This is a genomic window from bacterium, from assembly GCA_016699995.1.
In the GTDB taxonomy this organism is placed as follows: Bacteria; Patescibacteriota; Doudnabacteria; order UBA920; family UBA920; genus UBA920.
The window spans coordinates 286895-401216 of sequence record CP064996.1; the positions used below are offsets into that span (position 1 = coordinate 286895).

Genomic DNA, 114322 nt, shown 5'->3' on the forward strand with positions numbered 1-114322 from the left:
TTCTTTTCATTACAACCAGTGTTGTGGCGCTGGTTTTTTGTTATATTTAGGCGATTTAAAGTTATGCACTTGCAATTAGGTGAACGATTGTATACCATAAGAATATGAAGCAAGCCGGCCATAATAATTTAACATCTCAACAGAAAATAATTGCCCATATTGATATGAATTCCTACTTTGCCACTGTCGAGCAGCAGGATAACCCGGCCTGGCGCGGCCATCCGGTGGGGGTGTGCGAACATCTCGGTGGCATCATTATCGCTGCCAGCGTGGAGGCAAAAAAGTGGGGCATTAAAACTGGAACGCCGGTATGGGAAGCGCGGCGTATATACCCAAAGATCTTTTTAACCAAAACCCATCCGGAAAAATACCGTTTTTATACTGCTCGGTTTTTAAAGGTGTTCGAAGACTATACCGACCGCATAGAAAAATACAGCATCGACGAAGCCTTTTTAGATTTAACCAAAGCTTGCAACATCCGCGTGCCAATGGAGCTGGGAGGTAAGAAGCGGTTGGTGCGCGTGGATCCGTGGCAAGAAGCTCAGCGCATATGTAGAGAAATCAAAACTCGCATGAAGACTGAAGTCGGCGATTATATAACCTGCAGTGTGGGGCTATCTTACAGCAAGCTTGTGGCTAAGATTGCTTCCGATCTGCAGAAGCCGGATGGCTTAGTAGTGGTGCGGCCGGAAGACAAGCATTCTCTTTACGACCGTTTGCAGCTTACCGATATCCCCGGAATCGGCAACCGCATGGAGCGCCGGCTGAATAAGCTTGGAATAAAAACCTTAGCCGACTTGCGCGACTATCCGTCTACAAAATTAATTAGCCATTTTGGCATTCAGGGTCATCACCTGCATAGCATGGGGCAGTTGGAAGGCAGCTGGAAGGAAAGCTTTGGTAAAGAAGTTATTGCAGATCCGATGAAGTCTATCGGTCATATGTATACTATCCCCATGGAGTTTAGGAGCAAAAAAGTGATGAAGCCGGTGTTGTATAAGCTGTCGGAAATGGTGGGTATCCGCCTGAGGGTTAACGGCCTAATGGGCGATACGGTTCATGTGCATGTGCACGACCCGGAACGGTTATGCGCTAGCCGCGGCGGCCGCATCGGGGGCTATGTCCAGGACGGGCGGGATATTTATTTGGAATGCCTGGCTTTGTTGCGCCAAACGAGTATACCGTTAGAGGAGCTGGAAAAGCATAGTTACTTAATTGGCGTCACTGTGGCAGGATTGGTCCCGGAGGTCTCTCAGCCAAGTTTGTTTGGCGGCAAAAAATATAACAATCAGCTGTTACAAGCCTTAGATAAAATTAACCAAAAATACGAAGACTTTACGGTAGCGCGCGTACCGGCATTTTTGGCGCGAAATATCATTCGCGATTCAGTCGGGTTTGGCCGTATGAAAGAATTTAAAACTACGTTTATGCGCGGCGGCCAAGGCGCGTTTAAATAATCTTATAAAAATAAAAAAGCGTCTCACTTTAGGGAGTGAAACGCTGCGTTAGTAGCTGGCTGCGCCGGAGCTAGACTAGCTTTGAGTTCTTTTATTTTCTGTTTGAGCTTACTTTCCGAGGGTGGCAAGCTGTCGCATGCCAGAAAAACTAGACTGATCCATAAAAGCAACCAAAAAATTGGCATTACGGGGGGTGCTGTGGAGCTTAGTAGTAAATCGAATGCAAGACTAAAGAATAGTAAGAATATCTTGGAAAGCCTAACTATTATGGCCGATTCCTTAACCTTTAGCTCGTTGCTGACTCCCTTTTTTGCCTGGCTTAAAATCCGGTCTTCATTATAATTAATTACCTCCTTAGTAAAAAATATATAGAAGAATAGATTGAAGCATCCGAATGTAAACAGAGATGCCGCCAGGGGAGCCTGATTCGGGTTATAAAATAGTACCGCCAAGAATGGGGCGTGGGCAAGCTTTGCCATGAATTTGGCCAGAAAGAAGTTATTTTTCCCGGTCCAAATTTGAATTTTTTTACTGAACTTCTCAGCTTTCTCAATGGACCATTGGTCAAATCTGTATAATTGGCTGAGCATCTTTACCTCCTATAAGTTTTTCTTTCAACGATAAACTGTACACCATTTCTTGGCGATTGTCAATAGTTTATGGTATAATAAATCAAATTTGAAGCAAAGCTGCTGGCACGAAGACAGCGCTTTTGTCGCTTCGCGACAGCGCTTGCGGACTGTCTTCTTAGCCAACAGCTTTCCTTCACATGCTTAATACCAGAAACCAAAAACAATAACAAAAGCTAAATGGTAGCAGAACAATTTTATAAAAAGTTTATTACCCAATTTGTTAAACAGCAAATGATTTTGTTGGGCCCAACTTTGGCTGTCGATACGGTAAACAGGGTGGAAGGGTTGGAGGTTAATAGCCGCGGACAGGTGGTGCAAATTGTTGGAGATTATCCCAGCATTCTGCAGGCCACTGTCGAAGAATTTTCGCGTTTATCTCAGCTGCTTACTACTCATTTTTTGCATTTATTGTTTACGCAGTACCCCCAGATTGCAGCCGAGTACCAGGGCCCTATGCATAAACCGAGTTTGGTTTGTTCATTAATCAAGCCAAAGTCATGATTATCAAGCTCTTATTGCTATTAGATTTTGCAGTATTAGGGATAGTGCTGTTTGTGTATTTGCGCCGCATTTATCGCGAGCGCCAAGCTTTGGTTGGCCAGGCCAACAAGTCTTTGGAATTGCAGCAGCGCATGTACCAGATTCAGGTGCTGCAAGAGATTAGCGAACGCATCGGCTATTCATTGGAGGGTAGCAAGATTATAGAAATCATAACTAATAGCATCGGTAATTTGCTCGAATATGAAACCGTGTCTTTCATGCTTTATAACAAAGCAGATCCGCTGGTATTTAAATGCCACGTTCATAAAACTGTAAATCATAGATTCATTTCGGAGGTTAAAGAACATATGGTGGCGGCTACGCAGTTATTGTGCCAGCCCCAAGGTTACGACATAAAGCTAGATGAGCGAATCGGCGGCGCGATTCTGGACGACCAGCTAGAAGTTGACGTTCGGTCTTTTGTAAATATTCCCGTAATTATAGGCAACGAATTGCTTGGGTTAATTAACATCTCTTCGTCCAAAGCGGGTTTGTTTGGCTGGCAGCAGTCGGCGGTCTTGTTTACTATTACCAACCAAGCAGCCGTGGCGGTAGCACAGCTGCAGACGATGCTAGAGAGCGAAAAAGGTAAGCTGACTGGCATGATTTCTGCCATGACAGACGGAGTAATGATGGTAGATTTAAATAATCAGCTACAAATTTACAATCCAGCCGTCGTGGACTTATTGACTCTGCCAGTGGGCAGGGAGATTACTATGTTTGATATCGTAGACAGCCTTGCCGGAAAAGTGGACCTCCGCACTAAAATTGACGAAGCTCTTGCTAAAGGCATGCCGATAGAAATTAAAGAGTTGTTTGTTCATGATAAGGCTTTAGAGATAACAATTACCCCTGTGCGGGAACATTCCGGCGAACACCGCGGGGTAGCGGTGATTTTGCACGACGTAACTTCCGATAAGGCTTTAGAAAAATTACGTCAGGAGTTTACCGCTATGATGGTGCACGAACTGCGCGCCCCGCTTACTGCCGTTCGATGGTCTAGCGAGGCATTGTTAAAGAATTTGTCCGGCGCTCAGCAACAGCTGCAAGCAGCGAAGGTTAAAGACAGTGTGACTAACATCGATCTTGCGGCCACCAATATGCTCGAATTAGTCAACGATCTTTTAGATGTGGCGAAAATCGAAGCCGGTAAGTTTGATTTAAACATCCAGGAATACGATTTGTCCGAGATTATTACGCAGGAAATCCAAACCTTTACGCCGCAGGCGGAGGGAAAGCATTTAACTTTGAACTTCATTACACCTGGGGTTATCAAAGTGAAATGCGACAAAGTACGCGTAGCGCAGGTGCTAAATAATTTGCTTAGCAACGCCATTAAATATACCGACAGCGGCCAGATTGACGTTAATTTAACATCATCCCCAGAAAGAAACGAAGTCACGGTGGCGATTAAGGATACAGGCTTAGGGGTGAGCCGCGAAGATTTGGCTGTATTGTTCTCTAAATTCAAGCAGCTTAAGACTTTCGACCGTTCTCGCAAGGGTACAGGTTTGGGTCTGGTAGTTTCCAAAGGGATAGTCGAAGCGCACAAGGGCCGAATCTGGGCTGAAAGCGCAGGTGAAAACTTGGGTTCGACCTTTTCCTTTAGCCTGCCTCTTAGTTAGGCTTAGCACAGTCTGGGTTTGGAAATAGTCTTATTGTGGATAACTTTTTTAGAAAAGGGTATAATATATCCATATTATTAAGTTGAAAAAAATGCCGAAGATAGTGTGTGCAGAAGATGATAAAATGATCTCGACTTCCTTGGTAGAAGGCTTCCAGCAAGCCGGATTCGAGGTTACTCCAGCTTACGACGGCGAAGAAGCTATCGCTAAAATTAAGGAAATTAAACCCGACATTGTAGTCCTCGACATTATGATGCCTAAGCTCGACGGCATTGGGGTTGTATGGGAAATGAAGGCAGCTCCGGAAATCGCTGATACGCCTGTGGTAATGTTAACCAACTTAAGCGACCCGACAACGGTCAGTAAGATTTTAGAAGCCGGGGTGACCGATTACCTGCTAAAGAGCGAACAATCAATTGATCAGATTGTCACCAAAGTTAACGAAGTAATGAACCGGGGTAAATAACTAACCGCCGAAGTTTACATAGGATTCAAGCATGGACGTAATCGCCCACACACTGTGGACTAATGCACTGTTCCACTTAAAGTATCAGAAGTTGCGTAAAATGCGGTATCTTGCCGCATTTTTTGGTGTTGCTCCGGACCTAGTTGGTTTTACCCCATTGTTTTTTTATTTAATCTTCTCGGGCAAAACATTTGCCGGCGAAAGGTTTTCCTTCGAAAATGACCAGCATTGGACATTTCATTTCGCTTCCGAAATGTATAATTACAGCCATAGCCTGGTAATTTTCGCAGCAGTATTTATTGGAGTGCTTTTGATGGGCAATATTTATTTTAAAGTTAAGAATAGGGGAGCTTATAAATTTTGGGTTTTTTGGCCTCTGCTTGGCTGGGCTCTTCACATATTAATTGATATTCCTACTCATCCGGATTTCTATCACACTCCGTTCTTGTATCCGATCTCTTCATACGAAGTCCAGCATGGGGTGGCTTGGAGTCACCCGGTGTTTATGGTTATCAATTATACTCTGATGGCCATGGCCTACGCAGCCATTTTTGTATATCATAGTAATAAATATGGCCCCAAAGAAATTATTGATAAAAAGAAAAACACGGACGGTCCAGAAGAAGGCGGTGCCGCAGGTCGGTAAGCCTGGCTTGTTTGTTGTTGCTCATAACATTCGATCCCTTCATAATGTGGGATCGATTTTTAGGACCGCGGATAGCTTTGGGGTCGATAAAATTTTCCTCACGGGCTACACAGGCAGCCCTCCTGATCCCAAAATCGCCAAAGTAGCTTTAGGTGCAGAGCAATTTGTTCCTTGGCAAAAATCCAAATCATTGTTGCCTGTGCTAAAAAAATTGCGGATGCAGGGAGTAAGAATCGTAGCGCTGGAAAATAATGTAGAGAGAAAGACGACGCTCTTGGATAAATATCGCCCAGAATTACCTTTAGCCCTTATCTTAGGCGAAGAAACCAAGGGCCATACCATAAAAATCCTCGATTTGGTGGATGACGTTGTCGAAATTCCTATGCGTGGACAAAAGGAAAGTTTGAATGTCTCGGTGGCCTGCGGAGTAGCATTGTATGGACTGCGCGCCAATTTGAAAGCATAAAATAAATAGCCATCCTCAATTGAGGATGGCTTTAGTTTTTTCGCTAAGACTGCCGCGAATCAGAATTGGATCCTTGTCGCCGCAGGCGAAGTATGGTTCCAGCAAACGAGCTCCTTTAAGAGATTCACTGTGGATGAATACGAGACGCATCAGCGTAATTTCGTCTTTAGCATTGCACGGGTCACCCCGCATGGCTAAAGGAGAAGTGCTGATATTTTCGTAGAGTTTTCGATAATCATCGGCAGTAATCTTTTCCTGTTCGTACAGAGTCAGAATGATGGAAAACCCAGTCTGCTTAGTCATAAAACCCATTGATTTTGTGCATTCGGATAGCAAAATAATGGCATGGCGTCGGCAACTGGGGCACAAATTAAGCTGAGGGTAGGTTCTTTTTGTGTCCATAGTTTTTACCATATATTCAGCGCAAGCGCATGTGTCGGTTTAGATTCATACCGCGATCCGTTCATAGTCTCTCAGGACGATGTTCTTGCGGTAAGCAGCAATAGCTCTGGACATTTCCGAAGGCTTCATAATTTTTCCTCCTTAAAATAGCTTCCTAGAATACCATTTTTGCTGTTATGGGTCAACAAATTCCCTTAACTTAACAAAAGGTAACTACTTTGGCGGATATTTGTGGATAGCTGTGGAACATTTTTGAGAAACATCAAAAACCTTTTTAAACAAAAGGTTTTTTAAATTTGAGAGCTGCGTGCAATCTTTGCGAAATGGGGGATTGTGGGCTATAATGATTTCAAGTGGATAGAAGTGGGTTTGGGTGGGGAAAAGTGGGTGGATAAGTGGATAACTGGAAATTAAGAAAATTAAGTAATTTGGCTATTAGAAAGTGGGTTGATGGCTCATAAACTAACTTTCTACTAGCTACAAGCTAGTTATGTTTATTGGTGAATACAACGCATCCATCGATGATAAGGCGCGGGTTAACATCCCGGCCAAGTTTCGTTCGGATTTAAAAAACAAAGTTGTTGTCACTCGCGGCCTGGATAATTCGTTGGTTCTGTATACATTAGACGAATGGAAGAAGCTTGCAGAGAAATTGGCTAGTCTCCCGATTTCTACTGCCAACACGCGCGCTTTTTCTCGTCTAATGCTTGCAGGAGCAATGGACTGCGAAATCGATAAGCAGGGACGCATTGTCTTGCCTGGGTACTTAAAGGAGTATGCCAAGATCAACAAAAAAATGGTCTTTGCGGGGCTCTATACTCGCATCGAGTTGTGGAGCGAAGAACTCTGGACTAAGTACAAGACACAAACAGAAAAACAGAGTAATCAAATTGCCGAGCAGCTCGGCGACCTGGGGGTCTAATGTACTCTCATACTCCCGTTCTTTTAAAAGAAGTCCTCGAATATTTACAGCCGCAAGCAGACAGCAATTATGTTGATGCCACGCTTGGGGGTGGGGGATATACAGATGCTTTATTGCAGGTGTCGTCTCCGGCCGGAAAAGTTTTAGCTATCGACCTCGATCCAGCTGCGCTAGAAAACGCGAAAGCAAAATTCCAGCAATCAGGCGATCGGTTGGTATTGGCTCACGGCAATTTTCGCGACTTCGACAAAATAATCACTCATCATGAGTTTGCCAACATCGACGGTATTGTTGCCGATATAGGCTTATCTAGCTATCAGCTAGACGGTTCTGAGCGCGGCATTTCTTTTCAGAATAAGGAATTGCTCGATATGCGCTTTGATACTTCGAGTAATCAGCCGGATGCGCGGTTCTTGCTTCATCATAGAACTGCCGAAGAACTGGCTAAAATTTTTACCGATTATGGCGAAGAAAAGTACAGTTATAAGATCGCGCAGAATATAGTAAGGGTCGTCGAGGAAGCACCAAGCGAAGGCCGGAATAGCAATGAAGCCGTAAAATACACCACTGACCTGGTAAAGATTATCCAAGACTCCCTGCCAAAACCGGAAAAGCACCGCTGGGCCGATAGCGCTCGCAGAATCTTTCAGGCACTGCGCATAGAAGTGAACGGCGAGTTGGCCAACCTCGAAGCCTTTCTTCCTAAAGCCTTCAACCTGCTGGATCCAGGAGGCCGGCTAGCGATCGTAAGCTTTCACTCTCTCGAAGACAGAATCGTAAAAAATTATTTTAAGGAACTGGCCACCGGCTGCATTTGCCCGCCGGGATTCCCAATTTGCAAATGCGGGCGAACCCCTCAAGCGAAAATTCTTACCAAAAAAGCCGTTACCGCTGGCGATGCAGAATTAGAGAATAATAGCCGCGCTAAGCCAGCCAAGCTCCGCGTAATCCAAAAACTTTAACTAATCTAAATTTTCCAAAACCAAAACAAATGTTAAAAACTTCCGCCATTCCATTTATCGGCCCAAGCGTCGCCTCTAAAACCAAAACATCTTCGTCTAAAGCTGCTCCGGTTGCCTGGTCGGTAACCAGAGCTAAGTCTAAGCCCAATTTTAGGATTGGCGCAAAGCTCAGCGCCAACTTTGTACCGGCTTTATCGGTAACCTTAATGGCCGCCGTGGTTGGCATGTTGGCTTTGCACTTGTTCTGGGTTAATACTTATTCTTCCAAAGGGTTCGAATTGGAACGAGCACAGACGGCTATCGAAGAGCAGACAGAAATCCAAAAGAAATTATTGGTTAAGCAATCATTAATGAGTTCTACTGTTAGCCTCAGTGATTTGAGCAAGACCGGGCTGGTGCCGGTTACTGAAAGCGAGACTTTAAACGGAAATACTTTTGCCCAAGCTAAATAATCTACTACTGACTTATGGTTGCAGCGCAAGCTACATTTGAAAAAGTTTTTAAAAAGAGAATAGTCTTCCTGGCTGTTCTTTTCATATTCTGCATGCTTATAATTGTGGCTCGTTTGGCCTACATGCAATTATTTCATCAAGGCTATTACAAGGCATTGGCAGAGAGCCAGCATGTAGGGGAGCATGTGATCATTCCGACCCGCGGGGAGATTATGATCCAAGACAGTTTTTCGGGCCAACCATATACAGTTGCAACCTCTGATGAAAAAATACTAGTGTACGCTAATCCCAAAGTTATTACAGACAACGGCCCGATACTAGAAAAACTGCCAGCAGTTATCGGGATGGACCGGGCGGTGTTGGAAGAAAAGCTCAAAGATAAGAACAAGGGTTATGTAGTTTTAAAGAAAGACCTATCGGAGGCAGAGCAGGAAAAAATCAAGGAGCTGGATCTTGACGGGATTGCCTTTGATAAAGAAACCTCACGTTTATACCCGGAAGGCTCTATGTTGGCGCAGCTGTTAGGTTTTGTGGGTTATAAAGGCGATGAAAAAATGGGCGTATACGGATTAGAGCTGGCCTTTAATAAAGAATTATCCGGGACTCAGGGAACGTTGCAGCAGGAAAAAGACAACAGCGGCCGCTGGATATTTGGCGGCAGGCGGGATGGCGTGCCGGCTAAAGATGGAGACTCGCTTTTATTGACTATCGATAAGACTATTCAGCTAAAAGTCGAAGCTGTTTTGAAAGATACGGTAGAAAAGCACGGTGCCGATAGCGGCAGCGTGGTGGCGATGGACCCCAAGACAGGGGCTATTATGGCCATGGCGACCTACCCGACTTTTGATTTGAATAATTATTCCAAGGTATCGAGCGCGGAGGTTTACAATAACCAGGTTACTGTCGGCGCTTATGAGCCAGGTTCAATTTTTAAGCCTTTAACAATGGCTGCTGCGTTAAATGAGGGAGCGGTTACTCCGTCCATGACTTATGTTGATACCGGCGAGATTAAAGTCGGTAGCTATACAATTAAAAACTCGGACAAAAAAGCTAACGGCGTCCAGACTATGAGTCAGGTGCTCGAACAATCCCTTAATACTGGAACCGTATTCCTGGAGACAAAGATAGGCCATAAAAAGTTTTCCGATTACATTAACCGGTTCGGTTACGGTAAAAAAGTGGGTATGGAAGTCAATGAAAGCGCAGGGGATTTGGGAAACTTAAAAGGCAACATAGAGATCAACTACTATACCGCCAGTTTTGGCCAGGGCATTAGCGTTACCCCGGTTCAGTTGGTGCAATCTTTTTCTGCCATTGCTAACGGCGGCGAAATGGTAAAGCCGTATGTGGTCAAGAATATCATACGCAACAATGGCAAAGTAGAAGAAGTCGGCAAAACTCAGAGCACAAAAATTTTATCTCCTAAAGCTGCCAGCGAAGTAGCCGCAATGATGGTTAATGTTGTGGAGAGAGGGCATGGTACCAAAGCCGGCGTGCCAGGTTACTACGTAGCGGGTAAAACTGGCACAGCTCAGGTTCCACGCAAAGACGGCCGCGGCTACGAAGAGAATAACAATATCGGTTCGTTTATCGGCTTTGCCCCGGTTGAAGATCCAAAATTTGTCATGCTCGTGCGCATTAATCATCCGCGTAGCGTTAAGTTTGCCGAAAGCACCGCCGCACCTGCTTGGGGATCAATTGCCAGCTTTATGCTGCAGCACTATAAAGTCGCCCCTACGCGTTAAGGCCGGCTCAAGCGCGGGCGGTAAGTTTAGCATTAGCTTATTTTATGGTTGATATTATATTTATTTAAGCTACAATGAAGGCGCGGGAATACCGCTCAAGGAGGCCAATATGATAAGAAAGGGTATGAAGCCTGGTCTTGGGGTGCGACCGCAGCCCGGAGAGATGAAGGTCAAAAAGCGCATGATTGGTGGCCGCAGGATATGGGTCATCATCAAACATGGGGTTGCCAAAGGCATGGCTGTTGATCACGGTCATAAGTCCGTTGGCGAAGTCGGTCCTGGTTCTTATCCAGGCGAGTATGCTCCTCATCCGAACAATCCGGATAACGAAGTTTTAAAAGTCTTCACTGACCCAAAAGATGAAGACAAAGCCACTTTTTTAATTCCCGAGACTCTTCCGCTTCAAAACGTTGAGTTCGAGGTAGAAGAAAACGACGAAACCAATACTCAGCATGGTTGAACAACCATGCTTTTTTAGTTAAAATAGAGATAGAGATGAACTTAAGAAACGCCTTTTTTTGGACACGCAAATCGGTTTTACTGTTGGTCGCAACAGTATTTTTTGGATTTGCTTCGGTATTCATCGTAATAGGCGTAGCCAGCAGCGCATACCTGATCGCGGTGAACTCTTCTTTGCCAAGCTATGAAGAGATTCAAAACCGAGACGTGCCGGAATCTAGCAAGCTTTACTCTCGGGACGGCACACTAATTTATGAATTCTATGGCGAGTACAAACGTTCAAAAATTTCTTTGGACCAGGTTTCTCCTCATTTAAAAGAGGCCACTATTGCGATTGAAGACAAGGATTTTTATAACCATGGCGCTATTTCTTTACCGTCCATTGTGCGCGCCATGATCGCCAACTCAAAGACTGGAAATATCGAACAGGGGGGTAGCACTATCACTCAACAATTTGCCAAGAACGCTTTGCTCGACCGAAAGAAGCTTTATAGCAGAAAAGTTCGCGAGGTTTTGCTGGCATATAAAATTGAATCCCACTTCGATAAAGATGCAATTTTAGAATTGTATTTAAATGAAATTCCTTATGGCCGCAACAGCTATGGAGCAGAGGCGGCGGCAAAGACTTATTTCGGCAAATCTGCTTCGGAGCTCAATTTAACAGAAAGCGCTTACCTGGCGGCACTTCCGCAGCGCCCAAGCTATTACAGCCCGACTGGGGCGAATAGCGGGGCATTGGAGGATCGCAAAAACTTAGTGCTCCAAAAAATGCTGGAGCAAGGTTATATTACCGAACAGGAAAAGCATCAGGCCGAAACTACGGCTGTAGCTTTTTTGCCTAATTCCCAAAAACTGGTGGCCCCGTATTTTGTGTCGTGGGTGCAAAATTACCTCACTAACAAGTACGGTACCGAATTCTTAAAAGAGGGCGGCTTAAAAGTTTACAGCGCTTTGGACATGAATCTTCAGAATTTGGCGGAACAGGTTGTAAAGGAAGGGGCAGAAACCAATAAAACCAAATACCGCGCTTATAATGCGGCCTTAGTGGCTGTTGATCCTTCTACCAACAAAGTAGTGGCAATGGCCGGCGGTAAAGATTATTTTGGTGCCGCCGAGCCGTCTGGCTGTGTGATTGGTAAAAATTGCAAGTTCGAACCGAATGTAAACGTTGCTTCTTCTTTGCGCCAGCCGGGAAGCAGCTTTAAGCCTTACGCATACCTAACAGCATTTAAGCCGGAGTTCGGCTACACCCCTTTGTCGAAAGTTTTAGATGCGCCTACTGTGTTCGGAACTGCCGGAGGACGCCCATACGCGCCGCAAAATTATGACGGCGGTTTCCGCGGCTTGATTACTATCCGCAAAGCATTGGCAGGCTCTTTAAATGTACCCGCTGTGCGCACCTTGGCTGCGGTTGGAGTAGATAATGTTGTGAACACTGCAAAAAGCCTAGGGATCACCTCTCCCATGAAGAATTGCGGATTATCTTTGGTTTTGGGCGGCTGTGAGGTGAAATTGGTTGATCACGTTACCGCCTTTTCTGTAATTGCCAATGGTGGGAAGGGGGATTTAAGCAGTCCCTTCATGCGCATTGAAGACAAGCATGGCAAAACTCTAGAGGCTTCTAGTAACAACCCAGCTCAAGTGATTAATCCGGAAGCTGTGTACGAACTAATCAGTATAATGACGGATGACCAATCCCGCCAATATATTTTCGGTAAAGATAACCCGCTTAACTTACCGGATCGTCCGGTTGCGGCTAAGACTGGCACTACTCAAAACTGGAAAGATGGTTGGACGCTTGGGTTTACTCCCCAGTTGGCAGTAGGTGTTTGGACGGGGAATAATGACAGTTCTTTGATGCGCGCAGGGGCAGACGGTGTGTTTACGGCAGCACCAATTTGGCAAAAATTTATGCTGGCGGCTACGGCAAGCCAGCCTGTCCGAGATTTCGATGTTCCTGCCGGAATAATCCAGGTAGCTTATGATGCAAACACCAATCGACCGGTTACTGGCAATGCTAAAAATATCCGCATGGAGCCGGTGCCCTGGTATGCTTTGCCAAAAGATATTCAGGTTTCTGCGGCACCGCGAAATCTACAGCGCTCATTAATTGGACCTATCGATACCAAAGAAGTAAAACTAGCACCAACCGGCGGGCAAGTGGGGGGAGCTTATACTGACATTCCATCCGGTTCGTAATAGTTTTAGTTCAATTTAAATAACAAATATAAAAAGCACATCCTTTAAGCATGGATGTGCTTTATTGTTTTAGCGTCGACCGTATATTAGGTCATGGTGATATGCCTCACGGGCGCGGCCTTCTGCCGATGGGAGTTTATTCCATTCGGTGTCATTGAACCTATCTAATACCAACTTTTTGCGCACGCTGGGCTGTCCGTTGATACTAATCGGAACCATGGTCTGGTTGTAGACAGTAATCCCACAGTTGTCCGGACCCGGAGTTTCTACGAACTCTTTTTCAGTCCAGTGTTCCAGAAGATAGCGGATGCAGCGGATCGTTCCGCCATGTGTGAAGATCCAGACATTCTGATCGTCGCGGGTATGGAAAATTTCCGTAATAAATGAACGCACGCGCTCGACAACTTTAGACAAGCTTTCTCCTCCGGGAGGGGCTGCGTGGAATCCACCCATGGTTCTCCAATACTCTCGGAGATAGGGAAAGTGTCGTTCGACTTCCTCTTCTGTCATGTCATAGGTATAACCTGGATCTCGTTCCCTGAGAAAGGTTGTACTCCGTCTTTCTACAGAGTTCAGTTCCTTATCAGTGAACGCAGTTAAAGCGGTATTGGCAGTTTGTTCGGTGCGACGGTATTCTGAGTCGTATACAAAATCTGGCTTACCGAAATGGGCCTTCAAATAAAATCCTGCTTTAACGGCTTGCTCGAATCCAGGCAAGGTAATTGGTATCATGTGATCACCTATGCCTTTGACCAACTTGCGGGCGTCTTCGTCTGCAAAATATGTAGTTGGTTTCTGTCCATTTCTACCTCTTTTGGCTTCATTCCGAGCCGATTCTGCATGTCTGATTAGGATAAGTTGTTTAGGCCTTCCGGCTAATTGAGACATCTATTTTTCCTCCTATCTATGAGGGTTCATAATAACAAATTTTGCTTTGAACAGCAATTATAAGTGCAAATATCATTGACAAACAAGCCTAAAAGTGTTATCATAAAACCTAAAATCGAATTTGGAGGGCATAATAATGAATGGCAATAATATGATATGGCCTGCAGAACTGAACTTGGTTCGTCACGGGCAGTCAAATTACAACATCCTGAAGGCGCTTAAGGCAGCCGACCCGGATTATCAGGTGTTCAAACGGTTATATAACCGTTGGGATGCAAGGTGTGAAAAAGGGGACTGGATGCGCGAGCCGCCGAAGAGCGAGTTGGTAGAGTTGGCCATCCAGATGCGTAAGAAATACTCTTTGGGATGCAGTGATCCGGAAACTCCGCTCACCGAAATGGGCATATGGCAGGCACAGCAAACCGGCAAGGCCCTAGCAGAGTTTATCGAAATTCCCGACGTGATCTTTGTTTCGCCTTACAAAAGAACCTGGCAAACATTCGAGAATGTAAAGATGTTTTGTCCGCAGTTTCATGGGGTAAAGATCCGCGAAGAAGATCGCATCCGCGAACAGGAGCACGGATTGTGCGCTTTGTACAATGACTGGCGTATCTACCACGTTTTTCATCCGGAGCAGCGCGCTATGTTCCGGCTTGCCGGCAAGTACGATTACTGCTTCCCTGGGGGAGAGAATATTGCCAGGGCAAGGGACCGCGTTAGGCGCTGGTTTGATAAGCTTATTCGGGATTATCCCGGAAAGCGAGTATGGGGATTCACTCACCACCTTACCAAGCTTACGATCATGGGATTGCTCAAGCATTGGAGTCAGGAACAGTTTTTATGGTGGGATACCCATCGCGTTCCGCCTAATCTGAGCGTTACCACGTTCCGCGGCACTAACACCGGCAAGATCGAGATCGAACTTCCGGAATATGGGAAGATCTACTACGATCAGTCAAAGTATGCGCCTGCGTAAGCAGCGCAATTGCCAATAATAAAACCGACCAAGTAAGAAGGTCGGTTTTTTATGTGTCTACATTTTCAGAGCAGTTTTAATCATCGCGTTTATGATTTCTTTTTTGCCCAAATGAGCCGCGGTGTGGCGATGCTGAGTAATTGTTCGCCCAAGCACGATGTAATCGGCCCCATTTTTTATGGCGTCAATAGGGTCGACGGTAGCATACTGGTCGTGTTTTTGGTCTGAACTGAGCCTGATACCAGGACACAGGATCTGTAAATTTTGAAAGCGTGGATCCTGTTTAATTTGTCCGGCTTCGTGAGAGTTCCCTGCGCAGATTATTCCGTCGAGTCCGCTGTTTGCAGCCAATAAGCCCAGATGAAACACTTGCTTTTCTCGGCTGCGGCCGTAAATTCTGTAACACTCATCTTCGCCGATAGAAGTGGGTACGGTCACTCCGAATAGTCTGCTTCTGCCTTTGTTGGCCATCGCAGCTTTGAGGCATTTTTCTCCGCTGGAGAGGTGGACCGAGATCAGGTCTACTCCCAGTTTGGCCGCTTCGGCGACGCTTTTACTGACAGTGTTGGGCGTGTCGTGATATTTGAGATCTAAAAAAACTTTAAGGCCAGCAGAGACTATCCGTTCTACAATTAGCGGTCCGTTGGACGTAAATAGTTCCGAACCTACCTTAAACATACCTGCAAAATCTTTCAGGTCGTAGACTATGTCGATAGCCTCGTCGGGGTCGTCGGTGTCTAGAGCCACGATTATCCTGTCTTGAACGTTCATATTTCCTCCTGAATAACATCAAACTATACAGAAAAAAGCTGTTTTTGTCAACGGCTTACATATGAACTTTTCCTATTTCGGTGAGGATTTTTTTACCTTGCTAAGAAGTTACGACAGGTTGCGGCGGTTATATCCGTACGCAATTGCTAAGATAAGATGTATTAAACCCATCACTGTATTGATACCCCACACAGCCGGGCTAGACCAGCCTGCAGCCAGAAAGAAGTTGAGGTTCATTGCGGCTCCTCCAAGCAATGCCAATACGAGGAGAGCTGCAACTGGTGTAGGTAAACTTTTTTTATACAATAACCATGCCCCGCCTAGTAAGAGTGCTGCGCCAACCAACACTTCTGATGTGCGAATTATGTTACCAAAGAGTTCTGCACGCGGAATGATTACGGTGTAAAGCAGGTCGGCGTAGGCTTTGTAGGAAGTTTTCTCTGCAAAGCTTCCCAGTGTTGTGGCAATATTTGTCATAAACCCCCCGCTAGACCATTTTCCCCAGCCTGAGTGAAGCCATTGGAGGGCTAGAACCCACTGAATGAAAATTATCCAAATAACGGACACCTTCTTATTAGTCATTTTTCTTTTATTAATTAAAATTTTTTACGAATATGTTGTTCGGAGTAGCTCCAATCCGAAGTGATTTTTTTATGAGGGTTGAAAATGTTTTGAGGATCAAATATGGTTTTGATTTGAGAGAAGATTTCTATTACTTTAGAGGGGTACATCTGATCCAAAAATGGCCCACGGACGAGCCCATCGTTGTGTTCTCCCGAAAGAGATCCTTTGTATTTAACCACTAAGTCCGTGACTTCCTGCAGAACTGCCGAAATTTTATTTCTTTCTCGCAATTTAGTCAGATCCATAAGAGGGATGATGTGAAAATTGCCATCGCCCATATGGCCGGCGATTGTATATAAAAGTTTGTGGCGGTCTAGGATTTGGTAAAGCTTGGGTAAAAATTCTGGCAAATTGGGTGGTGGCACTATTAAGTCATCTATGAAAGGCGCCGCGTGCTTGCGTTTAATATTTTTGCGAAGGAGATTAAAACTTTCTCGGCGCATAACCCAAAATTTTTCTTCGTGGTGCTTGTCGCGGGCTCTTTCCATGGTAACATCGAATTTTCTCAATGCATGTTCTACTGCATCGATCTTCGCGTCTATCTCACTTTGCCGTTTGCCTTCGAATTCCACGAGTAAAATCATTTTAGGAAAATGAGGCAAAAATCTTAGCATTTTATTCAGTACTGGGATAAAGCTCAAGCCTAGCATAATGAATCGCTTCCACCCTAAAGTAGTTCTAAAGCTGTAAAAAAAGCGCAGCGCAAATTTTAAAGTATGTTCATCGAATGATTCGATACTGGTAGCTTGGAGCGGAAGGAGGGCATTTATGATGTTGCCTAGATTTTTTAACGATGGCATGAGCACTACCATCATTCCCGATAAAGGTTTGGCCGCAACCAGACGTAAGGTGGCTTGGGTGGTGATTCCTAATGTTCCTTGAGCGCCTACTAGTAGTTTAGTGAGGTCCAATGTTTTTCCGTCCCATGCATCCCAAATGTTGTATCCGGTAGAGTTTTTGCTCACGACAGGCTTGGATCGGGCAATAACATCTTGATTCTTCTCTAGAAGACGCAAGACTTTTTTGTGAATCCTTCCTTCGAAGGAATCCTCTGCCAATTTTTTTTGTAATTTTTCGTTGCTTAGAGGTTTAATGGTGTGTTCTTCGCCATCGGAAAGGATCACTTTTAGTTGCTTAACATAGCGTTCAGTTTTACCGTATACCAATGATTTTTCCCCACCAGAATTGTTGTTGATTATGCCGCCCATCATACAGATTTCGCGAGAGGCAGGGTAAGATGGAAAGAGCAAGCCTTTAGATAAGGTTTTAGGTTCGAAATCTCTGTAATACACACCTGGTTCCACAGTAGCCCCTGTTTTAGAAACTGGGCCAATCTTTTTAAAGTATCTTTCCAGCGTGACAATGATTGAGTCATTTATAGCACCACCAGACATGTCGGTGCCGCCGCTGCGTGCGGTAAGGGACAAGTCGGGGTTGTTGCGCTTATGGGCTTTTACGTATTTGACTAGCGTAGAAATATCCTCTGCATTTTTGGGGAAAGCTACTAGTTGGGGACGGATTTCGAATAGGCTGGCGTCATGGCTGTATTTGTCTAGAGTCGGGGCGTCATTTAGCAACTCTCCTTTAAAAGAGGGTATTTGTATCGATTGATGTTGAGCCATGAATTGTTTGGTTTTGGTTTGTTTCTTATGAGGTTATTGTACCAAATTTTTGGATGATGTTGGGCTGGAGAATCGGAAAAGAGGAGTGACTCCGGTGTAATTAAGCTTGAAGGGGTAACTTTTACGAAACAGTACTACCATTTGTGCTAAAAGCATTATCGATCCGGTGTAGGCGAAATCTCCTATGAGCATATTGCGGAAGAACGGCAATCCTAATTCGTACGAATACAGCAACCCTGAAAGACTTTTTTCATACCAAGTAGAGGAGTACCACACAGCTGCATTGGTTATCAAAAAGAACAGTACGGAGGATGATGCTACAGACAGGCCAGTTTTCCAGACAGTGCGTCGCTGCGCGCTTCCGTAGGCGATAATGCCGATCAGTCCAAACGAAGCATAGACGCTAACCATGACTTGCCATTGGTAAGAACCTAAGACGAGATCGGAGATTGCTATCGCGGCCAACGGCAGCAATAACCCCCACCGTCTACCCAAGTAAAAGCTTCCCACAAAGGCAATGGCAGAAATAGGGGTAAGATTTGGCTCGTGGGGGAGCAGGCGCATAGTTGCTCCAAAACCGGCCAAAAGCAGGCCGACTAATATTAGTAGTTGATTATTTTGCTTCATCTGGAGTAATAAAATACCATTCTAATTTGTCGTCGGGCAAAAGTTTGTATTGGTCCGCCCCCACCATAGGCAAGGCGCCATTGACTTTATAGTGCCAGTATTTTCCGTCGGTACCATTACTAATCCCTCCTAAGCTTTCTACCAGAGTACCTAAGCCGGAAAACTCTTTAACGGAAAGCTGTATCGACGGATCATTGTCGTTTAAATTTTGCAGAGCTTGCAGGGCAGTTTGCCCGTCTTTAAAAGCCACTTGGCGATCTTCTAATATGCCTTGTACAGTGATGGAAACGTTCTGAGTTTTTATGTCAGCATTGCTAGCGGTGCTGCCTACGTCATTCTGCTGTGGGGATTGTTGTCTGTCGCGATCGGTTAGGGTTGGAAGCCCGAAGACTAACACCGTGAATATTGCAATTGCTAGTAGCGTGGGCCAAATAAATTTTTTATTCATCATCATATGGTTAATTGTTGGGATAATAAGTTACACTGCCACTGTTTCTTTTTTTACAACCTCACCGGTGGGGGTAAATTCTAGTTCGCATGCTCCGCCGGCGCAGGCGAGTTCGAGTTTTTGTTCGGTCTCATCAGACAGCTCATAAAAGAATAGTTTTGAATAGTCGATCTCAGGAAATCCTGCACGTAGTTCTTCGTACTTTTGCTTATCGATTGTTTCGTACGGAGCCAGCTTATAAACATGGTCGAATCGGGGCAAAAAAGATAGTCCGCCGATGATCTCCCAATTTTCCTGAAGCCAGTTCACGACAGCTATCCATTCGTCTTCTCCCACGGAAATGGTTGCGGATGGATTGTGCTCAGTGTAGTTTAACTTAACTGTTTTCCAATATTCCAACTGCTCCAAGGCGGAAAAGTCATCTTTAAACCGGCTATTGTTAGGAGCTTCGACTGGGAATTCTAAAACATAGGTTGTGGCATTGTCGGGGTTCTGACCCACCTCCGGATAATGGGGGACGCCTTGATCGCGAAGCATTTTGAAGAGTGAATCTGTGGCAGAAATCCTTACCCGGCGGATATAGTACTTGGCATGGCGCGGATGGATGCCGGATGAACAATTAAAAGTTTGGGAGACTGTACCGGAAGGCTTGACCGCTGTTACGGAAGTGGCAGGGTTGATACCGAACCGCTGGGCAAATTCAGCATTAGTTTTTACGGCGATGTCCCGGATAGCTTGTAAAACTTCTGGTTTTCTTACTTCGTCACAGTCCCATTGTCCGGTGATCGATACGCCGAGCAACGACTCGTCTTTGCAATGCTTTGCCCAGTCTTGAGAGATGTATTTGAAATTTGTAAGAGAAGCTTGATAGGTACCCAGTATGGCTGCGAGTTTGGCCTTTCTGATTAAGGTTTCCTGGGTGTCGTGGGATCTGGCTATGACCTCTGAGAGATTGCAGAACTGTTTGGATTGAAGAATGATTTCCCCGCATGGGTTTGTGCCTACAGAGGCCTCTACGACGCCGTCTGGGCTAAGAAATCCTCTCTCCTGAAAGTGTTTTTGCCGCCTTGCGGGCATAGTGTTATGCAGCGCACCTCTGTTAAAGAGGCCTCTTTCCCCAGAACCGCTCTTCATAAGAGCGATCCATTCATCCATGAGCTCGGCACTAGTGGGTCGTTGCGCATACACAGCCGAGTTATTGGCGACCATGCGATGTGGCTCATGCACAAAGAATTGCCCCTTTTTTGCGTCTCTTAAGTCGGCGTCATCCAGATCCGAGAGGCTTATCATCGCTGTGCGTCGAACTCCGCCAGCTACTACGCATTCGCCAATCTTGCAGATAATATCATGAGCATCTATTGGTCGGAGCCGACGCCCTTGCCGGTTGAGTATCTTTTCTTTAGCAAACTGCAAGAGTGAACGAAGCGGTTCTGGTCCGGAAGCCTTTCCACCCATTACTTTCAATCTCTCGCCAGCCGGCCGGATTTGGGAATAGTCAAAATCTACATCACCGCCTTGATACCAGGTGGTCAGGCCAAGAGTAAGAGCATCACACCAGCCTTCCTTGGAATCTCCCACTATATGAGGCTGAGCTTTATGGGACTTATTTTGCTTCTGAATCTGTGGAAGCTTTTCTATGTTTTGGCTCTCGACGGTAAATCCAACTCCGCACCCCTGCATGGATAAGTACATGATTTCGGCAAAGTCCTCAATTTGGGCTGGGGCGATAAAGGTACAATTGTAGGCACACGTGTTGCATCGACGAGCGGGATCACCAGCAAATTGCATTAAGCGCATCGATGGCATAACCTCCTGCTTAAGAATAGCTTCGCGGAGTTCTTGGTATTCTTGCCTAGTAAGCTTATCTCCTAGATTCTCTTTCATATACGAAATATAACGGTCAACAGTTTCTATCCAAGTTTCGCGTCGATTTTCTGATTCTATCCAGCGGGCATAGGTACGCAAATAAACAAATTCACCCAGAGGGTTGTCTAGAAAGTATTTCTTGCTCTCGGCGGTAAGTCGGCGCACATGTTCCGGTACATCGCCGTGCTTATCTCGAATCTCTTTATGTTCGGCCCGATAGAGGATATAGGCCTTGGCAGTCGCTGTAAATCCTTGATTCATCAATTCATTTTCTACTTCATCCTGAATGCCTTCTACAGTAGGAACGAATGACGGTTCCAGTCTTTTGCTTGCCAAAAGCTTCTTCACTATGATGGCTGTCACTTGTTCGGGAGCTTCGTCGCGAAATTCTTTGGCGGCCTTCATAGCCTTGGTGATGGCGTTGGTAATTTTGCCTTGTTCAAAACTAACTAAGCGGCCGTCTCGCTTGGTAATATGGGTAATCCCCAGGTGTTGTGCTTGCTTCATAGATTAAAATACTATATATTGATATTGATCTATACAAATTATAATATAGATGGTCATCTATGAACAACAATACAACTGGGGATAAGTCCTCAAAATCGAAAAAAATAGGTAAGGTAAGCCAAACATATCCTCGTCCAGAATGGGTGCCGCAGACGGTGTCCCAGGAGGAGGAGCTTTGTCCGGATTGTTTTAAAGTAGTGGGAGAGCGGAGCCGCTATAAATTGGTCTGCATGCTGGGTAAATCTGCAGAAGGCATGACGGTAAGCGAGCTAACAGAGAAAATGAATCTTAAACAGCCTACGGTTACGCACCATTTGCAGGTTTTGCAATCGGTGGATGCCGTGCACAGCCGAGCGCAAGGAAGAGAGAAAATTTTTAATCTTAATCGAAGCGCTCATTGTTTTGAAGATTGCAATATACCGTATTAAATAGGAACGGTTTAATATAAAAACACCATGCTCGCGCGTGGTGTTTTAGTTTTTTATCATCAGGTTGAGATTCCAGTCTTCGTTTTTGGCACGAGTTATTTCACCCTCGTAAATAGTGATCATTACTTCTAGCGTAGCCGAAGCAGTAACAGAAAAGATGTGGCCACCGATCACACTAAAGTCCTTTTTGGAGAAAGTGCCATGAGCATGTATAACAGGATTGTTATCCATCCATCCGATGTTTCCGATGATTCCTGTTACCTCCAAGTCTTCGGTAATAGGTTCGCCTTCGGCTTCGGTGGGGATGTATTTTTTCTCTTGAGGGCAATAAAAAGTAATTTTTATAGAAGAACATGCCCCGATAGCTGTAAACTTTGCTCCAAGAATTCGATTTTCTGCGGCGTATTTTCTGAGCACTTCAAACAGTTCGTCGCCTTCGTCCAGACGCAGAACCACTTCTTTATTCAAACCCTTTTCCTTAATAATTTCTCGCATATTCACTCCTTATAACTGCATTAGATTTTACAGACTTCAAGGGATTTGTCAAAGGGTTAGTCTTTCCAATTGATTTTTATGATTTTATCGTCATTAGGTTTTTTGCTGCCGCGGCCGTCGGTGTTAGAGGTAGAAACATAGAGGAAGCCGTCTGGTCCGGTAACTACGGCTCGCAGACGGCCGTACTTTTCGCGCAGGTAATTGTTGAGCTGACCAAGCTTGCCATTAGAAATCTTGGTGGCATACAAAGACTGTCCTCGCAGGCCGCTGAATATTAACCACCCTTTGTAATGAGCTAAACCGCTTGGCGCCCAGGTTTCTTCGCTGCCAGAATGAACAATCGGGTTTACCATCCCTGCCTCTGTCTCGTCGCCTTTGATGTTCGGCCAGCCGTAATTATTGCCTTTTTGAATTTTGTTTAATTCATCATAACCGGTAGAGCCTCCGGAAGGGCCGTGTTCGGTGGCCCAGAGCTGGCCCGAAGCGTCCCAGGCCAAGCCTTGTACGTTGCGATGGCCGTAAGAATACACGGCGTTGCCGAACGGATTATCGCTGGGTATGCTTCCCTCATCGGTAATGCGGAGAATTTTTCCGGCCAGAGAATTTTTATCCTGAGCGTTGTCCGCCATCTGGGCATCTCCTGTGCCTATGTATAACAAACCATCTGGTCCAAAAGCTATGCGCCCGCCGTCGTGGTTATTAGAGCCGGGGATTCCTTCGATGATAACTTTACGGTCTGTAAGCTGATCGTTAGCATACTGGTAACGCTCCACACGGTTAGTTAAGCCGTTCCTAGAAGTAGTGGTTGAGTATAAATAAATGAATCGGTTATTTTTAAAATTCGGATGCAGGGCCATGCCTAGCAAGCCGCCCTCGCCCCGGTGAGCAACGCCGGCAATATCAATAACAGTGGTTTTAGTTTTGATATGTTTCAACTTGCCAATGCGTTCGGTTACTAACATGGTTCCATCCGGCAGAAAAGCAATTTCCCACGGGATGGCTAAGTTTTCTGCAACGACTTGTTCGTTTTCTTCATTTACATTTAGAGCTGGCAAGGTTGTTTCTGTCGGCTTAAAGATATACTCATATATGGATTGGCGGTTAAAGTAAATTAGTCCTGCTGCGATTAGGCCAACGAACGCAGTAACAATGGCAAAAGTCTTTGTATTATTCATTCCCTAATTATAGCAGGGCGGGAGCGGTCAGAGCCAAGTTATCCAATAATAAATAAAGACGAACACATGTGTTCGTCTTTTGCTTTTTACCACCACAATCCAGGAATTCCCAAAGCTTTCATTTGGCTGCGGGTCTTGCTGCCGAAATAGCCAGAGCTAGGTGAAATTTTATATTTTGCCTGGTACTCGCTTAGCGCATTTTTAGTATAGCTGCTAAATAGGCCGGTCGCTGTTATTTTCTCGAGCTCATTTGCTTTGGGGCCCGTAGCATGATTGATAAGAATCGTTTGCAGCTGCTTAACATCTTCGCCGGTCATGCCAACAGTGAGATCTCGAACTTTAGTTTGGATGGACGCTTGCGCATCCTGAGCGGGCACCTGAGGCGTGGTAATAATTTTTTCACCATTTAATACAGCTCGCGTAACAGAGTTTAGGACCCCATTAGCAGGTTTTATGCCGTTGGCAGCCTGAAACTTTGCCAGGGCCGTTGCAGTTAGCTTGCCGAAGGTAGTAGTCTCGCTGTTTGGGGATCCTGGTCCGTTGGAGCTTACGATGTAACCATTGGCGTTAAGATATTTTTGCAACTCTTTTATGTCACTATGGTTGGCTCCAGGTTTGAAATCCTTGCTGAAGAAGAATTTATTGCTCACACTGCTGACTGGACTGCTTGGCACGGCAAGCACTTCTTGGTATTGGCATCTTGAATTATCAGAAATCGAATTTGGGAGATAATTCTTTGCTTTAGGATCGGTGCACCCGTAGGGGAGAGGGGCTGGTGCGCTGCCGTCGCCTCCACCATAGCTAGATCTTACCTCTCCGAATATTCCGAAAATAGAAAACCCAGGAGCAGTGCAAGTTATGTTATTTGTAGAGGTGGTAACTACACAGTCGTTTAAGGCCGACCAAGCATTATCATGGTAGTGATATAGTCGAAGAGTTCCTTCCAAATAATTTTCTGCATCGGCGTCTGAGTAGTCATAACTGATGGTTACAGGGATATCAAAATTATCCAACAGTGTTGTAGAATTGATCAATGCCTTCACATCGAAAACAATATTACCCATCAGATTAACAGTCGAACTTGGATTACCTAAAGAGTTCAATATAGTCGTGGATGGCAAGGAGCGGATCTGGATAGCGACAGAGGCAGCGTCATCGGTAAAATTAGCCGGCGCTTGAACGGTAATGGTGTGATTGTTATCAGATAAAGAGGTGGTGCCCCCGGCATTGGCATCAAGAGTTTCATTACTGTCTTTAAGGGGTTCTGTATCGTTGGTACAGCCAGAGGTCTTAAAGGTGTAATCCGACGAAGATGCCATGCTGGTGTGGATGGATCCGTCGGCCGACCGTACTCGGTAATGGTAGGTAGCGCATGGGACCAGTCCGGAAAGGTTAACAGTATGGCTCGTTACCCGCGGCGAGGTGTCGGATTCGGCTGTAGTAGAACCGTAGCTGTTATTTGGACCGTACTGAACTTGACTGGAAGCTGTTTCGTTTGTGGTCCAGGTAATTACAGCCGTGGTAGAACTTGGGTTGGCCGAAACAGAGCTAAACGTCGGCGGAGTAAAGTCTCCGGTTGTAAAATTCCAGGTGGTCGTGTTAGAAATCCCGGCATAATAAACATTCGAACCATTTTTAAAAGCCGTATTTGGGATTTGAATGTAATAACCGGTGTTGTCTATAAAAGTGGTAGATGGATTGATAGTGATTGTACTTGTACCGCTGCCGCTAACTAAACCGCTACCCACAGCTATGGTTTCTACGGTGGTGTCGTCGGAAGCTTTCTTAATCACAATATTACCTGTATCTACAGTAACGCTTGAGCTGAAGGTTATCACTAAGTTAGGGTTTGCTGCGATATTGGTGGTATTGTCTGCCGGAGAGAAAGAGTTTACAGTGGGTTCATTAGTGGTGGTTATAGAGATGTTTTTAGCTACTACGTTAGGCATATCTCCGTCAGCTCCAAATTCAACAATATAACCAGCTAAATTGTGGGTACATGGCAGGTCGTTCCAAAAATTACTGCTCACGTAGAACTGGGCACAGTCTTCATTGCCGCCTGCATCATTTGGTTCGCCGGAAGCCCAACGATTGTATTGCCCTCCGACGACACTACCGCTGCCATTGCCAGACCAAAATTGAGTGCCATTTTCCGGGCCTGTGACCCATCTCCAAGCTCCTTCTACTGCAGAATCACTGGCTCCAAACCAGCCATCGCCAGAAATTCTGGCAGCCACGAAATCATTTTCTGCCTGCGAAGTGATGGTAGCCAAATAACCGGTCGAGCCGTAAGCGGTCTGGCCGGTCGCTGCGGTGACGGCTGAGTTCCACGAGATTGTGCCAGAGATGTATTTATATAAGTGACCGTTAGTTTCGAAGAAAACCTCACCAGGCTGTACCATAGAAACTTCTAAAGTGTCGCTTCCTGTGCCGGGGCGGGTATAAGTTAAAGTGGCGAGGGCATTATTGACGTTGGTAAGGCTCCCGCTGAACTGTACAGTAGAGCCAGAGCTGCCGCCAGTAAATGTCAGTCCGGTAGTGGTGCTCATGGCTAAGGTACCGCTGGTTACACGCAGCCTAACTGGGATTGGTTCGCTGCCTGTTCCGGTGATCTGTAAATCTGTGATTGGCATAGCAACGCTGGATGTGCCGCTAAAACTGTTGCTGCCGGAAATTGAATAAACTGCCTGAGCAGTTTTCAAAGGGTAATTAAAACAGAATCCTATCACTAGGACCAGGGCAAAGAAGGAAAGGAAAGATTTTTTCATCATTAACTTAATTATATCATCGTTATTATTAGCCTGGCGTGTAGTATGTGGATAATTAGTATCAAAATACCGCATTGATATGCGGAATTTTTGTAGGTTGGAGCACCGCTCAAGAAAGGTGATTATTATCTTACGCTCGTAAAATCTTTTCCATCGCCTTGCCTCGGGCCAGCTCGTCTATAAGCTTGTCTAGATAGCGGATCTCTTGCATTAAAGGTTCTTTGATCTCTTCTACGCGCATGCCGCAAATCACTCCGGTAATGAGCGAGCGGTTAGGGTTGAGCTTAGGGGATTGGGCAAAAAAAGTTTCAAAGTCAACTTGTTTTTTAATCTGAGCTTCGAGCTTCTTTGCCGTATAGCCAGTGAGCCATTTAATGATCTGATCTACTTCGGCTTTAGTGCGGCCTTTTCTTTCGGCTTTAGCAACGTATAGCGGATAAACGCTGGCAAAGCTCATAGTATAGATGCGGTGGGGTTTCATTTTTTTATATGTATATGAATTTTATTTTTAAGAACCGTCTCAACTTCGGCTAAGGCATCTGCAATTAGAGCTACATGTTTTTCTATCGTCTCGTTTTGTATGTGAATAGTATGGTAACCATTCTTTTGGGAATAGTAACCCCGAGAAATATCTGTAATGATTTGCTTGGCTTGAGTTATATGGTGCAGGCCATCAACTTCTATATTTAATTTAGCTTTAGGGATGGTTAAATCGATGGTTTTTGAACCATCGTAGAATTCTGTAAATACAGTAACACCCCGTGATTCCAACGCATTAATCAGGGCTTGAGCTTGTGGGGTAGGATTTTTATGGTGTGAAATTTTCATGGTTTTTTCTCTTCCATATCATGTTGCTTAATAACTTTCTCGTGTAGGTTTCTAGAACCCTTTCAATTTCTAAAATCTGTTATATGGCTCTTAAATCACTAGCATGAATTTGTTTGGGTGTTTTTTCATTTTAACTTTCGCTATAACTAGACTTTTTTATCAATCTACCATAATTTCTTCCGCTTCGGGAAAAGAGTTATAGCCTTTTGCCCGCATACTGGCGCAGTAAGCACCGGTGTCGTAAATTCGGACCTCGTCGCCAATATCTGCTTTTTTCAAAGTTCGGGTTTCAATAACTTCCGGGTTGCCGGCAGCAGGGGAGAGTATGTCGCCGCTTTCACAGTTGTGACCCACCACTATATAATCAAGCGTTTCTGCGGAGTCATTAATAACTTCGATTTTATGTCGGGCTCCGTAGAGACTACTGCGTAAAAAATCATTCATTCCGGTGTTGAGCTTTATAAAAGTGAAGCCATCTGTGCCTGTATCGACAATGTCGTCGATGTAAGCTACCAATGTGCCGGCGTGAGCGATAAAGTAGGTGCCAGGTTCGATTTCTAAATGTACTTGTCGTTTGGTTCTTTGCTCAAATTCCGAAAGCTTATCCGAAAACACTGTCATGATTTGTACTAAATTGGCTTCTTGCTCGTCGCCATATCGATGAATTTTAAAACCGCCTCCAATGTCTAGAATGGTTGCGTTTGGGAATTTTTCTACTATATCTAGCGATTTATCCATGACTTCGCCCCACACGCTGGGGTCGGCACCTGAGCCAACATGAATATGCACGCGGTCGATGGTGATGTTATGAGTGTTGGTAAGTTGTAATACTTCATTGATGTATTCATGCCAGATTCCAAAGCTGGCATTGCGTCCACCGGTGCTGGTGCGGTTGTTGTGGCCATAACCTATATCAGGATTAATGCGCACGGCAACGGCGGTCGGGCGGGTGGGAGTGTTGACGAAAGCATTGAGCTGATTAACAGAAGTTGCGACAAACTTCACACTTTGGTTTAAGAGCTCCGGCAGGTTATGAGCTAGCTGTTGGGAAGATAGCGAAATGCGGTCGCCGGCAACCCCTTGCTTAAGAAGCTCCGCTGCTTCGTAGCTCGAGCTGGAATCGAAGCTGATCCCGGCTTCGTTTATCATTTTGACAATTTCCGGGTGAGGATTAGCTTTCACAGCATAGCGAACTGTAAGGCCGTATGGAGCGGATAAGTTTTTAAATTGCGCGATACTTTCGCTAACGGCCGAGCGGCTGTATTCGTAGCGAGGTGTGTTAGGAGAAGTCATAATTTTTGCTCTACTTATTTTAAACTGAGCGGTTTTATGTTAGCCGCCATAAATTCTAGTTTCAACATCATCTTGCAATGCATTGCCATCTTCGTCGAGAACTTTATTAACATGGTTCACCTCCACTTTGCCTTTCCTTAAAATCGAGTCGAATTGTTCTTCTGTAATTTTATAAAAGGCGGGTTGGTAACTGCTCCAGGTATCTTTGGTTTCATTCAAGACTAAATTTGGATTAGTAGGGTCGTAAATAAAATAACCGTTTTCACTTTGTATTATATTATATGCGTGGGCATCTTCTGGTGCTTCTGCTGGAATTCGGCACTTGGAAGAGAATACTATAGAGGAGTTTAGTCCGCTGAATCGCAGCAAGTTTTGAGCAACGGAAGCTTTTTCGGCGCATACTGCCATCTTCTCTTCTTTAAAGTCTTTGATAGAGATGAATTCTGGGCCGTCTAAACCAGATTCATCCATGTAAAATTTAAAGTTTTTCTGCAGGCCCTCGTTGCTGGTTAGAAGACTTCCAAAGTATTGATAGATTGCAGTTTGAACAGCCGTAGGAATAATTTGCCGCAGTGAGTGGTCTTTATACCGCTCGTCAGCTCTGGCTTGCTGCACTTTTTCCATCAAAATATTGTAAATTTCGTTATCGTCCAGATGTATAGGGCTTACTATCATGCTGCGTCGCACGTTTGAGTCTGGGTGAATAAATTTATTATAAATATTATTGTGGACTAAAGAGATGCCTTCCGGGGAGGTGGAGTTAGTGAGCTGTTCGACTCTGTTATCTATAAATTCTCGAATCTTTTCTTCGTCTTCGGATGTTAAACATGCTCCCATTTCTGAAAGAACTTTTTCGTACTCCGATAAGTGAGCTTCGGTTTCTGGTCTGGATTCGGAAAATGACATGCTATTTCAACTCCACCTGAATGACCTTAACTTCGCTGTCGCTGTTATTCTTCACGGAGTGCTCACTGGCAGGGGAGAAGAAGGATGTTCCTGTAATCAGCTCGATAGTTTTTACGGTCCCGTCCGAGCTGGCCATTTCTAAGCTACCACCTTGCAAGACAGTAATAACATTGTCCGGGTGAGTGTGCATTTCTGCGCTGTCGCCAGGCTTAACTGTCACTTCTAAAATTCTGACTTTGTCGTTTTCGTGAATGACTTTATGCAAATGCGGGGCGATTGATACTGCGTCGTTGTTCATGTTAGCGGAAGCTTATTTATTTTCTAAATATTTGGAAATAAATATTTCCTATTATTGAATATGTATTTGCTTTCTTTGTCGTAGAATTTGGCCATGTGATTACTCTTGTGTACCGTCGTCTTCTTCGATGATATACGCAGGAAGCTTACCCGAAGATAGCAGCCACATCATCACGGCCAGTCCAAGAAGTATAATCGAAATCATGACATACCCAATGGTACCCATTTCTTCGCGAGCTTCTTGCGGGCCGAAGAAGTTAAGATAGGTTATAAAGCTCCAGATCACAACAAATAGAGGTATTAAAAACCACCTTTGCCATTTTGGTAGATATAATTTTTTAGTTCTCTTCATGGGTTGATAATCATATTATTAATTCTGTTGTTATCACAACTTCATAATAACAAAAAACCACCCAAATCAATAGGTGGCGCTTGGCTGGGGTACCAGGATTCGAACCTGGGAATGAGCGGACCAAAACCGCTTGCCTTACCACTTGGCTATACCCCAATATAGAACAGAATCAATTTAAAATACCTAACTATTATAGTTAAAAACAAGGTGTTTGGCAACCCTGTCACCTTGTCATCCGGTCACCAGTCGCGCCGCCAGACACCTTGCGAGCATGTTATAATTAAAGCCTATGTCTCAATACTATCAGGCTAAGCGAGTTAAAAATTTATATAATCCGAGCGATAAACAGCCTTTTAAATTGTCGCGCAGCAAGTTGGAATTATTCCTCAACTGCCCGCGTTGTTTTTACATGGACCGCCGCTTGGGAGTAGGGCAGCCTCCTGGTTTTCCGTTTAATCTTAACTCCGCGGTCGACCATCTTCTTAAAAAGGAATTCGATGTTCACCGCGCTAAAAACACCAAGCATCCGTTAATGGAACATTACGGCGTAGACGCGGTGCCGTTTGCTCACGCCAACATGGACCAGTGGCGCGAGAACTTCGTGGGTGTTCAGGCTCTTCACAAAGACACTAACCTTCTTATTTTCGGTGCCGTCGACGACCTCTGGACCAATCCGGCAGGGGAGTTAATAGTGGTAGACTACAAAGCCACTTCCAAAGACAGTGAAGTGAACTTGGATGCCGAATGGCAGCGCGGTTATAAAAATCAGATGGAAATTTATCAGTGGCTGTTACGCCAAAATGGTTTTGATGTAAACCCGACCGGTTACTTTGTATACTGCAACGGCAAGCGTGATGCCGAAGCTTTCGATGGCAAACTCGAATTCGACATCAAACTTATCCCTTACACCGGCGACGACAGCTGGGTAGACGGCGTTATTCAAAAAGCTAAACAATGCTTGGACGGCGAGCTTCCGACTTACGCTCCAACTTGCGACTACTGCGCATACAGGCAAGCTGCGGGCGGGGTTGAGGGCGCAGCAAAAGGCACCGCGCCTAACAATGTCTTATCACACACCCCAAGCGCGGAAACAACTGTCACAAAAGTTAAAGCCAAGCGCACCAGCTGGGAAGCGGCTAAAGCCAAAGTGGCTAAATCGGCAAAAAGACCTGCTCCCCCTGCTGGTTCGGCACCTCTTTTTTAACGATTCTAAAATTCGAACAAATTAGCTATAATATAGATAATTAAGGATAAATATATGAAAAAATTAATTGGTTTTGCCTTGGCTGGTTTTGCAGTCTTCGCGCTCGTTGCGCCTTTGGCTCTTACAGCTAACGCAGCAGAATTTATTTCCGCAAGCGATGATTCTGGTAACGTGACCTTGTCTCAAGGTGATACTCATCACAATGCTTACGTGGCTGGAGCTAGTGTGTTCGTCAACAGCGCCGTTACAGGCGACTTATACGCTGCAGGGGGCACCATCACTGTAGAGAATACTATCGAACAGGATGCAGTGGTTGCTGGTGGTACGGTAATTCTTAACAGCAGCGTGGGCGGCGATGTTCGCGTAGCTGGTGGTACTCTTACCATTAATGGTCCGGTTGCCGGCGACCTTATTGTAGCCGGTGGTGTTGTGACAGTGACAGAAAAAGCCACAGTCGGCGGCGATCTTATTGTAGCCGGCGGGCAGATTACACTAGATGGTAGCGTTGCCGGGAAAGCAATGATCAACGGCGGAGCAGTTATTGTAAACAGTGCTATAACTGGTCCGTTACGAGTAACCGCTAGCGAATCTCTGATGTTTGGCGCTAAAGCAAATGTTGCTCAAAAAATTAGCCACAAAGGGATAAAGGAAGCGACAGTAAATGAAGCAGCTACCGTAGGCGAAATTGAGTTCACTCAAATGAAGAGTCACAACAATAAGGCTGGTGCAGCGATTGCCGCTATCTTTACGATCGGATTTGTAGTTAAGTTGCTCGCAGCTATTTTAGCCGGCTTGTTGTTGATGAAACTCCTGCCTCTTTCTTCTCGCAGAGCAGTAGCAAAGATTTCTGATAATCCCTGGGCCAATCTCGGAATTGGCGTATTGGTATTGTTCGTAGGTCCAGTTGCAGTCATCTTTACTCTAATCACGTTTGTCGGCATGTACTTAGCGATTATCGCTTTCCTCGTTTGGCTCTTAGCTCTGGTATTGGCTAGCTTAAGTAGCGGGGTGTTTGTGGGCAGTTGGATCGTTCAAAAGCTTACTAAGAAGACCGAGATGGCTTTTGACTGGCAGGCTCTCGCGATTGGTGTAGTGGCATTAGCTGTTATCAAGTTCATCCCTATAATCGGCTGGCTGTTTGTATTTGTGGTACTGCTCATGGCCTTCGGTGCAATGATGCGCATGCTGGTTGGTCATATCAAACACGAACAGAGCCATGCTAATCACGCCGCTCAGACAGAAGTTGTTTAGTAATTAATATTTAGTGTAAATGGGAATATTCGATAAACTCAAAGATGTAAACGAAATGCGCAAGCAGGCCAAGCAGATCGAAATGATGCTGGCTAGCGAAGAAGTGATAGGTAAATCTTCTGGCAGCAAGATAGAAATTATTATCGATGGCAATCAGAATGTAAAAAGCGTGAAAGTTGATGATTCTATTGTTGGAGATAGGGGAGACATCGCCCGCAACATTCGCGAAGCGCTGGAAGACTTAAACAAGAAGCATAAAAAAATGCTGCAGGGAAAATTCGGCAGCATGATGCAGTAATGTTTTAAAAATATATATTCGTCACTAGTCCTCGGAACTTCGTTCCTGCGGAATCGTTCCTCATATATATTTTTAAAACAAAACAAAAACCGCCAAAGAATCGTCTTGGGCGGTTTTTATATATTCGTGAAAGGGGAGCGGTTAATCGCTCGTGCCTTCGTCTCTGGTGATCGGCATGTTCACTACTGAACTGATCAAGTAGTACGACGCGAACGCTGTTGGTATCGCCATGATCTTCACGGCTAGTCCCAACTCCTTGTTAGGCAGGTAGACGAGGCCGACTATAGCAATTCCCAGCAGTGCCCCGAACAATGCGTAAAAGAGGGAAGTAGCGTTATCGGGATGGCAGTTGAGCTTTTTGGCCCAGCCCTTAATGTGATTATGCCGCGATCCTAGTAGCGTAAACGCTGCGAAGATTACGAGTAGCGTAACCATAACGAGCGGCTGGCCTTCGTCGGCCGAACGTTCGGCGAGAAGTCGTTCGTTAAAGATAACGAACGTCGTGCCAGCTGCCGTGCCGAGCACGGTAAAGAAAACGTTAAAACCAAAGCGTTTGATCCTTTCAGACATTAACTTCCTCCTGGCGCCATGGGCGCAAAATCAAATTTTTAATAACTTGCTAATTATAGCACAAATATGTTAAAATGTCAATATTATGCTGAAAACAGCTAAAAAAGCCAAATCCATGGCTAAGTCTAATAAATCCAAGGCCAAAACCACCAAAAAAGCCTCTAAGGGACGCGTTTTAATGGCGCTGTCAGGCGGAATTGATTCAGCGGTATCTGCGTATAAATTAATTCAAGCAGGTTACGAAGTTGAGGCCGCATTTATGAAAAACTGGTCTTCGACTAACGGTTTAAAATATGACGGATGCCCGTGGCTTACAGATCGCCAAGATGCGCTGCGCGTGGCGGCGTTTTTGGGCATACCCATGCATACCTTAAACTTCGAAAAAGAATACGAAAAGACTGTCATGGATTATTTCTTTACCGAATACAAAGCCGGACGAACGCCGAATCCGGATGTAATGTGCAACAAAGAAATCAAATTTAAATTGCTGTACAAGTGGGCTATGAAAAACGGTTTTGATTATATGGCGACCGGTCATTATGCTCAGGTTAAGCCTATAAAGGACGTGTTGGCAGGCGCGCGTCGCACAAGCTATACACTAACTAACTCAGGGGCTGTGGATAACTCAAAAATGACCAAGGGGAGTGGTAATCGCTCAAAAACCAACCGTCTGAGCACTTCCGCTAGTTCTTTGAATCTGAACCCGTCTAACAGCAGCGATCAATTGTATGCCCTCGTTCGGAGCGCCGATGATTTTAAAGATCAAACTTATTTCATCTATAATATTCTGCAATCGCAACTCCCCCATCTGCTCTTCCCTATCGGCGGATTAAAAAAATCGGCCGTCAAGAATTTAGCGCGCAGGCTCAAGCTGCCGAACGCCGATAAAAAAGAAAGTATGGGGCTATGTTTTGTTGGCCAGATTCGCCTTAAGGATTTTCTCGAACAGAAATTAAAAATTAAACCCGGACCGATTGTCGATATCAACGCGCCCAAGTCTGCGGGTGTGGCAGGCAAGGGTCGCCAGCAAAAAATTGGTGAGCATCAGGGTCTGGCATTTTATACCGTTGGCCAGCGTCAAGGCATTCGCGTCGGCCAAAACGGCCCGTGGTTTGTGGTGCGCAAAGAGCTTAAGACCAACACCTTGTTCGTGACCAATAATCCTAATGATAAAGCTTTAGAGACTAAGCAGGTAGAAATTCATAGTGTTAACTGGATCAGTAAGCCTCTTGCCCTCTCCCCGGAGTTTAAGGCGGGTTCGAAGAACAGTCTGAAATCTAAAGGCTTCGCTGCGCTGGGCCGCTACCGCCATCAAGGCACTTTAGAAAAGATCACTATTTTCGAATTGAGCAAAGGCCATTATAAGGTTGAATTTGCCAGGCCTCAGAAGGCTGTGGCTAGCGGACAGAGTTTAGTTTTATACGACGGGAAAGTTTGTTTGGGAGGCGGGGTAATAGTATAATTAATTTAATGAAAAACCAGGCACTTTCGTTTTTATCTAAATCTAGTAATTACGCCCTAACTACAGGCGTGATCTTCTTTGCTATTGGTTTGCTGGGGTTCATTTTTAAATCCAATAACTCGTTGCCAGACTATTATTTACTATTGTTTATTGTACTGGGGTTCTGGGGGATTTTGGTGGGCTTAAGGAACCGCTAGCAATACTGGCAGGCAAAGCGTGCAAGTAGGTATTAAAAAAACGCGTGGTAACACGCGTTTTAAATTTAGGTTCTGGTTTATAGATCGAATCGAGCTGTGCGGACAATCTCGGCAAGTTCGGCTTTGTATTGCTCGTTCATGGTACCATCGAAAGTATAGTAGTTGTCCCCTACTTTAATCGCATAAACTAAATCATCATAATTAGTTGCGATTTGACCCATGGCGATGCGCACTGGGGATCCTTTTAAATTATCAACCGCAACGAAGTTCTCCTTGCTGATGTATATGCGAATCGGGGGCGCATCTTTTTCTGGAGCCAAGTTAATGGTGTAAACCTCCGGAATGGTTGTGCGGTCGGCGGAATAGAACCAGGTCTCGGGGTAAGAAATGCGCAAAGGGTAAGCGTTGTCGGTATAGACCTGCCAGTTTGTGGAGTCGATCTTTTCGCCTTTGTCGGATTGGCTGGCGATGTCACGCTGATCGGCGGCCGAATTGCGGTTCTGGATACGCGCCAAAACGAATGCCGTATAGACCGCGAACATAGTGAGCAGTACGATGATAATAAAGCTCCGGGTAGCTAATGTGTGGTGAGTTATTCTCATTTTTGTTCGGAATTAAAAACTTCTTTTAGATTGCTTTCGTTTCCGCAATAGTACAAATGCTCAGTGAGGTTTACGCAATATCCTGGATTTTTTTGAACATAGGAGTACTTTGGTAAAAACCAAATCAAAAAAACTATTATCGCGGCGATTATTAAATAGAACAGGTATTTAATTATATGGTGCATGTTTTGTCTGTGTTTCTGTGGCTAGGCCAATGTCGTAGGTTGACTTTTTGCTGGTAATATTATATCATAAACAGTTCCATGTTAGGAATTCAGATTTATAGGAGGCCTTATGAAGCTTATATTGGGATCGGAATCAATATTCCGAAAACGGCTTTTAGAAAGAGCTGGGTTTGAGGATTTTGAGGTTATTGCACCGCGGATTGATGAAAAAGCGATTCGTGATGAGGATCCAAAACAGCTAGTGCTTAAGCTGGGTATCGCAAAATCAATGGCAGTGGAGAACAATATTAATTCTCTCAAGGATCATTTAGGATTGGATGCTAGAGAATTTATTATTATCACCAGCGATCAGGTTGCGGTCCGCGAAAGGGATGGCGCAATTTTGGAAAAGCCGCTGACGAAGAACAATCTTCCCGACAAGGATATGGCGGTCGCTTACCTGCGTAGCTATATCGACAGCCCAGTTATTTTTTACACATCACTGGTCTGCTATCACGTGGCAAAAAAGTTGCGCACCAGCCAGGTGGTTGAAAATTGGGTTGAATTCTTGCCATTTAGCGAGAGTGAAATTAAGAAGCTTGTTAGCTGGGGCAGCACTTATAAGGCGTGTGGCGCCTTAGCTGGAGGCATTCCTGGCGACCCGGCTAGCGAGATCGTCGATTCGCATATTGTGGGCTTATCTGGCGACCCGACTGCTGTAGTTGGCTTGCCGATTGCTGCCTTAAAAAGCTATTTGCGGGCCATCGACTTTCCGGTTCCTCGAGCAACTTTTAGTCCGTTCACGTTCGGGCCTATGTCTCATGTAAAAAGCAGGTGTTAACCTAAATCGGCTCCGGCCGGCCCTTGCTTTTACAGGCATTTTGACTTATAATCAAACAGTTACGTTACGAGTTTTTTGTTAGACATTCTGGCAGATGCTCTGGCGCGACTCGAAGATTATAAGTCTTTTTTATTTTCCTCTATTGGGGTATAGCCAAGTGGTAAGGCAAGCGCCAAAGGTTTGCGCAAGCAAACCGTTAATTATAGAGGTCCGCTCGAGAGCGGACATAGAAAAACTGAATTAGAATATTTGCATTGGGGTATAGCCAAGTGGTAAGGCAAGCGGTTCTGGTCCGCTCATTCCTAGGTTCGAATCCTAGTACCCCAGCCACCAAACTAAAGTATCCGGATGACCTAAGTGGGTCAAAAAATGAAGATCGCCCTAGGGGCGGTTTTTTGTTATAATTTAGCCATAATATATATGGCCGCAGGTTATATAAAATTGCAGTTCAAGGATCCTGATACGACCAAAGATTTTATTTTGCCCTTTGTAGTCTACGACCAGATGCCGGATCGGGAGGATCGATATAGTACTTCAGAGTTAGAAAAACTACTTAGGCAAGCCTTAAAGGAAACCAACTGGCGCTTAATGACTAGTGAGTGACGTACCGTTTAGGCATGCTAGAAGGGCGCTTACATGGTTATGACCGTGAAGAAGATCTGCTAAAGTTAATCAAAGAATAGTATTTTAAAAAGCCCGCTCGGGCTTTTTAAATAGAGAATTTATTTAATTGTAACTACTACTTTGCCACGAGGATTGTTCTTTTCAAAAAAGTCGAAAGCCTCTTTTATCTGATCCAGAGTAAACACCTTGTCTACCTGCGGTTTAACTTTTCCGCTATCAACCAACTCTGCTAATCTAGTAAGTTGTTCCGTCGATGTTTGGGTCATTTGAGGTATGACAGTGACCTCATGCTCTTTAGCCATTGCTTCATCAGCTGGGCCTACCATAGATACTACAATACCACCTTTTTTAACTGCCTTAACTGATCCTTCGAGTGTTGGCTGGGCAGTAACGAATGCGGCATCGTAATCTTTAATAATGGTAGTGAAGTCTTGCGTTTTATAGTCAATGACTTCATCTGCTCCTAGTGATTTTGCAAACTCAATGTCGTCCGTGGCAACGGTGGTCGCTACATACGCCCCACGAAGTTTAGCTAACTGAATTGCGAGTGATCCAATGCCACCAGCTCCACCCTGAATGAGGATTTTCTGTCCACTTTGAATGTTAATATGTTCTTCAATTCCTTGGATAGCACTTGCACCTACAAGGGGGAGGGAGGCTGCTTGGTTCATATCAACTGAAGTAGGCTTTTTAGCTACCTTACCGCTTGGAGCGGCTGTAAATTCAGCCAGAGATCCTGATCCGCCAAGTAGCGCACCTGCTTGGCCATATACTTCATCGCCAATGCTCAAACCCGTCACACCTTCGCCGACTTCAGTTACAACGCCTGCAAAATCACCACCTAAGGTTGAGGGGAAATTTATTGGCATCATTTGCTGTAAGTACCCTGAACGAATGGCGCTATCAATACGATTAAGACTGGCTGCGTGAACTTCTACCACAACTTGGCCGGATTGAACGGTTGGGGTAGAGGTGTCGCTTGTTATTTCAATTGCTTCAGTGCCCCCGTATTGTTTTATTTGAACTGCTTTCATATTATTTACCTTTTTTAGCTTGTTGTTTAATTCCATCAGACAAGCTTTTTAATAGTTTTAGTGTATATTCGGCATTGAGGCGATAGTAGACCTCTTGGCCTTTTCTTTCATCAATAACAATGTTGTATAATTTCAGCGTTTTTAGGTGCTGTGACATTGCCGATTGGCTGATTTTCACGGCTTTAACCAATTGGCCTACCGTTTTAGCCTCATTAAACAATGCCTCGACTATTTTGTAGCGTGAGGCGTTGCCAATACCTTTACCTAATTTTTCAATTTCATCGCATAATTCTGACATATAAACTTGATCAATTTATTTATCGTATTAAGATATTAGCATATCCTAATATCTTGTCAAGTTTATGAGACATTGTGTATTTGTTATAATAAAAACATGTTAGAAGACAATTAAAACCTAGTTATCCACTAGATTATTTGACAATATTTTTTTATCTGATATAAATAGGGTATGGGGGTATTACCTATATAATTAACCAAACCAACATGGATCATTCACTAGACCCGAAACTAAAAAAACGAGCTGTACACAGGGCAAAGATAATTAAAGGACAGTTAGACGGCCTAATTAAGGCTATAGAAAACGAAGAGTATTGCCCTACTCTTATGGAGCAATCTTTATCCATTCAAAGGTCGCTAAAAAGCCTAGATACGTTCTTACTGGAAAATCACTTACGCACCCATGTTAAGCACCAGATGCAAAACAACGGCGAGAGTGAAAAAGCAGTAAAGGAACTAATCAAGGTCTACACCTTATCAAACAAGTAATTTTATGTCTAAGCAAATAAAAATAATTATAGCTGTAGCGGTTGGAGTTCTAGGATTAGGACTTACCTTGTTTTTAAATCAGCCAACTGAGCATGAGCAAATGCAAGGTACTGGTGCTGAGCATAACATCCTTCAAACTGATACCCAATCTTACGACTTTGGTACGATATCGATGAAAAATGGAAAGGTTAAAACCACTTTCAAGATTAAAAATCCGACAGCCGAAGCCTTAACAATGTCTAAGCTATACACCACCTGTATGTGTACTGAAGCGAAGCTTATGGTAAACGGAGCAACGGAAGGTCCATTTGGAATGCCCGGACACGGTTCTATTCCAACCTTTGAACAAAAGCTTGATCCTAATCAGGAAGCAGAAATTGAAGTCGAATATGACCCAAATGCTCACGGCCCATCAGGGGTAGGTCGAATTGAGCGATCTGTCATTGTCGAGGGGCAAGGCGGAAAACTTGCCACGTTAAATATTATCGCTAACGTGACACCATAATGAAATACAAAAATCTCATTTTATTAGTACTGTTTGGACTGTTGGTGTTTGGTGGTGCTTTGTTTTTCCAAAAGTTTCAGGCAGGCAGCCAGTGGCTTTGGAGCGTGAGCAACGAAGGACAAACCCTGCTTCCCTTAGTTGTAGTTTCATCGCTTGTCGATAGCATTAACCCCTGTGCTTTCTCGATCTTAATTGTCAGCATAATTTTCTTATTTGGCATCGGAAAAACCAGAGAGAATATATTCAAATACGGAATCGCATATATTTTCGGTATTTTCCTAGTCTATTTGCTCATAGGACTAGGGATCATGCAAGTGCTCCATGTGTTTAATGTTCCGCACTTTATGTCTAAGCTCGGTGCAGGATTATTGATCCTTTTTGGAGCAATAAACATACTTGAGACTATTTTCCCGAACTTTCCTATAAAGTTCGCTATCCCTCATAGCGCACACGGAAAGATGAATGAGTTGGTTAAGAAAGTAAGCATTCCCGCTATGGTCGCTCTGGGCGCATTAGTAGGACTATGTGAATTCCCATGCACTGGTGGCCCATACCTGACCGTTATAGGGTTGCTCCATGATTCTAAAACCTATTGGAGCGGCACAGGGTACCTGCTGTTATACAACCTGATTTTTATTCTTCCTTTGGTAGTAATCTTACTTATCGCAAGCAATAGAAGCTTGGTAGATAAAGTTCAAGATTTCCAGAAATCAAACAAGAAGTACATGAAAATAGTCGCTGGGTTCATAATGATTATCTTGGCATTCGTAATTCTATCCTTATGATCTATTTCTTAGCATCAATTCTAGTTTTAACTATCATCTTTGCGTATTTATACAAAACGAAGTTAATAACTGTTTGCCCTATTTGCGCCGGAGTTGTCATTACCTGGTTAATAGGAGTTGTGGGTATTTATACAGGGCAGGAATGGGCTAATCCGTTGATCGTTGCTATTTTGCTTGGAGCAAGCCTTGGTGCTCTGGCCGACAAATACGGAAGCAGATTTGGTCTGGTTTGGAAAACTTTAATGGTGCTGATCGGTCTTCCTGCTGTGTACTTCATTGTTCAAGAAAACCTTTGGTTTGGACTGGGATTAGTTGCTGGGCTAGTTATTCTTACTTTGGTGTTTGGTAAGAATACCGCAAACCACAAACCCCACAACAAAGATTTATTTAAGGAATGTTGCTAACAATAATTAATACATAAATATATGCAAGAAAAAATATTATACGGAGTAGTGGGTCTACTCATTGGCGTTATTGCCACCTGGGCCTTTGCAAATAGAGCTGTTAACTCTCATCATCCCGGCATGATGAACATGATGGGCATGAGTCAAACCTCAGAAATTATGGATAATATCGACAAACACTTTATCGAACAAATGATTCCTCATCATGCAGATGCCATAGCCATGGGTCATTTGGCTCTTGAAAAGGCCGAGCACCAAGAAATCAAAAACTTAGGGCAAAATATCATTGATGCCCAGAGTTCGGAAATTGACCAAATGAAAAATTGGTACCAAGGCTGGTTCAATGCTTCTGTTCCGGATGTGTTCGCAGGAACAGATCACGGTATGGGTTCAGGAATGATGCATGGAGGCATGATGAATAATGAATCAGACATTGAGAGTCTGAGGTCAGCCACGCCGTTTGATAAGGCTTTCATAGAGGAAATGATACCGCACCACCAAATGGCTGTGATGATGGCGCAGATGCTAAAATCCTCCACTACGCGCCCAGAAATGAAGCAGTTAGCTGATAACATTATTGAAGCTCAAAACAAAGAGATTGAGCAAATGAGAAGCTGGTATAGCCAGTGGTATAAATAATATGCACGAACACCATAATCATCACAGCATGAATCATGCACACGAAGCGCATGGTACCCATGATAATGGTCATGACAAGCACGCTGGTCACTCGCCAGAGATGTTTCGTGACAGATTTTGGCTAAGTTTTGTTCTAACCATTCCAGTAGTTTTATATTCGCATATGATTCAGGAATGGGTAGGCTTCACTATGCCGGAATTTCCGGGTTCCGACTGGATCCCATTTGTCTTAGGAAGCATAATATTTTTTTACGGCGGTACAGTATTCTTGAAAAGTGCTTTAGGGGAACTGAAAGCAAAATTGCCAGGTATGATGACACTCATTTCCTTGGCGATTTTGTCTGCTTATATCTACAGTGTGGCAACAACGTTCTTTATTTCTGGTACCGAGTTCTTTTGGGAACTAGCTACCTTAATCGTCGTAATGTTGCTTGGCCACTGGATGGAAATGCGGTCAGTAAGCAACGCTCAAGGTGCGCTGAAAGAACTGGCTAAGTTGTTGCCTGATACAGCAGAACTTGTGAGTGGAAAAACAATACCAGTATCAGAACTCAAAATTGGCGATGTAGTTCAAGTTCGTCCCGGGGCGAAAGTTCCTGCAGACGGAATGGTGACCGACGGCAAATCAGACGTGAATGAATCTATGATCACTGGTGAGTCTAAGCCAGTTAAAAAAGCACTTGATTCAGAAGTGATCGCGGGTACTGTGAATGGCTCTGGTAGTTTAAATGTCAAAGTGACTAAAATCGGTGAATCAACAGCGTTGGCAGGAATCATGAGGCTTGTTGCAGAAGCTCAGAATTCAAGATCAAGGGCGCAGATCCTTGCTGATAAAGCCGCTTTCTATTTAACAATCATTGCGATTATTTCAGGCGTAGCAACACTCATCGGCTGGCTTGTTGCAGGGCGAGGCTTGGAATTTGCTATGGAAAGAACAGTTACTGTGCTAGTTATTGCATGTCCTCACGCATTAGGATTAGCCATACCACTAGTGACTTCAATATCCACCACGCTGGGAGCAAGAAACGGCTTATTGATTAAGCAACGGATGGCTTTAGAATCTGCAAGAAATATTGATGTAGTGTTGTTTGATAAAACCGGAACACTAACCAGGGGTGAACAAGCAGTAGTTGATGTATGGACTTCTACGAGTATTACTGAAGAATCGCTTGTGCGTTTAGCTGGTTCAGTTGAAAATTTTAGTGAACATAGCTTAGGACAAGCCATCGTCGATTATGCAAAATCAAAAAATATTTCTTTGTCACCAGTAACAGAGTTTAGCGCAATAGCTGGACATGGCGTTGAAGCTAAGCTACAAGGCAAAAATATTGCCGTAGGCGGGCCACGACTACTTCAGTTAAAGCAAACATCAGTTCCCGAAGATTTAAAGACTAAGGCTTCCGGGGCTGATCAAGACGGCAAGACTGTTATGTATGTACTGGAGGACAATAAAGTAGTTGGAGTAATTACGGTTGCCGATGTTATTCGAGACGAATCCAAAGAAGCAATTAGTAGGCTTAAGGCTGAAGGAATGAAAGTTGCGATGATCACTGGCGATTCCGAAGGAGTAGCTTCATATGTAGCTAAAGAATTAGGACTGGATCAGTATTTTGCTGAAGTTCTTCCAGAACATAAGGCCGACAAGGTTAAGCAACTACAAAAGGACGGCAGTAAGGTTGCCATGGTTGGTGACGGTGTAAACGACGCGCCTGCACTTACCCAAGCTGATTTAGGAATCGCAGTTGGAGCTGGTACGGACGTAGCTATTGAATCAGCAGGCATTGTTCTGGTCAAAAGCAATCCATTAGATATTCCAAAGATTATAAAGCTATCTAAAGCAACATACACCAAAATGGGGCAAAATCTATTTTGGGCTACAGGTTATAATGTAGTTGCTATCCCTCTGGCCGCAGGTGTGTTGGCAGGACTCGGCATATTGCTAGCTCCTGCGATAGGCGCAGTGTTTATGTCTATCAGTACGATAGTCGTTGCTTTTAACGCCCAATTATTAAGAAAGCTTACATTATAAGGTTTATAAAGTGACACTAACCTGTAACTTTCACAAGTGGGGTATGTGTCACTTTTGTCATTTTTTGAGGGTGCTCGAGACCGGTCGAATTTGCTATAATGGAAACGCTTAGAAAAGCCAAGCAGGGCTTGACCAAACCACGGTTCTAGCTCGAAGAGGCCAGCCAAAAACCAAATACCCGAGAGGGTGTTTTTTGATGATATAATAAAGAAAAGAAATTAATAGGAAACAAAAATGGAAAACACAACTTTTTTGGCTCAGTTATGGGGCCCGGCCATGCTTGCCGTTGGTTTAGGTATGCTAGTGAGCCGCAAGTATTACGCAAATTTGTATCGTGATTTAGAAAAGAATTCTCTCGCTGTATTGATCTTTGCTATGTCGGCAATCGCAGTTGGTGTCGCTCAAATCATGTACCACAACGTTTGGGGAACTTTCCCAGAAATTGTGATTAGCTTGCTCGGCTGGGGCACTATGATTAAAGGCCTCATCTTTGCGATTGTGCCTGGAATTTTGGATCCCTTAGGTGACTGGGAAGCGGACTCTAATTTGATTCCTGTAGCTGGCGGGTTTGCCATGTTGGTAGGCGCATATTTAACCGCTATTGGATTTTTGATGTAAATGGGCTTACTAGTACACATTTTATTATTTCTACTTTCTGCGTCTATCATCTGGTTTTTTGCAGGCTTGTTGATCGAGTCTGTAAATAATGTGGCGAGACGCTTTAATCAAAGCGGCTTCACGGTCGCTTTTTTTGTTTTGGGTTTCTTAACTTCCATCAGCGAAATTTCTGTGATGGTTAACTCGACCATCAACGGCACGCCGCAGGTATCGGCGGGAAACTTGGTTGGGGCGTCGTTTGTGATCATCTTGCTTGTCATTCCCGTGGTGGCTATTGTGGGCAAAGATATCCAGCTGCGGCGGACTATCAAACGCAGGAATTTAGCCTTGGCGCTAATCACCATTCTTTTGCCTCCGCTGCTCATGCTGGACGGTTCGGTTAGCCTCAGAGAAGGATTAATATGTATTATGTTTTTTGCGACTTTGCTTTACCTGATTCGCTCGGACAGCAGAGATAAGGTTCCTAAGATCATCAAGGAAGTCGAGCAGGAGCTCATCGACAGCCGAAAGTCTACCGCGGTTGATATTGTGAAAATTATTGTGGGCGCTGTGTTTATTTTTGTTGCTGGGCATCTGCTGGTGGAAGAAGCTGTATTCCTGGCAAACTTTTTGAGTGTTCCAGTTTCCATCATTGGCTTGCTAGTTTTGTCTGTAGGTACGAATATACCTGAGTTGGTTATCGCCGTCCGCTCCATTTTAAAAAAGCGCAAGGACATTGCTTTTGGTGATTACTTAGGTTCTAGCGTGGCGAATGTTTTTGTGTTCGGTCTGCTGCCAGTACTTAATGGGCGGTTTAGCGTCGAGCCTACTGAGTTCATAGCTACGGCAGCTTTGATGCTGGTTGGTTTTACTATGTTCTACTTTTTTGCGAAATCTCAAAATAAGATCTCACGTAAGGAAGGATTGGTTTTAGTATCAATCTATGTTATGTTTGTAGTGATTCAGACTATTAATTTAATCCGCTTCGCTACGGACTAACTTCTCTCGCAAATTAATCATAAATTTATGCGAAAAATAATTGTATTGATAATCGTTATTGCAGCGGCAGCGGGTGTGTACTGGTACACAAGCAAGGATGATAAAAATTCCCTTACCGAAACAATCCCTTCCACCGATGACCGTTCTGTCCCCGCTGACAGTACTTTCGAAGCCGGACTTCCTACAAAGCGCTGGCAATTATCCGTGTTGAATTCCAAGAGCGGCCAGACCGTAATCGGTGGCCAGTACCCTCAGGCCATTTATATAGAATTTAACCCAGCCGACAACAGTTATAAAGGTTATGCCGGATGCAATACTTTCAGCGGTAAGTATGAGGCTTCGGGTGATTATGGTTTCTCTTTTGGGCCGATCGCTTCCACCAAGATGGCCTGCGATTATATCGACTTAGAAGGAGCAGTATTTGAAGCCATGAGAAAAGCTGCAACATGGGGAATAAAGGGCGAACAGCTGGTCTTTACCAGCGAAGATGGTTACACAGATTTGGTTTACAGTCGGCAGTAGAGAATGGCAGTATGCGCGCAATAGAAAATATAAGCAAATAAAAAAACGGGAAGCTAACATGCTTCCCGTTAAACGTTTCGGTTGTCCGAAACTATTTATTACCTGACCTAAACAGAGCATCGAACTGCGGCTCATCGCCCTTGAGGTAGAATTTGACATTCCCGCCCCCGAGCGTGTTTTCTGCCGCCAATAGGCCTCGATAAAGCCGGAAGAACGCTGGGTTTTTCCCGTACGCTTCGTTGTAGATGCGTGCGGCTTCGTTATCACCCTCGCCGCGCAGTTTTTGCGCGTTCATCTCTGCCTCAGACTTGATGATTGTCACCTGTTTGTCGGTGTCCGCCCTCATTTCCATGGCTTTCTGTTCTCCTTCCGAACGATACGTTTTAGCCTGTTGGGCTCGTTCCGACATCATTCTCTGATAAACAGACGCTTTATTTTGATCCGGAAGCTCGGTGGTGCTGACCCGCACCATCAAGGAATCGAGACCTAAATTAGCCATGGGTCCTTCCACCGCGTCGCTTACGTTTTGCATTACAGTGTTTCTTTCGGCGACAAGAATGTTTTCGAAAGATTTCTGTCCCAGCTCTCGCCTCATTTCCGAATAGACGATTTCGCCTGTTCTGGAATTTGCTCCAGCCTGGGTCTGCAAACGGCCGATGTAGAGGATACCGTCACTGATTCGGTAGTACGAATATGTGTCGACGATCATCGTCTTCTTATCCGCGGTGATGATTTCCCGTGGGTTGTCATCATACTGCAGCCATCTCTTGTCCAGCTTCATAACCGAGTTGATCGGCCATGGTAGCTTAAAGTGGAGCCCTGGTTCGGTCACTTCGTAGATGGGGTTCTGCAGCCGCAGCACCACGGCCCGTTCGGTCTGGTGAACCGTGTACGGGACTGTGAAAATGATGTCGAGCACGACGATCGCTATAAGAATATACAGGATTTTTCTAATCATTGAATCTCCTCCCTCACTTATTGAGGTTCATCAGCCGAAGCGTGCCCTGGTCGCGAACCACGTATTGTTCTTTGCCTGGCATCACTTTTTCCATTGTCTCGTATCTCAGCCTAGCGGTGGTGAGTTCGGGATTCTGTTGGTATTCTTTAAGTACTTCCAGAAACCTGGCTACGTCGCCGGTCGCATAGTTGATGCGCTGTTGTTTGTAGGCTGCCGCCTCTTCGAGAATTGACTGAGCTTCTCCCTTTGCTTTGGGTAGCTGCTCATTCATATATCCTTGAGCGTTGTTGATGGCCTGGCCTTTATTTTCCAAGGCGTTGTTAACATCCTGGAAGGCAGCCATAACTTCGTTCGGCGGGTGAACATCCTGCAACTGAATGCCGACAATTTCGACTCCGAAGTCCATCATATCGCACAGTTCCCGGAGAACCCTTTCGGCTTCTTCCTGAACCTGGCTTCGTCCGGTAGTGGCAAGCTCGTCGAATGTAGAGCCGCCCGCCACCGTTCTCATGGCAGACTGGGCATTCCTCTTGGTTGCTTCTTCTGGATCGGCGACTTCGAACAGCCATTTGGCAGCGTCCGCGATTCGGTACTGCACTACGTAGTCCAGCTTTACGATATTTAGATCCTTGCTCAGAGCGTTGTTTTCGTGTGCCACTTCTTCCTCTTTGCCTTTATCGTTGGTTTTGAAGCCGATCTCGATGCGCATGATTTTCTGCACCGAGACCTCTTCCGCAACCTCGATAGGCCAAGGGGCTTTAAAGTTAAGGCCGGGTCCGCTAGTGCGGACATGCTTGCCGAAGCGTGTCACGACTGCGTTTTCGTCCTTCGCCGTGATGATCCAACAAGTCAACAGGGACCAGGCCAGGATGATTCCAAAGCCGATCTTCCATAGTGACAGGTTGAGAAGAAAGAAGAGTTGCTTGTTGGGAGGCCTTTGTGTGGCCCGCCCGGCTCGTGTGAAGATATCCTGCTCAGTTTCCGGAATTACCGGAGCATGAGCATTATACTTCCCAATATTGATCCCTAGTTTGGCTAGAAGCCCTGCTATGGTCATTTTTTCCTCCAAGTTTTTGTGCTTTAGCACGTTTTTAAAATACATTCTTACCGAATGATAAGAACCTGAAATTATACCTTATTTTAGCCATTTTGTCAATGTATAGTGGATTGGTAATTAAGTATGCTAAAAAACGCCGATTAACCTTACAATTTGCTATAATAATAGATATTAAAACTTATCTATGAAAAACCTCCAGGATTCCCTCAATAATTACCGCGTATTGGCAATTTTCATCAACCTTGCCATTTTGGTAACCGTAATTTTTGCCACTGTATATTTCTCTGTTCAGCAGAGTTATCGTACGAATGCCAATGACCCTCAGGTGGAAGTTGTCGGCCAGGTAGAAGAAGTTATTAAGCAGGATGTGCCTTTGGATGCAATCGTCAGCGAAGCAGAGCAAATTGATATAGCCGAAAGTTTGTCCTTGTTCGTCATGATCTTCGATAGTAATCGCCAGCTAATTGGTTCGTCTGCAACTTTAGACGGACAAGCACCAACACCGCCGGAGAATGTTTTTGCATTAGCAAAAGAACAGGGTGAAAACCGCTTTACATGGGAACCTAAGCCAGGGGTCCAAGTAGCTGCTGTATTAAAGCCGGTAGATGATAAAGCTTTTGTTTTGGCCGGACGTTCCTTAAAAGAAATAAATGATAGGGAAGCAGCGCTACTTAAAACTTGTATAATCGGCTGGGCGATTTCCGTGTTGTTGCTGGCAGGGTTAAGCTTGCTGTTAAAACCCCGCCAATCTGTGGCCGTGATAGAGGAAACCAATGTGACCGTAGTAGAACCATCTGGCGACGCTACAACACAAACCATAACAGAAGAAACGGTTATAGAGGATGTTAAATCGTAAAGATCTAGTTACCGGAGACAGCAGGATGGCCGTTGATTCTGAAGATATAATTAGATTTTTAAATTGAAACGAAATAGGGAACAGGTAATGGCCTGTTCCCTATTTGTATAAAAAAATGCCCGCTCGGCGGACATTTTAGTTAGTGCTATTCTTTGGAATAAACGTCTCGGGTTTTGGCAATGTATTCGAGGGCTTTGTCTGCGCCTTCGAATTCGCCAACTGATACAGATTTATTTTCTAGAATCTTGTAAGTCTCGAAGAAGTTTTTGATCTCTTTCGGGGAGTGTTCGGACAGATCGGCTAAAGACTTTACGCTCTTATAGCGAGGGTCTTCGGTTGGAACTGCCAACACTTTGTTATCGATTTCGCCATTGTCTTCCATGTTCATAAAACCAATCGCACGGGCTTCCACTACCACCCCTGGCGGGATTGGATTAGTAGAGAATAGCAATACATCGGTGTTGTCGCCGTCGTCTGCGCGGGTCTGCGGAATGAATCCATAATTATATGGATAGCGTTGCGCAGAAAATAGCACGCGGTCTAATTTAATCACGTCTAGCTCTTCATCGTACTCATATTTATCGTGGCTGCCCTGAGAGATTTCGATAATTACATTGAATTTTTCAACGCTGCCAAAAGGTACATCTTTAAGTCCCATAAAAAATCTTTAATTATATGCAGTCATTATAAAGATAAATGTCGGGGCAGGCAAGTGGTAAAGTCTTGACTTAGGCACAATTTTGTTATAATAAATACATGAACTTTAAAGAAAAGGTGATAGAGGCTGTTAAGAGGATTCCAAGAGGAAAAGTTGTCAGTTATGGCCAGGTGGCAAGCGAGTGCGGCAGTCCGCGCGCTGCTCGCCAGGTCGGCTGGATGCTTCACGGCTTAGACGGCAATAATTCTGTACCATGGTGGCGGGTGATCAATAACGCCGGCTACATTAGCATCAAAGGAAACATAATGTCCACTCCCCTAGCTCAAAAAAATTTTTTGGAAAGCGAAGGCATCACAGTAAGCAAAGATCTAGAAATAGACATAGAAAAGTATCGTTACCACTTCCCTACTTGATAATGAAATTTACCAAGCTTCTAAAAATTACCATAGTCGCACTGATTATAATTTTTACAGTTGATGCTGGATTAATTTTTACTATGGCCAACTGGCAGCCGGAAGCGGAGAGAGCAGACGCTGTTGTCGTTCTAGGTGCAGCCATTAACACCCCGGCATTGACGCGAAGAACATTGGACGGTTTGCAACTGTACGAGCAGGGGAAAGCGGACCGACTAATTTTGTCGGGTGGAAAGATTGCAGACAGCGACATATCCGAAGCCGAGTTCATGTACAAGGTTATTACTAGTAACACCGCTAACCCGATCGATTATATAATAGAGGACCAGTCTCGCAATACTTATGAAAATATAAAAAACTCTAAAGCCAAACTTATAGAGAGCGAGAGAGCGGAGCGCATGCTTAATTCTCAGGACGAGCTGAGCGAGGCGGAAATCATGGAGAACAGCTCTGTTATTATTGTCAGTGACAAATATCATTTAGCCCGAGCTGTGTTGCTAGCTAAGCGCGCAGGCTTTGAGACTGTGCATTGGCATTCTCCGGACCCGTACTATTACCCCAAGCAAGAACTGCATTATTATTATTTCCGCGAATTCGTAGCTATTCTAAGTTATATCCCTAAATTTATTTTTGGGTGATTATGGTAAAACAATACCGATACCAATACCGATTTCGAACCGCTTTAAACAGCGGTTTTTGGTTGACAAAATTGCAAAAAAACGTTATATTGTAAAGTAAAAATTTAAAAGGAGGTGTAATAAATGGCTAAAGATCGCAGCAGTAATTTGGCAAATATCTACTTGCGTTTGCCTTTGCTTAACACGTTTTTAAAGCCGATCGTAGATGGTCGTTATGTGTATGTTCCCGGCATTGATCCGGAAAAATTTGAACGCGTCACCGGCTTTTTCGAGAAAGCGCAAGTCAAAGACGAATCCACCTTGTGGCGTTCATTCAAGGGTTATGACGGTCTCAAGGCCGTTAAGGCTTTTTCGGAAGAGGAAGTGGATACAATGCTGGATGAATATCTCCAGCAAGTGCATACCAGCTACCCCGAGCTGCGGGATGATCCGATACTGTCGGAACTGACTAAAACTATTTACGACCTAAAGCCGGTTATTGTGGCTGCGGAGAATCGCGATGTGAATGGAGTTAATCGCTCCCTTCAGGCTCTAACCTACGCTTTGTTATCTGCGTTCAGCGAAGTGATAACTCTTATCAGGGAAGTTAAAAAGCAGGGGAATATCACAGATAGTCTTCTGTCTTCCTACGAGCACTTGGATGACCAGGATGCAAAGCTCTGGGCAATATGCGGCGAAAAGGTTCATGAGTATCATCAGCAGATTAAGGCTCTGTTCGAATTCGAACATGAAATGAGTACTCAATACTTGACTCTATCAAAGGAAATCAAAGGCATGGTCTCGCGGCGGGTGAAGATTTATTCTTTAGAAGAAGAATTGCAGCCTGTCATGTCGAAGCACATTCTGAATGAGTTTTCCGATGCAGACACCGAAAACCTTCGGATTCAGGTAGAGGAATTTTATTCCTTGCTCACCAACTACAATGAAGATTGTGGTGTGTACGGACATTTAGTCAGTGAACTAAAAAGTCGCTTGGCATTGTACCCGGCGATGGTGAAGGCAGCCAAGAAAGCATTTGAAAGCTTCTCCACATTTCGCAAGGAAGAGGATATCAGCGCTTTGGTGCTTCAGAAATGGGTGCCGGAGGAAGTTTATAATCAGGCAATGCTCTGGATGGATCAGCGTATGCATTCTGCTACAACGTGGGATGCTAAGTTTCTGAAACTTCAGGGAGAGCTGTCTAATTGCGAGCACATGCTTACGGCTCAGGAAACTGCTAAAGTGTCCGGGTGGCTTAAGGCTATTCCGGAGGCTGTACAGGTTAAAAGCGCGGTGCCGCTGCCTTCCTTTCTTGGAGGGGGCAAGCCGCTTGGTTCCTTTGCTGGGCTTCCAACTGCCCCCACCGTGGAAACTTCGTTGCAATCCATAGAAGCAGTGGAGAGTTTTTCTGCTGCATCGCCGGATCCTCCGGTCGTCAATAAAGTCTCTGGGAACGGTAGCGCCAAAAGGGCGCCTATCATCATCAAAGCGGATGGCACAAAGAAGAAGGCAGAGAAGCGGGGCAACGAGAAGCACGCTTCTAAGCTTCCCGATTTGTATATCAACCCAGAACTTCCGATTCCAGAAACGTTGGACGACCTAATGGAATTATTCGAACTAGTTGCCGCCGCTCGAGAACCGAACCGTAACCCGCTTAGGGGCGCAACGTTCAAGAGCTCGTGGGAAATACTACAGATGGCTGGGTTTGATCTACGCGAACACGATATAGAACAGTTCCGTAAACATTTTCTCACCTGTGAATGCGTGCGAATAGTGGGGGAGGACGAAGATCCTCGGGTTTGTTACGATGAAACTGGCAAGCACATGCTTGTTTATTCCATTGGGACAGGTGGGGCTCGCGGCAAGGAGAGGTATAAATTGGCCGAGCGGAGATATACCCATAATTCATCCCTAACTGCGTTAGAGGAGAAGTGGGATATCACCCGCAAGTCTTTGCAGTTTCTTGCCAAGCAGCGCAAGGATGCAACCGATTTCTAGGCAAATAAAATAAGCCAGTCGAATTTCGACTGGCTTTTATTATTGTGTTTTTACGATTCATTTTACGGATTAAGTCTTTCCATCACTTCTTCCGCGAGATGTTCGTATTTGACCATAGTCTCTGTCGTCACTTCTTTACCCTCGTCTTCGACGTCCTGGTAGAAGAAGCGGGCAAACTCTTCCGCGATAAGCCAGACTGGGATCAGCAAGGATGTTTGGGCATCTTTCTGTTTCCAGATTTTAGCTTTTTCGTTCACAAACATCTGGTGAACGGTTTTCTCGGAATCAGTGCCAAGGCTATGAACCATAGTGATCGCTTTCTTATCCGGGTAAAGTTGATGGAAAACTTTAAATTTGTAACCCATGATATTCAGCAATTGCGTTTCCGGATCAACGATCGGAATCACACAGGCGTCACGGAACGGTCGGCCGTCCTCGTAAGCGCCTTCTATGGAAACATAAAGTTCGCCCGGGCTAGTACCCACGGCAGTGGCAACTCCTTGCTTGCCGCCGCTTCCCACTGGTTCGACAACTCCTTCGCCTTTGACAATCTTCCACCTTAGCGGGCCTTTTGCCAGGCCGACGTTGTAGCATGTGAGCTTGTATGGCTGCCCAACGAAGACGTTGGGACCGCGCTGAGCCGACAGGTACATCCGTTTTTCCGCTACGATTTCGTAGCTGGTCTGGGTGCCATGAGATTTTGCCCTCACAGTCACTGTCTTCCAGCCAGTCTTGTTGGTGGCGATTCCGGTCAGAGTCTTTTTATCCTTCGAGATGACGATCTTCTCCAGACCCGAATTAACAGTCAGCCAGTCTACATCACTGTATTTAGCATCTGTTAAGCTCGAATCGATATCCAGACTTAATTCTACGCGATCACCGCTCTGATACTCACGCTGCGTGCCGTGAATTATGAGAGCCTGTTCGGGTTCCGGATCCGGATCAAGGACGGGACGATATTCGCTCCCGCCAAACTCCTCACCGTAAGCCGTGGCCGACAAGTTGATGACTCGGCTCATCATGTCTTTGAGGCTAACACTTTCCTTTTTTACCTCCAGGTTGAGGCGGTCTTTAACTTCCTGCTCCAATTGGATAAGAAGCTCCACAAAGGGATTGACCATTTCCGAGTTGGTAATCTCGGGCGAAAAGGTATGCCTGTCATCATTGATGAACTGCCCAAAAAATTGTCTGCAGGTGATCACTCCGCTTAGTTCGGTCGTGTTGAGATAGATCTCGGGAACAAGTCCGCGGATATGATCCGGGAGCATGTTGACGAAATCGATCATGCGCACTTCTTCCCAACCGGTCGATGATAAATATACGCCATTATTGGCGGTGCTTCCGCCTTTGAGGGTGTAAATCTCAAAGTCAACTTGGCCTAGCTTTTCCTTAATCGGAGATTGAAGAAATGGCTTTCCTTTGATCTCCTTTGGGGGGAGTGGCTGGTCATTAAGCTGAATGGCATCCATGAACAACAAGGGTACCTTTTGCGCCAGCCTCTTAGCCAGATTGTCGGTTTTCTTTAGTTGCTTAGCCGAGGGAGTGCCGGAAAAATCGTAATGAAGGATAGTTCCGGTTTCTAAAACTTCAGGCCAACTATTGTCCGTAATGATTACAGGCTGAATCGTCCCGTGCGAAAATACTTGCCGCTGATACTCAGCGGTGGGGATGTTGAACTGAATCACATCTCGCCCTTCAATAGTTTTCGTGGTAACGGTTACGCCTTTGCACAAATAGAGCATGCCCTTGCTGCCGGTTCCAAATTTCGAAGATTGAACTTTGGAGTCACCGCTAGTTTTGGCTAAGCTGCAAAATGCATTGCGGTTAGCCTCGACCATGCCCATGCCATTATCGATGACTTGCACAAACTCCGGCGTGATTCTAATCCACACCTGATTGCTGCGCCAGTCGAAACAGTTCTTGATCAGTTCGATGAGGCATTCAATTAATTGCTTGTTTCCGAACTTCTGCAAGAACAACCCGTCGCCGGCCTCCATAAAGATCGGCGGCACCGAAGGTTTCATTGCGTGTAGTGTCATAGTTATCTATTACCTCTGCTACCTCTGTTCCGCCTCCCAGGCGGTCTGGTAAATGCTGGTTCAGTATGATGCGACAGCATGCTCAGGATATCTTTAGGATTCCTGGCACTGAGTGCCTGTAAGCCGCTGATCGCCTCAGAAATCTCAGGCTGCAGTTTAGCGATGATCTTTTCACGCTGCTGCGGGCTCGCTGCGATAGCTTCGTTTAAGAAAGCGATCGTAGCGCGCAGCTGAGATCGAAAAGCCATATTGAATACTTCGCTGTCCGCAATCTTGCGATCGTGGGGAACGAAGTCTTCGGCGCTAACCAGAGCTGCCTCGGGTTCGAGTGAGAAAGAAATGGAAGTCCGCGCAACAGGCATAGCTGGCGCAGCTCGTTCGGTAAGCGGCTGTTCTGTTTCTGTCGAAGCAGTTACTTCACCTAAGAGCAGTTTAGGCGCCAATTTGATGAAGCTTTCCGCTGCGCCTGCGATCATGCCACGATTGTAGGCTTTCTTAAAGGTGGTTTCACTAATAGCTATTCCAACTTGTAAGCAAGTTTTTACGACTGTGATTTTATTGCCATACTTAGCAATGCATCGGTTCGCTATCTCTACAAATTGATCGTGCGGGTTGAGGGAATCGAACGCGTGCGGAGCAGACTGCGCCACCGGAGAAATTTCTTCGACGGGTGCAGGTGGTTCCGGCGCTCTTTTTGGTTGCGGTTGGGGATTAAAACGGGTAGAAGTTTTCACTGCTTCCCAGTTTAATTCCTTAAAGACAGGATAGATTTCGTGAAAGTTTCTTTCGAATTTTTTCAGACAGTGGAGTGCTGGTTTTGAAACCAAGATGTTGTGGACAATCTTTTCGAAGCCGGCAAATTGGCCGGCGACGACATCTTTGCTGATGTTCATCTTTTGCATCTTATCCATCGAGGTCGACCAAAAGGTTATTACCCCCGGCCGACTGATAGAGAGAGGCCCTCGTTTATCACCGCACTTTTCCTTGTACTCGAATATCAGAAGCAGGATGTTATCCAGCTCCGGATATTTGGACCCACATGCCTTGGACAGTTCTTCCAAAGTTTGTTCTCCTCCAAGAGTAGCTTCTTTGCTTAGAAACTTGCTGATCGAGGCACTGTTAACATTGGAAAACTGACTGAACTTAGCGATGTTGCCATGGAACTTTATTTCTGCCCGAAGGATGTCTTCTAAGCCTTCCCATTGCTGGGCTAGGACCAAAAGATTTTCTCCAAGCAAAATATAATCCGTTTCCTGCTGATGAGGCATTGCACTTTTGGCAGATACGGTCATATTTTCCTCCCATTTAAAGTGTCAAAGTAGCCTTTTTACGCATCAAAATAATATGTATAAAGGACTTGTCAAAATAACATAAAACAGGCCAATGTCAATAAAAAACACCGTGAAAACGGTGTTAAATTTCTAATCAGCCAGCACCCTGTTTCTGGGCCTGTTGCTGATGGCGATCATGGCACTGATGCTTTTGACCGGAGCCTTTTTTGGAAAATATGCAGCGATCTGTTCCGTCTTCTGTCCCTTATGTGCAAGAGTCCGGATTAGCTGTCGACCCTGCGGAGTGAACTTTTCTTTCTCGTTCCAAAGCCGCGAAGGAGGTATGGCGCCCAGCAGCCCGTTGGGTTTTGGGGGAGCGGACTTAACCCTTTTAGCTACATGCTTCTCTGACTTATCGGCTACGCGCGCCTTAATTTGCACGCCCAGCAGCAGGGCTAATTCTTCTCGTACTTTTTTTGGCAATACTTCCTGTTTGGCAAGATCGCCGAACGAAGTTTTAGTCGACACGACTTGCATTTTATATTCGCTGTTTGGATGGCAAATATTTTCCAAACCTTCAATCATTGCTTCGACAACATCCTGCAGGGTTTTTGCCTTTTTATCTTCCAGCTTCATGAACTGGCAAAGCTGTGTCCAATTACTATTACGATAAGCTGCGAATCGAACCATAGTTGGGGCGTTTTTCAACTGAGCAGAGTTGATTCTCGACCTCAACCGATATTGCATTGCCGCATTGCAAACCTTTTCCCAGGTCAAAGCGCCTTTGGCGAGCAATGTTTCTTTCCAAAATTTATCCGGGATCCGATCCAGGCCCATGACCTTGGCTCGCAATGGGTAATTCACCTTGACGATAATTTGCAGTACCGCATGAACCCAGTGCATAAGACGGAAAGCATGATTGAAAGCTACTTGCCTGTCGTAGCCCATGCTGATAAATTTTAACACCAGATTTTCTATGACCGTTTTGAACTGAGGATCGTACATCATCAGCCAGACTGCAGGCTGCAGAATGCGCAGCAGTACATGATGATCTCGTCCTGCTGTGAGGTAAGTGCCAATGACTGTTTTGCGCTGTAGTTTAGACATGCGGATAACCTTTTCGAATTGGGGCAGAATATTATTCTGCAGCGATCCGTCTATATCTAAGTTGAAAATCTGAATTTGCTGTCCGCGGTCGAGTAGAAACAGCAAGTAGTCATTGAGGTCGTAGCGGAAGAGCTGAATTTTATGATTCAGCGGCTCACTCAAATTCCATAAATGGAGATCTAAATAGACCTTTTTGTCATGCTCAACGCAAGTGACTCTCTGTCGAGAGATGCCCAAACCATCAAGATGGGGAATCTCCAAACGATCTTTGCCGAGCAATACTACGGCCCGCGCGGATCGCAGATCTCTTGCCGAAAATGACTTGCGGACAAAGTCGTAAAACATATCCCGTGATGCATCTTTGGCAGGGGAATTTTCCATGGCTATAAGCCCTCCTAAGTGTTGTGTTCTAACCGTACATTTTTATGTACGGCAGTTTCATTTCATGGTAACCCTGGGGCAATCATTTGTAAAGAATTTTTTAATTTTATTAATAAATAGAGGGGTCTGCATTGACAAAACTCATTTTTTATGCCACAATTTAATCAATTAAATTACTACTCTGATATAATTTACTTATGTACGAAAAAGAACTCCAAAATTTAGGCCTTTCCGAAAAGGAAGCTAAAGTTTATGCAACCTCTTTAGAGTTAGGTGCGGACACAGCCCAGAATATTGCTAAGCAGTCCGGCATTAATCGTGCCACAACTTATGTGCAGATTAATGAACTTATAGAAAAAGGCTTAATGAGCGAGTTTGAAAAAGGCAAGAAGACTTATTATATAGCAGAATCCCCAAACCGCCTTAAGAACCTATTGGGGGTAATAGAAAAAGAATTGGAGTTGAAGAAGTCCCAGGCCAATGCGGTTATTCCAAACTTGCTTTCCATGTTTGACGGAATGGGCGAGCGGCCAAAAGTTCGTTTCTTTGAAGGCTTGGAAGGCGCCCGTGCCATGCGCGACGACTTTCTAAAGAGCAAAGATAAAATGATTTACTCTATTATCGATTACGATAAGCTCTTTAAATACTTTCCCGATCAGCAGGAAAATTATACAGATCATAGGGCCAAAAAGAAGGTCAGAACTCGAGTATTTTACGTAAGCCAAAAACCGGTTAAAGATGCTAACAGCAAGCAGTACTTGCGTGAGGCAAAGCATATTCCAGCCGATAAAATTAATATCGGCGCCTCTTTTACCATTACTGACAATAAGATTTCTGTGTCGACATATTCGCATAAGCCGATTGGGATTATTATCGAGAGCGAGCAAATCGCCAATACCTGCCGTTCTATGTTCGAATTTTTCTGGGCTCAATATTAGGACATTTTGCAGAATCCTCAAGAGGATTGCTACGTAGAACCATAGCACTGCATTTTGTCCAATAATAAGCCTTTTTATTCAAATTTTAAAAACTGTCAAAGACTCTTGACAGTTTTTTAATTTTATGATATTATTCTACACGGTTTAAAGATGTCTAGCACCGGCTAGGCATAAACATCCGTTACTAGGACTTTTCACTCAGGAGGTGAATCATGAAAGGTGGTAGCTGGTAACGGGGCCTTCCGGGGCCCCTAACCCCAATTATCAATGCTTTTCGTGAGGAACCGAGTCTGTGAAGATGTAACTGCAACTGCAGAAGGAGGCAAAAATATGAGTAAGCTTTATTCTTGTTCAGGCAACGTCGGCTGGTAAACCAAAAGTTTGGAACACCGGCGCAACCTGTTGGCAAAAGAACGTTCATATTTTGTCGAAAATTCAGAACAGACCGCTTTTACGGACCAATGATACCGTTTTTGCGGAAGGCCGTTCTGTGTTCGAACAGGATCGCTGGGAAACCAGCCAAAATTTTCGCGCTATTGGCGCGAACGAGCTTATTGGAAACCAGAACATACAAGGCGTTTGATCACACGATGTGACTCAAACGCCTTTTTCTTTTGCTTAAAATTTATTAAGTTAAGCTAAAATATCATAATATATACTAAATTTATACCTTAAATAAGCGTAAAAATGAATTTTAGGATTTTTTTGTCAATTACTCTTGACAGAATTAAAAAAGTTTGCTAATCTGGAATGTAAGCTGAAATTTGTCAAAAGAATATAACACTTTTTTAAAGCTCGTATTCATCCGAAATTAGTAGGATAGGATGATGCTGGCAGGCGACTGAGCTCCACGGGGCTAATAATAATATCAATGTTCGCCGCACAGCATATTGAGTCATATAAAGGGTGTTATAAACTGGCTGGCAAAGATCAGCTTTTTAAAATGCTCAAGTCTGTCTGCGGTGGGGACCGCGCATACAATCAATTTGGATGTGCCGGTTATCAGCTTACCTCATTTGCAGGCAGTCTGGCGGGAGTTTAGTAATCTAAAGTTCTTGCCGGACTGCTTGTAACATAGCGGGCAGTAAAAATTTCAAATCAAAAATAAAAGGAGGGGTATTTACTGACACAATACTCCTGCACAACATCCTAATGTGATGTCCTTTCTTGGTTAGCTGCCGAGAAAAAGTGCCGCCCTAAGAGCCGGGCAATAGGAGAGTCTGTGGTGGACCTCCGAAAAACATATGGCTGATGAGGTGGAGCACCACTCTGCTATGTGTCACTTCCGCCCAAACTTTGTTTGGGCACCTTTTCCAGAACAGAAATTATTTTGTGTTTTGAAAAAGGCGAAAGCCAACTTTCCGGACACTTGACCTTACGCATAAGCCACAGGCGCGTCGGCAAGAGACAGAAGAAAGTTACAGGAGGATCTATGAGCAACAATAACCCTATCCCAAACTTTGAAACAGTTGGTTTTGCGGCGGTTGAGCGGTGGTCGAATCCTCGCAGGGTTCGCGTGGCCGGCAACATGGTAGCCCTGACAGTCAATAACTGCGACTCTGACTGCAGTACTTGCCGCAGGCGAGTGAGTCAGGTTAGCGGTCTGCTGGAAGGAAAGCCGCATCGATGGCATCGTCATAACGAAGTAGTTTTATTCGGTTATGACGGGTCGATAACAGCCGACAAGTTTCTGACCCGGGAACTTGGCATCCCTGTAGTGATATAGGGCTCTGTCAGAAAGATGGGTGTTAGTTTTCTTGCCCGAACGCAATTTGTTCGGGCCTATTCTTGAGGACATTAAAGATAGTGTTCTCAAAGATAGTTCCTTAAAAAGCTTTCCAGGACAAAAATTTAATTCTTAATTTTAAGCATTAGGTTTTTGCCCTGGAGAGCAAGACAGTAGAGCAATCTACGATAGGTTTAGCATATTACACAGTGCTAGGCCCGGGATGTCCCGAAATCTCCACGAACTTGGATACGCTGAAGGAGCCTAAGCAACTCCTACGCTCAGCCTTACAGGTTTGTCCAGAGAGTTTGGCGACTCTCGAAGGAAGTTAGAAGATGATTTGGCTCTAGGGAATAAGCACCCCGACGAGTAATTACGAAGTAGTGCCTCGGCATGAAAAGTAGTTGGCCGCCAAGCCCAAGGAATCGGAAAGTTGGTACAGTCTCGGTCGCCTTCCGCAAGAAGGTCCGCGCCTGTAAGTCTCCTTACCAACATTGTGTCGCTACAACCATATGAAAACATTGGTTGAAGGGCAAATAGGAGAATAGGTCTTGAAGCGTTGAGCCATACCGTAAACTTCTCTTCGGAGGGGGGAAAAACGGGACTCTGGAATGCCTCCAGAGATACAGCCAAAGCCTTGATCAGGTTAGTAACTGTAATAAGCTTCAAAAAGCCCATTAGGGTGACCGAAACGGTTGTTAGTGACTGCTTCGAAAGAAGTGTGGTAACTGACGGGTTAAAAGGAATGGGCGGTATCCAATGCCGAGGTGAAAATGTCTCGGTTAGCGCCGAGAAAGATCCATTCCAAGAAAAAGATATTTGCCTTAGTCTTTTTCAAAAATTTTAAAACATAATTCAGGTTTACAAAAAATTCAGGAGGACACAATTCATGAACAAGGTTACGGAAAAGTCTACTGTCAAGCTCGAGCTTGCGGTCGAGTTCGAACTTGCCTACATGGTGAGGAAGAACCCGGCGCTTCGAGCCAAGAGCGTGGAGGACCATCTCGCTTTTGCTGTAAAGCACAAACGAGTCGGCGCCAAAACGGCAAAACAGTATCGCGCAACCAAGCGGTACGGTTCTCTGCTTATCGGCTTTAATAACCGGCAGGCAAGAATGGCAAAACCCAGTAAGTGACTGGTCCGTGGACTGATAATGATCGCACGGGATACTTGTTCGGAGGTAAACCAATGAACCATCGAGTGCGAGGCCCGCGCTTCAACTTTCGGATCGTCAATGCATGCTTTAAGGCATTCATGCGGCATAATCCGGGATTGAAGCAGGAAACCTTCAATGCTCAGCTTGGTAGAGCCGTTGAGGCAAAGGTTATGTCCTATCGGGACATGCTCCTTTACCGAGACCTCTACGTTAAGCGGTAGGAGGATTTCTCACCCCAGAGCTTAGTCGGGACTGGGGGATACCCAATACATGATGCGCTATAAGAGACTAAAAAGCGCGAAGCAGAACGTTACTGCGGAAAAATTGCATGGGCCGGCTGTCACTGTCGTGAGATAGGGTGCCGTGAAATTAATAAGCAACTGCTACTGGCAGCAACCAGTAAACCTCTTCGCTCAAGTAGGTATAAACCTTGAGCATTTTCTTGAAAACAGAACTCCGGTTGTGCTTTCGAGATTTTAAATCCAGTATGTTACTGGTCTGCGGACTGATAAGGATCGCGCAGGATATCAATACAGGAGGGAATAATATGGGAATGAGAATGGTCAGCAGGGCCATTAACTTCGAGAGCGAATACAGGGTAAGTATTCCGCAAACATTTCACTCGCCCGATTGCGTCAACTGCGGTTGGCGTCATGACGAAACGAATGAAGGTTGTTCTGCGGAGTGCGAGACCGAGTATATCGACCTCTCCGAGAGTTTGCGCGATCAGTAGCGTATAATTTCTCACCCCAGAGCTTAGTCAGACTGGGGCACTCAATCTAAAGCGTAATAAAAGACTAAAAAACGCGAAGTAGTATGTGACTACGGAAAAAGATTGAGCGTGAATGCGATTAGCACCGCATGAGCGAATTAATAAGCAGCCGCCATTACCCGGCCGTTGGTAATAGCCTTATCGCTCAAGTAGGCAAAAAATCTTGAGCATCTTTTTGAGAACAGAACCATTGGGGTTGTGTTCTGAAATTTTTTGGAAATCTATAGGAGAGATATGTATATAATTCTTGGCCAGGAGTGGGACTGGGATGACCTTGTTAATGAATGGTTTGAGGCTGCAGTAGAGACTCGAGAGTTTGCCGAAAAGGTTGTCACTCACTTGAAGAAAACTTCACCGTTTTGTTCGTTCAAGATTCTTGCAGCAGATGTAAATGGTTCGGATGTGTTTGATTTCGAGCCGCTGGAAGATCTGAACGATGAAGCGCTGAGCTTTTTCATCAACGGCAGCCCGAAAGCGAGGCGACTCGTTTTTCGCTCGAACGATTATGGCCGAATGAGCTTCTGGCTCGAACTCGACAAATGCATGAACGGAACATGCGGTGAATGTTCTGGCATGGTCGAGCTCGTCTGGAATAAGTTCGTGACGGTTGAGAATCGCAGCGGGGGAACGTACAGCGCAGATAGCGGCGGTATGCGCTTTGATATTCCGGCATGCGATGTGGAAGAGATCGGTTCCAAACTATCGGAAATGTTCGGGGTGAGCTTCGAAGAATATGTTTCCCCTTCCCGGCAGCGTCGCAGGGAAGCAAAACAGAAAGCTTTGGAAGCGAGTTTTGCCAAGAACAAGCCGATAGCTACTTTGGGAGAGGTCTGGGGTCACAAGTTCCTGGGCTTAAAAGGTTAGTGACCATATAACTGAGGTTTCCGAGAGATCCTTTGAAAATCTCTCATTCTTTTCCAGAACATAACATGATTGTGTTTTGAAAAAGGAGTTGCTCCTTCAAAAATAAAAATATGAAAAAAATAACAATCGCTTTCGTCGTTGTCGCTTTGTTTGTGTGTGTTGCTTCGGTTCGAAGCCAAGAAGCTCCTAAAAACAGCTTCCATGGTTACGTTGAACCCGAAGTGGATAGCACTGGGACTGCGCGAGTCAAAGCTTTTGTTACTTACGGAGGTAAGACAAAGCTTGGCGCTTACTGCTGGGGGCAGACCAGCGAAGGGTATTCGCAGGTCTATTGCGGGCCGACCTACTCTTTTTCGAAAGGAGTACAGGTCGGGGTGGCGGTAGGAGCGGAAACTGTGAAGAATTCGCTGCGCAAGGCTGGCTTTATATGGACAGGTAAAGGCAGATTTGCAAATCTGCTTGTTGTGGAGTCGGGCGGTTCCGGTCACTGGTACAGAAACCAGGCTAGCTACCAAGCTAGTAAAGCCGTGAGTCTTTCGATCACATCCCAGAGATTCTCTGGTACCGGTCCTCGGGTCGATGTCACTCTTCCGAAAACCAGTCTCTCGGTTGGTGGAGAGTATCATTTTGCCACCCAAACCTCCCGGTTTGGCGTGAGGTATAGTTTTTAAACTGTACAAAGTTGAGTAACCAACTTATTTCCCGTGCAACTTAGTTACTTAAGTTGCCTTCTTTTTTCAGAACATAATGCGTTGTGTTTTGAAAATTTAATTACAAAACAGGAGGAAAAGAGTTATGACAAGACAGAGGTTCTAACGAACAGGAGGTAAGTTTTGCGTAACGACATGTGTAAAGTGCTCACTGAGCGTGAGCGAGTAGGGTCTTCTAACAAGAGCTTAAAAACTGGTTTAAAGATTCATCCTAACATTTTTGACCCTGACCAGGATTACGGTTATCCTTCGCGTGTTTCCTTTAGTCGGTATCGTCATCATTATTTCTATAAAGAATTTAGCGACAACGATAATCCCTTACGGCGCTATCTGCAAAAGCAGGTTGGTCGTCCTTGGGATGCGGTATATAGCGAAATCTGTGCAGTTGCTGATCGTCGTTCCTTGAGCGGCTATCATCTGCTGCAACATGTTGGATTTGAAGTTGAGTTAAACTGCTGGGTTTGTGACGGTGAGGTTTATGATCATCCTTCATTGCCTCATAAGCCACGCGGCTTGTATGTTCATCCGGATACGGGGTTACTGTGTTCGCCTAAATAGTTGCAAATAGAGAGGGTTGATAACACGTAAACCCTGAACCAGCCAAGGTGGGGGTAGGCGGCTCGACCGACCTGCTCGTCAGCTGAACTGCTGACCCACCAGAGGTGTCTGTAACGACAACAGTTCATCAATTCTTGTGTTAGCGCACCTAGCGGCTGCGTCCCAATGGGGCGAGTCGGAGAAATGTTGTTTGTCCAAGCAAAGGTTCTGCCATGTGGTAATCACAAATGCACAATGCCTTTTGTAAAAAAGACATAGCAGGAGTGTAAAGCGAATCGCGCACGTTCGCATGGGTCGAAGACCTACGTGCCTAGACTGATTTTGATGCAAATCAGAGTCAGTCTAGGATATCTTTTTTAGAACGCAATCTATAAAAAATAATTGTGTTTTGAAAAAGGAGTTACTCCTTCAAAAATAAAAATATGAAAAATATGACAGCAAAGGAAGCCGCATTGGAGTGGAGTTTGATGATTCTTTACTCGGTTATCCCGAGCAAGGAAACGTCCGCGCTGATGGAAAGGTTGGAAAAGTTAACGAAATGCGCCGAGGCCAAGCCTGAAGCTCGTGAAAGTTTTGCGAAAGCAAAAGCTATTTACGACAGTCTGGACGAAAGCAAAGCGCAGCAGATTGTGATCGTTAACGATCCGGAAAATCTGGCCAAGTTCCAGCAGTTCCGGGATTACCTGATCGCTATCAGTGAGCACATCTCAGAATATAAGTACCAAGCGACAATCGAAGGTTGGGATAAACCGCGGGAATTCAAACTCCTGAGCGACGGCAGCATATTGTTCCAGTTGACGGTTTGCGGTTCTGATTGCAGGGGTTGTGCGAGGAGAGTCCGTGACGCAAGGTTTGCTGGTAGCAAGTCGGGCGTGGAAATGGAGATCATCACCGCCAGTGAGGGACAGAAATGGGTCGCTTTCGAGGGGCCAAAGGTTGGTAATTTGAATGAATATATCGAAAGTACACTTGGTATAAAAATTACTCAGCTTTCCAAAGGGTAGTCCTAAACTGGCGCAACCGAGCCAAAACGCGGTTGAAAAAAGGAGGAATATGGAAGGTTTGTTACAATACGTGGCGAGGTTGGGAGGAACAGTTCAGTTGATGGGTTTGGATTTTTTAATTAATATTCCAAATACCCTGTCAACAGAGCAAGTTTTCCACTTTGCGATGTTTGTCGAATCTCTTAATGCCGATTCTGGCCATGATTTGTACATCCCGCCTGATCAAGTGGCGTTCTTTCCGGACAATTCTATTGTCTTGAAAGGATCGGTTCACGAACCCAGGTGGTAACAATCATGTTAATGCGAACTGCAATTTAGTTCGCATCTCCTTCTTAGTAAAATTATTGTGCGGAACGTGCAAGTTAATTTTATTAAGACGGGGATGACAGGCATTCGACAGGAAAGCCAGCCGGGCAGAAAGCAGGGATAAACAACCGTGAATCCGACTTGTGCTGCGACCTATGGCCGCTGAATCTGTAAAAACAGGCGTACGTTTTCTTGGATGCGGGTTCGATTCCCGCCATCTCCACCATTTAAAACAAAAAACAAAACAGGAGGAACACGCTATGAACCATAAAGAGTTCGAAGCAACCGTTGTGACAGTTTCTATGCTCGGCGCACTGGTGATCGTTATTATCAGCTTGCTGCCCGGTGTGGTGCTGTTTGGCCTTGCTCTCGCGGCAGTCGTCTTTGCTTTTTATAAGGCGGCGCGTCGAGACAAGGGAAACCAGGGGCAAGACCCTGCGGTGAAAGACCGAAAAGACTTGAGTGTTCCGTGATGTCACTCGATACCAATCGCATGGGAGAGACAACCTTTGCGAAAGAAGTATCATCAACATCACATCCTTTTTGCTGCAAGCAAGCATTTGTTTATAGCGAAAAGGATTATTCATTTATTATCTAACAGTAATATGAAGAACTATAAACTACTTGGTCTATTAACCGCACTTAACATAACCTTTCAGCTAGTGTCAGACGTGACCGCCGGGAAAATTATAGAGTTGTTTACATTTCCGGTTTCCGTAACAGTGTTGTATTTTCCATTTGTATATATTTTGTCCGATGTTTTGACCGAGGTCTACGGCTATGCACGAGCCCGTCTGGTAACTTGGCTAACTTTAGCCTGCTCTGTCATTGCTGGCTTGGTATTTTACGTAGTAGCATATTTTCCATCACCGGAATTTTTTACTGCCAGCGAAGCTTATGCCACTGTGTTCGGTATTGTTCCAAGAATTTTAATCGGTGGCTGGATCGCTGTGTTCGCAGGAGAAATTTTAAACAACTATGTCTTGGCTAAAATGAAGGTGTGGACCAAGGGTAAACATCTTTGGATGCGCACCATTGGCTCTACAGTGTTTGGACAAGGCTTAAACACACTTTTGTTTTATATGATTGCGCTATCGGGAATATTGCCTATAAAAGTCTTGATTGTTTCGATTCTGTCGGCCTGGGCGATAAAGATCACTGTAGAAGTTGTATTTACCCCAATTACTTATTTTATAATTCGTAAAATTAAACAAGTAGAAGGCGAGGACTACTATGACGATAATACAAACTTTAGTCCGTTCAGTTTGAAGATTAAGGAGTAGTTCATGTGTATAATCCCCTTGACGCTTGGTCATAAAATTGTTATATTAACACCTTCGGTCAATCCGAAGGATTATATCCGCGCAACCGGTCACCCTTAATTATCAACAGGAGGTGACATATGATAGCGATTTCAATTACGGCGCTCAACTATTTCCACAAAGCTCATTTTATGGGCAGTGGACGGATAAAACCGGTTGCGGAGTTTGGTTGCTACTATTGCGCTAAAATCTATCGGCTCGACGAACATCCGATTCGAGAGTGGGTAGATGGAGGTTATACTGCATTGTGTCCAGTTTGCGGCATAGACAGCGTGATTCCTCGGCTGAGGAAAATCGACTTCGATGTCCGCGACATGGAGGAGCTGTATACAGAAATGTTTTCATAAACCTGGTTCGCCAGGTTTTTTATTTTGGGCAAAATAAAAAGCCCTAGGATGAGGGCTAAGTTATGAGTGCCGATAATCTATAAGAACATCGTTTATGGTGACTTTCATTTCTCCGTCATTGATCACTTCGGGTAGAGGTGATTTAAACAGCATTTGATGATAAGCAAACAACAGTTTGCGGTTCATCATTCCTTGGTCGTACAGCTCCACGAGAGCTGTGTGGCCGTTGTGCTTGTCGTTAAATTCGCACTGAAAATTATGTTCAGGGATTAAGATTCTGCCTAGTTTGTGACTGAGAACCATTTTAATTTCGTGCGCATGGTCGTTATTCATTAGGAGTTCATATGGTTGCAGACCGAACCCTAAACCCAATTCGACCGGATCATTAATTGCCTTTGCCATAAGACCTCCTTATGCACTGATCATTTGCCTTAATTGAATCATTTTTATAGGACTAGGTCAACGGATGGTAAAGGATTGGGATTTTAGCTCAGAATAATATAAAATGAATATATGAGATTTAACCAGGAACAAGCTAGAAATTTCCAGGCCGCTTTCCAAAACCGGCAGGATAACGAAGACCACGAGATCTTTCCAGGGGCTTCTGTCGAATTTGAAGCCATTAAGAAAACTATTCAGGAATACCTTCGCCGCGAACATAAGATTAATGAAGGCAATAACGGTGTTATTTTTAAAATTGAATTGGATAATCCTGATGAGGGTGGAGAAACAAAAGAATTTGCGGGTAAATTACTAAAGGTGGGGGATTATAATTCACTTCATAACGAATACTTAAACCAGAAGCAGGCTTACGATATTTTAGAGCAAGCCATCGCCGAAGGAGCCGACCCCGCAGAGTATGCGAAGATCCCTGTACCATATTTTTGCGATTCCTTCGAAGCGGATGAAGGAATCAAAAAGCACCTAGAAGAAGAAGGGGTTAATATAGGGGATAATAATTTTGGCCTACTGCTTATGGATTGGGTCGATGGCAGGGATGTTGCCACTCACTTGTTTAAGCGTGCCCTCGAGCTAAAAGAGAGCCGTTATTTAGAAACTATTCAGGCCAGCAATTTTAATCAGCTGCATCAGGCGGTAAGCCTGGAATTCGATTTTGCGCGGCCAGGCGGAAAGGCCACCCGCGAGGGTGATCGCATTTTTGAGCAGAGAAAAATTGAGGCCGAAAACGAAAAAAGAATTTACACATTCCTGAAAAAGAAAAATTACACTTTTCCCAAGGAAACGGTGCAGAGAATAAAAAACACCATCGACTTGTTAAAAGCAAATGGGTTGAATATGTGGGACAGTCATGCTCGCAATATCATGATTGATGATAACGAAGAGAACCCGTACCTGATCGATTTTGCTCCTCAGACCGGAAAGGGAAATGGCGAGACTCTCGGACTGGATCCATATATTTTAGTTCGGCAACTAGAGGCGCTCACTACCACTATTGAGGAAGAACACCAGATGGAAGCCGAAAGTAAATTTAAGGACTGGAGCGAAGATTATGACCGTCATGTAAAGAACTCTCGCTGGCGAACTAGATTTATAGAAGAAACGGCAAATGGAGAAGTTTTCCTCCGGGCGGCTAAGCTAGAGATAGGCAGCGGGGTAAATTACGTAGACGATTATATTTTTGCTCTCTGCAATAAAGTAGAAACGGGAAAGATCGAACAGTCTGATGCGTTGCAAATGTTGCAAGAACTTATGGGCGAATATCTACAAAGCTGGCGCAAAGCTAAAATCGAAATGGCAATTAAAAAAGCGAGTGAATAATCACTCGCTTTTATCTAATTGTTCGCTTTGTTCCAGTATTTCGACTTTCATCCGGCGGCCGGTTTTTTTATTCACGGTAGTAACCGAAGTCTCGGTTAGGATTACATCGTGAGTTTTCTTTCCGCTTTTGTGGATGTCTTTTTCGAACTCCTGAGTTTTGTCGGCCAAATCCTCATTACGGAACAGCTTGGCTTTCTTCAGGTTCGTAGTCATGATTCCCCCTCAGCTACTTATATAAATTGCATTTGTTGAGTATTTAATGCTGCATAACTATACCCTCTTTGACAAAAAAAGTCAACCGTAGTATAATTTCTTTAACTAAATATCCCAAGACAGTTGGTGGCTAATTCCCAAGAAAAAGCCTTAAATGCCAGTAAAATGGCGACCCACCGAGGAACGACCCAGCGCTACTATAATATAGTGCGCGCGGATTTTGTAACTCGGCCAATTATAAAGAAGCCGAGTTTTATTGTTTCTATAGCTGCTCGCATCACCGGCTTGGCCCGTAGTGAGCACATATGTTCCGGATTATTTAGAAGAAAGGTCGACAGGCCGGCGCTTGCATAACAGCAGCGCGCGGTCCCTTCATAAAAGGAAAAAATTATGGCAAAAACACGACAACAGAAAGAGCAAGATTTGCAGGAGCTTAACGATCGCGTAAAAGGCGCTAAGAGCATTGTTCTGGCAGACTATCGCGGCACTACTGTAAAAGAAATCGACACTTTCCGCCGCGCCCTTGGCAACGAAGGCGTGCAAAGCAAAGTCTATAAGGTTTCTTTAGTTAAGAAAGCTTTCGAAGCTAATAACATCGACGCTTCCAGCCTCGATTACAAGACTCCAGTAATCTTGGCCGTTTCTGCCGATGATGAAGTCGCTCCGGCGCGCATCATCAAAAACGTTTCCAAAGATGTTAAGACAATTAATATCTTAAGCGGTGTGTTAGACGGTACCTTTGCCGGCCGCGAACAGGTTCTTGCTTTGGCTGAATTGCCAAGCAAAGACGAACTTCGCGCCAAGCTGGTTGGTACTATCAATGCCCCTGTCTCTGGCTTTGTAAATGTCTTAGCTGGAAATATCCGCGGTTTGATTAACGTATTGAACGCGGTTGCTCAAAAATCGTAAGCCTTAGGCTTAACAGTAATTAATCGAAAGGAATATAATGTCTGAAGAAAACAAGACTGTTGAAGTTCCAGCTAAGTTTACCGACTTGGTGGCTTCTATCGAAAAGCTCTCCGTATTGGAACTTTCCGAATTAGTAAAAGTATTAGAAGAAAAGTTTGGCGTTAGCGCTGCTGCTCCTATGATGATGGCCGGCGCTCCAGCTGCTGGCGGCGCTGCCGCTGCAGAAGAAAAAGATGAATTCAATGTAGAATTGACATCTGCTGGCGAAAGCAAGATCAACGTAATTAAAGTAGTTCGCGAAGTTACCGGCCTTGGCTTAAAAGAAGCTAAGGATATGGTAGATGGCGCTCCTCAGGTTGTAAAAGAAGGCGCTCCTAAAGCAGAAGCTGAAGAATTGAAGAAGAAATTGGAAGAAGCTGGCGCTACTGTTACCTTGAAGTAATAACTTCTATAAAAAAGACTCTCGAAAGAGGGTCTTTTTGTTTCCCTGGCTAGGTACCCTTGAATGTCATCGGTCTGGTATAATTAAATAAAGCTGAAATAAGCATTAATTTTGATAATATGAACAATCCAGAAATGAATAATCCGGAATTGACCGGAGAATTGGATACACAGTTTGAGGACACCGAGGTCATTATTACCTTGGTTGACCCGGAAGAAAAGGAGTACGAAATCGCCGATCAAGAAAATCGCGAAAAGTTCCTTAAGCGCTTAGAGGGCATGCGTGAGGACGAAGTGTTGATGATCGAAGACGCATATGATTCGGGCAAAGAAGCTCATCGCCCCCAGCGTCGCGATAGCGGAGAGCGATACTTCGAACATGTTCGTTCCGTGGCCATTATTCTTATGGACGAAGCAGGTGTGCGCGATCCAGACTTGATCATTTCTGCTTTGCTTCACGATTCTGTAGAGGATTCGGCTTTGTTTGCTAATCGTACCAAAGCTCATTCCGATTGGGTAAAGACAGCCAGCTACCGCTTGAGCAAGAAGTTTAACCCGCGCGTAGCTAAGATGGTAATTACTTTGACAAAGCCGAGCGTAGACGGCGTGGAATTAAAAACTAAGGAAGAAGCTCATCATTTTTATATCGATAACCTTAGTGAAGCCGATCCGGAAACAATTATGGTCAAGATGGGCGACCGCTTGCACAATCTCCGCAGCTTAACTAACAACACTAAAGAGAAACAGTTAAAAACTATCAAGGAAACTCGAGAAGTATATTGGCCGATTTTCAAAAAAGTTTTAGAAAAATATCCAGAAGCTGGTCAGCACTTGTTAGGCGAAATGGAAAAGCAGATGGCGGAGTTGGAAGAGAATATGGAGAAGGCCGAATAATAACATTTGCGATAACAAAAAGACTCTCTCGAGAGTCTTTTTTATGGTGTCCAAAAGTGTTTTTATTCTGTTTAGAATTTTACTTCGAGCAGCTCGCTGCCATTGAGTACGTAAATGCTGCGGGCTTTTTCATCCACGGCTAGGTCTTTGAGTTCCGTGAATTTGTCGCTATTCAAAGTTTTAACTAGTGCGCCGGTTTTGCCTAATATGATCACGCGCTTATTGCCGCTGTCCAGAACATACAAGTTGGCAAAATCGTTTTGGGTAAACAGCTTGGTGGTTCCCGATAATCCAGAAATGCCAATATTGAATTCCTGCTTAGCGCCAGAATTATACTTAAGAATAGTGCCGCCAGTAGCTACGTAAATATTGCCGTCGATTGCTAAGTCGGAACCGTTTTTAAAGGCATCATCTTTGGCGGAAACTGTGCCAGCCGTAAAGGTGCGATTGCCGGTGTTGAAGTTTTTTACTTCCCCGGTGGATTTGTCTAAAATGTATACTCGATTATTGGTTGCGTATGTCTTCATCCCGCCGAAGCTGCTGCCAGAAGGAACACCTGTTGTAAAGCGACCAGTCACAATATCGTCTTCATAATCCCAGACAAATAGTTCGCTGCCGTTGTAGATGGCGGCTAAGTTGCTGTTTAAAGCTGTGCTGTCCACAATCGGCTCGCTGGATTTTAGCACGTCATCTTGAATCTGCTTGGCGGGTTTTTGGTAGGCGATAATGGTTCTGTTAACTTCCACCGCAAAATAGTTTGGCAGGTTGATTAAATTGCTGCCGTTGCCCAAAGTTGCCAGGCTGCTCACATTGGCCTTTTCTACTTTATTAAGTTTTTGATTCAATTCCTCCGCCTGAGCCTTCAGCTCGTTATATCTGTCAGCTTGGTCGCTTTCGCCAATATCAGCAGGCAAGCCATTAAGCATATTGGTCGCGTCTGCGTATAAGCGGGAAGCCTGCGCTTCGTCGCCATACAATAGAGCAGCATTGGCGTCGTTAAGGTTCTTTTCGATATTAGTTAAAGCTTCGGTAGAGACCGTTACAGTTTTTCTTTATTGCTTTGCATCCTGGCAATGGCGAGATTTGTTCCGAACGCAATCAACAAAATTGCCGCAGAAATTAGGAAGAACTTCTTTTGGCGGCTGTAGCCGGAGATTTGGCTTGGTTGGAGTTTAGAAGCAGTCTTTTTTAGAGTACTCTGCACGACTCCTACAGACTGATTGGATTTAGAAACCATGCCTTGCCAATAACTCTTTTTTACGTATTTATTTTTAAAGTCCGCTGCAAAGTTTTTTCCGATCATTAAGCTGGTAGCAGCTGCCTTTTTAACCTTGTGGGGTACCCAGCTCTTGTCTCGGACAATTTCAGAAGTCGCAATCGGGCCCGCTAAATACTGGCCGAGATCAACTTCTTCATCAGAGGTCGTGCCGGCTTCAACTTGCAGTGCAAAAATTGTGCCGCAGGCTACGTCTGGACCCATGTCGTCGTTTAAATATTCGATAATGCTTTGTGCGGCAATCGGCAGGTCGTTTTTATTCAATAAGGTCTTGATGCGATCGATAGAGATGTGGTTAAGCAATTCTGGGGTAGAAAGCATAAACAAGTCGCCCAGGCGAAGCTTGCCTTCGGAGAATTGGTCAAAAGTTTTTAACGGCTGCGAATTGCTATTGGAAGTATCGGTTATAGAAGAGAACTTGCCTTCACGGTAAATAAGCGCGGAAATTTTCCCGACACTAGAAACGCTCAGTACCCCGGCATGTTTTACAGCCACAGCTGCGTTGAGTTTACCGAGCCAGTGGGTTTTGCCTAAAGTGACAAGCTTGCCCAATTCTTCGTTAATGTTTGCTAAAGCAGCTTCAAAAATTCCTGTATGATTGCTGCCGTCGGCGCGCTTATACGAGCGTTTTAAAGATCCGCTAATTGCTTCTGCGATTCTCTGGCATTCATCTTTGGCTGCCGGGTTGAACATCGGCAGTTCGCAGATAACATAAATCTCAGTGCCGATGGAATCGATGGTTTCGGCGAGCGTATATACAAAAGTAGAGGACTGGCGGTTGTCCCCAAGCTGGATTTTTACAACTTGTGTTTCTAATTCAGTCATTTCCTATATTATACCACTTTTGAGTGGTGCCCGCACCCGCAGCCAAAATAGGGGGTATGGTATAATATTGAAATATGATTACTAGATTATCCGATATTATCGACTCAGATCATCAGGCTGAGTTGCTCGCATTTTTCTTACAGCTACTCCGCGTAGTTTTCCGGTTTCAGAATTGTCTCGCCGGCTGTCTATTAGCCATAAGGATGTTTCCGAAGCCGCGTCCATTATGGAAAAGCATAACTTAGTGAGAAGTTTTTCCAAACAGCAGACTAAATTTTATATTCTCAATCATCGTCATGCGATGATCCCCCAGTTAAAGAGTTCTTTGGGCAGGGAACATAAGTCTTGGCCGGACGAACTCAGTGCCAGCCTCCGAAAGCTCGGCAATTTTAGCGGCATATTTTTATCCGGGGTATTTGTGGGCCGTCCCGAATTGGTTGTCGACCTGTTACTAGTTGGTTCGGTTAATGCAGATAAGCTGAATGTGTTTTTAAGAACTACTAGCAAGCAATTCGGGGGAGAGCTTAATTACAGCATCATGACCGCCCAGGAATTTAAGCTGCGCCGCGACACGTTTGACCGTTTTATTAAAGACGTTTTCGATTATCCGCACATCACTCTCTTAGACAAGTCAGATGAAAAGCAAGAAATCAAAGAGACGGCAGCAACAGAGCCAGCCAAAGCTACTAAGTCGGTTGCAAAACCAGCTGTAGCTAAAGCCGTAAAGAAAAAGCAGTAAAGAAACAGTCTATAATTAAGAAACCAGAAGGTAAAAAGAAAGCCAATCGTTAAGCCTTTAGCAAAGGCGGTTCGGAAATCAAGACCTGTAGAAAAAAATACTACGCCGAAAAAGGTTAGAAAAACTGCTCGCAAAGCAGTGTCAAAGCCGGTAGCTAAGCCTACTAAGCCAGCAAAAAAGGCTAAACCAAAAAAGGCAATGCTAAAGCCAGTAAAAAAAGTTGCCAAAAAAACGGCTAAGAAGACTCTAGCTAAAAAGACCGTAACTAAAAAGCTGGCTTCAAAGCCATTTAAAAAAGCTATTAAGAAAAGAAGATAATGCAATTCTTCACAGACACATATAATCAGGTTTTAGGATACTTTCCGGATTTTCTCCACCCCTTTATCTCTATTGGTTTAGCTATCTTTTTGATCTACTCTATATTTCAGGTTCTGCGCAAGGATTTTATCTGGCTCATAGCGCTAGTGCTTTTATTGCCAGCTTCGGTGCCGATTCTGCAAGAGGTATGGGAAGTGCTGCTCGCGGTCATCAAATATCTTCTAGGCAAAGGGTAGCCAGTGCATTTGCACTGGTTTTTTATTTTGTGCTAAATTACGTTCATAACTTAGGAGGATATTTATGGCGCGAACTAGCGGAGACCCTTTGTTGGACAAGTTGAGAAAAAGCCCGAGATTCAAGGAAGCTAACGAGAAAAGCGATAAAAGGGAGCGAAAGCGGCTCTGTAAAATTCTGTATTTCGATAAGTTTCACCAACCCAAAAGGTGTGGCGGTCAGATAACCAGTCATACGATTCATAAACCATTCGATATGCGTACCCCGATAGGGGGACGTCATCGGCCTCCGAAAATCGATAGTTACGAGTCCTGTCAAAAGTGCGGGGTTCGTTATGACTCCCGAGTATAACGACTCTAATACATAATATTGTGGATAACTTTTTAAACAGTTGAAATTTCAGCTGTTTTTATATATTTGACACAGGGTGAACGATTGTATACTATTCAATTAGAAAGGAACTCAACATGAGCATCACCGACAGACAGAAACAATTATTAGAATACATCGTTCATCAAATAAGAGAATACAGTCTTCCTCCCTCGCTATCCGAAATGGCTGAACATCTTGGCGTGAAGTCTAAGAATGCTGTTGCAAAATTGCTTACCGGCCTAGAAGAAGGCGGTTATATAGAGACCAACGGCAAGGCCAGGGGAATCTCCGTACTTAACAGCCTTACCGACAGCTTGCAAAAAGGCTTAGTCCGCGTCCCGCTGCTTGGGTCTATTCAAGCCGGAAGCCCGCATCTTGCCGAAGAATTTATAGAGGAGTGGGTAAACTTACCGCAATCGTTTATCAAAGGCCGTAAAGATGTGTTTCTGCTTAAAGTTCGAGGTGATAGTATGATCAACGCCGGAATTCACGAAGGCGATCTGGTAATTGTCCGTCCGACTCGTGAGGCTAAGAATAACGACATCGTGGTTGCGCTCTTGCATGACGAAGCTACTGTTAAAAGATTTGTTCAAATCAAGAACCGGGCATACTTAAAAGCCGAAAATCCAGATTATCAAAACATCTACCCAAAAGAAGAGTGGATGGTGCAGGGAAAAGTAGTTGGAGTTATCCGGAATCTGGAATAATTCTCTAAAAAAGGTCAATTAAACAAAATATTAATCATTAACCCATAGGAGCCACTATGTCTGATTTAGAATTAACCAAAAACGAAATCATCACTAAATTGCAGAAGTTATGCGCACACTGCGCTTCCGGCCGCCGACACAACTGTTCGGTGCAAAGAATCTCTATGCAGGTCAAAGCTTTTCGAGGAATTCCGCTTATTGTGAATAATGAGTTCCGAGGGGTAATTTACAGCCACTAACTGTAAAAAAGGGGATGGATACCAGGTATCCGATCCCCTTGAGAAACCCTTTAAATAGAGCTAGAATAGCAGTAGATAAATGCCTTTTTTATAAGGTATTTTTTATTTCCCCCTTATTTATAAGGGTTTATCTGGCCTATAGGCTTGACAAAACCCTGAAAATAAAGTATACTTATGGGATTTATTTACGAGCTCATAGCTTGGGGTAAATCGTCAAGAATTATTAATTTGATGACACCTTTCGCATACAATATGCGATTTAATCATCAAGGAGAGTTAAGCAAATGCGCAACATTTTCTTTAACCGTCAGTCAAGCAAACTTGGCCTGTTAGGTAGTTTGGTTGCGGTTGTTGCCGTGGCTATTGCTCTTGTGTTGATCCCTCAAAAGACCAACATTAAGACGTTGGCAGAAAACTGTCAGAATCCACCAACCACCCCAACTCTCAACCCTTACCCGGTTACTTTTGACGACGAAAACCCGCCGTTGTGCCACGACCGCGCAGCTATTGATGCTGCAAAGTATAACAATGGTGGTCCAGTTGTATATTCACAGAGTGAATCCGACTGGCAGAATGGTTTGAATTTAAACATTGGCGAACAGGGCGTAGCTTTGATGTACATCCACAACGGAGCTGCCAACAATTTGCCAGGCAACCAAACCATGGCACGTAACGTGAAGATTACTACCAATACCCATACTGGCGTAGGTAGTTCTCATCCGATTAACGTGAACTTTGCTGGCGACAACACCAATGTCGTGAACAAAACTTTTACTGTTCACACTCCAGCTAACGCTAAATTGGAAGTAGTTCCAAATAGCGGTTTTATGTACGACTACTTCGGTAATTTGGTCTTAGACCAGCAGAACCTAAACTTAGGCAACTCTGTTTATACCTTAGGTGACTTAGATGCTTGTTTCGAATACAGCATCTTCTTGACCTTCCGATTCAAAGTAGTTGCTGATACTCCTGCTAACACATCTTTGGGAATCACTAAGGAAGTCCGCAGTTTGGACCGCAATACTAACTTTGCTTCTTCTGTAAACGTTGATCCAAATGAACGCGTGCAGTACAAGTCCGTAGTTCGCAATACTGGCAATACCACTGCTACCAATGTTCAGTTTACTGACAACGGAGTAAATGGCGTTCAGATCGAAAGCGGTTCTGTAACCGTAGACGGCCTCCACGCCGGAACTTTGCCAGGAACTTTGTCTCTGGGTGATATTCCAGCTGGGGGCGAAAAGACTATCGTTTATAACGCCCGCGCAGGCGGTAACGCTGGTACCTTTGTAAACACTGCCACCGCAGTGGCTAGCAATGCACCGAGCGTTTCTGCAAGCGCAACTGTGATTGTTCAGGTTATTCAAAATAACCCGAACATTGCCGTTAACAAGCTGGTTAAGAATTTAACTACTGGCGGCTCTTACGCACAGTCTACAAATGCAAAGACTAACGAACGCGTTAACTTTAAAGTAACTGTGTCTAACACTGGCGACATTACTTTGCGCAACGTAGTTGTTACTGACCCAATCCCTGCAGGCTTGCAGTTTGATAACTCAGTCGTAACTAACGGAAATGCCAGCTTTAATAACAACACTTTAACTGTTAATTTTGGCAACTTAGGTGTTGGCCAGAGCAATACTGTAGAATTCGCTGCAAAAGTAACCCGCTCTAACGACGGTCAGGTTTGTAACGTAGCTACAGCAAATTCCGAAAATGCTGGTCCAGTAAACGATAACGCTTGCGTTAACGTTTCTAATCCTCCAGTAGAAACTCGCACTATTACTGTTAATAAGTTAGTTAAGAACAACAACCAGAACACTGCTTACGCTGACTCTGTCGGTGCTAAGACTGGTGAATGGGTGAACTTCAAGGTAACTGCTACTAACACTGGCAATGCTGCCATTAACAACTTCCGCATTACGGATACTGTTCCAGGCGGCTTAACCTTGGATCAAAATTCTATTACCTCTACCGGCGGCAACGTCTCTATTAATGGCGCGACTATTACTGCTAACTTCGGCACTGTCGGAGCTGGCCAGAGCCGCACCTTAGAGTTTGCTGCACAGGTTGTCCGCAATACTGCCGGCCAAATCTGTAACGTGGGTACTGCATCCGGCGACGGAGCTAACTCTGTTAATGCTGACGCTTGCGTTAACGTATCTATCCCAGAAGTCCGCACTATTGCAATTACCAAATTGGTAAAGAACAATAACCAGAATACTAATTACGCAGACTCTGTTGGCGCTAAAACAGGCGAGTGGGTTAACTTCAAAGTAACCGCTACCAACACTGGCAATGCTACTATCAACAACTTCCGTATTACTGACGCCATCCCTGCTGGGTTGGAATTAGACCATAACTCGATTGTTACTTCTGGTAACGTTTCGATCTCTGGATCTACTATTACAGTAAACTTTGGTTCTGTAGCTGCCGGCCAAAGCCGCACCTTAGAATTCGCTACAAAAGTAGTTCGCAACACCGCGGGCACTATTTGTAACGTAGGTACTGCTTCCGGCGACGGCGCTAACTCTGTTAATGCTGACGCTTGCGTAAATGTAACTCCTCCTCCGGTAGAAACTCGCACTATTGCCATCACTAAATTAGTGAAGAACAATAACCGCGACACTGTTTATGCAGACTCTGTAATTGCTCGCACCGGTGAGTGGGTTAACTTCAAAGTAACCGCTACCAACACTGGCAATGCCACTATCAACAACTTCAAGATTACCGATCCTGTACCAGCCGGTCTGGAACTAGATATAAACTCTATTGTAACCAACGGCAGCGTAGAACGTAACGGTGGAAACATTACCGTAAACTTCGGTTCTGTTGCCAGCGGCCAAAGCCGTACTCTAGAATTTGCTGCTAAAGTAGTTCGCACTACCGACGGTACTATTTGTAACGTAGGTACTGCATCTGGCGACGGCGCTAACTCTGTTAATGCTGACGCTTGCGTAAACATTCAGAACCCGCCACCAGAAGTTCGCACTTTGCTGATCTCCAAATTAGTTAAGATCGGTTCTGGCAGCTATGCTCAGACCGTAAACGCTAAGACTGGCGAAACTGTAACCTTCAAAGTTACTATCACTAACTCCGGCAGCGCGACCATCGATAATGTAAAAATTACTGATGTGATTCCGTCTGGATTCGAGTTCGCTAATGCTGTTGTAACTACTGGTTCTCCTTCCTTCAATGGCTCTACTTTGACTGTAAACTTTGGCAGCTTAGCTGCTGGCCAGAGCCGTGCTGTTGAGTTTAACGCTAAAGTTACTCGCGCAACTAGCGGTCAGGTATGTAACATTGCTGTAGGTTCTGGCGATAAGGCCGACACCGTACAAGATAATGCTTGTGTAAATGTTACCCCGCCTCCAGTAGAAACTCGCTCTTTGCAGCTTTCTAAGCTTGTTAAGACCGATACCTCCGGTGCTACTTATACCAAGTCTGCAACCGTGAAGACTGGTGACCGCGTATTCTTCAAGGTGACTGTTACCAACACTGGCAATGCATCTATCAACAACGTCAAGATTACCGACCAGATTCCATCTGGTATGACCTTCGACGATTCTGTTCAGACTACCGGCAGCCCAAGCTTCAACAGCAACACATTGACTGTTACCTTCGGTACAGTTCCTGCGGGTCAAAGCCGTTCTGTAGAATTCGCTATGAAAGTAGCGCAAACTACAGCAGGCGAAATCTGCAACACTGCTTTCGGTTCTGGCGATGACGTAAAGTCTGCCGACGACAAGGCTTGTGTAACTGTAACCGTTACCCCTGGCACTCCGAACATTGTTCAGGCTAAGACTGCCTTCAACAACACTAAGAATGCCGACGCTGTATCTGTAAAGGCTGAACGTGGCAACACTATCACCTTTACCCTTAAGACCACTAACAGTGGTACTGCAGACAGCGTGAATTACATAATCACTGACGATTTATCTGGCGTATTGCCATTAGCTGACCTTGTAGACTTAGGCGGTGCTACCTTAGAAGGTAACATCCTAACCTTCCCTGCAGTCACTATCAAGCCAGGCGAAACTATTACCAAGACCTTCCAGGTTAAGGTAAAGTCTAGCCTTGCTGCTAACTTGTCTTTCCAGATCAAGAATACTTACGGCAACACCGTAGTAATCGACATCCCAGGCCAGCAGGTGTTCCAAGCACCTACTACTGGTGTGGTTGGCTTGTCTGCATTTGCCTTCGCTGGTCTTATGACCGCTGGGTTTGCAGCTGTACGTCGCCGCAAAGACATCATGAACTTTATCACTGCATAAAGCTCACCCCCTTGTGTGCCGGATAATTTTCGAGCACCAAGGTAAATGAACAGGCCTGTAGAGAAATCTATAGAGAAAGAAGCACCCGCCCTATTTAATAGCGGCGGGTGTTTTGTTTGGTATTTTTAATAGTCATCGTTGCTGCGCCGGCTGAAGACTAAGGCTACGAAGGAGCGGATCAGTATGCTTAAATCCAGCCACCAGCTCCAGTTCTCCAAGTAGTAGGTATCGAGCTTAATCTCTTCCTTAAAGGGCAAATTCGGCCACGAGAGCTGCGCTAATTGCGTAAGGCCAAAGATGCCAGGTTTGATGCTAAAGATGCGCTCATTGCCCCGTTTATACTCGGAAACCTGGTCCGGAAAGTGGGGTCGAGGGCCAACCATGCTCATGTCGCCTAAAAGCACATTCCAGAACTGAGGAAGTTCGTCGAGCTTGGTCTTGCGAAGGAAACGGCCGACTGGTGTGACGCGGGGGTCGTTTTTGATCTTATACAAAGGTCCGGTGCGATTATCTTCGTTTATTTCGTTGAGGAGTTTTTCTAAAGTTTGCTGAGCTTCGCTATTGCCGTACTTTTCTCCAACGCTTAAGTGAGTATACATGCTGCGGAACTTGAAGAACGTAAAGTTTCTGCCCCGCCCTACCCGCGTTACGTTATAGAATACCGGCCCAGGGCTATTAAGCTTAATGGCCAGGGCGATTCCCAAAAATACCGGGAGGGTAATGATGATGCAAATTGAACTAAAGATAACATCAGAAACTCTTTTAACAACCCGCCCCCAGCCATCCAGAGGAGTGTGCTTTAGGCTAATTAGAGGAACGCCGCGATAAGTTTGCAGTTCGATAACATTGCGTTGAACTTCGAACAGGCTAGGTATAAAGCTGAAGCTGAGGCCCTTGCTTCGCGCAAGCGTGGCAATGTGCATATTCTGTTCGCGGGTTATGGAAGTATTGGTTTGAATAATTTCGTCTACCGGATTGGCGTCGATAAACGTTTCTAGTTCGAACAGAATTTCATCATGGTGGTCAAACTTGGCGACCACCTGATAGCCGTACCGCTTGCTCTTAAACAAGCTTTCGACAGTTTCTGTTTCCGAGCCTTGGCCGTTGATGATGATCAAGCGCTGCAGGCCGTAATTGTGATGGAACATGATGCGCTTGAAAATTCGCAGCACCAAACGGCCGCCGATGGCAAAGATGATGCCCATCATCCAGGCCGCCAGAATAATAAAACGGGATGGGAAAATGGATTGGTCAAAGAAGAATAAGACAATGGTGAACAACGCGCCCAACGACACGCCTACAAAGATTTTGGTAGCCTGCTGGCGAAACGGCTGCGTGGCGCGAACGTTATACAAGCCAAGGAAGGCAAAGATGATGAGCAGGAAGGGGATGACGCGAATTAGAATCGCGATAAAGCCGCTGAGGCTCAGATCAAAAATAACCGGCCCGACGAGATCGAATCGTTCTAGGTTATAACGGATGTAATAAGCAATTAAGCCAGCTCCGGCCAAGGTGATGGCGTCGACTGGCAAAGAAATAAGGTTGAGTATGAATTCGGCTCTTTTCATAAGTTTGCCTCCATATTTTAACACTATTTGGCTGGTAGAACTAGCTGGGCAGTTAAGCACAAACGTGGTATAATTTAAGCATATTTCCTAGATTTTTTAGGGATTTTATTGAGATTTATTTTAAATGAACCGATTTTCTAACATTGTAATATTTGGCGGCAGTGGCTTTATCGGCGCCCATTTTTCTATTCATTTGTTGGATAATAATTTAGCGGAAAACATCTTCTTGGCCGACATTCTACCTCCTAATTTAGACGCCTTGCCTGCGAAACTAAAACAGTATACGGATAGCGGCAAAGTAAAGTTTGTAAAAGTTGATGTGCGTCAGCCGATTAGCGAACAGATGCCTGCAGAGCTAGGTGGGCAGTCAGAGGGCCAGTTAAATGGTCAGGGCAAAGTTGATTTAGTCGTTAACCTGGCTGCAGTGCACCGCGAACCAGGCCACGAGCGCAACGAATATTTTGATACTAACTTGCCGGGGGCGAATAATGTTTGTGATTGGGCTAGCCAAGTAGACTGCAAGTACATTGTGTTTACCAGTTCCATCGCTGTGTATGGCACAGAAAAAATCGGTCCTAAAACCGAAGATACTACGCCCCAGCCGAATAGTCCGTATGGCGAATCTAAACTAGCTGCAGAAAAAATTCATCGCGACTGGGTTAATGCTCAAGCAGAGCGCAAGTTATTGATTGTGCGTCCTGGCGTAATTTTTGGCACGGGTGAAGGTGGCAACATTACTCGCATGATCAAAGGCATCCGCGGCGGTTACTTTGTATTTTTGGGCAACCAGAACGTGGTAAAGTCCGGCGGTTATGTAAAAGAGCTGGCTAGATCTATGGCCTGGATGATGGATAAGCAGCTTTCCGGCAACATAAAAGAAATGCTTTACAACTTTACTATGAATCCGGCTGCCACAGTTGGCGAATATGCCAATGGCATATTGAAGGCAATGAACTTGCGCAAGCGCATTTGGAATATTCCTTATGGCTTGCTGCTGCCAGTGGCTACTGTTGTCGGCGGCATTAGTAAAGTTTTAAGAATCGATCAGCCGGTTAATAGCGCACGCGTTAAAAAGTTGCTCCGAGAAAACAATATCGTGGCAAAAAAGCTCGAGGATTTAGGATATGAATATCAATATACTTTAGACTCTGCTCTGGCGGACTGGCACCAGGAACATCCTCAGGATTGGGGCGACTAGTTTGAATTTATAATGACAGAACAGGAAAACAACACGATCGTTGTCACGGGCGGCGCCGGCTATATTGGTTCGCATGTCGTGCGTTTGCTGTTGGACAACGGCTTCGATGTAGTTGTTATAGACGACCTCTCCAGCGGCAAGCAAGCAAATTTACCTCCCGGTTTTACACCAGGGGTAAATTTTTTTAATGGCGATTTTGCAGACGGCAAAATTTGGCAACAGATTTACGCTCAAGGCGGGGCAGAGGCGGTGGTGCATTTGGCAGCGAGCATCGATGCAAACGAATCTTTGTCTGAGCGCGAGAAGTACATCGAAAATAACTTTACCAAGACGCAGCAGCTGTTGGATATTTTACAGGACCTGGGCAGGCTTGGCAGCGGGTCGGCTGCTCTGCCTGTTAATCAACCTCAGCCTGTAAAACAGCTTATTTTCGCGTCTACAGCCGCTGTATACGGCGCAACCGGCAGCGAGCCTGTGATGGAAACCGCTTTTTTAAAACCTATGAATCCCTACGGAGAAAGCAAAGTTATGGCCGAACAGGCTATTAACCAAGCTACTCAATTCAAAACTGTTTGTTTGCGCTTCTTCAATGTTGCCGGAACAATAGATACCATTGGGGTGTTGCCGCAGAACCCGCATGGCTTAATAAGCCAGATCTCTGCAGCGGCAAAAGACGGACAAAAAGAATTTTTAATTTACGGAGACGATTACCCAACCCCAGACGGCACTTGCATCCGGGACTTTGTGAATCCGCAAGACATTGCCCGCGCGATTCTGGCCTGTGTGCAGCAGAGCGGTACTTTGCCTCAAAATGCGATTTTCAATGTTGGTACCGGCCATGGCTATTCTGTCTTGCAGATTTTGAATAAGGCCCGCGAGGTTGCAGGTAAGCCAATTCTGAGCCGGGTGGCGGCCAGGCGGGATCAAGAGGTCCCCATCTCGATCTGCGATAATTCGCTTATCAAAAGGACCCTAAATTTCGAATTGCAAAATTCCGATTTAGACACTATACTACGAACTAGTCTATAAACCATAAAGGAGGGGATATGGCCAAGAAGAAGTTTGATAAAGCCAAAACAAAGGCCGAAACAGAAGGCTTGGAGCTGGCGGTATTCTTAGCTTCGAATTTCCGGGCTTTGGAATACGTAGATGTAAACCTGGAGCCGAAAACCACCGTGGGAAAGAAAATTCAGAATTATCTAGATCGCCATTCCGCGCGGAAGCACGAGAATATTCTGCACGGCATTGTCTGTGTAAGGGATGTGTTCAAGAATTCCACCGGCGGCCGGATTCATCTGGTGGCGGGTTTGGAAGGACCGATTGTGGAAGCTGTGTCCAGCGAAGTGATAGGCGAGCCTATCGATTACGAAGCCAAGCATAAGTATCTAAAAAAGCTTGCCGAGCTGGTTGCAGAAAGCAAAGCTCCTAAAGCCGGGAATATTCACTTCCATCTGCTGGAATGCAGCAAAAAGCGGGTGACGCCTGCCAATATACTTCAGCTCATTCGCCGCGATCACGGCATGCAGAACGATTTGCAGCAGATCGCCGATTCCAAAATTTCTGTTTTAATCAATCTTCCCAAAAAACCGTACTGGCGTCCAAATGTGGATAGCGCAATGATCAATCATCTGTTTAGCCACCAGCCGGAACCTTAATTTACACCACCTCTCGAGGTGGTTTTATATTGACTAAAGGCCTAAAATACCCTATAATTTATTGCGATACCGCTGTTTTGAAGCGGCAACAATAATACCATGACTCCAACTTACGAAATCATTTTATTTTACAAATACGTACATATCGATAACCCTGTTCGGCTGATGCGCGAGCAGAAAGAACTGCAGATGCGCCTTGGCTTAAAAGGCCGCAGCATTATCGCCTCCGAAGGCGTCAACATGACTATGGAGGGAACCAGCGAAAACATCGATAAATATTTAGAGGAACTGTTTAAGGACCCTCGTTTTGCAGGTACGCATATTAAGCGCTCTATCGGCACAGGCAATTCTTTTCCTCGTACTTCTGTAAAAGTGCGAAACGAGCTTGTGGCATTAGGTTTGGGCGAGGGGTGCGATATCGACCCAAATAAGCTGACGGGCATTCATTTAAAGCCGGAAGAATTGCACCAGTGGATCGCGGATGGCAAAGAGTTTTATATCATCGACATGCGCAATGCTTACGAGCATCAGGTTGGCTATTTTGAAGGTTCAATTTTGCCGCCGATGAATAACTTCCGCGATTTGCCGAAGTTTATGGATTCTATTAATCATTTAAAAGATAAGACTGTCTTAACGGTGTGTACCGGCGGAGTGCGCTGCGAAAAAGCGTCCGGTTATTTGTTGAGCCAGGGCTTTACGGATGTGTATCAGCTGGACGGCGGCATCGTGTCTTATATGGAGAAATATCCGAACGAAGATTTTATCGGCAAGCTGTATGTGTTTGATAACCGCATCGCCATGGGTTTTTATACCGACGATCCAAAGCATCAGATAGTGGGGAAGTGCACCTTCTGCGGCGTAGCCAGCGAGCGTTACACTAACTGTATTGTGAACGACTGCAATCGCAAGTTTATTGCGTGTTCTGATTGCGAGATTAAGATGGGACAGGAGTTTTTTTGCCCGCCAGAGATTGGGCATAAAGAGAAGACAAGGGTTAGTTAGTAATGTTGCATGCAAAACATTGTCAAGAGAGATTAATAACAATCACTGTTTGGGTTTTTTGTCCACTTAAATGAATACTGTGCAAAAATTAAATCAAGCCACAATTGAAAAACTTAAATATTATGTATATTTGCTCAGGGATCCTCGCACTAAAAAAATATTTTATGTAGGGAAAGGTAGGGGTAATCGAATAAATAACCATAAGCCAGAAACTTTAGTTGCGAACAAAAACACTACCGAAAAGCTGAAAATCATTCGATCGATTCTTAAATCTAAAAGAAGTCCAGAATTGTTAGTACTACGGCATGGGCTTACAGAAATCGAGGCTCTTGAAATTGAATCAGCAGTGATTGATTTGTTGAGTTATGATAAAAAATTGAATTTGACCAATTTAGTAAAGGGACATGGTTCCAATGATCGAGGAATAATGACTTTACAAGACATTAACTTAAAATATCAAGCCGAACCGATTAAAAAGTTTGAACACAATGCAGTGTTGATTACGATTAACCAACTATTTAGGAATTGTAAAACTCCTGAGGATCTATACAATGCTACAAGAAGCTCGTGGAGAATCAGTTTGAGGCGAGCCGGGGAAGTAGAAATTATTTGTGCTACCTATCGAGGAATTATTCGAGAAGTTTATACACCTCGAATTTGGAAACATGATCCTGAAAGGGTTCCTCGATTACTTTTTGAGGGTAAGATTTCCAATAATAAAATTCGTAACATGTACATAAATAAGTCAGTAAAGCATTTGATTAAACAAGGATCTTCCAATCCGATTAAATTTATTAAAATTAAGTAGAGATTTCACAATTAGACTACTTTTACATCGACACTTAACTAAGTTTTTAGATATTGAACCCAGTTTTGCTTTTACCAATTTCACCTCGTCCTTAAATCCATTTAATCAAACCGTTTCTTTGTGAGTTAAATCTATGCCAGGGCCAGAGTAAAATCATAAAATACAGACCTGAAAGCTTCTTATTTAAAACGCTTTTTTACTAGAAATTCAATCTCAAATAGATTAAAATGGTTATATTATGACTCTTGATAAAGCCATTATTTCTTCAATAAAAAATAATAACCTACGGGTATTGCTTGAGGTTATATTAGATGATTACAGCACACTCTTTGAACAGTATATTCTTGGGGTTGAAACTAATGATAATCCGTCCTTGATGCTGAAAACCGATTATGCTAGTTATAGTATATATTTTGATAGCAATGAAAAATCAAATACAAAAATATATGAATCGAATAATAAAATATTTAAAACAATTTGTATTGGTGACGACCTTATTAATAAGGAGTTATTAAAGTACTTTTTACGTAGACAATTTATTGCTGATCAGCAACTTTTCAATTTATACCTTAAACGTGGCAGTGAAATTAAGCCTCATGAAGCCCAGTTAAGAGCACTAGAGAATTTGAAACGTACCAGAGAAGAAGGTTCGGATAAAGCAATAGCAATATTGGCAACTGGGATCGGTAAAACAATTCTGGCAGCTTTAGATGCAAAACAATGCGGAGCAAAAAAAATTCTTTTTATTGTACATATCAATGAAATATTAAAACAAACAAAAGAAACATTTGAAAATGTAATCCCAGAAAAGCAAGATAATTTAGGTTTTTACAATGGAAAAAGCAAAGATACCAATAAAGATATTTTATTTGCCTCAATACAAACTTTAGGAAAACAAAAACACTTAGAAAATTTTACTCCTGATTATTTTGATTACATCATTATAGACGAAACTCACCACACAGCAGCACCTACTTATGCAAAAATATTTTCATATTTCAAACCTAAATTCTTTCTGGGTTTAACTGCAACCCCCGATCGAATGGATCGAAAAGATATTTTGGGATTCTATAATAATAATGTTGTCTTTGAAATGGATCAAGAGCAAGCAATAGAACAAGGATACCTTGCCCCTTTTAAATATTTGGGTTTTAAAGATAGCATCGACTATTCAAACATTTTTTTTAATGGATTTAAATATGACACAAAAGATTTAAATAAACATCTATTGATTGATGAACGAGATCAAGCGATTATTAAAAAGTTTAAGGAAATCGCCAAAGGTAGGAAGACCATCGGTTTTTGTGCTTCAATTGAGCATGCAGAAAGATCGGCTGAAAAGTTTAAAGCAGCAGGTATTAGTGCAATTGCTGTGCACTCTCGTAGTTTAGGCTTCGGAGGTGCTGAAGAGAAAGATAAGTCATTGCTGATTAAATATTTTCGAGATAACAAATGCCAAGTAGCCTTTGTAGTTGATATGTTCAATGAAGGTGTTGATATACCTGATGTTTCTTGTCTATTGTTTTTGCGTCCAACTGAATCCAGAACTATATTTATTCAGCACATGGGTAGAGGTCTGCGTATTGCACCACAAAAAGAAGATGTTTTAATTTTGGATTTTATAGGAAATTACCGTACTGCCAATTTGATTTTGGAAGGCTTAAACATTAAGGGAGGCATTAGGGGGTTAAAGAAAGTAACCCGTGATGGAAAGGATCTATTTGTCTACGACTTGAATGGTTGTGAAATTGTTTTTGACACAGAAGTAGTCGATATTTTTAGAAACAATGAGGTGACTCACACGAAAGATATTAGAAATGATGTTATTAAAGAAGAGTGGCAAGAATATGCTAGCTATTTAGAAAAATGGACAGAAAATAACTTATACTGGAAACGTGGTCAACAAAATCAATACTTCGAAGTTAATTTTGAAGCTTTAAAAATACTTAAAGAAAACCTTGGGATTTCAGAAAAAGAATTTATTAAGAAAATTCAAAAAATTGTTATGGATAAATATCCTCGCAAAAACATGACCGCTGGTTTCCGTGCTCTGTTTTTGAGTAAAATTAGTGGATTTGTAACATTTGAGTCTCCCTTAAAACCCACATCTCCATTCGATGAAATTTATAAAATAACAAGCGACTTCTCTAAAATTGATACCTATAGAGATATACTTACGACTCAATTGGAAAAAATTAATTATTGGAATCCAATATACGGTTCGTACAACAAATATGTAGATACTTCAAATCGCGTGTCGTTTAAAGATTTTAGAATATATCCGTTCTTTTTTATTTACGATGCGTTATTAAAATTAATGGATGAATATGGTTCAAGTCCAAGTGTAACTAAATTTGAATTTAATACCTTTTTAGCTATAACAAAAGAACATTCAGAAACCAAGGAAGTTGTTGAACGAATTCTGCGATTTCGAGATGATGAGGAGAAACAACAGACCCAAAAACTCCTTACCACTAAGAACAAGATTGACCCAAGATTTTATGGAATCATCCATTATAATAAGTACCTAGAGGTCGATAAAAATGGACTAAGTATTAACCCTAAATTTACAGATGAACTAAGGACGCGATTAAAGGCTTTTAACTCTTTATATTCTTCAAAAAAGCTTATTTTATATGAAGAAAACGCTCCTAATCTATACTCTGATATGTTATACTCAATTAGTGACATCTTGGACTATCATAATCAAATGCGGTAGTGGGGTTATAGACTAGTCCCAGAAATAAAAGAGGTTTTAAGTAGTTCTACGAAGCGAGATTTTATGAAAAAAATAAACAAAAATATTACCGCAAAAACTCATCCTGCCCACTACATGATGCACAAGTACTGGGGGAGGAAACCACATAATGTGGTGAGTGATTATATATTAAATTTTACAAAACCTGGCGATATCGTATTAGACCCTTTTATGGGTAGCGGAGTTGTTGTAATTGAATCACTCAAACATAAGCGTAAAGCAATTGGGATAGACCTCAACCCAATGGCTTGTTTTATTGCGCAAAATACTATAAGCAAAGTTGACTTAGAAGACTTCGAAAGGACTTTTTATAATATATTCAAGAAGAATTATGAGAAATTTATCGAATTATATAATACCAAATGTCCAAAGTGTGGTTCAATTGTACCTTTTGAAAATTCAATTTGGGACCATGAATCTTTTTCAAAAGTCAGTGCTACTTGCAGTTCCTGTGGAAAGTTTATTAAGTCGACTGATTCAAGCGATCAAAAAACTTTAAAAGACTCTATAAAACTTTTTAGTAAACTCGATAAAACAAACAAAATATTTTACCCAAAGGATGAAATATTAAAATTTGTCAAAAGAAATGGCAAGAGCAAATTAAGTGAATTTTTTACTGAACGGGCTCTTGTGGTTTTGGGTTCAATTATTAAGGATATTGAGCAGGTTAAAAATGAAAGTACAAAAAATTTAATTTTATTGTGTTTTACATCCATGCTACCCAATGTTTCCAAGATGATCCCAGGTGATGTGCATTCAGTCAATGGTAAATCCGGATGGGTTATTAGTAAACTATGGGCTCCTAAAGTACATACTGAAAAAAATGTTTTCAATAGTTTTAAGCACCGGTTTCTAAAGATAAAAAAAGGTAAAGAAGAAATTGCAGGAATTTTTGATCCCAAGAATGCGCAAATTTTAAATGTAGATGCAACTAACTTAAAGGTAGTCAAATCTTCTTCTGTAGATTACATATTTACTGACCCCCCGTACGGTGACAGTATTGCATACTTTGGACTTAGTATGTTTTGGAATGGGTGGCTTAAAAATAAAGTAAATTATGAAGGTGAAATTATTTACGATCCATATCGTAATAAAAAATACGAAGATTATTCGTCTAGAATGGCAAAAGTGTATTCCGAATTGCATAGAGTTTTAAAAGATGGTAAATATCTTTCTTTTACTTTCCATAACAGAAATTTAAACATATGGAAAGCTGTGATGGATGCTGTAACCAGTGGCGGTTTTCATCTTGTGAATGTTGTTTATCAGGAACAAGCAGTTACCTCTGGAACTCAAGGCATAAATCGAAACAATACACTGAGAGGAGATTTTGTCTATAATTTTCAGAAAAACTCTAAAATAAAACCCGTAGAAAAGAAAATAGATCACAGAGACAATGAGACTGAAATTATTAAAAAAGTAAAGTTTTGGATATCGAATAATGAAGGTTTCATGTCATCAGATTCTCTGTACGAGAAACTGATTCCTTTCATCGTGGAAAAGAATTTATATTCAGATAATCAAGGGCGGGTTACTAATATCGAAGGTTTGTTAAAGCAGAACTTTAAATATAAGCAAAATCGATCTAAAGAATATGGCTGGCAAGAAAGATAATTTAAAAATAATTGACTTATTTGCTGGAGTAGGAGGAATTTCTACTGGCTTTAAAAGGGCTGGTTTTGATGTTGTATCTGCTAATGAATACAATTCTGAGATTGCTGATACTTATATAAAAAATCATCCAGGTACAAAAGTGATAGTCGAAGATATAACCAAGGTTAAAACCTCTGACTTACTCAATGGAGAAAAAAAGATTGATGTCATTGTTGGTGGACCACCATGCCAAGGGTTTAGTATGGCAGGACGTAGAATTCGCAATAGCGGAGCCTTTTTAAATGATCCCAGAAATGAACTATTCAAAGAATTTATTAGAGTTGTAAAAGATATTCAACCTAAGATATTTGTAATGGAGAATGTCGCTGCCATGCTTAATATACACAATGGTGCTATACGGGATGAAATAATAAACAGATTTGAAGAGCTGGGCTATAAGACTAAGGTACATGTACTTTTAGCAGCAGAATATGGGGTACCCCAACTTAGAAAAAGGGCAGTATTTATTGGTAATAAAATAGGGATAGATCCTGACGAACTTTTTCCAGAAAAAACACATGGAAACGATAGAAAAAATCCATATGTGACTATAGCTGAATCAATTTTAGATTTGCCAAAAGTTAATGCAGGCTCTGGTAGTTTTGAATCATCTTATCTGCCCTCTAAAAAACTTACCCCTTATCAAAAAGCAAGAAGGGGCAAAAGTAGAAAGCTATACAACCATCAAGCTACTCAGCATGACCTTCGTATTATTGATATACTAAAAAATATCAAAGAAGGCGAAGGAAGATCTAGTATTCCCTCAAAACTTCAAACTAAATCCGTGCACAGCGGTGCTTTTGGCAGGCTAGATAGAAATAAACCAGCTTATACAATTACTACTAGATTTGATACGCCATCTGTTGGTCGTGTTACTCATCCAACCCAACATAGGGCTCTGACACCTAGAGAGGCTGCTAGAATACAATCGTTTGACGATAGCTTTATCTTTTATGGGAGTAAAAGTTCAATTGGCACACAAATTGGGAATGCTGTGCCACCATTATTAGCTGAGGCGATAGCCAGCAGAATCTCTAAAGTTTTAAATAAATATGATAAATAATTATCAAAGATTTCTTGATGAAAAAAATGGTAGTAATTTCTGGCGAAAAGCCAAACAGAAAGAATATACTACCGACACTGTTAACAAAATTCATCAAGAATTAACAGTTAACTTCAAAAAACTCACTACTCGCAATAGTATTACATTGCGTTATTTAGGTTTCGTAATAAATCTGGGTGGTGATAAATTAAAACTATCAAATGCCGGAGAGACTTTTATTAATTCTCCATACAAACAGAAAATACTCGATGAACAATTAATGAAAGTGTATCTGGATGCACCTTTTATTAATAATAAAGTTTCCATCAAGATCGCCCCAATGGAGGTATTATTACAATTACTTTATATTGTTGGTAATATTACTTTTGAGGAATACGCACTTTTTGTATGCTGGATAAATAAAAAGATCGAGATTCCCACTGTTGTTAAGCTATTGCGTGGTTATAGGCACGCCAAAGACAAAACGCCTTACCAAGATATATTTGCACAAAAAGCATACGAATTAGGGATTACGGACTTCCATGATAACGTCAAACGCTTTTTTGATATGCTCTCAACCTCTTCATATATAGAAAAAGATAAGAAAAATAATATAGCCTCAAATCTTTCAAAGAAAGATATTAAAGTTATTCTAAGTAGTTTTTCTCATAGGGACTTTAGTGGTAAAGGATATTATGAATACCTTACCACAAATGATGGGTGGCAATTTTATTCATCGAATCCGAATTATCAAAGGATTTTTGATACATTACAAAAGAAATCAACACAAGAACAGAGTGACATTTTTGAGCAAATAGTTGGTGTTGACCAATTACCAAAACTTGAAGAAGTGAATCCTCAGCTTGTCGATATAACGATTAGTCCGTCGTTAAGAACTAAGTCTACGGAAAGAATTAAGAGTGCAGTTGGAAATAAAATTGACTATACAGAAAGAGACGCAAACAATAAAATTGTGGGTGATTTTGCTGAGCAAGTCGTAATTAAATACGAAAAAGAAAATTTACTAATTCTGGGTAAGAAGAAATTCGCAGGTCAAGTAACCCAAGTGTCACTGGAATCAGATAGCTACGGCTATGATGTACTATCATACAATAAATCAGGTAAAGAAAAACACATAGAGGTTAAAGCGGTTAAGGGTAAACCAAATTCTTCTTTCCGTTTCTTCATATCAGAAAATGAAATCGCCGTAGCTAAATCAGACAAGAATTATCATTTGTATGTAGTGTTCGATTATATGTCCCAATCCCCATGTATCTACAAAATGATAAATCCATTTTTAAATAAAATTCCAGGGGTAACTATTACACCTGTTAAGTACCAAGTGTTAGTAGAAGTGAAGAAGTAGTCAGCTTGAAATTCCCTAGGGACTAAGCTTGTTTTATCATCCCTTTTTTCTATCCGAGTCATTCGTTTCACTTGGTTGATTAGTACTTTTCCTGGATCTTTTGCTATAATACAACTACAAATTAACAAATATCAAGAGTGCGGATAGGGAACCAGCCCTGTGACCCGCCGGCAACCTAGCCTTAATCAATTTAGGCCAAGGTGCTACGTCTGGCCCTGCTATCAGGGAAAGATATCCGTTTTAAAAAGTATCCTTCTCTCGGTCTTTCCCTGATAGACAAGAAAGGATATTTTTTATGTCTCAGCAATTGAGAACAGCCGAATTTGTTTCTCCTAAGCATCCCGATAAAATCTGCGACTATATTGCAGACCGAATCCTAGATGAGCACCTTAAACTAGACCCCCATGCGCGCGTGGCAGTAGAAGTAATGGGTGGTCATGGCCTCATTACTCATAATGGCGAAATAACTAGTAACGCCCAAATAGATTATGAACAAGTCGTTAAAGACATTGTTGGTAGCGAATACAAAGTTATATTTAACATCGCCCAGCAAAGTCCAGAGATTGCCCGCGGGGTGGATATTGGAGGCGCGGGGGATCAGGGGATCATGGTGGGTTATGCCTGCAGTAATACCCCAGACAATATGCCGCTAGAGTACAGTTTAGCTCGCCAGCTGTGCCAAGATATTTATAAGCAATATCCTTATGACGGGAAAGTTCAGGTGACTGTAGATTATGGCGGCGCAGGGGCGGCGAATTCCGCAGCGGATAATTCTGACAGCAGTAATTTTAAAATAACCTGCGTCGTAGCAAGCTTTCAAAATTCAAAATCAAGCGAACTGGAAGAGCTGGTGCGCAGCTTAATTGCTGCCGACAGGTATTTGATCAATCCAGCGGGGCAGTGGAGCCAAGGCGGGTTTGATGCCGACTCCGGCTTATCCGGCCGCAAGCTGGTGGTGGATGCCTATGGTCCTCATGTTCCAATCGGCGGCGGGTCATTTAGCGGTAAAGATTACACTAAAGTCGACCGCAGCGGTGCTTACTATGCGCGCAAGGTGGCAGTTGATTTATTAAGCAAGCAAATTGCCGCACAGGCAAATTCAAACCCGCAAAGTCTTCCTCAAGAAGTTCTTGTAAAAATCGCCTATGCCATCGGCGTTGCCAAGCCTGTGATGGCAACTGCCTATTTTACCTACCCTGACGGCATTAATCTCGCTGACGGCTCAAAAAACGGCCTGTGGCAAGACATTTCCCATCTGTACGACTTCTCGCCCAAGGCCATTTGCGAAATCTTAGATTTAGCCAGGCCTCAATACGCCGAGCTGAGCCAGTGGGGTCATTTCGGGCGGGGGAATGTGTGGGACAGACCGTTTACCGAAACTTTATAAAATCTTGATCGGGGCTTGAAGTGGTTTTCGCTATACTTGTGTTGGTCGACTAATCAACCATTGTCTTTTTGACGCTGTGGCACAATGTGCTACACTAATGATAACTAAATTTATTCTTTAGGCTATGAGACAGACTATGAATATTTCGGTTTCGCCGAAGTTAAAAAAAGCCATCGAGGCTGCAGTGCAAAAGGGTGGATACACTAGCAAAAGCGAGTTTTTGCGTGACATTTTTCGTGCATGGGAAGAGCAGCAGATATTAAAAGATGTTAGGCAGAGCGAAAGAGAGTTTGCAGCGGGTAAAGGGAAGATATTAAAATCACTCAGAGACTTGCGGTAACACCGCTTCATCCAAGTTTGGATACACATAAACTCAGTGGAGAGCTTGATGGCTTTTGGTCGTTTTCTATCAATTATCGTTATAGAATAATTTTTGAATTTATACCAGACGGATCAGTGCGCTTTCATGCTGTGGGCGGACATGAAGTTTATAAATGAACCGCTGATTTTGTGCTAAAATTCAACCATGAAACCCTTTGCCAAACTCTCTAAATTGAAGGCGGGCGACACTGTAGGTATCGTTTCGCCGTCATTTGCCGCGCCCGGCATGTGGCCGCATATGTACGAGCTCGGACTCAAGCGAGTGCGAGAAGTTTTTGGTTTAAATCCCATTGACTATCCGGCAACTGCTAAACTGGGCGCATCTAGCCAAGAGCGCACCGCCGACTTAGTGGCAGCTTTTACCGATCCACAGGTTAAGGCAGTTATTGCCTCTTTAGGCGGGGACGACCAAGTGACTTATGTTAAAAACATTTCTCCAGAGCCCTTCGTGCAAAACCCTAAGCCTTACTTTGGTTATAGCGACAACACGCATTTTATGAACTTCCTTTGGCTCAACGGCATTCCTTCGTATTACGGCGGCTCCATTTTTACGCAGTACGCCATGCAGAACAAGATGGATGAGTTTACAGTTAAATATTTAAAGCTTGCTTTGTTTGAAGAATCTCAAGAAGTGGAACTCACTTTTAGCCCCGTCTTTAACGACGTGGGCTTGCAGTGGAATGATCCGGAAACCATTAATATGACCCGCGAGTACGAACCTAACGAAGGCTGGTATTGGGACGGTGCAGCAGGCGAGGCGAAAGGAATCACCTGGGGCGGGTGCTTGGAATCGATCGACGAAATCTTGCGCCACGGCGTAGCGACTCCAGCTTTAGAAGATTTCGATAATATTATTTTATTCCTAGAAACTTCCGAAGAAATGCCTGATGCGAGGTACGTCCGCCGAGTTTTACGCGCACTAGGTGAGCGGGGAGTGTTGGCTCGCGTGCAAGGCGTGCTCGTAGGCCGGCCCAAGGCATGGCATTTTGGCAGAGAGAAAACTCCGGAAGAAAAACAAGTCCACCGAGCAGAACAGCGAGAGACTTTTGTTAAAGTCATTAGGGATTATAACAAGACGGTGCCGATTGTTCAGAATATGGACTTCGGTCACACCGATCCGCAGATCTGCTTGCCTTACGGCGGGGAAGCGCGTATTGACTGCACTAATAAAAAGGTGTTCGTAAAGTTTTAGCTTATGCCGGCAAAAGTGTACGGTACAGACAGCAGATATTTAGGAAAGCAAAGAGGTTTGTTTAATGTTCAGAATTACTTGTACTTAAGTACTGGCCTAACTTTTTGGCTCATAGTTGCTTTCATCTTTTTGTATGGGATGACCACCGAAAGGTCTCTGTTGTTGAAAATACTCTTGCCTTTGTTTATGGGTGCCGGAAGCCTGTGTTTGTGGTTGGCTTTCAAAAAATTAGGCAAGGTTATAAATTATGAAAAAGGGCAGAGCGGAGAACGAGAAGTATTGAAAGTTTTGCAAAGCCTTCCAAGCAATTATGCTGTATTCTGCGATCTGCTCATCGGCGGCAAAAGAGGCAATATTGATTATGTTGTTTCTGGTCCCAAAGGATTCTTCGCTGTTGAGGTAAAGAATTGGCAACATGCCAATGGCCGTTATTTAGATGAAGCTATCGAACAGACCATGAGGGGAACGCTGCAAGTTCACAAATATTTGTCCGGAATTAATAAAAGTCCGATATTCATTCAAGGGATACTGGTCATTGCCGGCGGGAACAATTCAGTACAAACCAGAATGATCGGCCATACTTTACTGATCCATAAGGACAAGTTGGTGGATTACCTTATCAGCCAGAAGGACGTTGCTTATCAGAGCCAGGTCATTCATCTAGAAAATCATTTAGCCCACTTTACAAGCCACAACGTGGTTTAGGTAGAGAAATAGCGCTTAAACAAGCGCTATTTTAGCATTATAAACATTGACAAAAGTACTTTAATATGGTACTATTTTGAGTCAGTAAAACATATACAGGAGGCACTATGGATCGTAAGTTTCAGATTCAACAGGACAAGATCGCATTGCGATCGTTCGTTGATAATTTCCATTGGTCTTCTGGTCTTAGCGACGAAGAAGCCAAGCTCAATCTGCACGACGGATTGCGGGAAATTGTTTATGGCAATGGTTATCATGCAGGCAATGCTTTGCTGGTTACCAAAAACGGTTACATCATCACGTGCTATCATTGCATCTTTGATTATCAGACTAGGCCTGTGTTTATCCGTTCTCTGGATGGCAAAGGCTATCGCATAGAAAAGATCTGCGGTTACAGCACGAGCAATGACATTGCTTTAGCAAAAATTGCTTTGGAAGGGCCGGCAGAACCGATTCGTTACCGGTTTGCTGTAAAGCACGACATCGAACAGCGATTCGTGGTGGATCTGTTAGTGAGAATAGAAAACCGGCTCAAGAAAAAAACCGGTGTCATTCATTTTCCCATGTTAAGCACTTATAAAAATCGGGGACAGGCTATTCGCAATGAAGATCTTCGCAATCAGGTAGCCATTCATATGAACGGCCAGCCTGGAGATTCTGGCGGAATTATCACCACGGAACGCTCGGAGATTTACGGCGTGCTTGCATCCAGGTCTTACCGGTTTAGGGTTAATCCTTTAACTGGCGTAAAGTATGACGAGCAGGTCGTGGCCACATGTACGTTTTGGTTCGAAGCCTTGGGTATAATCCAGAAGGTAATCGGATATCGGTAGAAATAGGAGAAAAAGATGAAAGGTATCATTAACGATCTGTACAGCTCCGTCGTAGACGGAGTGACCCAGCTTGGCGATGAATTTAAACTGATGTCAGCGCACATGGAGGCGGATTTTAAAGAATTCACTCAGGAGCTGGGTATTGGCTACTTTTCAAAGCTGAGCCGCGAGCAACTGCAGCTGGACAAAGCTGCATTGGCGGAATTCGCCAATAACTTTTACTGGGGAAATTTTCTTTCTGACCAAGAAGCGAAGACTAACCTAGAACGCGGTATTGTGGAAATTGTCGGCGAGGGCGGCGGCCATTCTTCCAATGGTCTGCTTATTACCCGCAACGGCTATGTTATTACGAGTCACCATTGCGTGGATGACCTGCACAAAGGCCGGTTATTTGTCCGGCGAGATAATGGCCAGTTTTATCGGATCACGAAGGTTGTTTTTGCCGGCAAAGGCAGCGATATCGCTTTGGTGAAAGCCGACAAGGGCGGTCCTGCGGAAGCGATTCGCTATCGTTTTGCTCCCAAGTTCGACATTGCCCAGGAGTTTCCGGTGGCCCATTACTCTTACTGGAACCAACGGCTAAAGAAAATTTTTGGCATCGTTCGTAACCCTAAATTGCGTAAGGTCCGTGCTTTGGGCAAAGAATTCCCTTACGGCAATCAAGTGGAGGTTTCCATGAAGACTATCTGTGGTGATTCCGGGGGAATAGTCGCCACAAAGAACTCCGAGATTTATGGAGTAGTTTCTACAGGCAATGCCAAGGATGTCGACATTACCTATTGTACGTTTTGGTTCGAGGCCATCGCTATTATCAACGGCCTCATCAATTACAAGAAGAAAGCCGAGGCCAAGCATAGCTAAGGATGAAAAATATAGAGCTCGATTTACGAGCTCTTTTTATTTTTCCCAATATAAAAACCGTTCTAGATCAGAACGGTTTGTTTTTTAATCGTCCTTGTTCCGAAAAGCGAAAGCAGTCGAAGGAATAGATTGATGATGTTGAGGTACATGCCGACCGCAAAAGTTAGAGCGTTGCGGGTCGTGAATTCCGCTCTTACCGCTTGGTTCATATCGTAAAAGATATACAGCGAAAAGATGAACACGCCGACCCAGTCCAAGGCCGTGAAAGCGAATTGCACCGGATAGCCGAACGAGGCTAATAGTATTGCGCCGAATTGGCAGACAATCAAGGCAATAAGCCCTGTAAGCAGAAAACCTCCCCAATGGGCTACCGATTTCGGATAGAGAATTCCTGCAATGCCGATTACTGCCGTGATGGTGAGTGTAGCGAAGAAGATGGTGGTCACCGAAGGCAGGGGTATACATGGCCAGTACCGGACCAAGCATCGCTCCAAAGCCGGCGCATAAAATGCCGTAGCCTAGCGAAGCGATGAACGTCGACTCAACGAAACTGATGAACAGTCCGATGAGGGCGACTGCGAACGTGCCCAGGATCAGAGCCAGCTGGGCTCCCAGCTATAAGTTATGCTGGAGAAGAACCCGCTGAGGAACAAGCCTCCGCAGATGAACAGAACCATCTGCATTATATATAGTCTTGCCGAGATATTCTCTTGGGCAAAGCCACGGCTCATGCGATTTTCGAACATTCAATATTCCTCCTAAAGAATAGTGTGTTATTAAACAATAACAACATATCATACCGATTAGAAGCGGGTAAAGTCAAGAGGCTGGTGCTTGCCCTAGGCGGTTTCGGGTGCTAATATATAGTCTGCAGGAGGAATATATGTCGGAAATACAAGCACAGATTGAGGCCTTAAGGCAGTTTCATCGGGAGCGCGATTGGAAGCAGTTCCATAACCCCAAAGATTTGGCCATCTCTCTTAGCCTGGAAGCTTCCGAAGTATTGGAGCTTTTCCAATGGAAGTCTCCGGAAGAGATTGCAGAATTTGCTGTGACTGGCAAGCAGGAGATACAGGAAGAGCTGGCAGACGTTTTTAACTGGGTGCTGGTGATGTGCGATGACCTGGGAATCGACATTATCAAAGCCGCCCAGGACAAGCTCGAAAAGAACAAGCTTAAGTATCCGGTCGATAAGGCCAAGGGCCGTCATACTAAGTACAATAAATTGATATGACTAAACGCGCACGATTATGCGCGTTTTTATTTTTTGCAGTTATAGTTTTAATAAAATCTGGGTTTAGGCTATAATGAAATGGCCTTGGGTATTAGGGGAGAATAAAGCGAAAGGTCTCATAATTTGAGCGCTTTGTTCGAAGAACCAATATCAATTATAACCGGCTCAACCGGTATTTTTTTTATACCAAAAAATAATTAATTGAGAAAGGAACAAGCATGCAATGCCCAAATGACCAGACTACTTTGGCTATGACAGAACGCCAAGGAGTCGAAATCGATTACTGTCCAACCTGCCGCGGGGTATGGCTCGATCGCGGAGAGCTGGATAAGCTCATTGCCAGCAGCGAGTCTGCCGGCGCCCCTATGCAGGAACATCGTCCACAGCAGCAGCATTCACAGCCGTATCAGGATCGGCCCCGATATGACGACCGGCCAAAGTATGACGATCATTCTTCGTACGGCGGCCATCACAAGAAGAAGAGGAAAGAATCTTTTCTTGGCGACTTGTTCGATTTTTAGCAAACAAAAACACCAGCAAGTGCTGGTGTTTTTTGCAGCCCTCATCGGGAAACAGCTCGAACCATTCTCGCTAAGATATGGGAAGTTTTTGCCGAGACGCCGGTTCATCAGGCACACAACGATCTCGGCTTGAACCCTTAGTAAAATTGCTAAACATGTGCGGTATCCTTAATACTGCGTTTGTCCTTTAACCCCGTAGAGGTAAATGCTTTTGATCGTTAGGATCGTTTCTAAGACGACACAAAGCGCAATTTCCCCACTTACATTCCAACGACTCATGTCTTCGTCGATCTTGCCGTGATGGGCCAGGTTTCCAAAAGCCCCAATATTCTCCATCACTTTTCCTTCTAGCATTATCTCGAGTCCCTCCAAGATGGGAACATGCTTTGTTGCAATCTTCTTATTTTGACGTAGAAGCAAAATCTTTTTGTTAAAAGTTCCAGCGCCGGACATATTGATATTGAAATGACCGCCGTAGTCTGAGAGGAAATCTTCTAAGACTTCCCGTGTGATTTTTATGGAACCGCGAGGATCATGCGAGAAATCGACCATCGCCTTAATTAGCTCCTCGCGTATAGAATCATCCAGAAAAGCGAACGCGTCATCTCCTAAGATTTGGTTTAGATATTCTTGAGCCGAGAATGCGCTCATGAAGGCACTGCGAAGTTCGTCGATCTTCTCTAAACTCTGGTTTCTCAATGTGGCTTCGATGGAGACGGTCCCGTCTACCTTAAGAACTTCCCCGTATTTACCCCAGGACTTAAACATCTTTAGGGCAGATTTCTCATTTCGATTGATCCCAAAGATCGCACATGACCGGCGTGCCGCTCTTCCGGTTCATATCCTAACGAAAGAAAATGAAAGAATTTTGCGAAGGGCCCAAATTTGCGAAGGTGCTTAACAAATAGGATGGGTAGATCCTTTTTTGTGAAGAATTAAGTAACTTCTGATCCTCGCCGCTTACTACCCTGCAGGGTCCCACCAGTATTTACTATGATGCCCAACTGCTCCGCCATAGATTGGATCTTGATCGCCTGTGGCTTACCCACGTCGAGGTATTTGGCGAGTCTGTCTATATCTTGAATCCCGTGGGATACAGCTCGGATAACGCCATAATGTTCTCAGCTGAAACATCTTGTAGAACGATGGCTCTAGTTGGAACTGTTTTCATCTTCAAGTCGTTTTAGTGTGTTATTAAGCTTCCGGAACATCTCATAAATTTCCGCTTCGGTATTAGCAGGCGTGATCACTAGGGACACACTTAAAGGGAATCCGGATACTTGAGATATCTGTGTCGGAGCGGGAGGGGTTTTCGTCGCGGCGGGTTTGATCGCGGGGCGCTTCACCTCAGATGATGCCCGCGTAGCTCCGACCACTTTAGCGGTGGCATCCTTACTCCCGGTTGCTATCCCGGATTGGGAGCACAGCCAGATAAAAAGGCTCGCGGCTTTGTCGGCGCTTTTTTTAGCGGTTTCTGGGTATGCATCATCAAGTATGATGGTGTCCGCAATATCCTTACGATTTTTGCCCTCAAAGCTATCTCCATGGAGTTCAAACAGCCGGGCATAAGCGCTGCGTACAATTCGAGACAATTGATCTTTATATGTTGCATCGGGGCGCAGGGCCGTATAGTTTTCGGTGACTTTGCCTTGATCATCAATTAAGTTTAGAAACTTGAAAGCCGACAAAATTGAAGAAGCGTCATACTTTGTACTTCCCCATTTAACGAGAGTCGGAGTGTCAATTCTCTTAAGTTGTAGCTGCCTCACGCGATTCAGAGCGTCACCGAATGGCTTAACGCTTGCGTAGGGGGCCTTGCCGAAGCCTGTTTTCGCTCACCATGATTTTTTATTCTTTAGTTGTTAAGTGTTTTTCGACGAACTTATTGATCTCTTCTGAAATCATCTTAAGTTCACCTTGAGCGATGGCAGCAGAGAGTTGATGGCCCGAGTTAGGGATTATCAATCGCACGCCACCTTTGAATTCAAAATTCAAAGCTCCATGGCTGTCGTGAGAGGGTTCGATCTGCTTTTTGGCTTTCTTAACGGGGATCTTCGTAGCCGCCTTTGGAACCGAACGTTTTGTTTCTTGGGACTTGCTGATTGTTCCACTGGGTTCTTTGAGCCCTCCTTCTTCTGCAAGCCACAAAAATGCGGGCACTGCTGTTCGCGCGAGCCGTGGAGTTATTCCATAAGTGACGATGAATTCATTATGTAGTTCATCTGCCGGTAGGGAATAAGCCGTGGGCATTCGCTCGAGAAGCTTAGCGTACGCAGATTTTACGAGTTCAGCGATTGCTTCTGTGCGAGCATCGCCTTTCAAATGCAGTTTCTTTGCGACCTCCTGAACTTGGTTTTTACTGTTTAGAAGCCCCAAGAATCTTAATGAGGTAACCGCTACGTAGCCGTCACTTTCACCGTATCCATAGTGCGTGAGTTCTCCCGGTTGGATTTCCTGGAAATTACGAGTCGAGATGAGTCCGAAAAGTTGAGCCAGCTTTCCGACGCTTAGATAAGGAGGAGATGTTTTCTGCTTGTTTTCCGATGGTTTTGTATCATTCATAGTTATTACGTTTAATTGTGCAACAGTGTACTCGTAGTATAAATCCAGGTGGGCAGCATTGTCAAGAGAGCCTGACAGCACAACGATAACAAGGCTTTTGCTAGCTACGTGCTTGTAAGCGTATCTTAAATAATTTGATCGTGCGAGAGATTCGTTGTACAAGTTGCGTCGCTGGGACGATAAATTTGTGGAATCTGAGGGCTCCCACCTCCTCCCTCATAGACTCGGGAATGATCATGCGCGCATCAGGTTAGCGATCTACTCTTTATGTATGTCTAAGCCCGAGGAAAAACTAGACCCAGAAGCCGAGGAGAATCTGCGTCGTTACGCAGAAGTCGTTTACCGGATTTACCAGCGCATCAAAGATACTCCAGCAGGTGAGGAGTTGCGGCTGAAGTCACAGTGGCGAAGAAGATTCAAAAATTAGAACGACAACAAATTACGCGTCGCACAACGAATAGGTGCTAAAAATGCGGAACGCCGACCCCCATTCGTGAATCGAACGAATTCAACTTTTATCTAAGCGTGGTTCTCCACGGTTTTACTTTTTATGTTCTAATGCGCAGTTTTTGAGGTGCGCCAGTTTTGGTAGTTTTGCGCTTAATTTTCGGCTTAAATAAAACAGCGCTATGTGGCGCTACTTTTTACTTTTTATTCACTGGTAGCGCCACGGAGAATCGAACTCCGGTTACATGGATGAGAACCATGTGTCCTAACCACTAGACGATGGCGCCGCAATCAATTACAAAGTATTTTATCAGTTTGTGCCGGTTTTGAAAAGGGGCACAGTCAGGCTTATCGGCAAGCCTAAACTAATTCCCCGGGGTGGATGGTATAATTTAATTATGAAGTACCTGCTGTTAATTTTAGTTCTGGCGACTTTCATTGCCGCTGGATGTGATAACCAAAATCAAAGGCGAAGTTCCGACTTCACCGAAGGAATCTTACGAAGCTTTGCCTCGCTAAAATTTCTAACCGACTTATCTAAGACAATAAAAATATTTTAAGTTTTAGTTAACTCTTTAGTTTTTAGCTATTGACATAGCAACTTAATGATGTTAATTTCAAGGCACCTCAAAGAGGGTTCATTGATTTTGGTTTAGAGAAAGCGTGCCTGATTTAATCAACAAGGGGGCTGTCGGAAGGCGGGCGCTGTGCTCTACGAAATGAGTCGCATCACTTGAGAGGTTTGATCTCTCCGTTTTCTCTAAATATTAAAAACTACCGTAGATTGTTCCGGTAGTTTTTTAATTTACAAATTATTTTCGTCTTCCTGTTCCGTTTCTGCGATGGGTTGGGAAATTTCCACTTCCGTGATAACCTCTTCCGCAGCTGGGGTATCCGGCAGCTTGATGTTTCTAACCAATTCATCGAAGCTCGGCAAATCGGCGATAGAGGTAATGCCTAACTGCTGCAAGAATTCTGTAGTGATCTGGTAAAGTGAGCTGCGGCTATCCTGAGGGTTTGGTATTTTTTCTATTAACCCGCGCATGAGCAATGCACGGATGCTGTACTGCGAATTCACGCCGCGGATAGATTCAATCTCTGCTTTAGAAATCGGCTGGCGGTAGGCGATAATGGCTAATACTTCTACAGTCGCGTCTGTTAAAGATTCACGAAGGTCGCTGTTTAGAAAACCGCGGACTAAATCGCTATTGTCGCTATTGGTTGCTAGCTGATATTCATTGCCGGTATCTAACAATACAACCCCGGAATTAGCTCTTAATTGAGCCAATTCTTGCAAGGATTGAGCAATAGCTTCCGGTTCTGCGCCGGTAAACTTAGCAATGGCTTTTACAGTTAAAGGTTTGTTGGATACAAACAATAAGCTTTCGATTTGGGATGTTAAACTATTCATCTTTATTATTTTACCATTATTTATTTGTTATCGTCCTCATAATCACTGGCATCCCAGCCTTCGCTGTCGTCGTCTTCGTCGTCATTGTCATCCTCTTCTGCTTCTTCGGCGTCTGCTTCTTCTTCGTCTGGGACTTCCTCTATAACCGCTACCGATGGAGTGTATTTGGTAATGGTTACATCTGTAAATAGTTCATCCTGGTTTACGCTAAAGATGCGCTGTTTAATAAGCTCGAGTAAGGCAAGGAAAGTAATAATCACTTCGTCTTTGTTTTTGATTCCGCCAGCAGCTGACTCAGTTTGGTTTCGATATTGCCGCCAACCTGTTTTGCAGATGGGAAATTTTTCCTGAATGGAAATTGCTTCGCGGATTTTGGCTTTTGGGAGGTTGTCCAATTCCTTGCTGCTGCAAGACATTCAAAATGGAATCGTGCAAAGTGTGCGCAGTAACTTCCGGGTCCGGCCAGAAATTGATGCGTTCAGAAAATACCAGCGAACGAGTGTAGCTCTGCTGCTTGTTATTATTCAGCTGCTTAAGATGCTTGGCTACTTCCTTGAACTGTTTGTACAATATCAGCTTGGCAGTTAAATCTTCTTCCGGTTCCAGCTCGTCATCTGTTTCAACTTCCAAAGAAGGCAAAATCGCCTTTGATTTAATCACCAACAGACGCGCTGCAATATTCAAGTAATCAGCTAAGCTGGTGGCATCAATCTGTTCCAGCTGCTTTACGTAGCTTAAAAACTGCTCTGTGACTTCGGCCAGAGCAATTTGGGTAATGTCGAGCTTTTGTTCTTCTATTAATGACAGTAAGAGATCGAGAGGCCCTTCAAATTGTTGAACTTTTATTTGGGTCAACTAACTTTTATTTCTTAGGCAAATCTAATTTTATGTGAAGATCTTTGAGCTGCTTTTCGTCTACGCCGCTTGGCGCGTTCATTAGCAAGTCGATAGCAGAGCCATTCTTAGGGAAGGCCATTACTTCGCGAATGTTTGGTTCATCTTCCAAGATCATGAACAAACGGTCTAAGCCAAAGGCGCAGCCGCCGTGCGGAGGAGCTCGAATTTAAAGGCATTGATCATCGCGCCGAATTTAGCGTCGACATCTTCTTTAGAAATGCCAACAATGCCAAAAGCTTTGTACATGACTTCCGGATTAAAGTTGCGGATAGCGCCGCTGCAGATTTCATAGCCATTAGCCACCATGTCGTATTGGTCGGCCTTAATATCGAGCGAATCGCTGTTTTCGAAAGCAGTTAAGCCGCCTACAGGCATAGAGAATGGATTATGCGAGAAGTCTACGCGCTTTTCTTTTTCGTCGTATTCATACAGAGGAAAGTCCACAATCCAGGCTAAAGCAACTTTGTTCGGATCCTTGAGCTCAAACCAGTCGCCCAATGTAGAGCGCAAGTTTCCCAGCACTTTGTTTACAATTTTGCGTTCGTCAGCGCCAAAGAAAATAATGTCGCCGGTCTTAGCGCCGGTTTTGTCTATAATTGTTTTTAGTTCGTCTTCGGACAGGAACTTGATGATCGGGGATTTAGGTCCGTCCTCGGCCATTTGAATGTACGCTAATCCGCCAGCACCGTCGCGCTTGGCACGTTCGGTGAGGTCGTCAATCTGGCTGCGGGTCAGCTTGGCGCCGCCAGAACCCACGATAGCTTTAACTACCCCATGGTTTTTTAGAGCGCCGGCAAAGACAGCGAATTCGGTATCTTTGAGGTCAAAGCTTAAGTCCGTCATTTCCATACCGAAACGCAGGTCAGGCTTGTCGCTGCCGTATTTTTCCATAGCGTCGTTATAAGCGATGCGCGGCACATCTTCTGCAACTAATTGCTTACCGGCAAAGTCGCGCACCAGAGATACGATCAGCGGTTCCATGGTCTGCAGAACGTCTTCACCCTTTTCTACAAAAGACATTTCTACGTCTAATTGATAGAACTCGCCCGGATGGCGATCTGCGCGCGGGTCTTCATCCCTAAAACAAGGAGCGATTTGAAAATAGCGCGGCAAGCCTCCTACCATTAAGAGCTGCTTGAATTGCTGCGGAGCCTGAGGCAATGCATAAAATTGGCCTGGATGCAGGCGAGAGGGTACTAAGTAGTCGCGGGCGCCTTCTGGGCTGCTCGAAGTTAAAATTGGCGTAGTGACTTCGGTAAAATCATTTGCATGCATGTACTCGCGGATCTTTACATTAAACTGATCGCGGCGCTTAAGGCGGTCCTGCATTTTTGGCCTGCGCAAATCCAAGAAGCGGTACTTTAGGCGAATTTCTTCGTTTACTTCTTCGGTGCCGTGAGAAACAGGAAATGGTAATACTTCGCTCTTGTTAAGTATTTCGATGTTAGTAACTTCGATCTCGATGCTGCCTGTTGGGATGTTGTTATTTACCAAAGCAGCTCTGCGCTTTAACACTTTTCCAGTGGCGCGGATGACGAACTCATCGCGGATGGTTTCGGCGATTTTAAAAGCGTCGACTTGTTCGGGATGAATAGTTAACTGAACTAATCCGGTGTGATCCCGGAGGTCTATAAAAATCAGACCGCCGTGGTCTCGGCTGTTGTTGACCCAGCCGGCTAAAGTGATTTCTTGTCCGACAAAATCTAAAGATTGAGAAGCTAAAGTTCTTTGCATATGGGTTAATTATATCTAAATTTAGGCATTATTCCAAGCTTGCTGGCTAAATTTAAAGTAAGGTTCTATGAAAAATTAGAATGAAAAAAGAGGTTAACGCGATTGTTAACCTCTTCACTAGAATGTCGCAAATTGCGACGGTATTATTGCATGGCGGAGCTTATCCGCCATAGTCCTCCATAGGGACGCTGATATTCCCGCAGTGGGCCGTGTTCGCATCAAGTAATTGAAGTCATTTCGATTGGGATATTTCTACCCCGCACAATATGTTTCTCAGACTCGACGAGAACACGAGCGCTTCGCGGAATAGCTTTGAGTTTTGGCTCAAAGCGGTCAGACTGTTTACTCTTTGACTAGAGTATAGTTCGAACCATCGTGGGTTCTTACATTATTGTTCAACAACCTGAGTTGTCTTTAAGTTTCTATTTGTTTCCGGTAACACCTGGGTGCTACCTTGTTTCTTAGGCCCTTCGCTTGATCTTGTCAGAGATCCATCTGTTCGTTTCCGAACTGACTTCTTGGGCTGACTTTTTAGGGTCAAAACTTTACAATAAAATGTCTGATTGTGTACTCAAATCGTTTTTCGGTTGTCGGTTTTGATAACTTGCGCTATCTCTACTTTGTGACCTAAGTAGACGGTTTGAGTGTGACGTTTTCTCATCCGAAGATGAAGTGAACGTGGAGTAATACTACACCCATATTAAAAATCTGTCAAATCAATTTTTAAGAAAGTTTTCCACACCTGTGGAAAAGTCATAAATATGGCTTTAAAATGGGGGAGTAAATTAATACTCGTCATAAAATAGCCATAAAGATTAAACAAAAGAAAAGAGCCCGCAACAGAAGTGCGAGCTCGTAACTAAGAAGAAAAGAAATATGATTGCGGGCCGCAGCGAAGTATCTCGCCGCGGACACCCTTTTTTAATCTAAAAGGTTCTTTCTATAAGCCGGTCCGCTGTGCAGTTAATTCTTCTTTTTAGAAGAACTAGAGCTACGCCGATCGCGGAAACGCTAAGGAGCCCGGTGCCCCGATCTCATTGTTGGCCCGACGGCCTACAGATGAGGCCAAAGGCCATGAACGGAAAGGAGCGAACGAATCATTTTCTTGTTTTCCCCCAAACGAGTTTTGAAAACGGAGGGAAGGGGCGACGGCGGAAACGCCGTCTTTGCCCCATCCCTATCAGCCTAGGCAGTGCCTATGCCAATACCGGCGGTGTGCGATCGGCACGGCGCGTAGTTGGAGAGGAAACCCCACTCGCGGCGTAAAAGCCGATAGCTGCACTTCGGATCGTGCCGGTAATTTCGAACCAGGTTTTTACAGATTTTTCTTCCCAGCTAACAAGTGGGTTGTTAAATCTGCTCCCGCGACTGGTTCGAGGTAAAAGAGCCGTTATCCGGGCCAATCGGGGAAATCCTCGATAGGCCTTGGGCTCCGCGGGTATATTGTCGGCTGTATCCGATGGTGGGCGCGCCCCACGCATCGTTTGCGCGCGTCGTGCCGACCTTCGTACAAGCTCTCAGCGGCCGAGTATGCCAGGAGACTGAACTTCTGTGTGCCAATCATCACCGTCTGAGCTTCATGCCCTGGGTTGTATTGGTTTATGAATAAAGCAGCTTCTTATCACCGCCACGGGCAAATAATACCCATCACAGATTCAGTGACGAAATAATATCATATTAAGTAGATATTGTCAAGGCAGGTCGAAGCGGAAGGATTAAAAATGGCTTATTTAAGACATAAATTTTACTGAATTTTAAAGTTTGATATACTTAGATAGCAGAAATTAACCGAATATCAAGAAATAAAAAGAAAATGCTCAAGAAAATTGTATTAGATTTAGAAACCCAGAAATCATTTGAAGAAGTGGGAGGGCGCGGCAAAAATCACCTGTTAAAAATATCCGTTTGCGGCATCTATAATTATGCGACAGATGAGTATTTAATTTATGAAGAACATGAGCTGCCAAGGCTGGGTTCATTATTGCAGTCGGCCGACCAGATTATTGGATTTAATATCAAGCAGTTTGATTTTGAGGTTCTTCAGCCTTATCTGAATTTTGACATTAATTCGGTTCCTTATTACGACCTTTTAGAAGAGATAGACAAAGTGTTGGGCCATAAGATCAAATTGGAGTCAGTGGCACAGGGGAGTATTGGCAGCGGAAAATCTGGCAACGGCCTCGAAGCTTTGCTCTATTATAAAAACGGCAAAATGGATCTCCTTAAGAAATATTGTCTAGACGACGTCCGGGTGACTAAAGAGGTTTACGAATACGCATTAAAGAATCAGAAGCTATTATATAGAGATTACTTTGCGATTAAAGAAATCCCGATTAAGTGTGAGGAACCGCAGAGCCGGGTAGGGGTGACTCGCCAGGAAGTCCTTTTTTAATTTTATGAGTATATTGCAATCTCGTCGGTATGAAATTTTAGCAGTCGTGGCAATAGTCGTAGCTGTGGGAGCGATGGCGAAATTTATTTTTAGCGGAGATGTAATATTGCCGCAGTTTTTTGATATCGCCGGTTTGAGAATTTATTCGTACGGAATCATTTTGGCCGCAGCAATTTTGGCAGGATATTATTTAGCGCGGCGGAGAGCACAAAAATTTGGCCTCACTCTTGATCAGTTGGATTCTATTTCCTTAATACTAATTGTGGCCGGATTCATAGGTGCCCGACTGTATCATATCGTAACCGACTTCTCGTATTACCAAGCTAGCTGGCAGTCTGTGGTCTATGTTTGGAATGGAGGGCTTGGAATTTACGGAGCGATTATCGGCGGGTTATTGGGGTTATGGTGGTATAAGAGATCTCGATTGCCGGAATACTCTTTTCTGAAGCTTTTGGATTATCTTGCACCCTCGGTCTTGGCGGGCCAGATTGTCGGCCGCCTGGGGAACTTGTTCAATTATGAATTGTTCGGCGTGCCGACTAATTTGCCCTGGAAAATGTTTGTGCCTGCTGCCTTTCGGATTCCACCATACGAGACTTCTCAATTCTTTCACCCGCTCTTTTTATACGAAGCCTTAGCTGGTTTACTCATTCTATATATATTGATAAAATGGGTGAATCCTAAGCCGGGCCAGATTTTTTGGTTTTGGTTGGGATCTTACAGTATAGTGAGGCTTTTCGTAGAGATGATTCGCGCAGAAAATACTTACCTCTTTGGAATTCCTCAATACGCACTAGTTTCTACGCCGCTTATACTGATTTCATTAGTAATGCTTGTTAAATCGCGACATGAACCCCAGAAATCATAAGATATTTAGCGCCTTGTTTGCGGTTGCCTTTGTGGTAATCGTACAATGGTTTGCTAGTCCGATGCCGGTATTCCGTTTTTTAATTCCGGGGTTTTTAATTTATGTGGCGGCAATAATGGTCTATAACTGGCGCTTTTTAAAAAGCCGCGGTCATTACAATAAATGGCTGTTTTTACGCCTGCCAATTTTTTTAATTTTTTGGTTTAGCCTGTTGTTTGTAATTCCTCTAGGATTCGGCCGGGCTTTGTTCTTGTTGGTAAGCATTCCCGTAATCTTCTTTTTTGAAACTTTAATAGAAAATACCGGACAGCAGATAGGTTGGAATATTTTTCTGCTTTCTCTGGCTAGTTTGCTTATTGGGATGTATGGTTTTAATTTTTATTTCCCTCTCACCGGGTTGATTTATTTATTCTTGTTATTTGTAGGTATGGCTCTGCTAGTTCGAACTTCGGTAGAAACTGTCCCGCACAACACTAACGTTAAATGGCTGGCAGCTTTAGTTCTGGCTTTATTCTCTGCCGAACTGTTTTGGGTGCTGCAATTTTTACCTCTACACTTTTCGGTTTTAGCTGTTATCAACTTTAATATTCTGTACCTTTTGTGGGCAATATATTATCATTATCTATATCAGACCTTAACAGCGAGGCAAATTCAGTTCAATATTTTGCTTGCCTTAGGCTTAAGCATCATCGTATTGCTGTCATCTCCTTGGTCCATTTTAAATTAATTTTCGTATGAATAAAAAACAGATTGTTCTAGTTATAATTATCACGGCAGTAATTGTTTGGGTTGCAGATCTATTGGCTGGCAACTATTTGTCCGCAAGACTGTCGACGGCTTCTTGGGCGCGCAAGTTCAATTTGTTTAATCCTCAGGCTCAACTGGTTGTAACTAATCGCGAAACCGTGCGAGTTAACAACGGCAATGATGCAGTAGAAGCTGCGGAAAACGCCAAGTCCAAGCTTTCTACGTTAATTTATTTTGAAAACGGTAAAGTTACCACTACCGGCTCGGCTATTAACTGGACTTCTGACGGTTATCTAGTGACCACAAAAGCCGCATTGGCTCCAGGCGGAAAAGTATTTGCCATCGTCACCAGCAATGGCGACGTATTCCCGGTAGAAACAAGCTACCCAGACCCGGCTTCTAACTTGGTACTCTTAAAAACCTCTGCCCAGGGTTTAGCCGTGCTTGACCCTTCAAATAATGATGACCTCCGCGTAGGGCAGCAGGTGCTGGGATTGCAAAACTCAGTAGGCAATCGCATGACCCGCTTTGCTACCGGATATATTTCTCGTTTATCTTCGGATACTTACGGCGCAGTTTTAGAAAGCGATTTAGTGAGCCGCTCTTACAGCGTTCAGGTAAACGGCGGCTTTGCTCCAGCTACTGCAATTATGAACCTTTCCGGTCGTATGGTTGGCGTTTGGGACGGGCAAAACGTTATCAGCGTAGATGATGTCCGTTTGCTGGTTAATAATTTCTTAAATGACCAAAAGCAGATAGTTCGTCCGTCATTTGGTTTTTCTTACCAAATGTTGAGCGAAAGTGAAAGTAAGATTTTGCAAACCGTTAGCGGGGCAAGAGTCATGGGTTTGGCGGCAGGGAAGTCGGCTGCAGATAGCGGTATACGAGTTAACGACGTAATTGTGGAATGGGGCGGAAAGGCCGTGAACAATTCTATTAATTTTGATTCTATTTTAAGACAAACAAAACCGAATCAAACGATTCGGGTAAAGGTTTACAGATCTGGGACAAATTTAGAATTAAATTTGGTTTCCGGAACAATGTAGTTTGAATTTTGATAGTTTAAATTTCGCGGCGGCCTTCCAGTGCCCGCGACAGTGTAACTTCATCTGCATATTCTAAATCTCCGCCCATAGGTAACCCGCGCGCAATGCGGGTTATTTTTACGTTAGAGTCCTTAAGTAGCTTGGCAATATGCATAGCCGTAGTTTCTCCTTCTAATGTAGGATTAGTGGCAACTATGATTTCCTGGGCATTGAGTTTTCCGATGCGAACGAGTAGGGAAGAAATATTGAGCTGTTCGGCGCCGACGCCTTCGATGGGGTTAAGCACTCCGCCCAGGACGTGGAATACTCCTTTAAACGAACCGGTGCGGTCTAAGGCTAGCGCGTCTAAAGGTTCTTCGACAACGCAAATCAATTGGTGGTTGCGGGTTTGATCGCCGCATACGGAACATGGGTTCTGTTCGCTCATATTGTGGCATTCATCGCAAAAATTAATGTCTTTACGGAGTTCTTTAACGCTTTCGGACAAGGTTAAAAGCTCCACGTTGTCTTTTTTTAGCAAATAAAAAGCTAGGCGCTGGGCGCTTTTGGGCCCAATGCCTGGTAATTTGGAAAATTCATTTATAAGCCGGGACAATGACGGCGGTAGTTTTAACATATTTAGAGTTCTTCCAGTTCGCCGCCGCTAAGAGTTTGCATGACTGTTTCTGGGCTGGTGTCGAAGCTCTTGTCCAAGTTGCGGAATGAGGTGCGCTCTGCATCGAAGAACAAATCGACTTGGCCGGTAGGGCCGTTGCGGTGCTTTTTAATATGGATTTCGGCGATATTAGGGCGGGATGATTCTTTTCCTTTATACATATCTTCGCGATAAATAAACATTACAACGTCGGCGTCTTGCTCGATTGATCCGGATTCTCGAAGGTCAGCCAGCTGAGGAACTTTGTCTGGACGGTTTTCCAAGCCGCGGGACAGCTGGGATAGGGCTAAGACCGGGACATTGAGTTCGCGCGCCAGAATTTTTAGGGATCGGGAAATTTCTGAAACTTCCTGCACGCGGTTTTCGGTGCTGCGGCCAGCCATAAGCTGTAGGTAGTCGACCACTATCAGACCGAGTTTTTGCTCTGTCTGCAGGCGGCGGGCCTTGGTGCGGATTTCCATAATGTTGCCGCCGGCAGTATCGTCTATGAAGATTGGCGCTTCGGAAAGCGCGCCCATGGCATCGCCAAGGGCTTCGAAGTCGGCTTCGTTTAGCTGACCAGTGCGGATCTTCCAGAAATCTACGTTGCTTTCTGCAGCGAGCAAACGGTCTACCAGCTGGTCCTTGCTCATTTCGAGAGAGAAGATTCCTACCGGAGTTTTGGTGTGCACTGCTACGTAGCGCATGATGTCCAGCGCTAAAGAGGTTTTACCCATAGAAGGTCGAGCGGCCAGAATAACCAAGTCGGATTTTTGCAGCCCGCTTAACTTTTTGTCGAGCTCGATAAAGCCTGTGGGCACGCCGCGCAGCTTGCCGCTGGAGCGGTGCAGTTCGTCGATGCGTTCGAACGTATCGTGTAACACATTGCTGATAGAAATAAAATTCTGCTTCAGGTTGCTTTGAGAAATATTGAACAGCTTCTGTTCTGCAGTATCTAAAATATCTTCGATTTCGCCCTCTTCCGAGAAGGCCATATTGGTAATTTCCGAAGCAGAGTTAATCAGGCGGCGCAGTGTGCCCTTCTTCTTTACAATGCTGGCATAGTAAGCGGCGTGGGCTGATGAAGGTACAGAGTTGACTAGGGTCGCCAAGTAGCTGGCTCCGCCGATTTGTTCAATTTGTTTTCGTTCTTCGAGCAAGTTGGCAACGGTCAGCACGTCGATAGAAGCGCTCTTTTCGTAAAGACCAACGATCGCTTCGTAGATTAAGCGGTGGCGATTATCGTAATAGTCGTCGCTAATGATAGTATCCGCCACGTTAATAATGGCGTCTTTATCTAACATTAAACAGCCCAAAAGCGCGGTTTCTGCTTCGAGGTTTTGAGGTGGTAGTCGGTCTAGATTTGTGGCCATTTTATTGGGGTTTCTTAGAGTTATCTAGTGCTAAGCTATGCTTTGCACTGCTGTCTTAGCATTGTAGCAGAAATTTTTTTGTTTCGCAGGTTAAAGATATTAAACAAAAACCCGGCTTAAAACCGGGTAGTTTGCCTTACTTTTTTGTTATTTGTTGGCCGGTCGAAGTGTCTTTAACTTCAAATCCGTGCTTGGCAATTTCGTCCCGAAGCTCGTCTGATTTAGAAAAATCTTTATTGTCCCGGGCCTGCTGTCTTTGGGTTAGTAGCTCTTGCACAGCTTCGGGAATTTCGACATGGGGTTTATCGCCAAGGCTTAAGCCAAGGACCTGATCGTAGCTAAGCAGGTTGTCTTTGTTTTGGTGGGCAATTGCCAAGGCTCCGGCGGTGTTGAGGTTATTATTGAGTGCGTC

General features: G+C 44.1%; 120 protein-coding genes, 3 tRNA genes, 1 other RNA gene, 1 pseudogene and 1 riboswitch (1 of these 126 only partly in view). Of the genes and pseudogenes, 78 read left to right on the plus strand and 47 right to left on the minus strand.

The features are described 5' to 3' along the window. Positions 1–104 precede the first annotated feature (104 nt). A complete protein-coding gene (locus IPM19_01495; protein ID QQS23221.1) occupies positions 105–1457 on the plus strand; it encodes a DNA polymerase IV in 1353 nt (450 codons plus the stop codon). 23 nt (positions 1458–1480) lie between these two features. Here IPM19_01495 and IPM19_01500 read toward each other — a convergent pair whose 3' ends face one another. Continuing rightward, positions 1481–2047, minus strand: a complete 567-nt coding sequence (locus IPM19_01500) for a hypothetical protein (GenBank protein QQS23222.1) — start codon at positions 2045–2047, stop codon at positions 1481–1483. A gap of 219 nt (positions 2048–2266) precedes the next feature. Here IPM19_01500 and IPM19_01505 point away from each other — a divergent pair, with 219 nt between their 5' ends. From IPM19_01505 to IPM19_01525, 5 genes are all read left to right on the plus strand, one after another. Next, a complete protein-coding gene (locus IPM19_01505; GenBank protein ID QQS23223.1) occupies positions 2267–2590 on the plus strand; it encodes a hypothetical protein in 324 nt (107 codons plus the stop codon). Continuing rightward, a complete protein-coding gene (locus IPM19_01510; GenBank protein ID QQS23224.1) occupies positions 2587–4254 on the plus strand; it encodes a GAF domain-containing protein in 1668 nt (555 codons plus the stop codon). Before IPM19_01505 ends, IPM19_01510 begins: the two co-directional genes overlap by 4 nt. Before the next feature lie 91 nt (positions 4255–4345). Further along, the gene (locus tag IPM19_01515; protein ID QQS23225.1) at positions 4346–4720 is read left to right on the plus strand and encodes a response regulator; all 375 of its coding nucleotides are present in this window, start codon (positions 4346–4348) and stop codon (positions 4718–4720) included. Between the two features lie 31 nt (positions 4721–4751). Continuing rightward, positions 4752–5366 carry a hypothetical protein gene (locus tag IPM19_01520; GenBank protein QQS23226.1) on the plus strand — a complete coding sequence of 205 codons (615 nt, stop codon included), beginning with the start codon at positions 4752–4754 and terminating at the stop codon, positions 5364–5366. Next, positions 5350–5832: a TrmH family RNA methyltransferase gene (locus IPM19_01525; protein QQS23227.1), complete on the plus strand. Its 483-nt coding sequence runs from the start codon at positions 5350–5352 to the stop codon at positions 5830–5832. The genes IPM19_01520 and IPM19_01525 overlap by 17 nt, the downstream gene beginning before the upstream one ends. A gap of 15 nt (positions 5833–5847) precedes the next feature. Here IPM19_01525 and IPM19_01530 read toward each other — a convergent pair whose 3' ends face one another. Further along, complete coding sequence (locus IPM19_01530; GenBank protein QQS23228.1) at positions 5848–6135, minus strand: hypothetical protein; 288 nt, start codon at positions 6133–6135, stop codon at positions 5848–5850. A 589-nt stretch (positions 6136–6724) separates the two neighbouring features. On the opposite strand from IPM19_01530, the gene mraZ reads away from it, so the two are divergent. The 6 genes from mraZ (at position 6725) to IPM19_01560 (ending at position 12973) form a co-directional block, all read left to right on the plus strand. Further along, complete coding sequence (mraZ, locus tag IPM19_01535; GenBank protein QQS23229.1) at positions 6725–7156, plus strand: division/cell wall cluster transcriptional repressor MraZ; 432 nt, start codon at positions 6725–6727, stop codon at positions 7154–7156. Next, a complete protein-coding gene (rsmH, locus tag IPM19_01540) occupies positions 7156–8118 on the plus strand; it encodes a 16S rRNA (cytosine(1402)-N(4))-methyltransferase RsmH (protein QQS23230.1) in 963 nt (320 codons plus the stop codon). The genes mraZ and rsmH overlap by 1 nt, the downstream gene beginning before the upstream one ends. Positions 8119–8147: 29 nt before the next feature. Further along, entirely contained in the window at positions 8148–8570 is a 423-nt protein-coding gene (locus IPM19_01545; GenBank protein ID QQS23231.1) for a hypothetical protein, read from the plus strand. Positions 8571–8584: 14 nt separating this feature from the next. Further along, a complete protein-coding gene (locus IPM19_01550) occupies positions 8585–10315 on the plus strand; it encodes a penicillin-binding protein 2 (protein QQS23232.1) in 1731 nt (576 codons plus the stop codon). Between the two features lie 109 nt (positions 10316–10424). Beyond that, the gene (locus tag IPM19_01555; protein QQS23233.1) at positions 10425–10775 is read left to right on the plus strand and encodes a hypothetical protein; all 351 of its coding nucleotides are present in this window, start codon (positions 10425–10427) and stop codon (positions 10773–10775) included. A 35-nt stretch (positions 10776–10810) separates the two neighbouring features. Beyond that, a complete protein-coding gene (locus tag IPM19_01560; protein QQS23234.1) occupies positions 10811–12973 on the plus strand; it encodes a PBP1A family penicillin-binding protein in 2163 nt (720 codons plus the stop codon). A 69-nt stretch (positions 12974–13042) separates the two neighbouring features. Here IPM19_01560 and IPM19_01565 read toward each other — a convergent pair whose 3' ends face one another. Then, positions 13043–13861: a phosphoglycerate mutase family protein gene (locus IPM19_01565; GenBank protein QQS23235.1), complete on the minus strand. Its 819-nt coding sequence runs from the start codon at positions 13859–13861 to the stop codon at positions 13043–13045. A 136-nt stretch (positions 13862–13997) separates the two neighbouring features. Between IPM19_01565 and IPM19_01570 the strand changes: the two genes are divergently transcribed. Next, positions 13998–14837, plus strand: coding sequence for a histidine phosphatase family protein (locus IPM19_01570; GenBank protein ID QQS23236.1), 840 nt, complete (start codon positions 13998–14000; stop codon positions 14835–14837). A gap of 57 nt (positions 14838–14894) precedes the next feature. On the opposite strand, the gene pyrF is transcribed toward IPM19_01570, so the two are convergent. The 6 genes from pyrF to IPM19_01600 form a co-directional block, all read right to left on the minus strand. Continuing rightward, complete coding sequence (gene pyrF, locus IPM19_01575) at positions 14895–15608, minus strand: orotidine-5'-phosphate decarboxylase (GenBank protein QQS23237.1); 714 nt, start codon at positions 15606–15608, stop codon at positions 14895–14897. A 108-nt stretch (positions 15609–15716) separates the two neighbouring features. Then, positions 15717–16085: a hypothetical protein gene (locus tag IPM19_01580; protein QQS23238.1), complete on the minus strand. Its 369-nt coding sequence runs from the start codon at positions 16083–16085 to the stop codon at positions 15717–15719. 119 nt (positions 16086–16204) lie between these two features. Further along, positions 16205–17854, minus strand: coding sequence for an FAD-binding oxidoreductase (locus IPM19_01585; GenBank protein QQS23239.1), 1650 nt, complete (start codon positions 17852–17854; stop codon positions 16205–16207). 33 nt (positions 17855–17887) lie between these two features. After that, positions 17888–18481 (minus strand): hypothetical protein, encoded by a 594-nt coding sequence (locus IPM19_01590; protein QQS23240.1) that lies wholly within the window; start codon positions 18479–18481, stop codon positions 17888–17890. Continuing rightward, positions 18468–18929, minus strand: coding sequence for a DUF4430 domain-containing protein (locus IPM19_01595; GenBank protein ID QQS23241.1), 462 nt, complete (start codon positions 18927–18929; stop codon positions 18468–18470). The genes IPM19_01590 and IPM19_01595 overlap by 14 nt, the downstream gene beginning before the upstream one ends. 30 nt (positions 18930–18959) lie before the next feature. Further along, positions 18960–21302: a ribonucleoside-triphosphate reductase gene (locus IPM19_01600; protein ID QQS23242.1), complete on the minus strand. Its 2343-nt coding sequence runs from the start codon at positions 21300–21302 to the stop codon at positions 18960–18962. 59 nt (positions 21303–21361) lie between these two features. Here IPM19_01600 and IPM19_01605 point away from each other — a divergent pair, with 59 nt between their 5' ends. Next, positions 21362–21730 carry a winged helix-turn-helix transcriptional regulator gene (locus tag IPM19_01605; protein ID QQS23243.1) on the plus strand — a complete coding sequence of 123 codons (369 nt, stop codon included), beginning with the start codon at positions 21362–21364 and terminating at the stop codon, positions 21728–21730. Between the two features lie 45 nt (positions 21731–21775). On the opposite strand, the gene IPM19_01610 is transcribed toward IPM19_01605, so the two are convergent. From IPM19_01610 to IPM19_01655, 10 genes are all read right to left on the minus strand, one after another. Then, positions 21776–22225: a DNA-binding protein gene (locus IPM19_01610; GenBank protein QQS23244.1), complete on the minus strand. Its 450-nt coding sequence runs from the start codon at positions 22223–22225 to the stop codon at positions 21776–21778. Positions 22226–22281: 56 nt separating this feature from the next. Then, positions 22282–23400, minus strand: coding sequence for a PQQ-dependent sugar dehydrogenase (locus tag IPM19_01615; GenBank protein ID QQS23245.1), 1119 nt, complete (start codon positions 23398–23400; stop codon positions 22282–22284). Positions 23401–23486: 86 nt separating this feature from the next. Continuing rightward, a complete protein-coding gene (locus IPM19_01620) occupies positions 23487–26171 on the minus strand; it encodes a peptidoglycan-binding protein (GenBank protein QQS23246.1) in 2685 nt (894 codons plus the stop codon). Between the two features lie 127 nt (positions 26172–26298). Next, positions 26299–26649 (minus strand): DUF2200 domain-containing protein, encoded by a 351-nt coding sequence (locus IPM19_01625; protein ID QQS23247.1) that lies wholly within the window; start codon positions 26647–26649, stop codon positions 26299–26301. Continuing rightward, positions 26646–26996 carry a DUF559 domain-containing protein gene (locus tag IPM19_01630; GenBank protein ID QQS23248.1) on the minus strand — a complete coding sequence of 117 codons (351 nt, stop codon included), beginning with the start codon at positions 26994–26996 and terminating at the stop codon, positions 26646–26648. Before IPM19_01630 ends, IPM19_01625 begins: the two co-directional genes overlap by 4 nt. 159 nt (positions 26997–27155) lie before the next feature. Continuing rightward, complete coding sequence (locus IPM19_01635; GenBank protein ID QQS23249.1) at positions 27156–28289, minus strand: diaminopimelate decarboxylase; 1134 nt, start codon at positions 28287–28289, stop codon at positions 27156–27158. Between the two features lie 39 nt (positions 28290–28328). Beyond that, positions 28329–29195 carry a hypothetical protein gene (locus tag IPM19_01640; protein QQS23250.1) on the minus strand — a complete coding sequence of 289 codons (867 nt, stop codon included), beginning with the start codon at positions 29193–29195 and terminating at the stop codon, positions 28329–28331. Between the two features lies 1 nt (position 29196). Next, positions 29197–29493 carry a cupin domain-containing protein gene (locus tag IPM19_01645; GenBank protein ID QQS23251.1) on the minus strand — a complete coding sequence of 99 codons (297 nt, stop codon included), beginning with the start codon at positions 29491–29493 and terminating at the stop codon, positions 29197–29199. A 99-nt stretch (positions 29494–29592) separates the two neighbouring features. Then, positions 29593–29844 carry a hypothetical protein gene (locus IPM19_01650; protein ID QQS23252.1) on the minus strand — a complete coding sequence of 84 codons (252 nt, stop codon included), beginning with the start codon at positions 29842–29844 and terminating at the stop codon, positions 29593–29595. Positions 29845–29925: 81 nt separating this feature from the next. After that, positions 29926–30000, minus strand: a tRNA-Gln gene (locus tag IPM19_01655). Between the two features lie 133 nt (positions 30001–30133). On the opposite strand from IPM19_01655, the gene IPM19_01660 reads away from it, so the two are divergent. From IPM19_01660 to IPM19_01670, 3 genes are read left to right on the plus strand one after another with little or no spacing between them, the layout of a single operon-like run. Further along, positions 30134–31048 (plus strand): PD-(D/E)XK nuclease family protein, encoded by a 915-nt coding sequence (locus IPM19_01660; protein ID QQS23253.1) that lies wholly within the window; start codon positions 30134–30136, stop codon positions 31046–31048. Positions 31049–31102: 54 nt separating this feature from the next. Further along, positions 31103–32299: a hypothetical protein gene (locus tag IPM19_01665; protein ID QQS23254.1), complete on the plus strand. Its 1197-nt coding sequence runs from the start codon at positions 31103–31105 to the stop codon at positions 32297–32299. A gap of 19 nt (positions 32300–32318) precedes the next feature. Next, complete coding sequence (locus IPM19_01670; protein ID QQS23255.1) at positions 32319–32597, plus strand: YbaB/EbfC family nucleoid-associated protein; 279 nt, start codon at positions 32319–32321, stop codon at positions 32595–32597. 141 nt (positions 32598–32738) lie between these two features. Here IPM19_01670 and IPM19_01675 read toward each other — a convergent pair whose 3' ends face one another. Next, on the minus strand, positions 32739–33032 hold the full coding sequence (locus IPM19_01675; GenBank protein QQS23256.1) for a hypothetical protein: 294 nt from the start codon (positions 33030–33032) through the stop codon (positions 32739–32741). 220 nt (positions 33033–33252) lie between these two features. Between IPM19_01675 and IPM19_01680 the strand changes: the two genes are divergently transcribed. Beyond that, positions 33253–34629 (plus strand): tRNA-specific 2-thiouridylase, encoded by a 1377-nt coding sequence (locus IPM19_01680; GenBank protein ID QQS23257.1) that lies wholly within the window; start codon positions 33253–33255, stop codon positions 34627–34629. A gap of 274 nt (positions 34630–34903) precedes the next feature. On the opposite strand, the gene IPM19_01685 is transcribed toward IPM19_01680, so the two are convergent. After that, on the minus strand, positions 34904–35428 hold the full coding sequence (locus tag IPM19_01685; GenBank protein QQS23258.1) for a hypothetical protein: 525 nt from the start codon (positions 35426–35428) through the stop codon (positions 34904–34906). 294 nt (positions 35429–35722) lie between these two features. Between IPM19_01685 and IPM19_01690 the strand changes: the two genes are divergently transcribed. The 3 genes from IPM19_01690 (at position 35723) to IPM19_01700 (ending at position 37036) form a co-directional block, all read left to right on the plus strand. Continuing rightward, positions 35723–36433: a Maf family protein gene (locus IPM19_01690; GenBank protein ID QQS23259.1), complete on the plus strand. Its 711-nt coding sequence runs from the start codon at positions 35723–35725 to the stop codon at positions 36431–36433. Between the two features lie 255 nt (positions 36434–36688). Next, positions 36689–36763: transfer RNA gene (locus tag IPM19_01695), tRNA-Gln, on the plus strand. 39 nt (positions 36764–36802) lie between these two features. Then, complete coding sequence (locus IPM19_01700) at positions 36803–37036, plus strand: hypothetical protein (protein QQS23260.1); 234 nt, start codon at positions 36803–36805, stop codon at positions 37034–37036. A gap of 119 nt (positions 37037–37155) precedes the next feature. Here the strand turns inward: IPM19_01700 and IPM19_01705 are convergent, their stop codons facing one another. Then, entirely contained in the window at positions 37156–38127 is a 972-nt protein-coding gene (locus IPM19_01705; GenBank protein ID QQS23261.1) for an NADP-dependent oxidoreductase, read from the minus strand. Then, positions 38093–38389, minus strand: a complete 297-nt coding sequence (locus IPM19_01710) for a winged helix-turn-helix transcriptional regulator (protein QQS23262.1) — start codon at positions 38387–38389, stop codon at positions 38093–38095. The genes IPM19_01705 and IPM19_01710 overlap by 35 nt, the downstream gene beginning before the upstream one ends. Before the next feature lie 206 nt (positions 38390–38595). Here IPM19_01710 and IPM19_01715 point away from each other — a divergent pair, with 206 nt between their 5' ends. The 9 genes from IPM19_01715 (at position 38596) to IPM19_01755 (ending at position 45357) form a co-directional block, all read left to right on the plus strand. Then, the gene (locus tag IPM19_01715; GenBank protein QQS23263.1) at positions 38596–38877 is read left to right on the plus strand and encodes a metal-sensitive transcriptional regulator; all 282 of its coding nucleotides are present in this window, start codon (positions 38596–38598) and stop codon (positions 38875–38877) included. A gap of 4 nt (positions 38878–38881) precedes the next feature. Beyond that, the gene (locus IPM19_01720) at positions 38882–39382 is read left to right on the plus strand and encodes a DUF1573 domain-containing protein (GenBank protein QQS23264.1); all 501 of its coding nucleotides are present in this window, start codon (positions 38882–38884) and stop codon (positions 39380–39382) included. After that, positions 39382–40167, plus strand: coding sequence for a hypothetical protein (locus IPM19_01725; GenBank protein QQS23265.1), 786 nt, complete (start codon positions 39382–39384; stop codon positions 40165–40167). The genes IPM19_01720 and IPM19_01725 overlap by 1 nt, the downstream gene beginning before the upstream one ends. Next, positions 40164–40571 carry a hypothetical protein gene (locus tag IPM19_01730; protein ID QQS23266.1) on the plus strand — a complete coding sequence of 136 codons (408 nt, stop codon included), beginning with the start codon at positions 40164–40166 and terminating at the stop codon, positions 40569–40571. Before IPM19_01725 ends, IPM19_01730 begins: the two co-directional genes overlap by 4 nt. 21 nt (positions 40572–40592) lie before the next feature. Continuing rightward, a complete protein-coding gene (locus IPM19_01735; GenBank protein QQS23267.1) occupies positions 40593–41210 on the plus strand; it encodes a DUF305 domain-containing protein in 618 nt (205 codons plus the stop codon). Positions 41211–41238: 28 nt separating this feature from the next. Continuing rightward, the gene (locus IPM19_01740; protein ID QQS23412.1) at positions 41239–43239 is read left to right on the plus strand and encodes a copper-translocating P-type ATPase; all 2001 of its coding nucleotides are present in this window, start codon (positions 41239–41241) and stop codon (positions 43237–43239) included. 234 nt (positions 43240–43473) lie between these two features. After that, positions 43474–43857: a hypothetical protein gene (locus tag IPM19_01745; protein QQS23268.1), complete on the plus strand. Its 384-nt coding sequence runs from the start codon at positions 43474–43476 to the stop codon at positions 43855–43857. Then, positions 43858–44835 carry a sodium:calcium antiporter gene (locus IPM19_01750; protein ID QQS23269.1) on the plus strand — a complete coding sequence of 326 codons (978 nt, stop codon included), beginning with the start codon at positions 43858–43860 and terminating at the stop codon, positions 44833–44835. Positions 44836–44862: 27 nt separating this feature from the next. Further along, on the plus strand, positions 44863–45357 hold the full coding sequence (locus IPM19_01755) for an META domain-containing protein (GenBank protein QQS23270.1): 495 nt from the start codon (positions 44863–44865) through the stop codon (positions 45355–45357). Positions 45358–45448: 91 nt separating this feature from the next. Here the strand turns inward: IPM19_01755 and IPM19_01760 are convergent, their stop codons facing one another. Then, the gene (locus IPM19_01760; protein QQS23271.1) at positions 45449–46219 is read right to left on the minus strand and encodes a protease modulator HflC; all 771 of its coding nucleotides are present in this window, start codon (positions 46217–46219) and stop codon (positions 45449–45451) included. Positions 46220–46328: 109 nt separating this feature from the next. Then, positions 46329–47372 carry an FtsH protease activity modulator HflK gene (gene hflK / locus IPM19_01765; protein QQS23272.1) on the minus strand — a complete coding sequence of 348 codons (1044 nt, stop codon included), beginning with the start codon at positions 47370–47372 and terminating at the stop codon, positions 46329–46331. A 184-nt stretch (positions 47373–47556) separates the two neighbouring features. On the opposite strand from hflK, the gene IPM19_01770 reads away from it, so the two are divergent. After that, a complete protein-coding gene (locus IPM19_01770; protein ID QQS23273.1) occupies positions 47557–48228 on the plus strand; it encodes a hypothetical protein in 672 nt (223 codons plus the stop codon). A 145-nt stretch (positions 48229–48373) separates the two neighbouring features. On the opposite strand, the gene IPM19_01775 is transcribed toward IPM19_01770, so the two are convergent. After that, positions 48374–48886, minus strand: coding sequence for an inorganic diphosphatase (locus IPM19_01775; protein ID QQS23274.1), 513 nt, complete (start codon positions 48884–48886; stop codon positions 48374–48376). A gap of 98 nt (positions 48887–48984) precedes the next feature. On the opposite strand from IPM19_01775, the gene IPM19_01780 reads away from it, so the two are divergent. From IPM19_01780 to IPM19_01790, 3 genes are all read left to right on the plus strand, one after another. Beyond that, positions 48985–49299 carry an MGMT family protein gene (locus IPM19_01780; protein ID QQS23275.1) on the plus strand — a complete coding sequence of 105 codons (315 nt, stop codon included), beginning with the start codon at positions 48985–48987 and terminating at the stop codon, positions 49297–49299. Positions 49300–49301: 2 nt separating this feature from the next. Beyond that, positions 49302–49937 (plus strand): YdcF family protein, encoded by a 636-nt coding sequence (locus IPM19_01785; protein ID QQS23276.1) that lies wholly within the window; start codon positions 49302–49304, stop codon positions 49935–49937. A gap of 123 nt (positions 49938–50060) precedes the next feature. Beyond that, a complete protein-coding gene (locus IPM19_01790; protein ID QQS23277.1) occupies positions 50061–51914 on the plus strand; it encodes a hypothetical protein in 1854 nt (617 codons plus the stop codon). Between the two features lie 62 nt (positions 51915–51976). Here the strand turns inward: IPM19_01790 and IPM19_01795 are convergent, their stop codons facing one another. From IPM19_01795 to IPM19_01805, 3 genes are all read right to left on the minus strand, one after another. After that, positions 51977–53953: an ATP-binding protein gene (locus tag IPM19_01795; protein QQS23278.1), complete on the minus strand. Its 1977-nt coding sequence runs from the start codon at positions 53951–53953 to the stop codon at positions 51977–51979. 2 nt (positions 53954–53955) lie between these two features. Then, positions 53956–55245 (minus strand): hypothetical protein, encoded by a 1290-nt coding sequence (locus tag IPM19_01800; protein ID QQS23279.1) that lies wholly within the window; start codon positions 55243–55245, stop codon positions 53956–53958. A gap of 129 nt (positions 55246–55374) precedes the next feature. Then, positions 55375–56712 (minus strand): hypothetical protein, encoded by a 1338-nt coding sequence (locus IPM19_01805; GenBank protein QQS23280.1) that lies wholly within the window; start codon positions 56710–56712, stop codon positions 55375–55377. A gap of 197 nt (positions 56713–56909) precedes the next feature. Between IPM19_01805 and IPM19_01810 the strand changes: the two genes are divergently transcribed. The 12 genes from IPM19_01810 (at position 56910) to IPM19_01865 (ending at position 66415) form a co-directional block, all read left to right on the plus strand. Beyond that, entirely contained in the window at positions 56910–57650 is a 741-nt protein-coding gene (locus IPM19_01810) for a hypothetical protein (protein ID QQS23281.1), read from the plus strand. Between the two features lie 1432 nt (positions 57651–59082). Continuing rightward, positions 59083–59376: a hypothetical protein gene (locus IPM19_01815; protein ID QQS23282.1), complete on the plus strand. Its 294-nt coding sequence runs from the start codon at positions 59083–59085 to the stop codon at positions 59374–59376. An 889-nt stretch (positions 59377–60265) separates the two neighbouring features. Beyond that, complete coding sequence (locus IPM19_01820; GenBank protein ID QQS23283.1) at positions 60266–60511, plus strand: hypothetical protein; 246 nt, start codon at positions 60266–60268, stop codon at positions 60509–60511. Between the two features lie 1027 nt (positions 60512–61538). Next, positions 61539–62168 carry a hypothetical protein gene (locus tag IPM19_01825; GenBank protein QQS23284.1) on the plus strand — a complete coding sequence of 210 codons (630 nt, stop codon included), beginning with the start codon at positions 61539–61541 and terminating at the stop codon, positions 62166–62168. Between the two features lie 110 nt (positions 62169–62278). Further along, complete coding sequence (locus IPM19_01830) at positions 62279–62839, plus strand: hypothetical protein (GenBank protein QQS23285.1); 561 nt, start codon at positions 62279–62281, stop codon at positions 62837–62839. 162 nt (positions 62840–63001) lie between these two features. Further along, positions 63002–63436 (plus strand): hypothetical protein, encoded by a 435-nt coding sequence (locus tag IPM19_01835; GenBank protein ID QQS23286.1) that lies wholly within the window; start codon positions 63002–63004, stop codon positions 63434–63436. 422 nt (positions 63437–63858) lie between these two features. Next, complete coding sequence (locus IPM19_01840) at positions 63859–64440, plus strand: hypothetical protein (GenBank protein QQS23287.1); 582 nt, start codon at positions 63859–63861, stop codon at positions 64438–64440. A 49-nt stretch (positions 64441–64489) separates the two neighbouring features. Beyond that, positions 64490–64729, plus strand: a complete 240-nt coding sequence (locus IPM19_01845) for a hypothetical protein (protein QQS23288.1) — start codon at positions 64490–64492, stop codon at positions 64727–64729. Positions 64730–64818: 89 nt separating this feature from the next. Next, positions 64819–64972: a transfer-messenger RNA gene (gene ssrA, locus IPM19_01850) on the plus strand. A gap of 34 nt (positions 64973–65006) precedes the next feature. Beyond that, on the plus strand, positions 65007–65219 hold the full coding sequence (locus tag IPM19_01855) for a hypothetical protein (protein QQS23289.1): 213 nt from the start codon (positions 65007–65009) through the stop codon (positions 65217–65219). A gap of 132 nt (positions 65220–65351) precedes the next feature. Further along, positions 65352–66029, plus strand: coding sequence for a queuosine precursor transporter (locus tag IPM19_01860; protein ID QQS23290.1), 678 nt, complete (start codon positions 65352–65354; stop codon positions 66027–66029). 119 nt (positions 66030–66148) lie between these two features. Continuing rightward, positions 66149–66415, plus strand: a complete 267-nt coding sequence (locus IPM19_01865) for a hypothetical protein (GenBank protein QQS23291.1) — start codon at positions 66149–66151, stop codon at positions 66413–66415. Between the two features lie 60 nt (positions 66416–66475). Here the strand turns inward: IPM19_01865 and IPM19_01870 are convergent, their stop codons facing one another. Next, positions 66476–66817 (minus strand): hypothetical protein, encoded by a 342-nt coding sequence (locus tag IPM19_01870; protein QQS23292.1) that lies wholly within the window; start codon positions 66815–66817, stop codon positions 66476–66478. A 111-nt stretch (positions 66818–66928) separates the two neighbouring features. Here IPM19_01870 and IPM19_01875 point away from each other — a divergent pair, with 111 nt between their 5' ends. Further along, positions 66929–68194 carry a hypothetical protein gene (locus IPM19_01875; protein QQS23293.1) on the plus strand — a complete coding sequence of 422 codons (1266 nt, stop codon included), beginning with the start codon at positions 66929–66931 and terminating at the stop codon, positions 68192–68194. On the opposite strand, the gene IPM19_01880 is transcribed toward IPM19_01875, so the two are convergent. Then, positions 68195–68407 carry a hypothetical protein gene (locus IPM19_01880; protein ID QQS23294.1) on the minus strand — a complete coding sequence of 71 codons (213 nt, stop codon included), beginning with the start codon at positions 68405–68407 and terminating at the stop codon, positions 68195–68197. It lies immediately after the preceding gene. Between the two features lie 390 nt (positions 68408–68797). On the opposite strand from IPM19_01880, the gene IPM19_01885 reads away from it, so the two are divergent. The 3 genes from IPM19_01885 to IPM19_01895 all read left to right on the plus strand — a co-directional run bounded on the left by IPM19_01885 (position 68798) and on the right by IPM19_01895 (position 70651). Next, positions 68798–69316: a 50S ribosomal protein L10 gene (locus IPM19_01885; GenBank protein QQS23295.1), complete on the plus strand. Its 519-nt coding sequence runs from the start codon at positions 68798–68800 to the stop codon at positions 69314–69316. A gap of 37 nt (positions 69317–69353) precedes the next feature. Continuing rightward, complete coding sequence (gene rplL, locus IPM19_01890) at positions 69354–69758, plus strand: 50S ribosomal protein L7/L12 (GenBank protein QQS23296.1); 405 nt, start codon at positions 69354–69356, stop codon at positions 69756–69758. A 119-nt stretch (positions 69759–69877) separates the two neighbouring features. After that, positions 69878–70651, plus strand: a complete 774-nt coding sequence (locus IPM19_01895) for a bifunctional (p)ppGpp synthetase/guanosine-3',5'-bis(diphosphate) 3'-pyrophosphohydrolase (protein ID QQS23297.1) — start codon at positions 69878–69880, stop codon at positions 70649–70651. 71 nt (positions 70652–70722) lie between these two features. On the opposite strand, the gene IPM19_01900 is transcribed toward IPM19_01895, so the two are convergent. Then, positions 70723–71628: a hypothetical protein gene (locus IPM19_01900; GenBank protein QQS23298.1), complete on the minus strand. Its 906-nt coding sequence runs from the start codon at positions 71626–71628 to the stop codon at positions 70723–70725. Positions 71629–71690: 62 nt separating this feature from the next. After that, positions 71691–72752 carry a hypothetical protein gene (locus IPM19_01905; protein QQS23299.1) on the minus strand — a complete coding sequence of 354 codons (1062 nt, stop codon included), beginning with the start codon at positions 72750–72752 and terminating at the stop codon, positions 71691–71693. 226 nt (positions 72753–72978) lie between these two features. Here IPM19_01905 and IPM19_01910 point away from each other — a divergent pair, with 226 nt between their 5' ends. The 5 genes from IPM19_01910 (at position 72979) to IPM19_01930 (ending at position 79635) form a co-directional block, all read left to right on the plus strand. Then, a complete protein-coding gene (locus tag IPM19_01910; protein ID QQS23300.1) occupies positions 72979–73491 on the plus strand; it encodes a hypothetical protein in 513 nt (170 codons plus the stop codon). 317 nt (positions 73492–73808) lie between these two features. Continuing rightward, positions 73809–74045: a hypothetical protein gene (locus IPM19_01915; protein QQS23301.1), complete on the plus strand. Its 237-nt coding sequence runs from the start codon at positions 73809–73811 to the stop codon at positions 74043–74045. Positions 74046–74510: 465 nt separating this feature from the next. Further along, entirely contained in the window at positions 74511–75122 is a 612-nt protein-coding gene (gene lexA, locus IPM19_01920; GenBank protein QQS23302.1) for a transcriptional repressor LexA, read from the plus strand. A 56-nt stretch (positions 75123–75178) separates the two neighbouring features. After that, positions 75179–75361, plus strand: coding sequence for a hypothetical protein (locus IPM19_01925; GenBank protein QQS23303.1), 183 nt, complete (start codon positions 75179–75181; stop codon positions 75359–75361). Between the two features lie 284 nt (positions 75362–75645). Continuing rightward, positions 75646–79635 (plus strand): DUF11 domain-containing protein, encoded by a 3990-nt coding sequence (locus tag IPM19_01930; GenBank protein QQS23304.1) that lies wholly within the window; start codon positions 75646–75648, stop codon positions 79633–79635. Between the two features lie 125 nt (positions 79636–79760). Here IPM19_01930 and IPM19_01935 read toward each other — a convergent pair whose 3' ends face one another. After that, positions 79761–81203 carry a sugar transferase gene (locus IPM19_01935; GenBank protein ID QQS23305.1) on the minus strand — a complete coding sequence of 481 codons (1443 nt, stop codon included), beginning with the start codon at positions 81201–81203 and terminating at the stop codon, positions 79761–79763. A 124-nt stretch (positions 81204–81327) separates the two neighbouring features. On the opposite strand from IPM19_01935, the gene IPM19_01940 reads away from it, so the two are divergent. The 16 genes from IPM19_01940 (at position 81328) to IPM19_02015 (ending at position 98044) form a co-directional block, all read left to right on the plus strand. After that, on the plus strand, positions 81328–82401 hold the full coding sequence (locus IPM19_01940) for an NAD(P)-dependent oxidoreductase (protein ID QQS23306.1): 1074 nt from the start codon (positions 81328–81330) through the stop codon (positions 82399–82401). Between the two features lie 12 nt (positions 82402–82413). Beyond that, a complete protein-coding gene (gene galE / locus IPM19_01945) occupies positions 82414–83430 on the plus strand; it encodes a UDP-glucose 4-epimerase GalE (protein QQS23307.1) in 1017 nt (338 codons plus the stop codon). Between the two features lie 17 nt (positions 83431–83447). Further along, complete coding sequence (locus tag IPM19_01950) at positions 83448–84056, plus strand: hypothetical protein (protein QQS23308.1); 609 nt, start codon at positions 83448–83450, stop codon at positions 84054–84056. A gap of 99 nt (positions 84057–84155) precedes the next feature. Further along, entirely contained in the window at positions 84156–85058 is a 903-nt protein-coding gene (locus IPM19_01955; GenBank protein QQS23309.1) for a rhodanese-related sulfurtransferase, read from the plus strand. A 70-nt stretch (positions 85059–85128) separates the two neighbouring features. Continuing rightward, positions 85129–85866 (plus strand): hypothetical protein, encoded by a 738-nt coding sequence (locus IPM19_01960; protein ID QQS23310.1) that lies wholly within the window; start codon positions 85129–85131, stop codon positions 85864–85866. 238 nt (positions 85867–86104) lie between these two features. Next, positions 86105–88585, plus strand: coding sequence for a DEAD/DEAH box helicase (locus IPM19_01965; protein ID QQS23311.1), 2481 nt, complete (start codon positions 86105–86107; stop codon positions 88583–88585). 63 nt (positions 88586–88648) lie between these two features. Next, entirely contained in the window at positions 88649–90238 is a 1590-nt protein-coding gene (locus IPM19_01970; protein QQS23312.1) for a DNA adenine methylase, read from the plus strand. Continuing rightward, positions 90219–91340, plus strand: a complete 1122-nt coding sequence (locus IPM19_01975; protein ID QQS23313.1) for a DNA cytosine methyltransferase — start codon at positions 90219–90221, stop codon at positions 91338–91340. The genes IPM19_01970 and IPM19_01975 overlap by 20 nt, the downstream gene beginning before the upstream one ends. Then, complete coding sequence (locus IPM19_01980; GenBank protein QQS23314.1) at positions 91330–92685, plus strand: DUF3883 domain-containing protein; 1356 nt, start codon at positions 91330–91332, stop codon at positions 92683–92685. Before IPM19_01975 ends, IPM19_01980 begins: the two co-directional genes overlap by 11 nt. A 125-nt stretch (positions 92686–92810) precedes the next feature. Then, a riboswitch (SAM riboswitch) is annotated at positions 92811–92923 on the plus strand. 57 nt (positions 92924–92980) lie between these two features. After that, entirely contained in the window at positions 92981–94072 is a 1092-nt protein-coding gene (locus IPM19_01985; protein ID QQS23315.1) for a methionine adenosyltransferase domain-containing protein, read from the plus strand. 124 nt (positions 94073–94196) lie between these two features. Beyond that, positions 94197–94412: a ribbon-helix-helix protein, CopG family gene (locus IPM19_01990; GenBank protein ID QQS23316.1), complete on the plus strand. Its 216-nt coding sequence runs from the start codon at positions 94197–94199 to the stop codon at positions 94410–94412. Beyond that, a complete protein-coding gene (locus tag IPM19_01995) occupies positions 94385–94570 on the plus strand; it encodes a type II toxin-antitoxin system RelE/ParE family toxin (protein ID QQS23413.1) in 186 nt (61 codons plus the stop codon). Before IPM19_01990 ends, IPM19_01995 begins: the two co-directional genes overlap by 28 nt. A 28-nt stretch (positions 94571–94598) precedes the next feature. Next, the gene (locus tag IPM19_02000; protein ID QQS23317.1) at positions 94599–95645 is read left to right on the plus strand and encodes an LD-carboxypeptidase; all 1047 of its coding nucleotides are present in this window, start codon (positions 94599–94601) and stop codon (positions 95643–95645) included. A 3-nt stretch (positions 95646–95648) separates the two neighbouring features. Beyond that, positions 95649–96350, plus strand: coding sequence for an NERD domain-containing protein (locus IPM19_02005; protein QQS23318.1), 702 nt, complete (start codon positions 95649–95651; stop codon positions 96348–96350). A 107-nt stretch (positions 96351–96457) separates the two neighbouring features. Further along, on the plus strand, positions 96458–97183 hold the full coding sequence (locus tag IPM19_02010; protein ID QQS23319.1) for a trypsin-like peptidase domain-containing protein: 726 nt from the start codon (positions 96458–96460) through the stop codon (positions 97181–97183). A 15-nt stretch (positions 97184–97198) separates the two neighbouring features. Further along, positions 97199–98044 carry a trypsin-like peptidase domain-containing protein gene (locus IPM19_02015; GenBank protein ID QQS23320.1) on the plus strand — a complete coding sequence of 282 codons (846 nt, stop codon included), beginning with the start codon at positions 97199–97201 and terminating at the stop codon, positions 98042–98044. A gap of 62 nt (positions 98045–98106) precedes the next feature. Here IPM19_02015 and IPM19_02020 read toward each other — a convergent pair whose 3' ends face one another. After that, positions 98107–98490, minus strand: coding sequence for a US12 family protein (locus IPM19_02020; GenBank protein ID QQS23321.1), 384 nt, complete (start codon positions 98488–98490; stop codon positions 98107–98109). Positions 98491–98637: 147 nt separating this feature from the next. Next, positions 98638–98790: a hypothetical protein gene (locus tag IPM19_02025; GenBank protein ID QQS23322.1), complete on the minus strand. Its 153-nt coding sequence runs from the start codon at positions 98788–98790 to the stop codon at positions 98638–98640. Between the two features lie 137 nt (positions 98791–98927). Here IPM19_02025 and IPM19_02030 point away from each other — a divergent pair, with 137 nt between their 5' ends. Further along, positions 98928–99278: a nucleotide pyrophosphohydrolase gene (locus IPM19_02030; protein QQS23323.1), complete on the plus strand. Its 351-nt coding sequence runs from the start codon at positions 98928–98930 to the stop codon at positions 99276–99278. A gap of 218 nt (positions 99279–99496) precedes the next feature. Beyond that, entirely contained in the window at positions 99497–99799 is a 303-nt protein-coding gene (locus tag IPM19_02035) for a zf-TFIIB domain-containing protein (GenBank protein QQS23324.1), read from the plus strand. A gap of 168 nt (positions 99800–99967) precedes the next feature. Here the strand turns inward: IPM19_02035 and IPM19_02040 are convergent, their stop codons facing one another. The 3 genes from IPM19_02040 to IPM19_02050 form a co-directional block, all read right to left on the minus strand. After that, positions 99968–100567, minus strand: coding sequence for a hypothetical protein (locus tag IPM19_02040; GenBank protein QQS23325.1), 600 nt, complete (start codon positions 100565–100567; stop codon positions 99968–99970). Positions 100568–100950: 383 nt separating this feature from the next. Next, positions 100951–101577, minus strand: coding sequence for a DUF5343 domain-containing protein (locus IPM19_02045; GenBank protein ID QQS23414.1), 627 nt, complete (start codon positions 101575–101577; stop codon positions 100951–100953). A 70-nt stretch (positions 101578–101647) separates the two neighbouring features. Continuing rightward, positions 101648–102361 carry a DUF5343 domain-containing protein gene (locus IPM19_02050; GenBank protein ID QQS23326.1) on the minus strand — a complete coding sequence of 238 codons (714 nt, stop codon included), beginning with the start codon at positions 102359–102361 and terminating at the stop codon, positions 101648–101650. A gap of 271 nt (positions 102362–102632) precedes the next feature. Here IPM19_02050 and IPM19_02055 point away from each other — a divergent pair, with 271 nt between their 5' ends. Beyond that, positions 102633–102788, plus strand: coding sequence for a hypothetical protein (locus IPM19_02055; protein QQS23327.1), 156 nt, complete (start codon positions 102633–102635; stop codon positions 102786–102788). Positions 102789–103020: 232 nt separating this feature from the next. On the opposite strand, the gene IPM19_02060 is transcribed toward IPM19_02055, so the two are convergent. The 5 genes and pseudogenes from IPM19_02060 to aspS all read right to left on the minus strand — a co-directional run bounded on the left by IPM19_02060 (position 103021) and on the right by aspS (position 106850). Next, positions 103021–103095, minus strand: a tRNA-Glu gene (locus tag IPM19_02060). A 518-nt stretch (positions 103096–103613) separates the two neighbouring features. Next, on the minus strand, positions 103614–104219 hold the full coding sequence (gene scpB, locus IPM19_02065; protein QQS23328.1) for an SMC-Scp complex subunit ScpB: 606 nt from the start codon (positions 104217–104219) through the stop codon (positions 103614–103616). 20 nt (positions 104220–104239) lie between these two features. Beyond that, positions 104240–104479, minus strand: coding sequence for a hypothetical protein (locus tag IPM19_02070; GenBank protein QQS23329.1), 240 nt, complete (start codon positions 104477–104479; stop codon positions 104240–104242). A 34-nt stretch (positions 104480–104513) separates the two neighbouring features. Next, positions 104514–105074 carry a segregation/condensation protein A gene (locus IPM19_02075; protein ID QQS23330.1) on the minus strand — a complete coding sequence of 187 codons (561 nt, stop codon included), beginning with the start codon at positions 105072–105074 and terminating at the stop codon, positions 104514–104516. A 7-nt stretch (positions 105075–105081) separates the two neighbouring features. Further along, positions 105082–106850: pseudogene (gene aspS / locus IPM19_02080) on the minus strand (aspartate--tRNA ligase). 1813 nt (positions 106851–108663) lie between these two features. On the opposite strand from aspS, the gene IPM19_02085 reads away from it, so the two are divergent. From IPM19_02085 to IPM19_02100, 4 genes are read left to right on the plus strand one after another with little or no spacing between them, the layout of a single operon-like run. After that, the gene (locus tag IPM19_02085) at positions 108664–109242 is read left to right on the plus strand and encodes a ribonuclease H-like domain-containing protein (protein QQS23331.1); all 579 of its coding nucleotides are present in this window, start codon (positions 108664–108666) and stop codon (positions 109240–109242) included. 4 nt (positions 109243–109246) lie between these two features. Then, positions 109247–110110 (plus strand): prolipoprotein diacylglyceryl transferase, encoded by an 864-nt coding sequence (gene lgt / locus IPM19_02090; GenBank protein QQS23332.1) that lies wholly within the window; start codon positions 109247–109249, stop codon positions 110108–110110. Further along, on the plus strand, positions 110091–110837 hold the full coding sequence (locus IPM19_02095; GenBank protein ID QQS23333.1) for a hypothetical protein: 747 nt from the start codon (positions 110091–110093) through the stop codon (positions 110835–110837). Before lgt ends, IPM19_02095 begins: the two co-directional genes overlap by 20 nt. 7 nt (positions 110838–110844) lie before the next feature. Next, positions 110845–111903 carry a serine protease gene (locus IPM19_02100; GenBank protein QQS23334.1) on the plus strand — a complete coding sequence of 353 codons (1059 nt, stop codon included), beginning with the start codon at positions 110845–110847 and terminating at the stop codon, positions 111901–111903. 16 nt (positions 111904–111919) lie between these two features. Here the strand turns inward: IPM19_02100 and recR are convergent, their stop codons facing one another. From recR to IPM19_02115, 3 genes are all read right to left on the minus strand, one after another. Next, positions 111920–112519, minus strand: coding sequence for a recombination protein RecR (gene recR / locus IPM19_02105; protein QQS23335.1), 600 nt, complete (start codon positions 112517–112519; stop codon positions 111920–111922). 2 nt (positions 112520–112521) lie between these two features. Continuing rightward, positions 112522–113910 (minus strand): replicative DNA helicase, encoded by a 1389-nt coding sequence (dnaB, locus tag IPM19_02110; GenBank protein ID QQS23336.1) that lies wholly within the window; start codon positions 113908–113910, stop codon positions 112522–112524. 136 nt (positions 113911–114046) lie between these two features. Continuing rightward, positions 114047–114322: the 3' end of a class I tRNA ligase family protein gene (locus tag IPM19_02115; protein ID QQS23337.1), read on the minus strand. Its footprint extends 1059 nt past the window's final position; 276 of the gene's 1335 nt are visible here — the last part of the coding sequence; its start codon lies off the right edge, out of view — the gene reads right to left on this strand; its stop codon occupies positions 114047–114049.

Excerpts from the sequence above, each read along its gene's own strand:
- IPM19_01545 (QQS23231.1), top strand. The coding sequence starts at position 8,148 with ATGTTAAAAACTTCCGCCATTCCATTTATCGGCCCAAGCGTCGCCTCT.
- IPM19_01515 (QQS23225.1), top strand. The coding sequence starts at position 4,346 with ATGCCGAAGATAGTGTGTGCAGAAGATGATAAAATGATCTCGACTTCC.
- IPM19_01660 (QQS23253.1), top strand. The coding sequence starts at position 30,134 with ATGTCTCAATACTATCAGGCTAAGCGAGTTAAAAATTTATATAATCCG.
- IPM19_01975 (QQS23313.1), top strand. The coding sequence starts at position 90,219 with ATGGCTGGCAAGAAAGATAATTTAAAAATAATTGACTTATTTGCTGGA.
- IPM19_01530 (QQS23228.1), bottom strand. The coding sequence starts at position 6,135 with ATGACTAAGCAGACTGGGTTTTCCATCATTCTGACTCTGTACGAACAG.
- IPM19_01640 (QQS23250.1), bottom strand. The coding sequence starts at position 29,195 with ATGTCATTTTCCGAATCCAGACCAGAAACCGAAGCTCACTTATCGGAG.
- IPM19_02015 (QQS23320.1), top strand. The coding sequence starts at position 97,199 with ATGAAAGGTATCATTAACGATCTGTACAGCTCCGTCGTAGACGGAGTG.
- IPM19_01985 (QQS23315.1), top strand. The coding sequence starts at position 92,981 with ATGTCTCAGCAATTGAGAACAGCCGAATTTGTTTCTCCTAAGCATCCC.
- IPM19_02035 (QQS23324.1), top strand. The coding sequence starts at position 99,497 with ATGCAATGCCCAAATGACCAGACTACTTTGGCTATGACAGAACGCCAA.
- IPM19_01620 (QQS23246.1), bottom strand. The coding sequence starts at position 26,171 with ATGATGAAAAAATCTTTCCTTTCCTTCTTTGCCCTGGTCCTAGTGATA.
- IPM19_01505 (QQS23223.1), top strand. The coding sequence starts at position 2,267 with ATGGTAGCAGAACAATTTTATAAAAAGTTTATTACCCAATTTGTTAAA.
- IPM19_01605 (QQS23243.1), top strand. The coding sequence starts at position 21,362 with ATGAACAACAATACAACTGGGGATAAGTCCTCAAAATCGAAAAAAATA.
- IPM19_01555 (QQS23233.1), top strand. The coding sequence starts at position 10,425 with ATGATAAGAAAGGGTATGAAGCCTGGTCTTGGGGTGCGACCGCAGCCC.
- IPM19_01580 (QQS23238.1), bottom strand. The coding sequence starts at position 16,085 with ATGACAAATATTGCCACAACACTGGGAAGCTTTGCAGAGAAAACTTCC.
- IPM19_01790 (QQS23277.1), top strand. The coding sequence starts at position 50,061 with ATGGCTAAAGATCGCAGCAGTAATTTGGCAAATATCTACTTGCGTTTG.
- IPM19_01830 (QQS23285.1), top strand. The coding sequence starts at position 62,279 with ATGAAAAAAATAACAATCGCTTTCGTCGTTGTCGCTTTGTTTGTGTGT.
- IPM19_01500 (QQS23222.1), bottom strand. The coding sequence starts at position 2,047 with ATGCTCAGCCAATTATACAGATTTGACCAATGGTCCATTGAGAAAGCT.
- rplL (QQS23296.1), top strand. The coding sequence starts at position 69,354 with ATGTCTGAAGAAAACAAGACTGTTGAAGTTCCAGCTAAGTTTACCGAC.
- IPM19_02050 (QQS23326.1), bottom strand. The coding sequence starts at position 102,361 with ATGAATGATACAAAACCATCGGAAAACAAGCAGAAAACATCTCCTCCT.
- IPM19_01650 (QQS23252.1), bottom strand. The coding sequence starts at position 29,844 with ATGAAGAGAACTAAAAAATTATATCTACCAAAATGGCAAAGGTGGTTT.
- hflK (QQS23272.1), bottom strand. The coding sequence starts at position 47,372 with ATGACCATAGCAGGGCTTCTAGCCAAACTAGGGATCAATATTGGGAAG.
- lgt (QQS23332.1), top strand. The coding sequence starts at position 109,247 with ATGAGTATATTGCAATCTCGTCGGTATGAAATTTTAGCAGTCGTGGCA.
- IPM19_01845 (QQS23288.1), top strand. The coding sequence starts at position 64,490 with ATGGAAGGTTTGTTACAATACGTGGCGAGGTTGGGAGGAACAGTTCAG.
- IPM19_02095 (QQS23333.1), top strand. The coding sequence starts at position 110,091 with ATGAACCCCAGAAATCATAAGATATTTAGCGCCTTGTTTGCGGTTGCC.
- IPM19_01520 (QQS23226.1), top strand. The coding sequence starts at position 4,752 with ATGGACGTAATCGCCCACACACTGTGGACTAATGCACTGTTCCACTTA.
- IPM19_01820 (QQS23283.1), top strand. The coding sequence starts at position 60,266 with ATGAACAAGGTTACGGAAAAGTCTACTGTCAAGCTCGAGCTTGCGGTC.
- IPM19_01875 (QQS23293.1), top strand. The coding sequence starts at position 66,929 with ATGAGATTTAACCAGGAACAAGCTAGAAATTTCCAGGCCGCTTTCCAA.
- IPM19_01670 (QQS23255.1), top strand. The coding sequence starts at position 32,319 with ATGGGAATATTCGATAAACTCAAAGATGTAAACGAAATGCGCAAGCAG.
- IPM19_01570 (QQS23236.1), top strand. The coding sequence starts at position 13,998 with ATGAATGGCAATAATATGATATGGCCTGCAGAACTGAACTTGGTTCGT.
- IPM19_01880 (QQS23294.1), bottom strand. The coding sequence starts at position 68,407 with ATGACTACGAACCTGAAGAAAGCCAAGCTGTTCCGTAATGAGGATTTG.
- IPM19_01675 (QQS23256.1), bottom strand. The coding sequence starts at position 33,032 with ATGGTTACGCTACTCGTAATCTTCGCAGCGTTTACGCTACTAGGATCG.
- IPM19_01980 (QQS23314.1), top strand. The coding sequence starts at position 91,330 with ATGATAAATAATTATCAAAGATTTCTTGATGAAAAAAATGGTAGTAAT.
- IPM19_01990 (QQS23316.1), top strand. The coding sequence starts at position 94,197 with ATGAGACAGACTATGAATATTTCGGTTTCGCCGAAGTTAAAAAAAGCC.
- IPM19_01610 (QQS23244.1), bottom strand. The coding sequence starts at position 22,225 with ATGCGAGAAATTATTAAGGAAAAGGGTTTGAATAAAGAAGTGGTTCTG.
- IPM19_01800 (QQS23279.1), bottom strand. The coding sequence starts at position 55,245 with ATGACCGTATCTGCCAAAAGTGCAATGCCTCATCAGCAGGAAACGGAT.
- IPM19_01865 (QQS23291.1), top strand. The coding sequence starts at position 66,149 with ATGATAGCGATTTCAATTACGGCGCTCAACTATTTCCACAAAGCTCAT.
- IPM19_02010 (QQS23319.1), top strand. The coding sequence starts at position 96,458 with ATGGATCGTAAGTTTCAGATTCAACAGGACAAGATCGCATTGCGATCG.
- galE (QQS23307.1), top strand. The coding sequence starts at position 82,414 with ATGACAGAACAGGAAAACAACACGATCGTTGTCACGGGCGGCGCCGGC.
- IPM19_01665 (QQS23254.1), top strand. The coding sequence starts at position 31,103 with ATGAAAAAATTAATTGGTTTTGCCTTGGCTGGTTTTGCAGTCTTCGCG.
- IPM19_01785 (QQS23276.1), top strand. The coding sequence starts at position 49,302 with ATGAAATTTACCAAGCTTCTAAAAATTACCATAGTCGCACTGATTATA.
- IPM19_01730 (QQS23266.1), top strand. The coding sequence starts at position 40,164 with ATGATCTATTTCTTAGCATCAATTCTAGTTTTAACTATCATCTTTGCG.
- IPM19_01860 (QQS23290.1), top strand. The coding sequence starts at position 65,352 with ATGAAGAACTATAAACTACTTGGTCTATTAACCGCACTTAACATAACC.
- IPM19_01925 (QQS23303.1), top strand. The coding sequence starts at position 75,179 with ATGTCTGATTTAGAATTAACCAAAAACGAAATCATCACTAAATTGCAG.
- IPM19_01885 (QQS23295.1), top strand. The coding sequence starts at position 68,798 with ATGGCAAAAACACGACAACAGAAAGAGCAAGATTTGCAGGAGCTTAAC.
- IPM19_01940 (QQS23306.1), top strand. The coding sequence starts at position 81,328 with ATGAACCGATTTTCTAACATTGTAATATTTGGCGGCAGTGGCTTTATC.
- IPM19_02000 (QQS23317.1), top strand. The coding sequence starts at position 94,599 with ATGAAACCCTTTGCCAAACTCTCTAAATTGAAGGCGGGCGACACTGTA.
- IPM19_01690 (QQS23259.1), top strand. The coding sequence starts at position 35,723 with ATGAAGCTTATATTGGGATCGGAATCAATATTCCGAAAACGGCTTTTA.
- mraZ (QQS23229.1), top strand. The coding sequence starts at position 6,725 with ATGTTTATTGGTGAATACAACGCATCCATCGATGATAAGGCGCGGGTT.
- IPM19_01950 (QQS23308.1), top strand. The coding sequence starts at position 83,448 with ATGGCCAAGAAGAAGTTTGATAAAGCCAAAACAAAGGCCGAAACAGAA.
- IPM19_01635 (QQS23249.1), bottom strand. The coding sequence starts at position 28,289 with ATGACTTCTCCTAACACACCTCGCTACGAATACAGCCGCTCGGCCGTT.
- IPM19_01750 (QQS23269.1), top strand. The coding sequence starts at position 43,858 with ATGGGCTTACTAGTACACATTTTATTATTTCTACTTTCTGCGTCTATC.
- IPM19_01965 (QQS23311.1), top strand. The coding sequence starts at position 86,105 with ATGACTCTTGATAAAGCCATTATTTCTTCAATAAAAAATAATAACCTA.
- IPM19_01735 (QQS23267.1), top strand. The coding sequence starts at position 40,593 with ATGCAAGAAAAAATATTATACGGAGTAGTGGGTCTACTCATTGGCGTT.
- IPM19_01710 (QQS23262.1), bottom strand. The coding sequence starts at position 38,389 with ATGTCAGAATTATGCGATGAAATTGAAAAATTAGGTAAAGGTATTGGC.
- IPM19_02025 (QQS23322.1), bottom strand. The coding sequence starts at position 98,790 with ATGTTCGAAAATCGCATGAGCCGTGGCTTTGCCCAAGAGAATATCTCG.
- IPM19_02055 (QQS23327.1), top strand. The coding sequence starts at position 102,633 with ATGTCTAAGCCCGAGGAAAAACTAGACCCAGAAGCCGAGGAGAATCTG.
- IPM19_01510 (QQS23224.1), top strand. The coding sequence starts at position 2,587 with ATGATTATCAAGCTCTTATTGCTATTAGATTTTGCAGTATTAGGGATA.
- IPM19_01600 (QQS23242.1), bottom strand. The coding sequence starts at position 21,302 with ATGAAGCAAGCACAACACCTGGGGATTACCCATATTACCAAGCGAGAC.
- IPM19_01590 (QQS23240.1), bottom strand. The coding sequence starts at position 18,481 with ATGAAGCAAAATAATCAACTACTAATATTAGTCGGCCTGCTTTTGGCC.
- IPM19_01855 (QQS23289.1), top strand. The coding sequence starts at position 65,007 with ATGAACCATAAAGAGTTCGAAGCAACCGTTGTGACAGTTTCTATGCTC.
- IPM19_01970 (QQS23312.1), top strand. The coding sequence starts at position 88,649 with ATGAAAAAAATAAACAAAAATATTACCGCAAAAACTCATCCTGCCCAC.
- IPM19_01550 (QQS23232.1), top strand. The coding sequence starts at position 8,585 with ATGGTTGCAGCGCAAGCTACATTTGAAAAAGTTTTTAAAAAGAGAATA.
- lexA (QQS23302.1), top strand. The coding sequence starts at position 74,511 with ATGAGCATCACCGACAGACAGAAACAATTATTAGAATACATCGTTCAT.
- IPM19_01615 (QQS23245.1), bottom strand. The coding sequence starts at position 23,400 with ATGAATAATACAAAGACTTTTGCCATTGTTACTGCGTTCGTTGGCCTA.
- IPM19_01585 (QQS23239.1), bottom strand. The coding sequence starts at position 17,854 with ATGGCTCAACATCAATCGATACAAATACCCTCTTTTAAAGGAGAGTTG.
- IPM19_02100 (QQS23334.1), top strand. The coding sequence starts at position 110,845 with ATGAATAAAAAACAGATTGTTCTAGTTATAATTATCACGGCAGTAATT.
- IPM19_01910 (QQS23300.1), top strand. The coding sequence starts at position 72,979 with ATGGAAAAGCATAACTTAGTGAGAAGTTTTTCCAAACAGCAGACTAAA.
- IPM19_01560 (QQS23234.1), top strand. The coding sequence starts at position 10,811 with ATGAACTTAAGAAACGCCTTTTTTTGGACACGCAAATCGGTTTTACTG.
- IPM19_01780 (QQS23275.1), top strand. The coding sequence starts at position 48,985 with ATGAACTTTAAAGAAAAGGTGATAGAGGCTGTTAAGAGGATTCCAAGA.
- IPM19_01565 (QQS23235.1), bottom strand. The coding sequence starts at position 13,861 with ATGTCTCAATTAGCCGGAAGGCCTAAACAACTTATCCTAATCAGACAT.
- rsmH (QQS23230.1), top strand. The coding sequence starts at position 7,156 with ATGTACTCTCATACTCCCGTTCTTTTAAAAGAAGTCCTCGAATATTTA.
- IPM19_01715 (QQS23263.1), top strand. The coding sequence starts at position 38,596 with ATGGATCATTCACTAGACCCGAAACTAAAAAAACGAGCTGTACACAGG.
- IPM19_01725 (QQS23265.1), top strand. The coding sequence starts at position 39,382 with ATGAAATACAAAAATCTCATTTTATTAGTACTGTTTGGACTGTTGGTG.
- IPM19_01905 (QQS23299.1), bottom strand. The coding sequence starts at position 72,752 with ATGACTGAATTAGAAACACAAGTTGTAAAAATCCAGCTTGGGGACAAC.
- IPM19_01960 (QQS23310.1), top strand. The coding sequence starts at position 85,129 with ATGAATACTGTGCAAAAATTAAATCAAGCCACAATTGAAAAACTTAAA.
- IPM19_01935 (QQS23305.1), bottom strand. The coding sequence starts at position 81,203 with ATGAAAAGAGCCGAATTCATACTCAACCTTATTTCTTTGCCAGTCGAC.
- IPM19_02085 (QQS23331.1), top strand. The coding sequence starts at position 108,664 with ATGCTCAAGAAAATTGTATTAGATTTAGAAACCCAGAAATCATTTGAA.
- recR (QQS23335.1), bottom strand. The coding sequence starts at position 112,519 with ATGTTAAAACTACCGCCGTCATTGTCCCGGCTTATAAATGAATTTTCC.
- scpB (QQS23328.1), bottom strand. The coding sequence starts at position 104,219 with ATGAATAGTTTAACATCCCAAATCGAAAGCTTATTGTTTGTATCCAAC.
- IPM19_01745 (QQS23268.1), top strand. The coding sequence starts at position 43,474 with ATGGAAAACACAACTTTTTTGGCTCAGTTATGGGGCCCGGCCATGCTT.
- IPM19_01755 (QQS23270.1), top strand. The coding sequence starts at position 44,863 with ATGCGAAAAATAATTGTATTGATAATCGTTATTGCAGCGGCAGCGGGT.
- IPM19_01680 (QQS23257.1), top strand. The coding sequence starts at position 33,253 with ATGCTGAAAACAGCTAAAAAAGCCAAATCCATGGCTAAGTCTAATAAA.
- dnaB (QQS23336.1), bottom strand. The coding sequence starts at position 113,910 with ATGGCCACAAATCTAGACCGACTACCACCTCAAAACCTCGAAGCAGAA.
- IPM19_01700 (QQS23260.1), top strand. The coding sequence starts at position 36,803 with ATGAAGATCGCCCTAGGGGCGGTTTTTTGTTATAATTTAGCCATAATA.
- IPM19_01775 (QQS23274.1), bottom strand. The coding sequence starts at position 48,886 with ATGGGACTTAAAGATGTACCTTTTGGCAGCGTTGAAAAATTCAATGTA.
- IPM19_01645 (QQS23251.1), bottom strand. The coding sequence starts at position 29,493 with ATGAACAACGACGCAGTATCAATCGCCCCGCATTTGCATAAAGTCATT.
- IPM19_01685 (QQS23258.1), bottom strand. The coding sequence starts at position 35,428 with ATGAGAATAACTCACCACACATTAGCTACCCGGAGCTTTATTATCATC.
- IPM19_01895 (QQS23297.1), top strand. The coding sequence starts at position 69,878 with ATGAACAATCCAGAAATGAATAATCCGGAATTGACCGGAGAATTGGAT.
- IPM19_01810 (QQS23281.1), top strand. The coding sequence starts at position 56,910 with ATGTACGAAAAAGAACTCCAAAATTTAGGCCTTTCCGAAAAGGAAGCT.
- IPM19_01705 (QQS23261.1), bottom strand. The coding sequence starts at position 38,127 with ATGGAATTAAACAACAAGCTAAAAAAGGTAAATAATATGAAAGCAGTT.
- IPM19_01805 (QQS23280.1), bottom strand. The coding sequence starts at position 56,712 with ATGGAAAATTCCCCTGCCAAAGATGCATCACGGGATATGTTTTACGAC.
- IPM19_01740 (QQS23412.1), top strand. The coding sequence starts at position 41,239 with ATGAATCATGCACACGAAGCGCATGGTACCCATGATAATGGTCATGAC.
- IPM19_01630 (QQS23248.1), bottom strand. The coding sequence starts at position 26,996 with ATGAAAATTTCACACCATAAAAATCCTACCCCACAAGCTCAAGCCCTG.
- IPM19_02030 (QQS23323.1), top strand. The coding sequence starts at position 98,928 with ATGTCGGAAATACAAGCACAGATTGAGGCCTTAAGGCAGTTTCATCGG.
- IPM19_01825 (QQS23284.1), top strand. The coding sequence starts at position 61,539 with ATGTATATAATTCTTGGCCAGGAGTGGGACTGGGATGACCTTGTTAAT.
- IPM19_01595 (QQS23241.1), bottom strand. The coding sequence starts at position 18,929 with ATGAATAAAAAATTTATTTGGCCCACGCTACTAGCAATTGCAATATTC.
- IPM19_01815 (QQS23282.1), top strand. The coding sequence starts at position 59,083 with ATGAGCAACAATAACCCTATCCCAAACTTTGAAACAGTTGGTTTTGCG.
- IPM19_01840 (QQS23287.1), top strand. The coding sequence starts at position 63,859 with ATGAAAAATATGACAGCAAAGGAAGCCGCATTGGAGTGGAGTTTGATG.
- IPM19_01870 (QQS23292.1), bottom strand. The coding sequence starts at position 66,817 with ATGGCAAAGGCAATTAATGATCCGGTCGAATTGGGTTTAGGGTTCGGT.
- IPM19_01720 (QQS23264.1), top strand. The coding sequence starts at position 38,882 with ATGTCTAAGCAAATAAAAATAATTATAGCTGTAGCGGTTGGAGTTCTA.
- IPM19_01930 (QQS23304.1), top strand. The coding sequence starts at position 75,646 with ATGCGCAACATTTTCTTTAACCGTCAGTCAAGCAAACTTGGCCTGTTA.
- IPM19_01915 (QQS23301.1), top strand. The coding sequence starts at position 73,809 with ATGCAATTCTTCACAGACACATATAATCAGGTTTTAGGATACTTTCCG.
- IPM19_01795 (QQS23278.1), bottom strand. The coding sequence starts at position 53,953 with ATGACACTACACGCAATGAAACCTTCGGTGCCGCCGATCTTTATGGAG.
- IPM19_01495 (QQS23221.1), top strand. The coding sequence starts at position 105 with ATGAAGCAAGCCGGCCATAATAATTTAACATCTCAACAGAAAATAATT.
- IPM19_01770 (QQS23273.1), top strand. The coding sequence starts at position 47,557 with ATGAAAAACCTCCAGGATTCCCTCAATAATTACCGCGTATTGGCAATT.
- IPM19_01955 (QQS23309.1), top strand. The coding sequence starts at position 84,156 with ATGACTCCAACTTACGAAATCATTTTATTTTACAAATACGTACATATC.
- IPM19_01625 (QQS23247.1), bottom strand. The coding sequence starts at position 26,649 with ATGAAACCCCACCGCATCTATACTATGAGCTTTGCCAGCGTTTATCCG.
- IPM19_02005 (QQS23318.1), top strand. The coding sequence starts at position 95,649 with ATGCCGGCAAAAGTGTACGGTACAGACAGCAGATATTTAGGAAAGCAA.
- pyrF (QQS23237.1), bottom strand. The coding sequence starts at position 15,608 with ATGAACGTTCAAGACAGGATAATCGTGGCTCTAGACACCGACGACCCC.
- IPM19_02040 (QQS23325.1), bottom strand. The coding sequence starts at position 100,567 with ATGTTTAAGTCCTGGGGTAAATACGGGGAAGTTCTTAAGGTAGACGGG.